General features: G+C 33.3%; 116 protein-coding genes, 1 tRNA gene, 1 other RNA gene, 1 pseudogene and 2 riboswitches. Of the genes and pseudogenes, 71 read left to right on the top strand and 48 right to left on the bottom strand.

Features of this window, described 5'->3' with window-relative positions; translation table 11 throughout:
* Positions 1–355: 355 nt before the first annotated feature.
* The 6 genes from SOJ_RS00575 to SOJ_RS00550 form a co-directional block, all read right to left on the bottom strand.
* The gene (locus tag SOJ_RS00575; protein WP_002506101.1) at positions 356–1633 is read right to left on the bottom strand and encodes a condensation domain-containing protein; all 1278 of its coding nucleotides are present in this window, start codon (positions 1631–1633) and stop codon (positions 356–358) included.
* 22 nt (positions 1634–1655) lie between these two features.
* A complete protein-coding gene (locus SOJ_RS00570; protein ID WP_002506100.1) occupies positions 1656–2474 on the bottom strand; it encodes an oxidoreductase in 819 nt (272 codons plus the stop codon).
* Positions 2475–2795: 321 nt separating this feature from the next.
* A complete protein-coding gene (locus SOJ_RS00565; protein WP_002511959.1) occupies positions 2796–3062 on the bottom strand; it encodes an FmdB family zinc ribbon protein in 267 nt (88 codons plus the stop codon).
* Positions 3063–3185: 123 nt separating this feature from the next.
* Positions 3186–4556 carry a melibiose:sodium transporter MelB gene (gene melB / locus SOJ_RS00560; RefSeq protein ID WP_002506098.1) on the bottom strand — a complete coding sequence of 457 codons (1371 nt, stop codon included), beginning with the start codon at positions 4554–4556 and terminating at the stop codon, positions 3186–3188.
* 197 nt (positions 4557–4753) lie between these two features.
* Entirely contained in the window at positions 4754–6052 is a 1299-nt protein-coding gene (locus SOJ_RS00555; protein WP_002506097.1) for an alpha-glucosidase/alpha-galactosidase, read from the bottom strand.
* A 160-nt stretch (positions 6053–6212) separates the two neighbouring features.
* Entirely contained in the window at positions 6213–7097 is an 885-nt protein-coding gene (locus SOJ_RS00550) for an AraC family transcriptional regulator (RefSeq protein WP_002506096.1), read from the bottom strand.
* A 547-nt stretch (positions 7098–7644) separates the two neighbouring features.
* Here SOJ_RS00550 and SOJ_RS00545 point away from each other — a divergent pair.
* The 6 genes from SOJ_RS00545 (at position 7645) to ychF (ending at position 15896) form a co-directional block, all read left to right on the top strand.
* Positions 7645–9174, top strand: a complete 1530-nt coding sequence (locus SOJ_RS00545) for an NADH dehydrogenase subunit 5 (RefSeq protein WP_002506095.1) — start codon at positions 7645–7647, stop codon at positions 9172–9174.
* A 1-nt stretch (position 9175) separates the two neighbouring features.
* The gene (locus SOJ_RS00540; RefSeq protein ID WP_002506094.1) at positions 9176–11803 is read left to right on the top strand and encodes a DUF2309 domain-containing protein; all 2628 of its coding nucleotides are present in this window, start codon (positions 9176–9178) and stop codon (positions 11801–11803) included.
* Positions 11804–12005: 202 nt separating this feature from the next.
* Positions 12006–12374: a DUF2294 domain-containing protein gene (locus tag SOJ_RS00535; RefSeq protein ID WP_002506093.1), complete on the top strand. Its 369-nt coding sequence runs from the start codon at positions 12006–12008 to the stop codon at positions 12372–12374.
* A 1303-nt stretch (positions 12375–13677) separates the two neighbouring features.
* On the top strand, positions 13678–14562 hold the full coding sequence (locus SOJ_RS00530) for a mechanosensitive ion channel family protein (protein ID WP_002506092.1): 885 nt from the start codon (positions 13678–13680) through the stop codon (positions 14560–14562).
* A 21-nt stretch (positions 14563–14583) separates the two neighbouring features.
* The gene (locus SOJ_RS00525; protein WP_002506091.1) at positions 14584–14799 is read left to right on the top strand and encodes a DUF951 domain-containing protein; all 216 of its coding nucleotides are present in this window, start codon (positions 14584–14586) and stop codon (positions 14797–14799) included.
* A complete protein-coding gene (gene ychF, locus SOJ_RS00520; RefSeq protein ID WP_002506090.1) occupies positions 14799–15896 on the top strand; it encodes a redox-regulated ATPase YchF in 1098 nt (365 codons plus the stop codon). Before SOJ_RS00525 ends, ychF begins: the two co-directional genes overlap by 1 nt.
* A 572-nt stretch (positions 15897–16468) precedes the next feature.
* On the opposite strand, the gene SOJ_RS00515 is transcribed toward ychF, so the two are convergent.
* A complete protein-coding gene (locus tag SOJ_RS00515) occupies positions 16469–17263 on the bottom strand; it encodes a GH25 family lysozyme (protein ID WP_002506089.1) in 795 nt (264 codons plus the stop codon).
* 403 nt (positions 17264–17666) lie between these two features.
* On the opposite strand from SOJ_RS00515, the gene rpsF reads away from it, so the two are divergent.
* From rpsF to SOJ_RS00490, 5 genes are all read left to right on the top strand, one after another.
* Positions 17667–17972 (top strand): 30S ribosomal protein S6, encoded by a 306-nt coding sequence (rpsF, locus tag SOJ_RS00510; RefSeq protein ID WP_002506088.1) that lies wholly within the window; start codon positions 17667–17669, stop codon positions 17970–17972.
* Between the two features lie 19 nt (positions 17973–17991).
* Entirely contained in the window at positions 17992–18525 is a 534-nt protein-coding gene (gene ssb, locus SOJ_RS00505) for a single-stranded DNA-binding protein (protein ID WP_002506087.1), read from the top strand.
* Positions 18526–18576: 51 nt separating this feature from the next.
* Complete coding sequence (rpsR, locus tag SOJ_RS00500) at positions 18577–18819, top strand: 30S ribosomal protein S18 (protein ID WP_002506086.1); 243 nt, start codon at positions 18577–18579, stop codon at positions 18817–18819.
* A 295-nt stretch (positions 18820–19114) separates the two neighbouring features.
* Positions 19115–19303 carry a hypothetical protein gene (locus SOJ_RS00495; protein WP_002506085.1) on the top strand — a complete coding sequence of 63 codons (189 nt, stop codon included), beginning with the start codon at positions 19115–19117 and terminating at the stop codon, positions 19301–19303.
* Positions 19304–19519: 216 nt separating this feature from the next.
* Complete coding sequence (locus SOJ_RS00490) at positions 19520–20821, top strand: peptidoglycan recognition protein family protein (protein ID WP_002506084.1); 1302 nt, start codon at positions 19520–19522, stop codon at positions 20819–20821.
* Between the two features lie 153 nt (positions 20822–20974).
* On the opposite strand, the gene SOJ_RS00485 is transcribed toward SOJ_RS00490, so the two are convergent.
* The gene (locus SOJ_RS00485; protein WP_002506083.1) at positions 20975–21178 is read right to left on the bottom strand and encodes a hypothetical protein; all 204 of its coding nucleotides are present in this window, start codon (positions 21176–21178) and stop codon (positions 20975–20977) included.
* A gap of 144 nt (positions 21179–21322) precedes the next feature.
* Here SOJ_RS00485 and SOJ_RS00480 point away from each other — a divergent pair, with 144 nt between their 5' ends.
* From SOJ_RS00480 to SOJ_RS00455, 6 genes are all read left to right on the top strand, one after another.
* Positions 21323–21562, top strand: coding sequence for a hypothetical protein (locus SOJ_RS00480; protein WP_002506082.1), 240 nt, complete (start codon positions 21323–21325; stop codon positions 21560–21562).
* Positions 21563–21777: 215 nt separating this feature from the next.
* Positions 21778–22092, top strand: a complete 315-nt coding sequence (locus tag SOJ_RS00475; RefSeq protein WP_002506081.1) for a PTS sugar transporter subunit IIB — start codon at positions 21778–21780, stop codon at positions 22090–22092.
* A 9-nt stretch (positions 22093–22101) separates the two neighbouring features.
* Positions 22102–23397 carry a PTS cellobiose transporter subunit IIC gene (gene celB, locus SOJ_RS00470; RefSeq protein ID WP_002506080.1) on the top strand — a complete coding sequence of 432 codons (1296 nt, stop codon included), beginning with the start codon at positions 22102–22104 and terminating at the stop codon, positions 23395–23397.
* Between the two features lie 6 nt (positions 23398–23403).
* A complete protein-coding gene (locus tag SOJ_RS00465) occupies positions 23404–23718 on the top strand; it encodes a PTS lactose/cellobiose transporter subunit IIA (RefSeq protein WP_002506079.1) in 315 nt (104 codons plus the stop codon).
* A gap of 12 nt (positions 23719–23730) precedes the next feature.
* Entirely contained in the window at positions 23731–25110 is a 1380-nt protein-coding gene (locus SOJ_RS00460; RefSeq protein ID WP_002506078.1) for a glycoside hydrolase family 1 protein, read from the top strand.
* 42 nt (positions 25111–25152) lie between these two features.
* Positions 25153–27042 carry a BglG family transcription antiterminator gene (locus SOJ_RS00455; RefSeq protein WP_002506077.1) on the top strand — a complete coding sequence of 630 codons (1890 nt, stop codon included), beginning with the start codon at positions 25153–25155 and terminating at the stop codon, positions 27040–27042.
* A gap of 70 nt (positions 27043–27112) precedes the next feature.
* On the opposite strand, the gene SOJ_RS00450 is transcribed toward SOJ_RS00455, so the two are convergent.
* Complete coding sequence (locus tag SOJ_RS00450) at positions 27113–27859, bottom strand: poly-gamma-glutamate hydrolase family protein (RefSeq protein ID WP_002506076.1); 747 nt, start codon at positions 27857–27859, stop codon at positions 27113–27115.
* A gap of 229 nt (positions 27860–28088) precedes the next feature.
* A complete protein-coding gene (locus tag SOJ_RS00445; protein WP_002506075.1) occupies positions 28089–28463 on the bottom strand; it encodes a VOC family protein in 375 nt (124 codons plus the stop codon).
* A 192-nt stretch (positions 28464–28655) separates the two neighbouring features.
* Between SOJ_RS00445 and hypR the strand changes: the two genes are divergently transcribed.
* Together hypR and merA are read left to right on the top strand one after the other, a co-directional pair.
* Entirely contained in the window at positions 28656–29090 is a 435-nt protein-coding gene (gene hypR / locus SOJ_RS00440) for a redox-sensitive transcriptional regulator HypR (protein WP_002506074.1), read from the top strand.
* A complete protein-coding gene (gene merA / locus SOJ_RS00435; RefSeq protein WP_002506073.1) occupies positions 29077–30399 on the top strand; it encodes a hypothiocyanous acid reductase MerA in 1323 nt (440 codons plus the stop codon). The genes hypR and merA overlap by 14 nt, the downstream gene beginning before the upstream one ends.
* Before the next feature lie 70 nt (positions 30400–30469).
* Here the strand turns inward: merA and SOJ_RS14520 are convergent, their stop codons facing one another.
* Both SOJ_RS14520 and SOJ_RS00430 read right to left on the bottom strand, forming a co-directional pair.
* Positions 30470–30646 (bottom strand): hypothetical protein, encoded by a 177-nt coding sequence (locus SOJ_RS14520; RefSeq protein ID WP_002506072.1) that lies wholly within the window; start codon positions 30644–30646, stop codon positions 30470–30472.
* Positions 30647–30852: 206 nt separating this feature from the next.
* Positions 30853–31077 carry a hypothetical protein gene (locus tag SOJ_RS00430; protein WP_002506071.1) on the bottom strand — a complete coding sequence of 75 codons (225 nt, stop codon included), beginning with the start codon at positions 31075–31077 and terminating at the stop codon, positions 30853–30855.
* Positions 31078–31377: 300 nt separating this feature from the next.
* Positions 31378–31475, top strand: a riboswitch (guanidine-I (ykkC/yxkD leader).
* Between the two features lie 52 nt (positions 31476–31527).
* On the opposite strand from SOJ_RS00430, the gene SOJ_RS00425 reads away from it, so the two are divergent.
* The 3 genes from SOJ_RS00425 (at position 31528) to SOJ_RS00415 (ending at position 32916) form a co-directional block, all read left to right on the top strand.
* Positions 31528–31854, top strand: coding sequence for a DMT family transporter (locus SOJ_RS00425; RefSeq protein ID WP_002506070.1), 327 nt, complete (start codon positions 31528–31530; stop codon positions 31852–31854).
* The gene (locus tag SOJ_RS00420) at positions 31854–32168 is read left to right on the top strand and encodes a DMT family transporter (RefSeq protein ID WP_002506069.1); all 315 of its coding nucleotides are present in this window, start codon (positions 31854–31856) and stop codon (positions 32166–32168) included. Before SOJ_RS00425 ends, SOJ_RS00420 begins: the two co-directional genes overlap by 1 nt.
* Before the next feature lie 121 nt (positions 32169–32289).
* On the top strand, positions 32290–32916 hold the full coding sequence (locus tag SOJ_RS00415; protein ID WP_002506068.1) for a LysE family translocator: 627 nt from the start codon (positions 32290–32292) through the stop codon (positions 32914–32916).
* 94 nt (positions 32917–33010) lie between these two features.
* On the opposite strand, the gene SOJ_RS00410 is transcribed toward SOJ_RS00415, so the two are convergent.
* On the bottom strand, positions 33011–33376 hold the full coding sequence (locus SOJ_RS00410; protein ID WP_002506067.1) for a DUF4870 domain-containing protein: 366 nt from the start codon (positions 33374–33376) through the stop codon (positions 33011–33013).
* Between the two features lie 147 nt (positions 33377–33523).
* Here SOJ_RS00410 and SOJ_RS00405 point away from each other — a divergent pair, with 147 nt between their 5' ends.
* Complete coding sequence (locus SOJ_RS00405; RefSeq protein ID WP_002506066.1) at positions 33524–34102, top strand: histidine phosphatase family protein; 579 nt, start codon at positions 33524–33526, stop codon at positions 34100–34102.
* 41 nt (positions 34103–34143) lie between these two features.
* On the opposite strand, the gene SOJ_RS00400 is transcribed toward SOJ_RS00405, so the two are convergent.
* The 11 genes from SOJ_RS00400 to SOJ_RS00355 form a co-directional block, all read right to left on the bottom strand.
* Positions 34144–34359: a hypothetical protein gene (locus tag SOJ_RS00400; protein WP_002506065.1), complete on the bottom strand. Its 216-nt coding sequence runs from the start codon at positions 34357–34359 to the stop codon at positions 34144–34146.
* Between the two features lie 365 nt (positions 34360–34724).
* Positions 34725–35342, bottom strand: coding sequence for an NDxxF motif lipoprotein (locus SOJ_RS00395; protein ID WP_002506064.1), 618 nt, complete (start codon positions 35340–35342; stop codon positions 34725–34727).
* A gap of 360 nt (positions 35343–35702) precedes the next feature.
* Complete coding sequence (gene ahpF / locus SOJ_RS00390) at positions 35703–37226, bottom strand: alkyl hydroperoxide reductase subunit F (RefSeq protein ID WP_002506063.1); 1524 nt, start codon at positions 37224–37226, stop codon at positions 35703–35705.
* Between the two features lie 16 nt (positions 37227–37242).
* Complete coding sequence (ahpC, locus tag SOJ_RS00385) at positions 37243–37812, bottom strand: alkyl hydroperoxide reductase subunit C (RefSeq protein ID WP_002506062.1); 570 nt, start codon at positions 37810–37812, stop codon at positions 37243–37245.
* Between the two features lie 381 nt (positions 37813–38193).
* Positions 38194–38901 carry an ABC transporter permease gene (locus SOJ_RS00380; RefSeq protein WP_002506061.1) on the bottom strand — a complete coding sequence of 236 codons (708 nt, stop codon included), beginning with the start codon at positions 38899–38901 and terminating at the stop codon, positions 38194–38196.
* Between the two features lies 1 nt (position 38902).
* Complete coding sequence (locus SOJ_RS00375; protein ID WP_002506060.1) at positions 38903–39751, bottom strand: ABC transporter ATP-binding protein; 849 nt, start codon at positions 39749–39751, stop codon at positions 38903–38905.
* 95 nt (positions 39752–39846) lie between these two features.
* The gene (locus SOJ_RS14635) at positions 39847–40128 is read right to left on the bottom strand and encodes a LytTR family DNA-binding domain-containing protein (protein WP_238536954.1); all 282 of its coding nucleotides are present in this window, start codon (positions 40126–40128) and stop codon (positions 39847–39849) included.
* Positions 40129–40328: 200 nt separating this feature from the next.
* The gene (locus tag SOJ_RS14630; protein ID WP_002506059.1) at positions 40329–40778 is read right to left on the bottom strand and encodes a hypothetical protein; all 450 of its coding nucleotides are present in this window, start codon (positions 40776–40778) and stop codon (positions 40329–40331) included.
* A 152-nt stretch (positions 40779–40930) separates the two neighbouring features.
* Positions 40931–41284, bottom strand: coding sequence for a helix-turn-helix domain-containing protein (locus tag SOJ_RS00365; protein ID WP_002506058.1), 354 nt, complete (start codon positions 41282–41284; stop codon positions 40931–40933).
* Positions 41285–41701: 417 nt separating this feature from the next.
* Positions 41702–43693 (bottom strand): catalase, encoded by a 1992-nt coding sequence (locus SOJ_RS00360; protein WP_002506057.1) that lies wholly within the window; start codon positions 43691–43693, stop codon positions 41702–41704.
* A gap of 356 nt (positions 43694–44049) precedes the next feature.
* Positions 44050–44829 carry a 2-keto-4-pentenoate hydratase gene (locus tag SOJ_RS00355; RefSeq protein ID WP_002506056.1) on the bottom strand — a complete coding sequence of 260 codons (780 nt, stop codon included), beginning with the start codon at positions 44827–44829 and terminating at the stop codon, positions 44050–44052.
* Positions 44830–44995: 166 nt separating this feature from the next.
* Between SOJ_RS00355 and nfsA the strand changes: the two genes are divergently transcribed.
* Together nfsA and SOJ_RS00345 are read left to right on the top strand one after the other, a co-directional pair.
* Positions 44996–45751, top strand: coding sequence for an oxygen-insensitive NADPH nitroreductase (gene nfsA, locus SOJ_RS00350; RefSeq protein WP_002506055.1), 756 nt, complete (start codon positions 44996–44998; stop codon positions 45749–45751).
* Between the two features lie 75 nt (positions 45752–45826).
* Positions 45827–46402 (top strand): hypothetical protein, encoded by a 576-nt coding sequence (locus tag SOJ_RS00345; protein WP_037539368.1) that lies wholly within the window; start codon positions 45827–45829, stop codon positions 46400–46402.
* A gap of 121 nt (positions 46403–46523) precedes the next feature.
* On the opposite strand, the gene SOJ_RS00340 is transcribed toward SOJ_RS00345, so the two are convergent.
* The 4 genes from SOJ_RS00340 to SOJ_RS00325 all read right to left on the bottom strand — a co-directional run bounded on the left by SOJ_RS00340 (position 46524) and on the right by SOJ_RS00325 (position 50688).
* Entirely contained in the window at positions 46524–47903 is a 1380-nt protein-coding gene (locus SOJ_RS00340) for an L-cystine transporter (RefSeq protein ID WP_002506053.1), read from the bottom strand.
* 278 nt (positions 47904–48181) lie between these two features.
* The gene (locus SOJ_RS00335; protein ID WP_002506052.1) at positions 48182–49237 is read right to left on the bottom strand and encodes a hypothetical protein; all 1056 of its coding nucleotides are present in this window, start codon (positions 49235–49237) and stop codon (positions 48182–48184) included.
* 125 nt (positions 49238–49362) lie between these two features.
* Positions 49363–50025 (bottom strand): hypothetical protein, encoded by a 663-nt coding sequence (locus tag SOJ_RS00330; protein ID WP_002506051.1) that lies wholly within the window; start codon positions 50023–50025, stop codon positions 49363–49365.
* Positions 50026–50274: 249 nt separating this feature from the next.
* Positions 50275–50688 (bottom strand): general stress protein, encoded by a 414-nt coding sequence (locus SOJ_RS00325; protein WP_002506050.1) that lies wholly within the window; start codon positions 50686–50688, stop codon positions 50275–50277.
* A 227-nt stretch (positions 50689–50915) separates the two neighbouring features.
* Positions 50916–51018, top strand: a riboswitch (purine riboswitch).
* Positions 51019–51266: 248 nt separating this feature from the next.
* Here SOJ_RS00325 and xpt point away from each other — a divergent pair.
* Genes xpt through guaA form a run of 4 tightly spaced genes read left to right on the top strand, consistent with a single transcriptional unit; the run spans position 51267 to position 56178 of the window.
* A complete protein-coding gene (gene xpt / locus SOJ_RS00320) occupies positions 51267–51848 on the top strand; it encodes a xanthine phosphoribosyltransferase (protein WP_002506048.1) in 582 nt (193 codons plus the stop codon).
* On the top strand, positions 51845–53113 hold the full coding sequence (pbuX, locus tag SOJ_RS00315; protein ID WP_002506047.1) for a xanthine permease PbuX: 1269 nt from the start codon (positions 51845–51847) through the stop codon (positions 53111–53113). The genes xpt and pbuX overlap by 4 nt, the downstream gene beginning before the upstream one ends.
* Positions 53114–53148: 35 nt before the next feature.
* Positions 53149–54615, top strand: coding sequence for an IMP dehydrogenase (gene guaB / locus SOJ_RS00310; RefSeq protein ID WP_002506046.1), 1467 nt, complete (start codon positions 53149–53151; stop codon positions 54613–54615).
* Between the two features lie 21 nt (positions 54616–54636).
* Positions 54637–56178 (top strand): glutamine-hydrolyzing GMP synthase, encoded by a 1542-nt coding sequence (guaA, locus tag SOJ_RS00305; protein WP_002506045.1) that lies wholly within the window; start codon positions 54637–54639, stop codon positions 56176–56178.
* A 107-nt stretch (positions 56179–56285) separates the two neighbouring features.
* Here guaA and SOJ_RS00300 read toward each other — a convergent pair whose 3' ends face one another.
* Genes SOJ_RS00300 through SOJ_RS14070 form a run of 3 tightly spaced genes read right to left on the bottom strand, consistent with a single transcriptional unit; the run spans position 56286 to position 58743 of the window.
* The gene (locus SOJ_RS00300) at positions 56286–56864 is read right to left on the bottom strand and encodes a hypothetical protein (protein ID WP_002506044.1); all 579 of its coding nucleotides are present in this window, start codon (positions 56862–56864) and stop codon (positions 56286–56288) included.
* Positions 56861–58078 (bottom strand): tyrosine-type recombinase/integrase, encoded by a 1218-nt coding sequence (locus SOJ_RS00295; protein WP_002506043.1) that lies wholly within the window; start codon positions 58076–58078, stop codon positions 56861–56863. Before SOJ_RS00295 ends, SOJ_RS00300 begins: the two co-directional genes overlap by 4 nt.
* Before the next feature lie 2 nt (positions 58079–58080).
* Positions 58081–58743 carry a helix-turn-helix domain-containing protein gene (locus SOJ_RS14070; protein WP_002506042.1) on the bottom strand — a complete coding sequence of 221 codons (663 nt, stop codon included), beginning with the start codon at positions 58741–58743 and terminating at the stop codon, positions 58081–58083.
* Positions 58744–58903: 160 nt separating this feature from the next.
* Here SOJ_RS14070 and SOJ_RS00285 point away from each other — a divergent pair, with 160 nt between their 5' ends.
* The 15 genes from SOJ_RS00285 to SOJ_RS14625 all read left to right on the top strand — a co-directional run bounded on the left by SOJ_RS00285 (position 58904) and on the right by SOJ_RS14625 (position 70565).
* Positions 58904–59176: a hypothetical protein gene (locus SOJ_RS00285; RefSeq protein ID WP_002506041.1), complete on the top strand. Its 273-nt coding sequence runs from the start codon at positions 58904–58906 to the stop codon at positions 59174–59176.
* A 306-nt stretch (positions 59177–59482) separates the two neighbouring features.
* Positions 59483–60322, top strand: a complete 840-nt coding sequence (locus SOJ_RS14065; RefSeq protein WP_002506040.1) for a primase alpha helix C-terminal domain-containing protein — start codon at positions 59483–59485, stop codon at positions 60320–60322.
* Between the two features lie 290 nt (positions 60323–60612).
* Entirely contained in the window at positions 60613–61707 is a 1095-nt protein-coding gene (locus tag SOJ_RS00275; protein ID WP_162129928.1) for a virulence-associated E family protein, read from the top strand.
* A gap of 387 nt (positions 61708–62094) precedes the next feature.
* Complete coding sequence (locus SOJ_RS14060) at positions 62095–62874, top strand: NUMOD4 domain-containing protein (protein WP_002506038.1); 780 nt, start codon at positions 62095–62097, stop codon at positions 62872–62874.
* 157 nt (positions 62875–63031) lie between these two features.
* The gene (locus tag SOJ_RS00265; RefSeq protein ID WP_002506037.1) at positions 63032–63433 is read left to right on the top strand and encodes a hypothetical protein; all 402 of its coding nucleotides are present in this window, start codon (positions 63032–63034) and stop codon (positions 63431–63433) included.
* Between the two features lie 185 nt (positions 63434–63618).
* Positions 63619–64152 carry a hypothetical protein gene (locus tag SOJ_RS00260; protein WP_002506036.1) on the top strand — a complete coding sequence of 178 codons (534 nt, stop codon included), beginning with the start codon at positions 63619–63621 and terminating at the stop codon, positions 64150–64152.
* A 50-nt stretch (positions 64153–64202) separates the two neighbouring features.
* Positions 64203–64436 (top strand): capsid morphogenesis B protein, encoded by a 234-nt coding sequence (locus SOJ_RS00255; RefSeq protein ID WP_002506035.1) that lies wholly within the window; start codon positions 64203–64205, stop codon positions 64434–64436.
* Between the two features lie 41 nt (positions 64437–64477).
* Positions 64478–64957 carry a terminase small subunit gene (locus SOJ_RS00250; protein ID WP_002506034.1) on the top strand — a complete coding sequence of 160 codons (480 nt, stop codon included), beginning with the start codon at positions 64478–64480 and terminating at the stop codon, positions 64955–64957.
* An 80-nt stretch (positions 64958–65037) separates the two neighbouring features.
* Entirely contained in the window at positions 65038–65250 is a 213-nt protein-coding gene (locus tag SOJ_RS00245) for a hypothetical protein (RefSeq protein WP_002506033.1), read from the top strand.
* Between the two features lie 598 nt (positions 65251–65848).
* Positions 65849–66511, top strand: a complete 663-nt coding sequence (locus SOJ_RS00235; protein ID WP_002506032.1) for a hypothetical protein — start codon at positions 65849–65851, stop codon at positions 66509–66511.
* A 35-nt stretch (positions 66512–66546) separates the two neighbouring features.
* Positions 66547–67785 (top strand): MrcB family domain-containing protein, encoded by a 1239-nt coding sequence (locus tag SOJ_RS00230; RefSeq protein WP_002506031.1) that lies wholly within the window; start codon positions 66547–66549, stop codon positions 67783–67785.
* A 194-nt stretch (positions 67786–67979) separates the two neighbouring features.
* Positions 67980–68894 (top strand): exonuclease domain-containing protein, encoded by a 915-nt coding sequence (locus SOJ_RS00225; RefSeq protein ID WP_002506030.1) that lies wholly within the window; start codon positions 67980–67982, stop codon positions 68892–68894.
* Position 68895: 1 nt separating this feature from the next.
* Positions 68896–69249, top strand: a complete 354-nt coding sequence (locus SOJ_RS00220) for a hypothetical protein (protein ID WP_002506029.1) — start codon at positions 68896–68898, stop codon at positions 69247–69249.
* Positions 69250–69422: 173 nt separating this feature from the next.
* Positions 69423–69725 (top strand): hypothetical protein, encoded by a 303-nt coding sequence (locus SOJ_RS00215; RefSeq protein WP_002506028.1) that lies wholly within the window; start codon positions 69423–69425, stop codon positions 69723–69725.
* 525 nt (positions 69726–70250) lie between these two features.
* On the top strand, positions 70251–70565 hold the full coding sequence (locus tag SOJ_RS14625) for an EamA family transporter (RefSeq protein ID WP_317134727.1): 315 nt from the start codon (positions 70251–70253) through the stop codon (positions 70563–70565).
* 169 nt (positions 70566–70734) lie between these two features.
* Here the strand turns inward: SOJ_RS14625 and SOJ_RS14850 are convergent.
* The 5 genes and pseudogenes from SOJ_RS14850 to SOJ_RS00195 form a co-directional block, all read right to left on the bottom strand.
* A pseudogene (locus SOJ_RS14850) lies at positions 70735–70898 on the bottom strand (halocin C8 precursor-like protein); the annotation flags it as partial.
* A gap of 241 nt (positions 70899–71139) precedes the next feature.
* Complete coding sequence (locus SOJ_RS00205; RefSeq protein ID WP_002512021.1) at positions 71140–71388, bottom strand: hypothetical protein; 249 nt, start codon at positions 71386–71388, stop codon at positions 71140–71142.
* Positions 71389–71415: 27 nt separating this feature from the next.
* Positions 71416–71619 (bottom strand): hypothetical protein, encoded by a 204-nt coding sequence (locus SOJ_RS00200; RefSeq protein WP_002506024.1) that lies wholly within the window; start codon positions 71617–71619, stop codon positions 71416–71418.
* Positions 71620–71704: 85 nt separating this feature from the next.
* Complete coding sequence (locus SOJ_RS14515) at positions 71705–71875, bottom strand: hypothetical protein (protein ID WP_002506023.1); 171 nt, start codon at positions 71873–71875, stop codon at positions 71705–71707.
* 41 nt (positions 71876–71916) lie between these two features.
* Positions 71917–72255: a hypothetical protein gene (locus tag SOJ_RS00195; RefSeq protein WP_002512022.1), complete on the bottom strand. Its 339-nt coding sequence runs from the start codon at positions 72253–72255 to the stop codon at positions 71917–71919.
* Between the two features lie 144 nt (positions 72256–72399).
* On the opposite strand from SOJ_RS00195, the gene SOJ_RS00190 reads away from it, so the two are divergent.
* From SOJ_RS00190 to cspD, 4 genes are all read left to right on the top strand, one after another.
* Positions 72400–72594 carry a hypothetical protein gene (locus SOJ_RS00190; protein ID WP_002506021.1) on the top strand — a complete coding sequence of 65 codons (195 nt, stop codon included), beginning with the start codon at positions 72400–72402 and terminating at the stop codon, positions 72592–72594.
* 366 nt (positions 72595–72960) lie between these two features.
* Positions 72961–73344: a phosphate-starvation-inducible PsiE family protein gene (locus tag SOJ_RS00180; RefSeq protein WP_230456613.1), complete on the top strand. Its 384-nt coding sequence runs from the start codon at positions 72961–72963 to the stop codon at positions 73342–73344.
* 70 nt (positions 73345–73414) lie between these two features.
* Positions 73415–73573, top strand: coding sequence for a hypothetical protein (locus SOJ_RS14510; protein WP_002506018.1), 159 nt, complete (start codon positions 73415–73417; stop codon positions 73571–73573).
* Between the two features lie 369 nt (positions 73574–73942).
* Positions 73943–74143 carry a cold-shock protein CspD gene (cspD, locus tag SOJ_RS00175; protein WP_002506017.1) on the top strand — a complete coding sequence of 67 codons (201 nt, stop codon included), beginning with the start codon at positions 73943–73945 and terminating at the stop codon, positions 74141–74143.
* A 116-nt stretch (positions 74144–74259) separates the two neighbouring features.
* Here cspD and SOJ_RS00170 read toward each other — a convergent pair whose 3' ends face one another.
* Positions 74260–75423 (bottom strand): MFS transporter, encoded by a 1164-nt coding sequence (locus SOJ_RS00170; RefSeq protein ID WP_002506016.1) that lies wholly within the window; start codon positions 75421–75423, stop codon positions 74260–74262.
* A gap of 114 nt (positions 75424–75537) precedes the next feature.
* On the opposite strand from SOJ_RS00170, the gene SOJ_RS00165 reads away from it, so the two are divergent.
* On the top strand, positions 75538–76359 hold the full coding sequence (locus SOJ_RS00165; protein ID WP_002506015.1) for a LysR family transcriptional regulator: 822 nt from the start codon (positions 75538–75540) through the stop codon (positions 76357–76359).
* Between the two features lie 385 nt (positions 76360–76744).
* On the opposite strand, the gene SOJ_RS00160 is transcribed toward SOJ_RS00165, so the two are convergent.
* Positions 76745–76993 carry a hypothetical protein gene (locus SOJ_RS00160; protein WP_002506014.1) on the bottom strand — a complete coding sequence of 83 codons (249 nt, stop codon included), beginning with the start codon at positions 76991–76993 and terminating at the stop codon, positions 76745–76747.
* 342 nt (positions 76994–77335) lie between these two features.
* Here SOJ_RS00160 and SOJ_RS00155 point away from each other — a divergent pair, with 342 nt between their 5' ends.
* The 3 genes from SOJ_RS00155 (at position 77336) to SOJ_RS00145 (ending at position 80334) form a co-directional block, all read left to right on the top strand.
* A complete protein-coding gene (locus tag SOJ_RS00155; protein WP_002506013.1) occupies positions 77336–77905 on the top strand; it encodes an RNA polymerase sigma factor in 570 nt (189 codons plus the stop codon).
* Complete coding sequence (locus tag SOJ_RS00150; RefSeq protein WP_002506012.1) at positions 77895–78713, top strand: anti-sigma factor; 819 nt, start codon at positions 77895–77897, stop codon at positions 78711–78713. The genes SOJ_RS00155 and SOJ_RS00150 overlap by 11 nt, the downstream gene beginning before the upstream one ends.
* Before the next feature lie 145 nt (positions 78714–78858).
* Positions 78859–80334 (top strand): Mur ligase family protein, encoded by a 1476-nt coding sequence (locus tag SOJ_RS00145; RefSeq protein WP_002506011.1) that lies wholly within the window; start codon positions 78859–78861, stop codon positions 80332–80334.
* Between the two features lie 302 nt (positions 80335–80636).
* On the opposite strand, the gene isaB is transcribed toward SOJ_RS00145, so the two are convergent.
* Both isaB and SOJ_RS00135 read right to left on the bottom strand, forming a co-directional pair.
* Positions 80637–81248: an immunodominant staphylococcal antigen IsaB family protein gene (gene isaB, locus SOJ_RS00140; RefSeq protein WP_002506010.1), complete on the bottom strand. Its 612-nt coding sequence runs from the start codon at positions 81246–81248 to the stop codon at positions 80637–80639.
* Positions 81249–81613: 365 nt separating this feature from the next.
* Positions 81614–82207: a histidine phosphatase family protein gene (locus tag SOJ_RS00135; RefSeq protein WP_002506009.1), complete on the bottom strand. Its 594-nt coding sequence runs from the start codon at positions 82205–82207 to the stop codon at positions 81614–81616.
* Between the two features lie 368 nt (positions 82208–82575).
* On the opposite strand from SOJ_RS00135, the gene SOJ_RS00130 reads away from it, so the two are divergent.
* Positions 82576–83790, top strand: a complete 1215-nt coding sequence (locus SOJ_RS00130) for a CynX/NimT family MFS transporter (RefSeq protein WP_002506008.1) — start codon at positions 82576–82578, stop codon at positions 83788–83790.
* Positions 83791–83885: 95 nt separating this feature from the next.
* Here SOJ_RS00130 and SOJ_RS00125 read toward each other — a convergent pair whose 3' ends face one another.
* Positions 83886–84620: a poly-gamma-glutamate hydrolase family protein gene (locus SOJ_RS00125; RefSeq protein WP_002506007.1), complete on the bottom strand. Its 735-nt coding sequence runs from the start codon at positions 84618–84620 to the stop codon at positions 83886–83888.
* Between the two features lie 310 nt (positions 84621–84930).
* On the opposite strand from SOJ_RS00125, the gene SOJ_RS00120 reads away from it, so the two are divergent.
* Together SOJ_RS00120 and SOJ_RS00115 are read left to right on the top strand one after the other, a co-directional pair.
* On the top strand, positions 84931–85464 hold the full coding sequence (locus SOJ_RS00120) for a hypothetical protein (protein WP_002506006.1): 534 nt from the start codon (positions 84931–84933) through the stop codon (positions 85462–85464).
* 184 nt (positions 85465–85648) lie between these two features.
* Positions 85649–86386: an alpha/beta hydrolase gene (locus SOJ_RS00115; RefSeq protein WP_002506005.1), complete on the top strand. Its 738-nt coding sequence runs from the start codon at positions 85649–85651 to the stop codon at positions 86384–86386.
* 179 nt (positions 86387–86565) lie between these two features.
* On the opposite strand, the gene SOJ_RS00110 is transcribed toward SOJ_RS00115, so the two are convergent.
* Both SOJ_RS00110 and brnQ read right to left on the bottom strand, forming a co-directional pair.
* Complete coding sequence (locus SOJ_RS00110) at positions 86566–86937, bottom strand: iron chaperone (RefSeq protein ID WP_002506004.1); 372 nt, start codon at positions 86935–86937, stop codon at positions 86566–86568.
* A 166-nt stretch (positions 86938–87103) separates the two neighbouring features.
* Complete coding sequence (gene brnQ / locus SOJ_RS00105) at positions 87104–88408, bottom strand: branched-chain amino acid transport system II carrier protein (RefSeq protein WP_002506003.1); 1305 nt, start codon at positions 88406–88408, stop codon at positions 87104–87106.
* Positions 88409–88705: 297 nt separating this feature from the next.
* Here brnQ and SOJ_RS00100 point away from each other — a divergent pair, with 297 nt between their 5' ends.
* Positions 88706–90037: a sodium-dependent transporter gene (locus SOJ_RS00100; protein ID WP_172457956.1), complete on the top strand. Its 1332-nt coding sequence runs from the start codon at positions 88706–88708 to the stop codon at positions 90035–90037.
* Between the two features lie 668 nt (positions 90038–90705).
* Here the strand turns inward: SOJ_RS00100 and ilvD are convergent.
* Positions 90706–92406: a dihydroxy-acid dehydratase gene (gene ilvD, locus SOJ_RS00095; protein WP_002506001.1), complete on the bottom strand. Its 1701-nt coding sequence runs from the start codon at positions 92404–92406 to the stop codon at positions 90706–90708.
* Between the two features lie 480 nt (positions 92407–92886).
* Here ilvD and SOJ_RS00090 point away from each other — a divergent pair, with 480 nt between their 5' ends.
* A complete protein-coding gene (locus SOJ_RS00090; protein ID WP_002506000.1) occupies positions 92887–93672 on the top strand; it encodes an arylamine N-acetyltransferase family protein in 786 nt (261 codons plus the stop codon).
* Positions 93673–93832: 160 nt separating this feature from the next.
* Positions 93833–94804 carry a LysM peptidoglycan-binding domain-containing protein gene (locus SOJ_RS00085; RefSeq protein ID WP_002505999.1) on the top strand — a complete coding sequence of 324 codons (972 nt, stop codon included), beginning with the start codon at positions 93833–93835 and terminating at the stop codon, positions 94802–94804.
* A gap of 141 nt (positions 94805–94945) precedes the next feature.
* Here SOJ_RS00085 and SOJ_RS00080 read toward each other — a convergent pair whose 3' ends face one another.
* A complete protein-coding gene (locus tag SOJ_RS00080; RefSeq protein ID WP_002505998.1) occupies positions 94946–95215 on the bottom strand; it encodes a hypothetical protein in 270 nt (89 codons plus the stop codon).
* 206 nt (positions 95216–95421) lie between these two features.
* Between SOJ_RS00080 and SOJ_RS00075 the strand changes: the two genes are divergently transcribed.
* Together SOJ_RS00075 and SOJ_RS00070 are read left to right on the top strand one after the other, a co-directional pair.
* Positions 95422–96273, top strand: coding sequence for a GNAT family N-acetyltransferase (locus SOJ_RS00075; RefSeq protein WP_002505997.1), 852 nt, complete (start codon positions 95422–95424; stop codon positions 96271–96273).
* 109 nt (positions 96274–96382) lie between these two features.
* Positions 96383–97627, top strand: a complete 1245-nt coding sequence (locus tag SOJ_RS00070; RefSeq protein WP_002505996.1) for an ammonium transporter — start codon at positions 96383–96385, stop codon at positions 97625–97627.
* 71 nt (positions 97628–97698) lie between these two features.
* Here the strand turns inward: SOJ_RS00070 and SOJ_RS00065 are convergent, their stop codons facing one another.
* From SOJ_RS00065 to gltC, 3 genes are all read right to left on the bottom strand, one after another.
* The gene (locus tag SOJ_RS00065) at positions 97699–98484 is read right to left on the bottom strand and encodes a YibE/F family protein (RefSeq protein WP_002505995.1); all 786 of its coding nucleotides are present in this window, start codon (positions 98482–98484) and stop codon (positions 97699–97701) included.
* Positions 98481–99593, bottom strand: a complete 1113-nt coding sequence (locus SOJ_RS00060) for a YibE/F family protein (protein WP_002505994.1) — start codon at positions 99591–99593, stop codon at positions 98481–98483. Before SOJ_RS00060 ends, SOJ_RS00065 begins: the two co-directional genes overlap by 4 nt.
* 94 nt (positions 99594–99687) lie before the next feature.
* Positions 99688–100575 carry a glutamate biosynthesis transcriptional regulator GltC gene (gltC, locus tag SOJ_RS00055; RefSeq protein ID WP_002505993.1) on the bottom strand — a complete coding sequence of 296 codons (888 nt, stop codon included), beginning with the start codon at positions 100573–100575 and terminating at the stop codon, positions 99688–99690.
* Positions 100576–100712: 137 nt separating this feature from the next.
* Here gltC and gltB point away from each other — a divergent pair, with 137 nt between their 5' ends.
* The 11 genes from gltB to recR all read left to right on the top strand — a co-directional run bounded on the left by gltB (position 100713) and on the right by recR (position 114881).
* Positions 100713–105212, top strand: coding sequence for a glutamate synthase large subunit (gene gltB / locus SOJ_RS00050; protein WP_002505992.1), 4500 nt, complete (start codon positions 100713–100715; stop codon positions 105210–105212).
* Between the two features lie 19 nt (positions 105213–105231).
* Positions 105232–106695: a glutamate synthase subunit beta gene (locus SOJ_RS00045; protein ID WP_002505991.1), complete on the top strand. Its 1464-nt coding sequence runs from the start codon at positions 105232–105234 to the stop codon at positions 106693–106695.
* Between the two features lie 60 nt (positions 106696–106755).
* A tRNA-Ser gene (locus SOJ_RS00040) sits at positions 106756–106848 on the top strand.
* A 241-nt stretch (positions 106849–107089) separates the two neighbouring features.
* Positions 107090–108517 (top strand): PTS system trehalose-specific EIIBC component, encoded by a 1428-nt coding sequence (treP, locus tag SOJ_RS00035; RefSeq protein WP_002505990.1) that lies wholly within the window; start codon positions 107090–107092, stop codon positions 108515–108517.
* A 91-nt stretch (positions 108518–108608) separates the two neighbouring features.
* On the top strand, positions 108609–110243 hold the full coding sequence (gene treC, locus SOJ_RS00030) for an alpha,alpha-phosphotrehalase (RefSeq protein WP_002505989.1): 1635 nt from the start codon (positions 108609–108611) through the stop codon (positions 110241–110243).
* Between the two features lie 28 nt (positions 110244–110271).
* The gene (treR, locus tag SOJ_RS00025) at positions 110272–110997 is read left to right on the top strand and encodes a trehalose operon repressor (protein ID WP_002505988.1); all 726 of its coding nucleotides are present in this window, start codon (positions 110272–110274) and stop codon (positions 110995–110997) included.
* Between the two features lie 109 nt (positions 110998–111106).
* Positions 111107–111376: signal recognition particle sRNA large type (gene ffs / locus SOJ_RS14110), an RNA gene on the top strand.
* Between the two features lie 191 nt (positions 111377–111567).
* Positions 111568–112098 carry a GNAT family N-acetyltransferase gene (locus SOJ_RS00020; protein WP_002505987.1) on the top strand — a complete coding sequence of 177 codons (531 nt, stop codon included), beginning with the start codon at positions 111568–111570 and terminating at the stop codon, positions 112096–112098.
* 59 nt (positions 112099–112157) lie between these two features.
* Positions 112158–113876, top strand: coding sequence for a DNA polymerase III subunit gamma/tau (gene dnaX / locus SOJ_RS00015; protein ID WP_037539340.1), 1719 nt, complete (start codon positions 112158–112160; stop codon positions 113874–113876).
* A gap of 86 nt (positions 113877–113962) precedes the next feature.
* Positions 113963–114280 (top strand): YbaB/EbfC family nucleoid-associated protein, encoded by a 318-nt coding sequence (locus SOJ_RS00010; protein ID WP_002484224.1) that lies wholly within the window; start codon positions 113963–113965, stop codon positions 114278–114280.
* Between the two features lie 4 nt (positions 114281–114284).
* Positions 114285–114881, top strand: coding sequence for a recombination mediator RecR (gene recR, locus SOJ_RS00005; protein ID WP_002505985.1), 597 nt, complete (start codon positions 114285–114287; stop codon positions 114879–114881).
* The last annotated feature ends 462 nt before the right edge of the window (positions 114882–115343 follow it).

The raw sequence follows: 115343 nt of genomic DNA, 5'->3' as shown, positions 1-115343 counted from the left end.
GATATCGTAAAAGATAGAAAATTACACTCATGAAAAATATTTACCGTTTCACTTAACAGAAAGGTACAAAGTTTTGACTCATACACTTGATATGTATGAGCCGTATTTTACTAACTTCAATACTTTATGCTTCTTCAAGCAAAAAAGAGATTAAGCAACATAAGGTTGCCTAATCTCAAAAAATTGTATCAATCCTCTTTAACAAAGAGCCTTAATCTTTCTCCATGACCTGGAAGTTCTAATGGTTTTAAAGCAATATCATTTTTGAAGTTTATATTTTAGGGGTGAAATATAAATTTATTGCCCCTGCATGTGGAATACAAAACAAAGTAATATTTACCATGAATTATCGACCTCATTTAAAAGGAACAACGTCTATGTCGTTTAAGCATGTGTGCGGATTATTATGAAATTGAACTAAAATATCCATTAAACTATAATGCATTTGTTCAATATAAGTCTCGCTTAGATAGAATGTGCTGAAGTCATAATCGATATGCAATGTATTCTCATTATTTCTATTACTAATATTCATATTTAATTTGTTGTAAAGATTTGCTTCATTTAATAACCATTCCTCTTTAAAACCTTCTTTTGTAATTTCATTATCATATTGCATATTATGATATGAAATAGCAAAATCAGCTAAGGCCGTTACATCTTTTTCCTTATTTTGTTCTATTAATAATGTAGTAGGTATTTTTCTATGTTTTAGTAAAGTGAAGTTCTCTTTTTTAACTAAGTTGATAAAACTTTCAACAGTTTGCTCAGGGTTTATTTCAACAATTAATGGTAGCGCTTTTGTAAAAAGACCACAAGTTTCTTTTTCAATGTTACTACTTCTATTATGTACCATTAAACCAATTGAATTTTGCTTCTTATTCGATAATTTACTAACATATAAATGCATTAAAGACATAAACATTGTACTAATACTAATAGAATAATCACTGCACATTTTATGAAGGAACTTAAATTCATCTTCAGTAAGAGAATAAGATTTTCTTACTGATTTATAATTTTCATTTTGTAACTTTGGTAAAAAATCAGTAATTTTAAAATTCAATACTTTATTAAACCAATAATTTTTATCGATTTCATAACGGTTAGAATTTAAGTATTTTTTGTCATCATTAGTGATATCTAAATAAGAATAAGGATTGGGTTCCATATTGTGGCCAATCAGAGTTTTTGCGACATAGTTAACGGAATGCGTTATGCTCCATGCATCAGTAATAATATGATGATGTGTGAAGAAAACGCAATGTTTTCCATCGGGTTTTTTTACAATTGTAAAGTCGTATAAATCGCTATTTAAATCAAATAAGCATTTGCTTTTTTGTTGATCAATCCAAGCGTTATATTGAGCTTCGTCTGTAAATTCAACTAATGGGAAGTATTCGAAATTAAAAGGTTGTAAAGATTGTTTTAGTTCACCTGATTCATTAATTATATGAATTCTATATGCATCAAAATTTTCAACAAGTTTATTTAATGCATTGTTTATTGCATCATAAGAATAAGTGTTTTCGATATATAATAAATTAGAAAGATTAGAAATGCTTGTATTAGGTTGTGATAACTCCAACATTGCATAATGATTTTGAGCCAAAGTTAGATTTGCAGTGGACATTTAAATTCGCTCCTGTCATAAATTATTTAGATACCGGTTTTTTGATAATAAAATTATATAGCTTAACTGGTAGTAATGCATGTAAAAAAATAGAGGTTTTAGCAAGGAAACCGACAATATATTGCGGTTTTACAAAGCGTCTTTCTATTGAATTAGTTATAACTTTAGCTACAGCGGAAGGAGGGTAAAATAAATTAAGTGAATTTAATTTAATCATTGAATTTGCCAGTGTTAAAGCTTTTTCTTCATAGATTCCTCCTTTAGCAGATGATTTAAGATTTTGAGCTGTAATAGAAGACCATTCTGTTTTTATACCACCCGGTCGAATAACGATAACGTCTATACCAAATTCGGAAAGTTCTAAACGTAAGCTTTCGCTGTATCCCTCTAAAGCATGTTTAGAAGCATGATACCAAGTTCCTAGATAATTAGGTATACGTCCACCGATTGACGATATATTTACAATTTTTCCTGCTTTTTGTTCACGCATGGAAGGTATAACGGCTCTTGTTATTTCAGATAGACCAAATAGATTTACTTCGAACTGTCTTTTCGCTTCTTCAATTGATACATCTTCAATAGCACCATATGATCCATAGCCAGCATTATTTATTAAAATATTTATATGGCCTTCTTTATTTAAAATATGGTTAACTACTTCTTTGATTGCATTATAATCTGTTATGTCTAGTTTCATTATTTTGACATTATATGCTAATAAACCTTGCATTTTCTTTGTGTTTCTTGCAAGAGCATAAACACGGTAGTCTTTTTTGGCTAACATTTTAGCTGTATCAAAACCAATTCCACTACTTGCTCCTGTGACTATAGCAACTTTCATTAAAACCATCCCCTTTGTTTTTGAAAATAAATAAAAATATTAAGTAAACTGAATATATATATGATGATTATTTTATAAATATATCACAAATTATACTTTTATTAAAAAATAACTCTTTTTAGTTTTATTAAAATTATTAACGAAATGTTAATTCTATCTACTGAAAGTAAAATTAATGTTTTTAAATTAAATGTACTCAGTGTGAGGGTGTGAATGTACCGATGAAATTATTATTTAGAAGTAATGAATATAAAAGATCCACCATTACTACTTAATTCTAAGCAATGGTGGATCTGAGTATTTGTAATGCTATTAAATATATTAATGTCCGGCCATCCAAGGTCTGACAGCATTTGTAGTTGCACGATTTTGTTGAGGTAATTTATCTTTGGTAACGAGTTTGGGTTGTTGTCCTTGTTCAATACGATTTTTTAACTTTGAGTCCATTCCATAGGTTTGAAAAGCAGTATATACACGTTTAGATAAATGTCCACATTCAGGGCACGAAACGTTATTGTGTATGTCGTTCATGGATTGACGAATTGTAAATTCATCACAATTCGGACATGTGTATGTGTAGTTTGGCATTATTCATCAGGCTCCAATTTGGGCAAAATATCACCTTTGAATATTTCCCGGGGAATTGAAAGTGTAGAATTTTAAAATCAAGGAATAAATGAGAGTATCTAATACTTTCGTTTGTTTTTAATATCAACCTTTTTTACTTTTTCTTTGATTCAATACATGTACTACATCTTTAATGTATGTACCTTTTAAATTATAGCTCCATTTATAAATGAGGTAACTTGCTATTATACAAATAATAGGTAGAATAGTCATGATAAAACGCAATCCATTCTTGGTGAATTCACTTTGTTCTACACCAGGTTGATAACCTAAAAAAGTTAAACTCCAACCAGTAATCAAACCAGAAACTGCCATAGCTGTTTTCATTAAAAATGTTTGAGTAGAAGTAATGACACTTTCGTTTCTTTGACCAAATTTCATTTCACTATAGTCTATTACATCGGCAATAGAAACTGTTATAATTCCCATGATAAATCCAGTGCCAATTTTTATAAAAGTAGTACCTATAACAACTGGTAATATAGCACTTGGTGAAACATAACTAGCTAGTAATAAAATGAGTAGGCCTATAATGATACTACATGTTGCAATCGGAAATATACGTTCTCTTGTAAGTAATTTGGCAATTCTAGGGAAAAGAATTAATGCTATAATTTCTACAAATCCCATACCGTTATATAGGGCAAATAAGAATTTTGATTCTGCCACATAACTAAAATAATAAATGAGTACATTGCCAATGATTTGAGTACATAAGAAAAACGTAATTAGGATACCGATATAGGCTAGTAATTCTTTATTGGTAAATAGTATTCGCCAAATATCTTTAAAGCGTAGTGTAATACCAGTATCAATATTTGTAGGAGCCTCTTTTACATTACATACGGTAATGCCCATTGTAGTTATGAAAAAAAGAATGATAATTCCCGTTAAAATTAAGAAACCAGTAGATTGATCTCCAGTGCCGAAAATTGTATCTAAATATATTACAGCGCTTAAACCTATAGCTCCAAGAATTAAGTTTGCTAAACTCGCAAAAATACGAGGGATGACAGATACTTCTTCACGTTCGGTGGGATTATTGGTTAGATTAGGTAACCATGACCAATAAGGAACATCCATCATTGTATAAGTCATGCCCCAAAGAATATACATAATTGAAATAAATATATATAAACTTGTTCCTGTTAAATCAAAATTTGTAAATAAAATAATTGTTACAATAGAATTTATAAGTGTGCCTATGACTAACCAGGGTCTGAATTTCCCCCATTTAGTTTTAGTTTTATCCACAATCATTCCCATGACTGGATCGTTAATCGCATCCCAAATACGAGCAACAAAATATAAGGAGCCCACAAAACCGGCCGCAACACCTAAGATGTCGGTAAGATAATACATAAGATATATACCTATTAAGTTAACAACCAAATCTTTACCAAATGCACCAATTCCAAATGAATATTTTTCTTTACGGGTTATTTGTCTCTTCAATTATATCACCTCTCTATAGTATCTAATCAATAATGAAAGCGCTTTAAATCATTGCGTTAACAAAATACGCATAGTTAATATGCTTGTGAAATAGAGTGTTAAGCTATATTTCTACATTGTGTAATCATTAATGGAATTTAATAATCTTAGAAAAACCAGACTTTTCTAAGATAAATAGTAAAAGCCTGGTTTTTATTTTAATTATATTCTGGTAACCAATTGCCATGTGCTTCAATTAAATCGTCGCATAAGGAAATAATGTCGTTAATAGATAACTCAGCTGCGGTATGTGGATCTAACATAGCAGCTTGGTAAATTTTACTTTTACTTTTAGTTAAAGCAGCTTCAATTGTTAATAATTGTGTATTTATATTTGTTCTATTGAGGGCTGCAAGTTGTTCTGGTAAATCCCCAACATAAGTAGGTGAAACACCATTTGCATCAACTAAGCAAGGAACTTCAACAACTGCATTTTCAGGTAAATTATTGATTAACCCACCTGTATTTAAAACGTTGCCACCAATTTTAAATGGCTTATTTGTTTCCATAGCTTCAATAATATAAGAACCGTATTCATGAGATCGTTCATGTGAAAGGTTTTGATCATTAACAATATCATCGCGCATTTGTTTCCAATCATCTATTTGTTTAACACAACGTCGTGGATATTCATCTAATGGAATATTGTAATTAGCTATTAATTCCGGATACTGGCTTTTGATAAAGTATGGATGGTATTCGGCATTATGTTCAGACGATTCTGTGACGTAATAGCCAAATTTATCCAGTAATTCAAACCGAATCATGTCGTCGTGAGTTGTTTTTTGTTTTTCTTTAGCTCGCTTTTTAATTTCTGGATAAAGATCTTTTTCGTTACGTTTAATTTCTAATAGCCAAGCCATATGATTGATTCCAGCGATTTTCCACTGTATGTTATCTTTTGGTAATTCCAAAGACTCAAGTAATTCACTAGCACATACTTGCACACTATGACATAGGCCCACTGTCTTAATGCCTTCTTTCAACATAATATTTGTTAAAACAGCCATGGGGTTTGTATAATTTAAAAACCAAGCTTCGGGACAAACTTCTTTTATATCGTTGGCAAAATCTTGCATTACGGGAATAGTTCTCAAATTACGAAAAATGCCACCAATGCCAAGTGTGTCGGCAATTGTTTGTCGTAATCCATAATTTTTTGGTACTTCAAAATCAGTAATTGTAGCCGGATCATAGCCACCAACCTGTATTGCATTTATGACATATTTTGCTCTACTCAATGCTGCTTTACGATTTTGATATGCTTTAATTGTAATGGTAGAATTCATGTTTTGTTTCAAGTTATTCAACATCATTTCTGAATCTTTTAAACGCTCTTTATCTATATCAAATAATGCAAATTCAAAATCTTGCAAAGCATCCACAGTCATACAATCGCCTAGTACATTCTTTGCAAAAACAGTACTTCCTGCACCTAAAAATGTAATCTTTTTCAATATTTACTCCTCCTGACAGTTGGAAAATAAAACTTAAACAACTGAATTTATTTTATGGAAATAAAATACTTGAATCGCTATAGCTTACTTTTAGGTTAGTCATTAACTAGAGGATAAACAAGCGTAAATATTTTTAAAAAGAGTAATATATTGCTCTTTGTCAATCGGTGAAAACTTTATCTACAGGCATTATATTGATGGTTTTTCTGTAATTATTTGGAGTTGTCCCGATAAACTTTTTAAATACTTTACTAAAATAATTACTAGAAGTGTAGCCCACTTCTTGTGCGATATATTCAATGTTCTTATCATCTGAGGTTAATAAAATAAGTGATTTGTTTATTCTAGTTTTTGCTAAAAAATTAATGGGGGTTTCTTTTATAGACTTTTTAAATTGGCGGGTGAAATGATATTTAGATAAATTAGACACTTTAACAATATCATCTAGACTTATGTCTTCTTGATAATGTTTTTCAATGAAGTTAATCGCTTTTGTAATAGATAGAGGGAAATCATCAGAGTGTTGATAGCCGTATTCAAAATACTCTAAGCACTTCATAATAAAGGCGTAGGCGCAAGAAGAAGCGTCGTAACCATGGTTGATTCCGATAGTATCCACTTTTTCTAAAGTTTCTATAATATGTTTAATTGGTTTTGAGTGTAAAGGTAATTTGAATATATTTCCGTATGTATTTACAATTATATTAAATAATCTACTGACTTCATCGCCATAAATTGTGAAATAGAGAAATTCCCATTCATTTGAATTATGAGGTAGATAATAGCAATGGTTACTTGGAACTTTGACAAAAAAAGCTTCTCCTTTTTCTAAATTAAAAGTTTTATCTTCTATTTGAATAATGCCATAGCCATTTGTCGTATACTGAAAGATAAATACATCATTTTCTCCACGATTTAAACCATGCCATTTGTATTCTTGGCTTTGTTGAAGTTCAAAACCCATTGCATTTAATCCAGCAACTTTATCTTGATAATCTCCTTTAAATCTAAAACCATAAGAATTATAATTTAACCTATTTTCCAAATCTACGCCTCCCAACTTTTGTTACTCATTTTAACATGCTTCATTTACATTTCACTCATTTCTCGAACAACTAGTTGTTATATTTTTCACTTTTACAATAGGAGGTACAGATTTGAATGAAGTTTGTGTTTCTTGACAATCACGAATAATAAGTATATGTTTGTAATATTAAATAAAAATAAATATAGTCGTTGAATACTGCTTTTTTCACGATGTTAAAGCTTTAGCAAGTTGTTAATAATATTATTGGCAAATTGAAAAAGTGTACGAATAGTGTTGAAAAGTTAAAATCATCCGTCATATAAGATTAAATGTAATATTTTAGAGTATAAAATTCATAAACATTCATACATATAAGGTAGCAAAGCAAATCACTTCTTTAAAAAGTGCGTTGTAATGAAGCCGACAATTGTAATAAATCATGCGTGGTTTATTGTATATTGTCGGCTTTTTTTAATGGAAAAATAACTGGACATAACAAGTTATAAATGAAAGTAGTTTAATCTTGTAACGCTAAAAGTAATGTAAAAAGAAAGGAGAATCTAATATGCTCACATCGCTTAATGTATCAATACTGTTAATTATATTTTTTATCACTGTCATTGTTTCTGTATTGAGTGGCATAATGTTTTTAAATTCACGCATACCATTGGCGTATGTGCGTATACACATATTCTTAGTGGCATTACCGCCGCTTGTAGCATTTATCGGACTTATAGGCGCACCGAAAAATATAGAAGTAGGGTTTTGGTATTCAGATTTTCTAGCGTGGTTAATGGCCTTTTTCGTTTTAGTCATAGGCTTAATCATTCAACGTTATTGTGTACAGTATCTAATGGGCGATCGAAGTTATAGAAAGTACTTCACTTTATTTACAATTACGACTAGTTTTGCCGCCATGGCTTGGTTAACAGGTGATTTGCGTATTATGGTTGTCAGTTGGGGCATAACGTTACTTGGTTTAACGCTATTAATCAGCTTAACAAGCGCTTGGAAAGTGACGAGAGCTGCTGCAAAAGTAACTGGTAAATTGTTTTTGTTAAGTTGGATAGCATTATTGTTGGCAGTAGTGTGGATGACATTACTAACTGGTGAATGGCGATACACCTCAATTTTCACAGCTTCAAATTTAGCTCAAATTAATGCGTGGGAAAGTTTTGGTATTAATATGCTCATTATATTAGCGGTTATGGTACCAGCTGCACAATTTCCATTTCAAAGATGGTTGATAGAATCAGTTGCAGCGCCAACACCAGTGTCGGCTATTATGCATGCAGGTATCGTTAATGCGGGTGGCGTCATATTAGCAAGATTTTCACCGATATTTAATGGTGACATTGCAACATTTGTGTTGTTATTGTTTGCGAGTATTTCTGTACTGATTGGTGCAGGTATAAGTTTAGTGCATGTAGACTATAAACGACTTTTAGTAGGATCAACAATTGGACAAATGGGCTTTATGTTAATCCAGTGTGCAATGGGTGCATACATTCCTGCGATTATCCATTTGATTTTACATGGTCTATTTAAAGCAACGCTCTTCTTACGTTCTGGTTCAGCAGTGCGTCACTTTAATGTACCAAGTCGTGCAAGTGAGAGAATGTCATACTTATGGATTGTGTCAGGACGTATATTAGCTTTGGCGATTGGTTTAGGTTTTTGGCTTACATCGCCTGGAGAAGGCTACCGCTTAGTGAGTGGACTCATCTTAGCATGGTCATTATCTGTATCATGGACACAACTTGTGGCATTTGGAGAAGGGAAATTCGGACGTATCATGGGCTTATTGATACTCATCGTCGTTGGTGCAGTATACTTTATCGTTCATCATTTCTTCGCTAGTGCCTTACATACGATGACTTTCAATAGTGTTCAACCACCTATGCTTGTCGTTGTAATTGTAGCTTTAGTGCTCTTGCTTGGTAGTTTAATGAGTACGTGGGTCGCGCGTAATCGTTCATCGGTTGCATTTTCAATATTATATATGTGGCTTGTACGTATCGGTGATGCAAAAGCTGAGACTGTAGAACGTCATCCAAACTACCTTAAAACATATTTAACAAAAGGAGGACACTAAAATGGGGGAAACAAACAGAGAGACAGATTATGTTTCACAAAACAATCATAATGATATTCGAAAATTAATTGATGCTGCAAGTAAGGTTATTGTCCCGTTATCACCCATTTCAGTGTTTGCGGCAAGAAGTCCGTGGTCTGGGTTAGAGGATAAAACGTTTGATGAAGTTGCACATTGGCTTAAACAAGTGCGAGAAGTAGATATTTACCCTGCGATAGCAAGTATATTAGAAGCTAAGAAACAGGGCGAAATAGACGACTGTAAGATAGAGGAACGATTCCAACAGTGGTTGGAGCAAGCGTCGTTAGCAATCCCAAGAGAAAGTGCAGTGAAATATGGACGTAATGCTTTAAAATTACATCCTTTAAAATCTAATCAGCATGTACAAGAGCAAGTCGATGCATTAGCTCAACAGTTAGAGGATGTAGATTTATCAAGTGATGTCAAAAGCTCAACGTCGTTATTGTCTACATATGTAATGGATGAAAATAATAAAAAATTAATCGATACAGTGGATTATCACGTTATTAAATGGTGTAAGTTATTTGTTGATGATGCACAATCAGGGTGGACAATGCCTCATCGTGACAAAGGATTATTCTATTCATGGAGACGTTTAGTCCAATATGATCCAGCGTTAACGAAACACCAACGTGCTCGATTGAAGACTTTACCTGATGATGCTGAATCATTAATTAGAACAACATTGTTAAAATTAGGTATTGCTGAGGAAGATACACAAAATTATTTAGAGAATCATTTATTATCATTACCAGGTTGGGCAGGTATGATGCTATGGCAGCACGAAAATAATAGTAAAATGGAGTCATTGTTATTAGATTACCTTGCGATTCGCTTAGGGATAGAGTGGGTAATCATGGAACCATATTTATCAGACATATCGACAAATGACACGTCAGCGAATCAATCTATTTCATTACCGGATTGCATTTTGTCATGGATGCAATGGGGTGGTTTTACGGCAGAACAATGGGACAAATTAACAACACAAGAACAACAACAACATGTATTGTTTGCCGCTCAGTTTAATGATCAATTACGTCGTAAATTATTGTTAGAGGCGTGGGAAGCAACATATAATCAGCAATTAAGAAAGATTATTGCGCCTGAGAAGCAAGCGTTGTTAGAGAATGACACGCCACTCGCACAAATGGCATTTTGTATAGATGTGCGTTCTGAGCCATTTCGTAAACAAATTGAAGCAGCAGGTCCCTTTGAAACGATAGGTATTGCAGGGTTCTTTGGTTTGCCGATTGCTAAAAATGAACTTGGGAATCAACATAGTCATCCATCTTTACCTGTAATGAGTAAGCCACAGCATAAAATTAAAGAGTATACACAGGAAAAAGAACCAACTATTTTCCGACAACGTAAGCATGTACTTGAATCGGTCACATATACTTTTAAAAAAATGAAGCAGAATGTGTTACCAAGTTTACTCTTACCAGAGCTCAGTGGTCCATGGTTAACGCTACAAACATTTACGCGTAGTTTCATACCTAATCGTGTAGGAAATGGGATTCGCAGGTTCTATGCAGGTTGGTTACAAAAACCAGAAGATACAGCATTGACACTTGATCACCATCATCGTAAAGAAGATGGTTTGCCTGTAGGGTTTACAAAAGATGAGCAGTTAAATTATACACGCCAAGCACTACGCTTAATGGATTTAACGACAGATTTTTCACCCTTAGTTGTTATGTGTGGTCATGGCAGTCAAAGTGCGAATAACCCGTATGCTGCCTCGTTAGATTGTGGTGCATGTGGTGGTGCAGCAAGTGGTTTTAATGGCAAAGTATTAGCGAAGTTATGTAACTTGCCAGAAGTGAGACAGGGGCTAGCACGTGAGGGTATTGAAATTCCGGAAACGACCGTATTCGCAGCTGCAGAACATCAGACTTCTGTGGACGTATTAGAATGGGTTTATGTACCAGAATTACCAGAAGAGGCACAAAAAGCTTATGATGCTATCGAAGCAGCAATGCCTAACGTCAGTTATTATGCTAACGAACAACGCTTAGAACAATTACCAAATAATAACGTAACGAAGAAAAACCCTGTTAATGAAGCGCATCGCTTATCAAATGATTGGAGCGAGATAAGACCAGAGTGGGGCTTAGCTAAAAATGCCTCCTTTATTATTGGACAACGTGAGCTAACAAAGCACGGTAACTTACAAGGTAGAGCGTTTTTACATAATTATGATTGGAAAAACGACCTTGATGGTAGTATATTAGCAAATATTATCGGTGGACCTGCAGTTGTAGCACAATGGATTAACTTACAATATTACGCTTCTACAGTTGCGCCCCATTATTATGGTAGTGGTAGTAAAACAACACAAACGGTGACAGCTGGCATTGGAGTTATGCAAGGGAATGCGAGTGATTTGTTAACAGGTTTACCTTGGCAATCCGTGATGTCGTCAGATGATAAAATGTATCATTCACCTATACGTTTACTTGTAGTGATTCAAGCGCCTGAAGACTTTGTGAAAGAACGACTGGAAGCGGACAAAGCATTCCAACAAAAAGTACAAAACGGTTGGGTGAGATTAGCAACGATTGATGAAGATGGCCAGTGGCATGACTGGTCAACGGATTATTAAGCTATATTTGAATATCATGTCATCGAAGATCTATGAGAATATTGATATCTTATCGTACTTAATTTATTAAATATAATATAAATGATTTCCCAGGTGATATTGTAGAACTATGGAGAAAAGTATGAAAAAATGATAATGTTATCTTTATTCAAATAATTATCTAACTTAACCTCATTTTGGTTCTACAGGAGATGCATACTAAATGAAAACAACCAAAGGCACTTATGAGTCTGAAATCAGCAAAGCAATTACTCAATGGGAAAAGGACTTCCTTGGCCGTGGCTCTCTTTCTGTAAAAACAGATATATTGCGCGATATGATTATTGTGAGTTTACAAGGTGTATTAACACAAGCAGAGTATAAAGTTTGTGAAACGAACGAAGGACTAGTAACAATTAAAAGAACACGCTCAAAACTCGTGGAATCAGGTATTGAAGCACTCGATGACATTGTATTATCCATTACTGGCGAAGAAGTCAAAGGTTTTCATACTGATTTAAGTTCTCGTACAGGTGAACGTGTGATGATTTTTAAACTTCATAATGACCTTGAAAAACAAATTGCTGAATAGAACAATTCACCATATTTATTAATGAAAATTAAATGCTAGTATTTAAAAAGCCTAATCAATTTCCAAATAGAAGTTGATTAGGCTTTTTAATATTATAATTAAAGCATTTTTGGCAAAAACAAGCACTTACCGATGTAAGGCTCAGTAAGTGCTTGTTAATTATAGGAATTCAGAAGAACCGTTTACTTAAAAAATGACTATCATCATATATATATTTGGGTGTTAAAGAATCATAATCTTTAATTAGAGTTCTTAAGCGTTAACGTTTTGTTCTTATAATGGTAAAATACTTGATACTAAATCTAAAATTGTTTGTACGATATCTCCTAGCATAATACCCCTCCTTATAAAAGTTATGTAACCTAATAGTTCAAGACGCTATACAAAGTGCAATATTGTCTCAATCTAAATTTACGAGGATTATTTTAAAAGTGATTTGAAGATGAGTTCAACGATGTTTTCGATCATTTCAATTCCCTCCTTCATAAATACTATCTTGTAATTGCTATTCTACTTGGTCTAATACTAAGTTAAGGATTTGTTCTACTAGAGTTGCTAACATTGTATACACCCCCCTTTATATGAATATTATAATAAATACATAAAAAATTGGTAAAAATCCCTAAGTGTTTATATTTAATGCGCAAGTGTTATTATATTAAATTTATTGTAATTTTATATTTATTTAGTTGTATTTTAAATATTGTAAAAAGAGATTGATGAAATTTATATATATTTAAATAGAGTTATAGACATTTGGGAGGTAGCGAATTTTGTTTGTTTGAAAATTTAACAAATAAAATGTAAAACACTTGAATTTTGTGTATGTATTATAGTATAATTCTAAATTGGGTGTTAAAGAATCATAATTTTTAATTATGGTTCTTTTTCTTTTGCCATTTTTTAAGTTCTGTAGGCAATCTTATGACTAGGAATAAGATTAAAGATATACATAAAAGTTATATTATAATGAAATTTCAAATTTTAATCATTGCATCATTAGTCTATTACTAGAAATATCCGATTAATTTAATGATTATTGATATAAAGCTTCATTAAAGAACTCCTTTAAAGCTTAAGTACAATATAAGGTTTAAAACTATCCTTTCAGATACATTTTTAATAAACTATATAAGTCTATAATTATTTTAGTGAGAGAAAATAATTATGTCTCTGTAAAATATATTTCGACTGTTCTTAATTATAAAATTTTCTATGAAGTTAAAGCTGAAGTTGGATTTATTTCATAGAAAAATTGATTATAATAGAATGGTATAGAGTTATGGCTAAGGAGGAAGTGTAGTTGGATCAAATTAAAAGCATCCTTTATTCATTAATTGAACCATTAACCAAGCCAGAGACATATCAAACATTGATATCGAATATCATCATGATTATTGTTTATATCATTGTGGCTTGGATTGTCTTACATTTTATAAATAAAGGAATAGCACAATTCTTTAAAATACAAAATAGAGGTAAAAAGGCGAATAAAAAACGTTCTAAAACTTTAATAGCATTAGTTCAAAACGTAGTAGCATATGTGGTATGGTTTATCGTATTGACTACAATCTTAAGTAAGTTTGGTATAAGCGTTGGAGGCATTATTGCTAGTGCTGGTGTTGTTGGTTTAGCAGTTGGTTTCGGCGCACAAACAATTGTTAAAGATATTATCACTGGTTTCTTCATTATTTTTGAAAATCAATTTGATGTAGGAGATTATGTTAAAATCAATAGTAGTGGTACTACCGTTGCGGAAGGTACAGTACAGTCAATTGGTTTACGTTCGATGCGAATTAATACGATTACGGGCGAGCTAACAACATTACCTAATGGTAGTGTGGGTGAAATTACAAACTACTCAGTAACGAATGGTGAGTCAATGGTAGAAATACCGGTTTCCGTAGAAGAAGATATAGATAAAGTAGAAGAGATATTAGTCGAACATTTTGAAACAATGCGTTCTAAATATTATTTATTTATATCAAATCCAGAAGTGATTGGTATTAATTCCATTACAAGAGATGAAATTACACTGTGGATTTCTGCTGAAACGATACCTGGAGAAGGTTTTTCAGGTGCACGTATTTTAAGAAAAGAGATTTTAAAATTATTTAAAAAGCATGAGATTCAAATACCGAAACCTATGATGGTACAATACGACGCGAATCAACAAAATAATGCATAAGATGTTCGGAGGTGTGACAGAATGACATCAAATTACGGTTTAAATGATATTGTAGAGATGAAAAAACAACATGCGTGTGGCACGAATTGTTTTAAAATCATTCGTGTAGGTGCAGACATCCGGATAAAATGTGAAAACTGTCAAAGAAGTATTATGATCCCAAGACAAACTTTTAATAAAAAACTAAAAAAAATATTAGTATCTCATCAAGATACTGAAAATAAGGAGAATGAATAATGGCTTTAACAGCAGGTATAGTTGGTTTGCCCAACGTAGGTAAGTCTACACTTTTCAATGCAATCACAAAAGCAGGTGCACTGGCAGCGAATTATCCGTTCGCGACAATCGATCCTAACGTAGGTATCGTAGAAGTGCCAGACAGCAGATTAAATAAATTAACAGAAATGGTACAACCAAAGAAAACCATCCCAACAACATTTGAATTCACAGATATCGCTGGAATCGTTAAAGGGGCTTCTAAAGGTGAAGGACTTGGTAATAAATTCTTATCACATATTCGAGAAGTAGATGCAATTTGCCAAGTAGTACGTGCATTTGACGATGATAATGTGACACATGTTTCAGGACGCGTAGACCCAGTTGATGATATCGAAGTAATCAATATGGAATTAGTATTGGCAGATTTAGAATCTGTTGAAAAACGTTTGCCAAAAGCAGAAAAAATGGCGAAACAAAAAGATAAAGATGCAGTGAATGAAGCTCGCATTTTAGCAAGAATTAAAGAAGCATTAGAAGAAGGAAATCCTGTTCGTAGCCTTGAATTTAATGATGAAGATCAAAAATTTGTAAATCAAGCACAGTTATTAACTTCTAAAGAAATGTTATATATTGCTAATGTAGGCGAAGATGAAATTGGCGATGAAGATAACGAAAAAGTTAAATTAATTCGTGAGTATGCAAGCAAAGAAGATTCAGAAGTTATCGTAATTAGCGCTAAGATTGAAGAAGAAATTGCAACGCTTGAAGATGAAGATAGAGAAATGTTCTTAGAAGACTTAGGTATTGAAGAACCTGGTTTAGATCGTTTAATTCGTACAACATACGACTTACTTGGTTTAGCAACGTACTTTACTGCAGGTGTTCAAGAAGTACGTGCATGGACGTTCATCTCAGGTATGACAGCGCCACAGTGTGCGGGTATTATTCATACAGACTTTGAGCGTGGTTTTATCCGTGCCGAAGTAACAAGCTACGATGATTACGTTGAATTCAATGGCGAAAATGGTGCCAAAGATGCTGGGAAACAGCGCTTAGAAGGTAAAGAATATATTATGAAAGATGGCGACGTCGTACACTTTAGATTTAACGTGTAAGATAAGCATGAAGTCTTCTCATTACAAAATAGTGATGAGAAGGCTTTTTTATTTTGTCTAAAACTACAATGTGTATTTTGTGGAATTTTACACAATTATATAAAGTTAAAATAGGGAACAGTAGGATAGAATATTTAGTGAATAAAAGCACAATCAATTGAATTTTACATTAAATAATTAATTTATGTAAAAATAAAGTTAACTTTTAGTAAATATATTGTTTTTGGTCGCAAAATGATTTTATTGGAATTTGTTTTATGTTAGTCTGTATTTAGACACTTCAAGGGGGTGCATCATATGTTAGCAAATCTAAAGGTTATGATTCTTTAACACCCAATCAAAATACATTTTAATTTAACGACTTATAACGTTGAATTTAAATATATAAGAGGCCGGACAACCAATCGTGTTGTTTGGTCTTTTTTCTTACAATAAAATTAGAGTATATTCAATTAACGCTTTAAAAAAAGACAATCTCTATTATAGAGATTGTCTCAGAGTGTCGACATTGGCATTAGTTTGTGCACGTCAGCATGTAATCTTCGACTAATATATTTTTAAAGTATATCAATTTAAGTTGTGAACCATGATGTATCGACACCTGGACCAGTGTAGTTTGCATCGACATTTTGATCTAGCTCAGGTGATGCGTAACTATCAGTATATTGCCATAAGACATGTTCACTAGTAGGTTGGCCAGGATTGTAGTTAGCGATCCAATAACCGTCATATTCACCTACTGATTCTGAAGCATGTTCCTTCATGAAATTTTCATAAGAATAGAATAGTACTTTCTTGTTACCAGCTAAACTTTTCATTTCATCATACCATGCTGATGTACTTTCTTCTGAAGTACCTGAAGTGACTGTATCTTGTTCAAAATCATTGATGTAAAAGCTAGCTTTAGGTGCACGGTTGTATAATGTTTGAGCTTCGTAGCGTGCATCTTCAGGATTTTCATACATACTATAAGAATATACGCCAAAGTCCAAGCCGTGTTTGTCTAATAAAGCTGAATTGTGTTCCAATGAAGCATCCACTTTTTCAGAGCCGTATTGAGCACGAATGATGATGAAGTCGTAATTAGCTTTAAGGTCTATAACTTCTTGTTCAGTTAAGTCGCCTTGCCATTCTGAAATGTCTAGAACACGTTCGCCAGATTGTGTTGTGCTTGCTTCAGATTGTACTTCACTTGAACTTTGTTTGGATGATTTTTCAGGGTGTTTTTCAATGTATTGTTGATAGCCATACCCCATCGTTCCTTTTTGGTTTGATGTATCTCCAGCGGCGTGTGCTGCGTTCATTGCTAACGTTGATGCAAATAATACACTTGCAGTGACTAAACCTTTTTTGATTACTGAAACCATAATATTCTCCTTTATATGTAATTAATATTTTGAAAATGCTAGGTGCTAAATAAGTTTATAATTATAAAAAACGAACTCAAATTGTATGCTATTAGAATTAAAAAGATTTATCAACCATATATTTTATATAATCAATTTTTTTATTAATATTAATTTTATTTAGAATTTAAATATTAAATATCAGCATAAAGCGTTTTGCAAGAAATTTGAAAGGCATTTTATTGTGACTGTACAGCATGTTTCATATGAAACATTTTGATATTTTTTAGATTATAGCAGTACAATAACCATTGTAAAATGTAATGCGCTGTGCTATAATTCTTGATTGTGAGTAATGAAAATTATTCCTTGCTTATCACATATGATGATGAGCCGCATAGACCACAAGGAGGTGCAATTATAAATGAGAACATATGAAGTTATGTACATCGTTCGTCCGAACATTGAAGAAGATGCTAAAAAAGCTGTCGTTGAACGTTTCAACGGTATTTTATCTTCTAACGGATCAGAGGATTTAGAAGTTAAAGATTGGGGTAAACGTCGTTTAGCTTATGAAATTAATGATTTCAGTGAAGGTTATTACAACTTAGTACGTATCCAAGCTGAAGACAATGAAGCTACTGATGAATTCCAACGTTTAGCTAAAATCAACGATGATATCATCCGTTATATCGTAATTCGTGCAGACGAAGATAAGACTAAAAAATAATAATTGGGGGTTCGTTTAAATGATAAATAGAGTTGTTTTAGTCGGTCGTTTAACGAAAGATCCAGAATATAGAACAACACCCTCAGGCGTGAGTGTTGCGACTTTTACTCTAGCAGTAAACCGTACGTTTACAAATGCGCAAGGGGAACGCGAAGCAGATTTCATTAACTGTGTCGTTTTTAGAAAACAAGCAGATAATGTTAATAACTACTTATTCAAAGGTAGTTTAGCTGGCGTTGACGGTCGCATTCAATCACGTAGCTACGAAAACCAAGAAGGACGTCGTATATTTGTAACTGAAGTGGTTTGTGATAGTGTTCAATTCCTTGAACCTAAAAACCAAAACCAACGTCATGCCCAAGAAGGAAATAATAATTTCCAAAACTTTGGCGGACAACAATCAGGTCAAAATACGTCATCTTATCAAAACAATAACCAAAACAACAACAATAATTATAACAACAATTCATCAAACAAAAATAATCAATCGGATAATCCATTTGCAAATGCAAACGGACCAATTGATATTAGTGATGATGACTTACCATTCTAATTATATAGCGTATATAAATAAGAAAATATCATAAAAAGGGAGGCAGTTACCATGGCAGGTGGACCAAGAAGAGGCGGACGTCGTCGTAAAAAAGTTTGTTATTTCACAGCAAACGGAATTACACACATCGACTATAAAGACACAGACTTATTAAAACGTTTTATCTCAGAACGCGGTAAAATTTTACCACGTCGTGTAACAGGTACTTCAGCTAAATATCAACGTATGTTGACATTAGCTATTAAACGTTCTCGTCATATGGCATTATTACCATATGTTAAAGAAGAACAATAATAGATATTGTATTTGAAAACCCCGTAAACTTAGGCTTACGGGGTTATTTTTGTAGTGTTAATTATAGTGGAGAATTTTATTATTACATATGCTAGATGAACGAGTGATATTTGTTTCTAATCGTCGAAAAAGGGGTAATTGAATAAAAAGAATATAAATTAATCTTTGTTTTTTGTAACTGTGAAATATAAATCGTAACATATCGAATCGGGAAGGCTTTGTACATGAAAAGCCTAAATAATATAAGAAGATTTAAAGCAACAAACTTAATTATTTCAAGTTTGGAGTGATGATAATGGAAATATTAGCGTTGGTATTTCATTTATTGTGTCTAGTCATTGTATTAATTACAGGATTTTTCGCATTAAAAGAATTTAGAAAACCTATGAATGAACGTAACCAAAAACGAATTGATTCACTTTTAGTATTGGTACTTGTAGTCGCATTGGTTGCTATTTTATCTAGTGTGATTATGGACATTTGAATATGAGCTGCTGCCTTTTAAGGTAGTAGCTTTTTTGTGCGAAAATCAAAATAATGATTATGACTATATAAAAACATTTAAAATAATAGCATAAAATAAAACTATGTTTTGTAAATAATCTTATAATATTATAAGATGAGACAATAAGGTGTTGTGCAAGGAATGGATATTTATATAGTGTCGTGTTTTTAAATATTTGAAATAGGAGATGGTGTTATGAAGTATAGGGTAAGTTTGTCATTAATGTTAGCTACAAGTTTATTGTTAAGTAGTACAGTTGCAACCGCACAAGAAGATAATTCTAATAAGAGTGCAGAAGAAACTAAAAATGAAAATACAAGTAAGGCAATAGATTTTGAAAAAGCACAAAAAATGAGTCCGCAAGCTTTGAAAGAACAGTTAACGGCAGGGGATTTGAAGTTACATGATAAAGTTGCAGAACATAATTCAGTAGAAATGAGTACATTTGCAAATAGAGCGTACCAAGACGTTAATACATACATAGACAATAACAACATAGAACCTGCAAAAATAGTGCAAGATTCTCGTATGAATAATTTACCAAAATATAATTATAAATCAGGGAAATTCATCGGTGTCGTTATTCATGAAACTGCAAACCCTAATAGTACAATCGATGGTGAAGTAAATTACATGTATAATAACTACAATAATGCCTTTGTTCACGCATATGCAGGTAGCGACAAAATTATACAAACAGCGCCAAGCGACTATTTAGCATGGGGCGCCGGAGCGAATGCTAACCCATATTTTTATCAAATAGAATTAACAAGATCTAACACATTTGATGGTTTTGCTAAGTCTGTGAACAACCAAGCTTATTTGACTGCTAAAATGTTAAAACAAAACGGACTACAACCTTCACTTGCAGATAATAATCAAGGAACTGGAACAATTATTAGTCATAATGCAGTTAGTCAATACTGGGGTGGGACAAACCATACTGACCCTGTAGGTTATTTTAACCAATGGGGCTATAACATGAATCAATTTTATAGTTTAGTTCAGAAACACTATAAAGAATTAGGTGGCGAAGATGATGATGCCATTACAGGTTCTACTTATAAAGTGGTTAAAGGCGATACATTGTATAGTATCTCTAAGAGAAGTGGCGTAACAATTGATAATATTAAAAAATGGAATGACTTAAACGATAATACACTATCCGTCGGTCAAACATTGAAATTGACGGATCCTGATAGTAATGACGATAGTATTTCAGGTGATACACATAAAGTAGTCGAGGGTGACACTTTATACAATATTTCTAAAAGAAGCAAAGTGAGTATTGAAGATCTCAAAAAATGGAATAATCTTGAAACGAATAATATCAGTAAAGGGCAAACACTCTACTTAGTTAAAACATATACCGTTGAAAAAGATGATACCTTGTATAGTATCGCTAAAGAACAAGATACAACAGTAAGTAAAATAAAATCCGATAATAATCTAGATTCAAATAGCATTAAAACAGGACAAATTTTAAAAATAAAATAGCCTTGGAATGTTCAGTTAATTGAAAAATAGCTGTTAGGTATCTTTGCGATATCTAACAGCTATTTCATATTTTTAGACTCACTTGAGTAGGAGCCGTACTTATCCTGTAGTTTTCGACCCATGTTGTTTTCTTAGGTAGTTTTAGGTGCAAATTTATTTTAGGTCTACGTCTTCTTTTATACCATCTTGAAAACCTGCTACTAAATCATCTATGTGCATAAAACCACTAGTTATAATTACAGCTATTAGAATAATGAATAAGCCAAAAAACCAATCTTTTACAGTCAAATACTTCTTTTTCTTATGATAATAAAATCCTATAAGTAAACCAACTATGATGGCAACTATTAACTCCATAGTAAATGACCCCTTAAAAAATCAAAAAACAATTAAGTAATATAATATCACAATTAAATTTTTTATGATATATTAAAATTAAATAGAAGTATAGTAGCTTTTTAATTTAGGACAGTGAATAAAACTAAAGTAAGGAGTGGTTACATGATAGCTAAAAATATTAAATATCCTTATATTAAATTATTGTTTGATGTAGTTGGCATTGTATCTTTTATTGCCTTACTATTTGTATTTGGCGCAAATTTCTATATAGAAAGTGACCCTAACGGAAATTTTAATACGGGTATCACAATAAGTGGGAGCAATGCTATCGTATTTAGTATCCTACTTTGGGTGACAATTATCTGTGCTTTAGCATCCTTTCTTTTGAAAAAAATAAAATAATGAAAAGTTTAAACCCTTAACCGTTTTACTATTTCTGATAGTAAAACGGTTTTTATAATACTTTTACTCTTTAAAGTTATATAAACAAAACACCAAGATAATATAATCTTTCTAGATTATTAAACTCATTTTCCTATAGTAAAGGAAAAATTGTCCATTAATGTGTAAGCGCATACATAGTATAGTTTGATAAACAAACAGAAGGGATGATTTATATGAAAAATATTTTATTATCATGTTCCGCAGGGATGTCTACAAGTTTATTAGTTACCAAGATGAAAGAGGCAGCAGAAAGTGCTGATATTGAAGTTAACATTGAAGCAGTATCAAGTGATAATGCTTTTTCAAAATTAGATAACTATGACGTGTTATTAATTGGTCCGCAAATGAGATTCATGAAGCGAAAATTTGAAAAATACGCTAAAGAAAACAATATCGAAATTCCTATTGATATTATTGATACTGTTGCATATGGGCGTATTGATGGTGATGGTGTATTAAAGCAATCACTAAATTTAATAGGAAAGTAGTGAAACCATATGGAAAATAAATTTATGGAAAAACTAGAAGATATATTATTACCAATTGCAGATAACTTGAATAACAATAAGTATCTTTCGAGTTTAAGAGATGGATTTATGGTTGCTTTACCTTTAATTATTTTTGGTTCAATTTTTATTGTAATAGCCAATTTTCCATTTTTAGAAAAAATATTATCTGAATCACAATTTTCGGCTTGGCAAGCTATGGTTGGACCAGCTTCAGAGTCCACGCTCTCTATAATGGGGCTATATGTAATTATAGGTATTGGTTATAAGCTGACAGAGAAAAATGGATTTGAAGGTATTTATGGCGCTGTAACAGCATTAAGTAGTGTTTTGATTTTAACACCTCAAGTTTTTGAAAAAACGGAAGGCGTCATACCGGTCGAGATTTTAGGGGCAAAAGGTATGTTCTTAGGTATTTTTGTGTCTATTATTTCGTGTGAAATTTACAGTTATCTATGTCAGAAAGAGATAACAATTAAAATGCCTAATGGTGTACCAACTCAAGTGGCCAAATCATTCAGTGCTTTAATTCCTATTTCGGTAACACTTTCGGTGATATTAATCGTTAGAATATTAATTTCTTTTACACCTTTCGATACATTACAAAACTTTATTTATACAATTTTGCAACAACCATTAACAGAATTAGGTAGCGGATTAACGGCTACAATTATTGCAGTACTTTTAATACAAATATTTTGGTTTTTCGGATTACATGGCCAAATCATTGTAAATACAGTATTTGATCCAATTTGGTATTCTTTGAATAACGAAAATTTAGAGGCATTTAAAGCAAATCAAGACTTGCCTAATATTATTACCAAACAATTTATAGATACATTCTTAGTAGGCATGGGCGGTACTGGTGGCACAATGGTAGTCATTATATTGATATTTATTGTTTCCAGAAGTCAACAAAACAAAGAAATTGGGAAGTTAGGCGCCCCAGCTTCTATTTTCAATGTAAACGAACCGATATTATTTGGATTACCAGTAATAATGAATCCAATTATACTTGTACCATGGATTATTGCTCCAGTAGTAGTAACTATAATAACTTATTTTTCTATGGGATTAGGATTGGTACCTAAACCTTCTGGCGTCATTGTTCCTTGGACAACTCCTATTTTCATAAGCGGATATTTAGCTACAGGAAACGCTTGGCAAGGTGCAGTATTACAGCTATTTAATTTAATTGTTACGTTCTTAATTTGGTTACCATTCTTTAAAGTATTGGACAATGGTTATTTTAGAAAAGAACAAGAAAAATCAAAGAGTGAGGAGTAATATATCATGGATAATACAGAAATAGCATTCCAAATTATCTTGCTAGCTGGAAATGGTAGGTCAAGTGCAATGGAAGCAATTCAATATGTGAAAGAAAATGATTTCGAGACTGCTAAGGAAAAAATGAAAGAAGCAGAGCAAGAAATAAATAAGGCGCATAATTTTCAAACAAGTTTATTGCAAGAAGAAGCGCAAGGAAAAGATTATCAATTAAATTTAATACTTATACATTCACAAGATCATTTAATGAATGCACTAACAATAAAAGATATGGCAAACGAAATCATCGATATTTATCAAGAAATAAAAGCAAACAGATAGGAGAGAACTTTTATGAAAATTACTTTTCCGAAAGATTTTTGGTGGGGCAGTGCGGCAAGTGCGACACAAACTGAAGGAACGAAATCTATTACTGAACAATCCATATGGGATTACTGGTATGAAAAAGAACCAAATCGATTTTATGATAATGTTGGACCAGATGTCACATCGAATTTTTATAACACATATAAAGAAGATATTAAACTGATGAAAGAAACAGGCCATAATTCGTTTCGTTTATCCATTTCTTGGACAAGGATGATAAATCAAGATACAGGAAATATAAACGAAAACGCAGTTGAATTTTATAATAATGTCATTAATGAATTAATAGCTAATGACATTGAGCCTTTTGTTAATTTATATCACTTTGATATGCCTATGAAACAACAAAATAAAGGAGGATTTGAATCGAGAGAAGTTGTCGATAATTATGTTGCTTATGCACAAAAATGCTTTGATTTATATGGTGATAGAGTGAAAAAATGGTTTACGTTTAACGAGCCGATTGTGCCAGTTGAAGGAGGCTATTTATATAATTTCCATTATCCTGATATCAATGATGCCAAAAGAGGTTTTCAATATGCTTTTAATACGATATTAGCAAATGCTAAAACAATCAAGTTATTTAAAGAACAGGACTATAACGGAGAAATAGGCATAGTGTTGAACTTAACACCTTCTTATCCAAGAAGTGAAAATGAAGAAGATAAAAAAGCTGCATTAATAGCAGATTTATTTTTTAATAAGAGTTTTCTAGATCCTGCTACAAAAGGTACTTTTCCAGAACAATTAGTAGAAATGATCAAAGCACAGGATTTAATGCCTTTTTATAAGAGTGAAGACTTGGAAATCATAAAACATAATACAGTAGATTTATTAGGCGTAAATTATTATTTACCTAGACGTGTTAAAGCTAAAGAAAATATACCTAACCCTAATTCGCCATTCACCCCAGAATTTTATTTTGATAATTATGAAATGCCAGGCAGAAAAATGAACCCTTATAGAGGTTGGGAAATTTATCCAGAAGGTATCTATGATATCATGAAAAACTTACAAAATAACTATGGCAATATTACTTCATTTATTTCTGAAAATGGAATGGGCGTAGAAAATGAAGCAAGGTTTATAGAAAACAATCAAATACAAGATGATTATAGAATCGAATTTTTGAAAGATCATTTGTATTGGCTTAATAAAGCTATTAAAGAAGGTGCAAATTGTAAAGGTTACCATATGTGGACATTTATGGATAATTGGTCTTGGATGAATGCCTATAAAAATAGATATGGATTTATTTCTGTGGACATTAATACGCAAGCACGTACAATTAAAAAGAGTGGGTATTGGTTTAAAAAATTATCAGAGGAAAACATGTTTGAATTATAATATATAATCAATACTAAAGTGTAAGGTAATTGGAGTGAGGGAATGAACAAAAGAACTTTAAAAATTATACGGCTTATGTATAATTATTCAAGCACCTATATTTCTGGGGAGTTTATAGGTAAAAGTTTGAGTGTTTCTCCTAGAACAGTTAGAAATGATTTGAAAGAATTAAATGAATCAGAAAAAGAATTTGGATTTTATATTTTTTCTAAGAAATCAGTGGGATATAAATTGATAATAAAAAATAAAGAAAAATTCAATTTATTCCTAAATGATCAATATTTAAAAGATGAGCTTCTCAATTTTAATAATCAAGATAGTAGAGTTAGATATATATTTAGTCAATTACTTGTACTGGATAACTATGTAAAGATTGACGATTTAAGTGAGCGAATGTTTGTAAGTGATACGACTATAAAGAAAGACTTGAAAATGATACGAGAACAGTTAGAAAAACATGATTTGAATCTGATAACAAGCCCATATCATGGGTTGAAAATAGATGGACATGAATTTCAGAAAAGATATGCGATTGCAGAGTTTTTATTAGATCCGTTATCTATGGATGAGCTTTTTGATAGCGAAGAAATAAATGTACTTAAAAATAAAATTATCGGAATAATCAATCGATTTAACATTACAATACCTGATGTGAAATTAGAAAATTTGGTTGTTCATATATATATAGCACTGTTTAGGGTTGAACATAAACTCATTATTAAAGATGAAGGTAATATATTTAATGGCTATACGAAAACGAGTGAAGATGTTAATCAATTTTTTAAGCAGTTAGTAGAAATGATAGAATGCAATTTTAATATCCAATTACCTACTAAAGAAAAACAATATATTTGGACACATATATTAACGTCAGGTCTTATTTCAGAAAACGCTAATATTCATGAAAATAAAGAATTAAATATGTTGATAGAGCATATTTTAAGAAGAATAAAACAAGTGTTTCACTTAGATTTAACAGATGAAGAAGAATTGAGAAATAATCTAAGCTTACATTTATCTACTTCTATTACGAGATATAAATATAAAATGAATATCAGAAATCCATTATTAGCAGAAATTAAAAAGAACTATCCATTTTCATTTGATATCGCTTTAGTAGGAAGTAAAGTAATTGAAGAAGTATACAAAATAAGAATTTCTGAAAGTGAAATTGGTTACCTTGCTTTGCATTTTGAATTGGCTTTGAAAAAACCGAACAATCTGGATAACAAAATCAATACAACTATTGTTTGTGCATCTGGTTTGGCTAGTTCACAGCTAATAAAATATAAATTGATTGAAAACTTTAGTAACGAAATCACGACAACCAATTCATTACAATTGTATGAGTTAAGTGAACATAAATTGCAAGGAACAGATTTAATAATATCAACAATTCCTCTGGAAAAAGATTTCTCTGTACCTGTCATTTATGTAAATACAATTTTAACTGATGTAGATATTTTAAACTTGAAAAAATTTATAGATAACTACAATGTAGGACAAAAAGAAAAGTTAATTGAACTTTTTGCGATTAAAAGTAATGTTGAAAGCAAAGATGAATTATTATCAGAAATTGAGTCTGATTTAAAAGCATTGCATTATATAAAATCAGACTTTTTTGAAAAAGTTAATGAACGAGAAGAAGTAGCTACTACGGCTTATGGTAACCTTATCGCTGTTCCTCATCCTGTTACACCGTCTGCTAAACAATCTTTTATTTATATAGTTAAATTAGACAAACCTATTCAATGGCGGGACAAAGATGTTCAACTTGTCTTTTGTTTAGGTTTAAAATCACAAACAACAGTTGATATGGAACCTATTTTCAAAAGGATTAGTCATATTATTAATGATTTTAGTTCAGTAGTAGAATTATTAAATCAGTCAAATGAAAAAGATTTAAAAGAAACGTACTTTGATATTTATTAATAATGAATTTAAAACAATAAAAATCCAGAAAACTACTCTAATTAAGGTAGACTTCCTGGATTTTTTATTGCTAATCTTTTGTTGTTTGCTCTTTTACGCCCTTTGTAACAGCTTCAGCAAAGTCGTAGATGGATTGTCTGTAATCATTTGGATTTTCTCTCGTGGAGCGACCAAGCTCATCGTCCTCAAAAAATAACTTACGATATTCTGTTGAAATCTCAAGTTGAACACCTGAGCCTGTATCATTTTTATTAATGATATTTTGGCTGGAATCGCCATTTACATAATCAGGGCTATTTTCAACATTAAAATCTTCATTTTCTAATTCCTTACGTATAGATTTGGCCATATCTTTATCTTTACCACCAATGTAGACAACTTTTTTATCTTCTCGAATGCCGTGAATAGACACCGTTTCATCAGATTTGCTCGTCATGTCTTTTAATTTGGGATCATCGAAACGAGTCGAAGTAATATGCAATTTAGCATTATTCGATTTTAATAAACCTTCAAAACTATATAGATTAAAGTTACCTTTTTTAGAAATGATTTTTGCCAATTCGGAAGTGCCAGGCTCAATACCGCCACCATGAATAGCAGTAACTAATATATCTTTGTTATTTGTCGTTTTTGAATTGATTTGCCAATCACGATCTTCTTTTGTGTCAGCTTTCAGTTCTTCGAAATTCTTATAATAGTCTTGATTTTGCGGCTGATCGTTTTTCCACACATATAAAAAATATAAAGAAAGTAAAATAGCGGCAACGATAGCTAACATAATTAAATAATATAAATACAAGTGGAAGATTCTTTTCATAATTGTCTCCTGTAATACATATTTAGTGGCTATAAAAGTATAACAAACTTAATGGATTATACAGGTTATGTGTTGATTACAATTACATTACTTACGACTTAACAGTTATTTACAATTATTATGGGAAAAACATGCTAGATTAAGGTAAGTTGTATGTTTTCATAATTGAGGCGGAGGGATATATTTATGTCCTAGATCATGAGCAAAGTTCATTTAAAGTATCGTAGAATTATATTTCTTTAACTGCGAAATAATTGTTTTCGGCATCTGCAAAATTAAAGACTCTACCCATAGGTAAATCCATAATGTCTCCAACTGCATTTTGATTAGATTTCAAACGATCATATAAGTGGTCGAATTGTGTTGTTGCGAAAATCAGTGATGGTGTAGTTGTACTGACACCCATGTCCATTTCGTCAACTTTCGCTTTGTCCTGCAATACAATAGCAGTTTGAGCATCGTCTTCTGGAAGCAGTTTTACTATGCGCATACCCATTTCTTCGTCATCGGCTACTACTACAAAGTTTAAGTTTTTTGTCCAAAATTCAATTGCTTTATCGTGATCATATACGTATATCATAACTTCATCTAATTTTTTAATCATTTCTCCATCTCCTTTATTGTTAATACCACCTTGCACATAAGTATATTAAATGTAGTCAGTAATGCAAAACAATAACATTGTTAGATATATATTACTGTAATTGGGAATATAGTAGTATAAGCAAAAAACTTTCGAGAAATTTCAAGACATGTTTTAATGTAATTATAAAAGTTGCAATTAAAGGTGATGCAAATGAATTTAGAGTTTAATATAGCAGTCCATCTGCTAACATTTCTAGTTAAGCATTCAGATGCACGTTATAGTAGTGGTTCATTATCAGAGTGGATATGTATTAACCCTGTGCAACTACGCAGGGTGACAAGAAAGTTAAATGATCAACATTACCTAGATGCTAGTAGGGGGAAGTATGGTGGTTATCAAGCTAATGAAGTAACCGCTGATGTTAATCTGGCAGACTTATTTGAATTATTTAATGAGGAAAGATCAGATGGACGTATTTTTACAGGTGACGAAGGTAGTGATTGTGAGATTTCCAGGGAAATAGGGACTACGATGTCTAAGTTTCAGCAAAAAGAAAATGATATATTAATAAATTATTATAAAACCATCACAATTACAGATGTATTAAATGATGTAATGAAGGAGGATATTCATGAGACAATTTGATTTAGTGATTATAGGGTTTGGTAAAGGTGGTAAAACATTAGCGAAATTTGCTTCAGCACAAGGTAAAAAAGTAGCAGTCATTGAGAAGTCTAAAAAGATGTATGGTGGCACTTGTATCAATGTTGGTTGTATTCCTTCAAAAACGCTTGTTCACGAAGGTCTAACTCATAATGATTTTAACAATGCATTTTCTAGAAAAAAAGATGTGGTAGATGCGTTGAATAATAAAAATTATCATAATCTTGCAGATGATAATAATATTGAAGTCTTGGATTATACCGCGAAGTTCAAATCTAACAATGAAGTGAACTTATTAAATGACAATGAGGATGTAGTGGAAACATTGCATGCAGAAGATGTCGTTATTAATACGGGCGCAATGTCAGTCATACCACCAATTACAGGCGTCGAAAGTTCTCAGCATTTATACGATTCTGCTGGGATTATGAGTTTGAATTTTCAGCCTAAGCAATTAGTCATCATTGGTGCTGGATATATTGCTTTAGAATTTGCGTCAATGTTTGCTAACTTCGATACACAAGTGACCGTACTTGAACGTGGCAACGATATTATGCCTAAAGAAGATCATGATATAGTTACAGAAGTTAAAAAAGATTTAGCTAACAAAGGTGTAAATATCATATACAATGTGAACACAGAGCGTTTTGAAGATACTGAATCTGGAACTATTGTGCATACGTCTAATGGAGATTATGAAGCGGATGCAGTCCTGTTAGCGACTGGTCGTAAGCCTAATGTGGATTTAGATTTAGACAATACGGATGTAACGCTTGGTGAGCATGGAGAAATTAAAGTGAATGAATATCTCCAAACGGATGCGCGACATGTCTATGCAATCGGTGATGTTAAAGGTGGTATGCAATTCACATATATCTCTTTAGATGACTTTAGAATTGTTAAAGATCAACTCTTTGGAACGGGTGTGCGTTCTACTGAAAATAGAGGCGCTGTGCCTTATACAGTATTTATTGATCCGCCAATGGCACGTGTAGGTTTGACTGGTCAAGAAGCTAAAAATCAAGGCTACAATGTAATAGAAAACGCACTTCCAGTTAACGCTATCCCTAGACATAAAGTGAATAATGATCCAAGAGGCTTGTTTAAAGTAGTAGTGAATAAAGATACGGAAACAATACTTGGAGCAACATTATATGGCTTAGAATCAGAAGAAATCATTAATGTATTAAAATTAGCAATAGATCAAAAGTTAAATTATAAGGTATTGAAAGATAATATTTATACACATCCAACGATGGTTGAATCATTTAATGATTTATTTGATATGTAATAGTGTGGAAATTTAAAAGGTGATAGATTCCCCTTGAGGGGCTCTATCACCTTTTTACATGCAATAAATATTAAGTCAATGCCATAATAATAACACCTATAAGGCCAAAAAGACCAAAAACCAATGACATCACGCCGAAACTAATAAAACTTTGTTTTTTACTTGTATCACCTTTTTTTGAAAGGCGTTTATTTAAAATTAATAGTACAATACCAAGAATAATGAGTAATATTGAACCATAGAACATTTTGCGTCCCCCTCAACTATATTTATCACGTTTGAATATCTTTATTATGTATTTACCCGGTATATGATGTTAACTAACTCAATATACCATGCACAGTTCAATTAAAGGTAGTATTTTTCATGAAGATTAACAAGCAAAAATAAAAGATGAGTAATTACTGTTTCAAAGTGAACAGTAATACTCATCTTTTTGCTATGTGATCAATATTATAAACTATTGTGACTCACATCCGCGTGTGTATAATTTTTTAGTAATGAACAACCTAATGGATGGTGACCATTGTCTACATATTCGTTAATTTCTTCAAGTACATCTAAGATTTCATATTCCGGCGTGTTTACATCAAACGTGTATTTGAATACTTGCTTCTTATCGGATAACACTGTAGCGATGAGTTCATCATTGTGCATTTTGTAATTTAATAATTGCATAGTAATCCCTCACTTTTTTTATATTTCAATCCAATAATCGGATTGTTTTAATTGAGAATTCATTTCATTGATTAAGCATTTAGATTATAATAGTTCTAATCTGATATATAGTATACATGAAAATTTATAAAATGTAGAGGGTAACGACTTAAATAATTAAAACTTTTTAAAATAAAAATGTAAAAAGACAACTAAGTGTTTCTTGTAAGCGTTTTTAAATGATAATAATTTTAAATTGAGTAAAAATGAAATGCTATGCTTGATGTCTATAAGATAAATTGATATGATACAGAGAATTAAATAAAAGCTTTCTAGGGTTCCGCAACACTCAATGTTGGACTGGTCCGAGAGGAAGCCACATGTTGAATGTGACACGGAAGGATAAAAGCCTGGGAGATAGTAGTGATAACTATCTCTCGGGCTTTTTTTATTTTAATAGGAGGAATATGAATGAATTGGATAAAAATTATTATCGCATCAATATTTGAAGTTGGTTGGGTCATTGGATTAACACATGCAACGACAGGTCTCGAATGGATGTTAACAATTATAGCTATATTTTTAAGTTTTTATTTGCTTATAGATGCATCCAAAATGTTACCAGTGGGTACATCTTATGCAGTATTTGTTGGTCTGGGTACAACAGGTGTCACTATATTTGATTTTGCTTTCTTTGGTCAGGAAGTTAATTATGGAAAAATCATTTTAATTTTAACATTACTTTTAGGTGTGATTTGTTTGAAATTAGTCACACCAGATAAAGGGGGAGAAGCATAATGGCTTGGATATTATTAATCATTGCAGGTATTTTTGAAATGTTAGGCATTACCTTTTTAAATGCTTTTACGCATACACGAAAAACATCTGCTGTCATAAGATTGATAGGTTTCTTTAGTTTGAGCTTCTTAGCTTTATCTATGGCAATGACTCAATTACCTATGAGTACAGCGTATGCAGTTTGGACAGGTATTGGTGCAGTGGGCGGAGCGATATTGGGTATGGTTTTTTATAAAGAGTCTACCGATATCAAAAGAATAATTTGTATTGCAGTCATATTAGCTAGTACGGTTGGTTTAAAATTATTGAGTTAACGTGGAAGTAATAAGAAGTAATAAAGGGGCGCTAATCAGCTGATAAAAAGAAATATGGGCTAGGTGTATTGCGGTGACATAGCGGAATTGATACGATGTAGTTAAGATGGAGGTGCATGTGATGGAAGGACTTGCAGCATTTATTACGATTACATTAATGATTATTATTGTTCCTGGTCCAGATTTTTTTGTAGTAATGAAAAATTCAATTACTTCAGGTAAAGGTAATGGCGCAATGGCCGCATTAGGTATTACGTCAGCACACGTTATCTATTCATTATTAGCAGTATTTGGCATTATATTTATCTTGGCAAATATGTATTATGTCTTTCTAATGATTAAAATTTTAGGTGCATGTTATCTGATTTATTTAGGAATTAAAAGTATCATCTGTGCACGTCAAAGCATGAATTTTTCAACATCTCAAATGCAGGCACAACAGATTAGTTATTTAAGTTCTTATCGACAAGGTTTTATCAGCACAATATTAAACCCTAAAGCATTACTTTATTACATAAGTATATTACCGCAATTTATAACTGCTGGCGAAGGTGTGTCATCTCAAATTGCAATATTATCGGCAATAGTAACAACAGTTATTCTCATCTGGTTTATTTTTTGCGTATACATATTCCAATATATCAAATTACTTTTTGGAAATAGAAAAATAAAAGCGGTGTTTGATTATGCAGTAGGTGCCATCCTTATTGGTTTATCTATCAGTTTATTATTTAGTAAAAGCAGCTGATTTAACTTAAAAGTATAACGAAAGAAGGCTGGGACAAATACATGTCTCAGCCTCATTCACTTTCTAAATAGAATTTCTAGAAAATTGCAATGCTTTATGGACGGAAATAAGCATCTTCAGAAATCAATATCTTGATACCACGGTATATATTTTTGATAGTGTACCAAATTGTTACAATTAATAGGAGGATTGCTACTACAATTGCTATTATTGCAATTGTAGTGTTCTGTTGATCGATAATTGCAGTTCCGAACGCTGCGCTTAAAACTAATAGTATTGGTCCAATATACGTTATAATATGATAAAATAACGATTTTGCTGCATGAGTTGAAGCAGGTTTATCAGCAAAAATCCATAGGATAATAGGTAATATAATTGGTGCAAAGAATATACTGAAATAACTGACTGCTGCTAATACACGACCACTTTGTGTGTCATGATGTAACATTTTTTCGCTCATTTGTATCACCTCAATTGGATAATAACAAGAATAAGTATTGAAATATAGGTATATTACTTCATCTAACAGTATTGTAAGATATGAGCTTCGTAAAAAAGAATAATGAAATATTGGATTATAAATAGAAATAGAGAAGAGGTAATCGTTATGAAAATTTATTTAGTTCGTCATGGAGAATCACAGTCTAATTATGATAAACAACAAGGAAAAAAATACTTTTGTGGTCAGTTAGATGTGCCTTTAACAGAAAGTGGTGTACATTCTGCTCAATTACTACAAAGCTACTTTGAAAAAAAGAACATCGAGCACGTATATATATCTGATTTGACTCGCACGAGACAAACATATAATGCCATATTTGATAAGCACATCTCAGCAAGTGTAACGCCTTTATTAAGAGAGCGTTCTTTAGGTATCTTTGAAGGCAAAATGGTAAATGAAATTGAACAAAACCCCGAATATCATGCTTATTTTAATGATGATAATTTACTTGCTTTTCGCCATAGTTTTACGCAAAAAGCCCCTGAAGGAGAAAGCTATTCGGATGTATTACAGCGTGTTGCACAATTTTTTGAACAAGAACTTGATCCGTCTTTAGAGTCTATCGCAATCGTTGCGCATCAGGTCGTAATCAGATGTTTTCTTGTTTATTTACGCTATGAAACAAAAGAAACTGTAATTGATAGAAAAATAGAAAACTGTGTACCCTATGAACTTGAAATATAAGACAAACAAAAAACCTGAACTGCGACAATGTCGGTTCAGGTTTAATAATTTTTAGCTGCTGTCAAGCTATCATGAAATCCTTGGAATAATGTATTGATATTGTCTAAAAAGCTTCCGACAATAACAGCCAGTATGACGTAAGTTACACTTAGCGCGATTGTTCTAAAAGAAAAGACGCCATATTTTTCTTTCTTCTCAAAGAGATTAAAAGCTATGAAAATAGCAGCCATGGCACCTATTAAAATAGTTAATATCATAACAGTGTGGCCTCCTTAAAATTATTAATGAGTGGCTGTGCTTCTAATAACGTATTTCTTAACTTGTATATATCTTAACAAATTAAGCTTTGAGAAAAACAGGATAATCATATTAAAAAACCTTACAATCATGTAAGGTTTTTTACGAGAATAAGTCAGAGTATATAAATAGATGAGTAAAAAATAGTCTTAACGCCTTTGCCACCACGGAAAGGTGACATGTCATCATTTTGTAACCTTAGCTAATATTATGAAACATAAATGAAAAGTATGGCGCTAAAACAACAATCTTTTGACACAAATGCAGCTGGAATAGAAATCTTGTTAGAAACATTAGATTTCGTTGTCTGACTCCCGTTTGTCATCTATTTATCTACTGCGTCACTTTCAATTCCTTTGTCATCAAGGAATTTCTTAATTGATTTTTGCTTTTTATGATTAACATTTCCGGCAACTTTAGCAGGAACGTCAACAACATTGAGGTTGTTGTCAGGTTGGTAATCTATTTCTTCAATTTCTTTATCAACGTTTTTAATTGTACTGTTTAAGGATGTAAAGTAAGCGATAATTTCATCTAGATTATCTTTATAACCGCTCGGCATGTTGTTATCTTCTACGAAGTCTTTAAAGTGAAGGTCATTTTTAATTGCATTATTCGATAAATCTGATAAACGTTTTTCTTGCGCATCAGTGATTTTTGTATCTGTACCTATTTGTTTATCTAACTTATATTGCATGAGGTATTTATTATCAATAATAAGTGAGTTAACATCTAAATATTTTTTAATCGCTTTATTCATTTCATCTTCACTAATATCTTCACCCTTTTTATCTGAATGGAAGATATCTTTCTCAGCTAATTTGCTCACGTTTTTAGGAGCATTGCGTTCATTATGTTCCTCATCTTCTGAATTACCATTTGAACATGCTGCGAGTATGACAGCTAGCACCAAAACTAACGATAAAAGTATACTTTTCTTCATAAATAATATTGCTCCTTTAATAATAAGTCGTTCTATTTTAACAGTCCCATTGTATGTTTACATATGTTCTTAGAAAATTATAACTTAAGCGTATCATGTAGTGCTATCTATTTGTATGATGAATTAAATAATAAACGCACAATCTATTGAACAAATTAATAATAAAAGAGGATAGTTGCCATATAAATTTAAAAATTCATTAGATTTTCATTTTAAAATGTTAGCTAATATGAATAATTAATTACATAGATACAAGAATAAGAACGCAAAGGTAATACTCATATTCAGGGAAAGGGCATAAAAAAATAGAACCACAAAAGGGTTCTATTTAATCTGTATAATTTAATCTAGAGCTTGAGATTAATGTCTGATAATATAATCAAAAGCGTTTAATGCTGCATTTGCACCAGCACCCATAGAAATAATAATTTGTTTGTTACGATCGTCTGTAACATCACCAGCTGCAAAAATACCAGGGATGCTTGTAGCATTCTTACGATCAATTACAATTTCTTTAGCTTGGTTTAATTCAACATAATTATCAAGCCATTCAGTGTTTGGTAATAAACCAATTTGAACAAAAATACCTTCGAGTTCTAAAGTATGGTCTTCGCCAAGTGATTTATCTTGATATTTAATACCAGTTACTGCACTGTCACCTAAAACTTCTGTAGTTTGAGCATTTTTTATTATAGTTACGTTTGGTAAAGAAGCCAAACGTTCTTGTAATACGTTGTCTGCTTTTAGCGTAGCGTTACGTTCAAGTAATGTTACGTGTTTAACGATTCCTGCAAGATCGATTGCAGCTTCGACTCCAGAATTACCGCCGCCTACAACAGCAACATTTTTATTTTCAAATAATGGGCCATCACAATGCGGGCAGAATGCAACGCCTTTATTGATTAATTCTTCTTCGCCAGGCACTTCTAGCTTGCGCCAACGTGCACCTGTTGAAATAATAACAGTTTTACTTGTTAATTGTGCGCCATTATCTAAAGTGACAATGATACCATCGTCTGTTTTTTTAATATCGCTGGCACGAATACCAGTCATTACATCGATATTGTATTGTTTAATATGATCTTCGAGTGCTGAAGTAAATTTAGGTCCATCTGTTTCTTTAACAGTGACAAAGTTTTCGATAGTAGCGGTATCGTTGACCTGACCACCGATGCGATCTGCAACAATACCTGTACGTAAACCTTTACGTGCAGTATAAATTGCTGCACTACCACTTGCTGGTCCACCTCCGACAATTAATACATCATATGGATCTTTGTCGTTAAATTCAGCTGGATCTGCTTGACTGCCTAAGTTTGCTAATATATCTTGAACTGTCATACGTCCATTACCAAATTCTTCTCCATCTAGGAAAATTGCAGGAACGGCCATAATGTCTTCAGACTCTTCTCTAAAGATAGATCCATCTACCATAGAATGTGTGATATTTGGATTTACCAAACTCATTAAGTTTAAAGCTTGAACAACGTCGGGACATTTTTGACAAGTTAGACTAATAAAAGTCTCGAAATGTAACGGACGGTCTAAAGCTTTGATTTGATCTATAACTGCTTGTTCTTCTTTTGGTGCACGACCGCTTACTTGTAACAAAGCGAGAACAAGAGAGTTGAACTCATGACCCATTGGTAAACCAGCGAATGTAATACCTGTTTCTTCACCAGGTCTATTAACAGAAAAGCTTGGTTTACGTTTAAGGTCAACTTCTTCTATAGTAATGCGAGATGACATCTCTGCTACTTCGTCTAACAATTCTTTTAATTCTTTAGACTTTTCATCTGTACCAAAACTTGCACTTAGTACAACGTCACCTTCCATTAATTGAAGTAATTGTTGTAATTGTGATTTTAGCTGATCATTAAGCATTTAAATCAATGCCTCCTTAGATTTTACCTACTAAGTCAAGACCAGGTTGTAATGTTTCTGAACCTTCTTCCCATTTAGCTGGGCAAACTTCGCCTGGATGTTGACGTACATATTGTGCTGCTTTGATTTTGTGTACCAATGTACTTGCGTCACGACCGATACCGTCAGCATTCACTTCAGCTGCTTGTACAATACCGTCAGGGTCTACGATGAAAGTACCACGCTGAGCTAAACCTAAATCTTCGTCTAATACGTCAAAGCTACGAGTGATTGTTTGAGAAGGGTCACCAATCATAGTGTATTGGATTTTGTTAATTGCTTCTGAATGGTCATGCCAAGCTTTGTGTACGAAGTGCGTATCAGTTGATACTGAATACACGTTTACGCCTAATTCTTGTAATTTATCATATTGTCCTTGTAAATCTTCTAATTCAGTTGGACATACGAATGAGAAGTCTGCTGGATAGAAGCAAACAACACTCCATGAACCTTTTAAGTTTTCATCTGAAACTTCGAAAAATTCATCTTGCTTTGGATCATAAGCATTAGCTGTGAATGGTAAAATTTCTTTGTTAATTAAAGACATAAAAAAACATCCTCCTGATTTATTAACTAATTTTGATTAGAATATTAGTTAAGTAGATTATTATAGTTTGTTAATTGTAATAATTCTAATCTTTCACTTACTATTATTGCACGCTCATATATTCTAGTCAACGATGAAAGGTTATATACAAAAGTGTAAAATAACGCTCTATGTGTGCTTTTGAACCATTAGTGGTAAGTGAAAATATGCATAAAAAAGAGAGCGTTTACATAATTGATATAATCTTTCTACATATTAAATAGCCTTTCAATTCTCAACTAAACATATGAAAATGAGAAGAAAGGCTTGTTATTTAGTAAAATGGCTTGAAAACATGAATTACACAGCTTTTTAGAGTGTTTTTTACAATTTTGTGAACGACTAACGTTTACGGAATTTATATTTATAAGTAATGAACAAGGAAACCATAATAAGAATAAACCAAATCACAAGATATAGTAGATTCAAGCTAGCGTTATTGATTTCTAATTCTAAAATTAAGACAAAAGGTAATATTTCTAGTACTTTGTCGAAAAAGCCTAATTTTATAACACCTTCTAAGGTATTAAATATTGGTGTCATACCAAAGAGAATGAAGGGCACCATCATTAATGTTGTGGCAGTACCAACAGTATTAGACAACAAACCAAAGACTAAACCAAGTACAAGGTAAAAGCATAGCATGACTGCAAGGCCTAAATAAGTTTGGAAATCGAAATTCACGTTACTGTTCACAATCATTAAGCTTATAATAGTCGTAATAATAGTGATTATAAACGTGATAATGACTTTAGATAACAATATTTCAATATTAGATGCTGGCGACTCTACTAAGCCTTTCAATGTACCTTTCTCATTTTCTTCAGAGATCATTGTGATAAGAGGTGATGTAGCAACAAAAACAAATGCCATGTTAATTATGATGAACTGCATTACAGTCGGTGCGCTTTGAACTGTATTTGTAGTTGGAATGATACTGTAAAATATACTGATTAATATGATCATTAACGGCATGAAAATAATAGAAGGATTTCGTATAGATTCTTTAAAGTCTTTCTCTAACAGTGCTGATAAGCGTGTGATATTCATATTAAACAAGCTCCTTTCCAGTGATTTTCAAGAAAACATCGCCAAGCGTAGGTAAATTAGATGAAATGTATTTTAAATCATTTGCTTCGAGCATATCTGTAATATACTGTGCGGATTCGGTAGTCATGGGTAAGGTTTTTTCTCGATTATTATTATGAATGACTTTAATTGTATGATTTGCATGATTAAAACGAAAGTTCTCAGGTGTATCAAGTTCTTTGAGTACACCGGACTCTATAAAAGCCACGCGATCGCATAATGCGTTTGCTTCTTCCATATTATGCGTTGTTAAAAATATCGTTGTGCCACGTTCGTTTAGTGCTTTAAGTCCTTTATGCACGTGTTGAATTGTCATAGGGTCTAAAGATGCTGTTGGTTCATCTAAAAATAATAACTCAGGTTGATGTAAAATTGCTTTAGCAAGTAGTACACGTTGCTTCATACCAGCAGACAAGTTTTTAAATAATGATTTTTTAACCTGTGTTAGACCGACAAATTCTAAAGCTTCGTCAACTTTTTGTAATGGTAGTTGATTAAGCTTGGCGAATAACTTTAAGTTATCCCAAATGCTTTGGCGTTCATAAGCAGTGCTGTGATCTGTAAGGATACCAATTTTTGACATAAAGTTGCTTGTACCTATTTCAGAATCATTGTGTCCAAGAACATTTAGACTACCTTTAGACGGATCGTATGTGCCAGTTAACATTTTAATTGTTGTTGTCTTGCCAGAACCACTAGGTCCAAGGAAACCAAAAATTTCTCCTTTTTTTACAGTGAAATTCATATCTTTAATTGCTATTTTGTTTTTAAATGATTTTGTTACATGATTCATTTCAATTATGTGTTCCATTAAATTACCTCCTTTTGAATTAACTTCAGCATAGCGTGTTCACGCGGATCTGACGTTCAAAAGAAGGTGAAATGTAACGTATAAGTGTTGAATTGTTACTCATTAATATTGAAAAATCGTTCTATTTCTTTTGCTTTTTGCCTAGATAAAGGAATTAGTATTTCTTTAGTATTATTGAGTCGTATCGAATAGTTGTTTTTAGACCAAGAAATAATTTCACTAACTTTTTGTAAGTTTACGATATAAGAACGATGACATCGATAAAAACCATAAGGAACAATAATTTTTTCAATAGATTGTAAAGTCGTATCATGGGTATATTGTTCATTACCTACATGTATAACAACTTTGCCATCTTGACCTTCTAAGTAATCAATGTCGATAGGATCTAAAAATAACGTTTTTTCATTGGTTTTAACTGTTAAACGTTTGATTTGTTGACGCTCTAATTGGTTGCTATCGCTTATATCTTGCTGATGATTTGGTTCATATTGTGATATTTGTATAGGTTTAAATGTTTTTTCAGTAAGACGATAACAATTGTTGCTGATAAGTAATGCTTCTTCTGTGTGATTTGTTAACGTAATAATCGAATTGTTTTGCTGAGTTCATTGAGTAAGTTGAGTACGGTATGTTTTGTTTCAATAGAGACATTTTGTAAAGGTTCTTTAATAATAAATTTCGTTTCAGGTACAAGGAATAATTTTGCTAAATGGACGAGTTTAAGTTCAGAAGTTGTGAGCTTTTTAATTTTCTTGTGATTGAAGGAGAATAACTTACATTCATAAAGGACTGTATCTAAGGATAATTTTGAATCGTACCACTTACACCAAAATTTAATGATTTCTTTTACTGATAGTCGCTCTGGTAGTGGTGCTTTAAGCGTGTATGTCTTGAATCCGCTCGTATCTTGATTGAGTTCTATAATTGAATTTTGAAACTCATCTTCTGTGACGATAGTAGCTAAATCGTTTTGAAGTTCAACCAATCTATTATCTTTTACAAATAATTCTATATGTTTAACCATAAATAATACTCCTATAGTGTATTTATAAAACAGTATAACAAGCTATAGTAATAATGTGTGAGATTTTCATGAAAAAAGACCTATTTACAGTTTGAAATAGGTCTCGTATTTTTTAAAAGTATAAAGTTACTAAAGAAGGTGTTAGTACTTAATTACATGAATGATTGTATTATCCACCAAATCATTGCAGCAATAGGGAAGAACAACCACCAGTAACCTGCTAGGAATTCCCAACCATTCATAGGATGTTTCTCTTTATCATCTGAAACAGGTTGCTGATATGTTTCAATAATTGTATGTTTCAGTTGCTTGTCCCCTTTAATGAGTTCGTCTAATGAAATGTCGAACAGATCACTCATTTTAATTAACATATCAATGCTTGGATAGACTTTATTTAATTCCCATTTTGAAATACTTTGGCGTGAAATGTTAAGTATTTCTGCTAAATCATCCTGCGACCAATTTTTTTGCTCTCTTTGCTCTTTAATCTTTTTTCCAATTTCCATAACAACCACATCCTTTGTTTAAAGGTAATATATTAAATGTTCAGCGTCACGAACCTAATGTTATTGTCTGCCGCAACGGCAGGTTGCAATCGCGTGCTTATCATCTTAAGCAGTTTTAAAAAAATTAAATATGTAACATGTTGGACTATGTTGAAATGTATTTGTGAATACCTCTTTAATGTAATAATACCCATTATCTTCCATTATAATAAAAAACTGCCTAAGTTATAACTTAGGCAGCTAGAGTGTTGGTACTTTTTTTGTGCACGCTTTCCGCGGGCACAGCCTCAGCCTGTAGTCTTCGGCTAGTGCTTTTCCCGCAGGAGTCGGCACAAATTACTGCTATTTTTTAAACAAAAATAATATAATATATTTAAATTAAACAGTGTTGGTGTTCAATGATTATTTGTGAATTTTTTATCTGTCCCAGTATCTTGCTCTATCAAAAGCTTGCACAATTGTATTAGGGTCATCCGATACGAAAACACCAGGTGCTGCTAGATTTAATTTGGCATCTGCTAAATTTGTCGCAGCTGTTTGGTTAACGATTAATGGTTTATTGTGTTTATAAGTGAGTTCTGCAAACTCCTCGACAGGTGGGAGTATATCGCTACCATCTGAAAGTACAATTAAGCTATCAAATAAAGTTGGATGAGCAGTATCAAATGTTTCAGTGATACCGTAGTCTTCTGAGATATCTTTAGGATGTTGTCCCACAAATGCGTAGTTCAATTTGTTTTCAGTGAATGTTTTAGCATATGATTTTAGCGTGTCAGCACTAATATCGCCATTTACTGCAATAGCTACAGAATGTCCAGCTAATGGGATATCGAATTTTTCCATTGTTAGTTTACTATCTTTTGCATCTGATTGGACTTCTTCATTTTCTGCGGGTACTTCCACACCTACATTTTTAGCTACACGCTCGGCTAATGTACGGTCAACTTTGTTCAATTGGTTAACAGCATTTTGTTTAACCATAACCGATTTACACATACCGATTTCAAATGAAAAGCCATCTACTGTATGATCAAATTCAGGCTGAGTCAAACTGTTTAAATAAAGTTTGGCTTGGCTATAATAATCTTTGAAACTTTCACTGCGTTTTTGAATCTTGTGGCCTTCAACTTTTTCTTGGTAGTGCTCATAACCACCTTCTTCTTTCGGTGTTGTATGAGGATCATTATTATTCAATGCATTTTTATGATACGCAACTTGTCCCTTGTTTACACTTGTTTGATGCATGCCTTCTCTTTGGTTGTTGTGTACTTCATTTACAGGACGATTAATTGGAATTTGATTGAAGTTTGGACCGCCCAATCTCGTGATTTGTGTATCTGTATAGGAGAATAAACGTCCTTGTAATAATGGATCATTAGAAAAGTCGATACCTGGTACAATATGTCCTGGATGGAATGCGGCTTGCTCTGTTTCATCAAACACATTCGTAACATTTTGATTTAGTGTCATTTTACCAACTCTTTGTACTGGAACATCATCTTCAGGCCAAATCTTCGTAGGGTCTAAAATATCAAAATCAAAGTCAAATTCTTGTTCAGGACGAATAATTTGTAGGCCTAATTCCCATTCAGGATAATCGCCTTTTTCGATAGATTCATAAAGATCTTTACGATGAAAGTCGACGTCTTTACCATGTAGCATTTGTGCTTCATCCCATACGAGAGACTCTAGCCCTTGAAGTGGTTTCCAATGGAATTTAACAAAATAAGACTGTCCCTCGTTATTAACAAGGCGGAATGTATGCACACCGAAACCTTCGACTTGTCTAAAATCTTTAGGTATACCGCGATCACTCATAGCCCATACAGCGGTATGTGTAGATTCTGGATTTTGAGCAAAGAAATCCCAAAATGTATCATGTGCTGTACCACCTTGAGGCATTTCGTTATGTGGTTCAGGTTTAACTGCGTGAATTAAATCTGGGAATTTGATTGCATCTTGTATGAAAAATACTGGTATATCGTTACCTACTAGGTCAAAAATACCTTCATCTGTATAAAATTTTGTCGCAAAGCCACGGACATCTCTAACTGTATCAGGAGAGCCTTTAGAACCTTGAACTGTTGAAAATCTAACAAATACTGGCGTTGTTTTCTCGGGGTGAGTTAAAAAGTCGGCTGAAGTATATTTCGATAAATCTTCATAAACTTGAAATTCGCCATGTGTACCAAAGCCACGGGCATGGACAACACGTTCTGGAATGCGTTCATGATCGAAGTGCATGATTTTTTCTCTGAAATGGAAATCTTCTAATAAGCTAGGACCACGTTCACCAACAGTTAACGTGTTTTCATCTTCACTTACTTTGACACCATTATTAGTCGTCATTGCTTTATCGTCATTGTTTTTTTCTACTTCATTTAATTGATCTTTCTTTTTGTTGCTCATTAAAATACCCCCTATCTATACGTACATTTAATGTTTTCCACGTTACGATAAAGAGAAACATATCTATGAGTTAAATGAATTATTTTAAATGATTTATAAATTATAGTATGTATAGGGGGAAGATTATATATGATTGATTATAGACAAGGTTCCGAGATTGTTGGCAGTTGTGTACACGTTTTCCACGATTACAGGCTTAGACTGTGGTCTTCGGCTACTTACTTTTTCGTAGGAGTCGACCTAAGCACTATCATTTTTAAAGAAAAATACCAAAAAACAAATCAAATGCTGAAAAGCATTTGATTTGTCTATATTCTTTGGCACAGAAATAACCTAGGCTGTGAGCGAAAGAGAGGCTAGTCTACAAATGTGACATCCACTTGTCCTACATCGCTATATTCGGCTTTATAAGATCCTAATTCTACAGGGATAGGCGATATAAACGTACCTGAAGAAATGATATGACCTTTGTGTAATTTTTTATCGTGCGTTGCGAGTTTTTGTGCAAGCCATTTAACAGACTCAACTGGGTTGCCAAGCACTTCTGTAGAATCACCTTCATGTTCTATTATGCCGTTATACGATAGTTTCATATGGATATTTGCAAAATCTTCATATGACAAAGGATCAATTGTTTCACCAACAACAATTAATCCTGTCGCAGTGTTGTCCGCTAGTAAATCACCTAAAGTGAAATTAGGGAACCAATTTTTGTAACGTGCATCGGGTATTTCAATACCTGGTGCAATTTTAACGCTAGATAGGACTTCTTCATTTGTTGGATTAGAAGATAAATCTTTCGTTAGAATAAACATAATTTCTGGTTCAATTAAAGGTGAAAATAGACTTGAAAGTGATACAGAGCCATTGCTTTCTACAATTTTAGAAGAAAGTATTGTGCCATAAGCTGGCTCATCAGTATTAGCGATACTTTGTGTTGCTGCACTCGTCATACTTACTTTATAGCCGGCGATATTGGATTGATCAACGTCTTGAAGTTTATCGATAAGTAAATCCTGTGTTTGGTACGCTTCTCGTTCACTGATATTGTGTGTTTGACTAACAAAATCTATGGGTTCGTGCTGTTTAAAGGCTTCAAACAATGCATCTACGACAGTTGTATTGGCTTGTGTCATGAAATATTAGCACTCCTTTTTCAGAATATTGTTACTATTATACTAACCATAAACTTAATTACTTTCAAATCTTTTAAGAAAGGTGAAAAACGGGTAAACATAATATAAGCAATCAAAATATGCTTTTGGTAAGATATGGATATATTTCATAAAGAGGAGCGATAGCATGTCTGATCACGTGTACAACTTATTGAAAAAACACCATTCAGTAAGAAATTTTAAGAAAGAACCTATTCCAGAAGAGCATATTAAACAACTTGTTGAGGCAGGGCAAAGCGCTTCGACTTCTAGTTATTTACAAACTTATTCCATTATAGGTATAGAAGATCCTGAGATAAAAGAAGATTTAAAAGAAGTATCTGGACAGCCTTATGTCGTAGAAAATGGCTATTTGTTTGTTTTTGTAATGGATTATTATAGACACTCAATAGTGAATGAAGATTCCAAGCATCAAATGGAGACATCATTTGAATCTGCGGAAGGCTTGCTTGTTGGTACAATAGATGCAACGTTAGTAGCACAAAATATCGCTGCTACAGCAGAGGATATGGGCTATGGAATTGTTTATCTAGGCTCATTAAGAAATGATGTTGAACGAGTTAAAGAAGTATTAGACCTACCTGAGCATACTTTTCCTCTATTCGGTATGGCACTTGGTATACCTAAAGATGAGGAAGATGGTAGCCCGAAACCACGTTTACCGTTTGAACATGTTTTTCATCGTGATAGATATAATAGCGATAAGAACGAGCAAAAAGAAGAATTACAAAGATATGATCAAACCGTAAGTGATTATTATAAATCGCGTACAAACGGTGAACGTACTGAAACATGGTCTAATCAAATCGCGAATTTTATGAGCGCAAAACAAAGATTGGATATGTTAGATCAATTAAATAGAGCAGGTTTTATTAGAAAATAATAGGATAGCAAGATAGCTAAAGTGTTTCATTTTCAAAAACTCATTACATTAAGGAAGGGGTTGGTTAAGTTGAGCATGTTTAATAGATTATTTAGAAAAAAAACAGATGAGACTGATGGACGTGACATAAATAATCAATATATTTATTCATCTGAGAACAAACTAACCCCGGAAGAAGCGCAAAAGTATTGGGCGAAAATGGCACAAAAAGTGCTTGTTACTGCAATCAATTCAGTAGATCATACAGCTGAGCGCATATTTATTTTAATAACCTTTGATGAGAAAGATTCAACAATCGATTTGTTTTTTCAAATGGATGGGCAACTCAGAATGTGGAATGACTTGGATAACGAAACACATAAAAAGGTTATTTCAGGTAGTATAGTTTCTCAAGCACCGAATTTAGTGAAACAGGTGAATTGTTTATACGATAGCGTAGATAAAGTTAGGTTAGCATATGCTCAAATTCAATATGAATTTGAAAGTAAAGCGTGGTATTTACATGATGTTACGCAAGAAAGCGTTGAGGCATATTTGGAAAAAGATCCTGCTTTTTTAAAATGGTTTGATGATGTATCGAAAGAAATTGATGCGATTCCGCTAGACGGTAAAGAAAGAATCACTTGGGGACCATTTAAACCAGAATACTAGATAAAATAAAAACCTTCCTAAACGACGTGAAATGACACGGTTTGGGAAGGTTTTTAACATTTTTAAATTTAGTTATAGTTAGAACAATTAATGAGCAGTATTGGTTCGTGTTAAAGGCTGATTAGCCAGTAATTTCACCATATTCTTCTGAATTATATGTGTCTTTGTCTAAGTTGTCTGTCAGTTTAGCTGTACCTGTACCTGCAAGTAAAGAGTCATTGACGTTCAATGCAGTACGACCCATATCAATTAATGGCTCTACAGAAATTAACACACCAGCAAGTGCAACAGGTAAGTTCAGTGTAGACAATACGATGATTGAAGCAAACGTTGCGCCGCCACCAACACCAGCTACACCAAATGAACTAATAATGACAACACCGATAACTGCCAATATAAATTGTAAGTTAACTTCCACACCGGCAGCAGGTGCTACCATGACAGCTAACATAGCTGGATAAATACCCGCACAACCATTCTGTCCGATAGATAAACCAAATGAGGCAGAGAAATTAGCGATGCCGTCTGGTACACCTAAACGATTTTTTTGAGTTTGTACGTTAAGTGGTAATGAGCCTGCACTTGAACGAGACGTAAAGGCAAATAGTAGTACTTCACCTGTTTTCTTAACGAAAGTAACAGGGTTTAAACCTAATCCTGTAACAATAATTAAGTGAATGATATACATTACGATAAGTGCTGCATAAGATGCGAGCACAAATTTACCTAATGTCCATATAGCACCGAAGTCACTTGTTGCAATCGTTGATGTCATAATTGCTAAAATACCATAAGGTGTTAAGCGTAATACGAACGTTACAATGGCCATTACTAGGTTGTACAATGCATCGATACCACGTTTTAAGATATTTCCGCTTTCAGGTTGTTTGCGCATTACACGTAAAAATGCAAAACCAATAAATGCAGCAAATATAACAACTGCAATAGTAGAAGTTGTACGTTGACCTGTGAAATCTAAGAATGGATTACTTGGTAGTAACTCTAAGATTTGCTGTGGCAATGTATTGGCAGTCATGCCTTTAGCCTGACTTGCAAGTTCATTACCTCTTGAGCTTTCAGCACTTCCTAAATCGATAGAAGAAGCATCTAAACCAAAAATTAGGGCAGATACAATACCGACAATAGCTGCAATAGCTACTGTACCGATTAAGAACATGAAAATATAAATGCCGATTTTAGCAAATTTTTCTCCAATTTGAATTTTAGTGAAAGCTGAAACGATTGAAATAAAGATTAAGGGCATTACTATCATTTGTAATAATGCGATATAGCCATCACCGACAATACTAAACCAATCTGTTGTTTGTTTAGTAATCGTAGAATCCACACCATAAATTAGATGAATGAAAATACCATAAATGATACCTACGCCTAAAGCACTAAAAACACGTTTTGGAAATGACACGTGTCGTTTAGCCATTACATATAATCCGATGAGGAAGGCCACAAAAATGACGATGTTAAGAATTGTTAATAACATAAAGCAGGACCTACACTTTCATAATTTAATATTTTTAATTCCGATAAGCATACTAAGGATATTAGAAAAGTTGATAATATTCAAGTCTATTTTGCAAGAAAATTTAAAAATAAAAATGACTTTATATTCTGACAATAGTGAAATGCGTTGAGGCGCTGCTATGAAGGCGTTTTTATCGGTGGAGCAAGGGGTGAGGAGAGAAGATTGATATACTGGATAATTATATAAAAAAACCATCCCTTGATTGTTGGGGATGGTTTAAATAAATTAGCGTTTCTTTATAGGTTGAATAAACGAGCAAAAAAACCTTTGCGTTCATCTTTTGGTTCTTCTTTAGCAAGTGGTGATTCATAAGCGTGTGTTTGCTCTGAAGCTGTTTCTTGCTCACTAGATGATGCTATGTCAGTAGCATGATCATTGTCTGGTGTTTTTTGGATTGAGTCATCTTTAGCTTTATCAACGGAAGTTGTATCTTTTTCTTCTGTTGAAGCTGTAGCACGCGCTGTATCAGTTTCTTTAGCTGTCTCGCTTGTAGAAGAAGTTGAAGCAGCAGTAGCTGAAGCAACTTTGCTATCATCAATTGTTGGTTTAGCTACAGTAGATGGTTGAGCACCAACTTGCGTAATCTCACTATCTTCAACTTGAGCTGGATTTGAAGTGTTTTCAGTACTTACTTTACTGTCTTTAGCTGGATGTGTAGTAGCAGCTGAAGTTTGTTCAGTAGTATTATCAGTCAACTTATCTCCCTTACTAGCAGTTGTACCGGTAGAAGCAGTGATATTGTCTGTCTCAACATTAGATTTCACAAGTTCTGATTGTTCTTTTTGAGAATCTTGAATCACACTTTGAGTTGTCTTAATTTCATCCGTTGATGTTTGGATAGCCTTTAATGATTCAGTGTTAGCATCTAATTTTGATGTGATTTGATTTTGCATTTCATGTAATTCATGCTGCTGTTGGTGTACTTGGTTAATCATTTGCCCGAGCATTTGACGTTCGTCACGCATTTTTTGGATTTCAGAGCGTAAGTCATCCACAAGTTTAGATACATTTTGATCAGTAGGTAGATTACTGTCATTGTCTTTAACAAGCACTTGTAGGAAGTCTTTTTCTTTTTCTAATTCCTCGAAAGCTAAATCATAACTATTGGTTTGTTTAACTTTTTCGGCAATTTCTTGGAAAAGCTCAATATCCTCTTCTTTGAAATCTGTAGCTTCACGGCCACGGTATTCGGTTTTGCTAAGTTGGTACCCGCGTTCTTCTAAATGTTGAACGATTTTACGGACTTGTTTTTCACTTAGCTCTACACGTAGTGCAAATTCTTTAGTTAACATAGTAATAAGTCCTTTCATATAAGTGATTTATGTATACGGACGTTTGTCTTCGGTTAGTGAAACGTCAGTCTTACCTCTATGTTAGTCTAAACTGTTTTAACAGTGATTTCAAGTAGTGCCTGCTATCATTTGCGCAAATCCATTTCTGTAAGTAAAGGATAAATAACACTTCTAGATATTCTGTTAGCAAATACATACTTTAATATATAATTCGATTTAATACTTGGACCATAAATATCTTTAGTTAATTCGATATTAGCTTTAATAAATAAATCCATAGGTCGTCCTTCAGAAAAACCTTTCAGACTGGGTGCTAAATAATCGATATCATATTGTCTTTCGAAACCATTTTCGAATAAAAACTGACGTCTGTTATCCATAATAGTTATCTCATCTTCAGACACTTCTTCAGGTTCTTTTGGCACTTCCAACATGATGAAGTTAACATCATGAGCATGTAGTTGATTAGATAATTTATTAATTTCTTTTTCCATACGCTTCAGTGTTAAATTGATTAATTCATCATGGTTAGGTTGATCAAGGGCTATTAAATATATTAAAAAAGCTGAGTTCGTCGTTGCTTCATAGTGAGCAGTAGCTAAACTCACTGGTTTTTCTGACTCGATGCCTACTAAAAATAAATAATCATCTTTAGTACGCTCATTTTTTAATGATTGTTTAAATATTTGTTCGTCCTCTGTTAATCCGATATCAAACTTTTCGTCATATATCTTTAAAGCTGATTTGAACAATGGATCATCAATTGATGTTACGGCTTTAAATTCCATAGACACACCCCCCAAAATTATTGCGTTCATTATAACATAATAGTTATGTTTGTAATTTATTAACGCATGATTCAAATCTTGTTAATAATTATTATGTAATAGAAAAAGAGCGGGACAGAAATCAAATTTTGATTTCGTATTCCCGCCCCCCCACTAGGATAACTAAATATCTAGTGAACTACTATGCAGTTTCTAAATTAAAAAATACAATTATGTTTCAGACTCAAAATTATTGTAATAAGTGTATCTCTACGATTTTGGTCCATTTGATTCTTCGGCATAATGATGCCCTACAACTGATTCACTTTCATAAGCAGCATTTGTTTTTTCTACTTCTTCATGTGAAGAAGTATCTCTCGCAGCTACGATAATGTATTTATCGTTCAGTATTTCCTTTTTATAATGTTCTTTTTCATCATCTGTAATATCGTAGTGAGATAGGACAACTTCTTCACCGTCTTCACCAGTCATAATCTTAGCGATTTTATCACTAAATGATCCGCTTGTTGCTATTAAACTCACTTCGGAATTATGTAATTCATCAATATGGAGTTTTGTTCTAGATAAAACGGATAGCTCTGATTCATCATATCCTTCAGAAACTTTTTCTTTAACTTTTTGTAATAATTCTTCTTCATTTTGTACAATTGTAAAATCTGTCATGTAAAATTCCTCCAGCCATTGTTTTAATGATTATTAAGTATTTACCCAGTTCACATATAGATAAAACGAATACAACTTTATTATATAACGGAAAGACAACTCTGACAAACATCATTTTCTCGCTATAGAAAACGTTTACATTTTCTAGAAAAAAGTAATAAAAAGGTCGTCATAAAGCGCTTACTTGTAATATGTGTATTGAAAATAAAGCTAAAATTTGCTATCATCAGTTAATAATTTATCTAACTCATATAATCTAAAGGATAAGGCTTTAGAAGTTTCTACCATGTCGCCATTAACGATATGACTATGGGTAACCAATACAATACATAAGTAATTCGAATTCATATGTTTTAAATCGTAGGAAGACATACACGTTTTAGAACACTTATCGCTACTGTTGTCACAAATCTAACCTTTTTACATATAATTTGGGAAATGAATGTGAAACAACCAATTTGGGCAACATTAGTTAAAAGTTGAAGAAGGGCTTCTTCTCGTATTGCAAGTTCACTCATAGATCCTGAAACTAAGTTAGTTTAGGACTTTTTTTGTACACAAAATGAGGAGGTTTTCGAGTGGATTTGTTGAAACAGAAAGTAGAAGCAGATGGTGTCGTTATTGATGAGAAGATTTTGAAAGTGGACGGATTTTTAAATCATCAAATCGATGCAAGGTTAATGTACGATGTAGGACAAACGTTTTATGAGCAGTTTAAGGACGAAGGTATTACTAAGATATTAACAATAGAGGCTTCAGGTATTGCACCAGCTATCATGGCTGCAATGCACTTTGATGTACCGTGTCTATTTGCGAAAAAAGCAGTGCCGAGTACATTAAAGAAAGATGTATATCAAGCAGATATCCATTCATTCACAAAAAACACGACAAGTACGGTCATTGTTTCAAATGAGTTTTTAGGTGAGCATGATCGCGTATTAATTATAGATGACTTTTTAGCGAACGGCGATGCATCACTTGGTTTAAACGAAATTGTAGAAAAAGCGCACGCGACTACGGTCGGTGTTGGCATTGTAGTAGAGAAAAGCTTCCAACCCGGTAGAGAGCGATTAGAACAAGCGGGTCTTACGGTTTCATCACTATGTAAAGTTGCTTCTTTAAGTGGAAACAAAGTAACGTTTCTAGGGGACGAAGCATGAAGACCTTTTTCTTAAGTTTACAACATTTATTAGCAATGTATGCAGGAGCCATCTTAGTTCCTATTATTGTTGGAACAAGTTTAGACTTCTCTCCAGAAGAGATTGCATTCTTAGTTACAGTAGATATTTTTATGTGTGGTGTGGCTACATTTTTACAAGTTTGGAAAGGTACTGGTACAGGATTACCTATTGTATTGGGGTGTACATTCACTGCAGTTGCACCAATGATTTTGATTGGTCAGACAAAAGGTATTGGTGACTTATATGGTTCACTATTTTTATCAGGTATCCTAGTTGTTGTTATTGCACCATTCTTTTCACATTTAGTGAAGTTATTCCCACCTGTTGTAACAGGTAGTGTAGTTACGATAATAGGGATTAACCTTATGCCAGTTGCAATGAATTATTTAGCTGGTGGAGAAGACGCAAAAGATTATGGTGATGCTACGAATATTATGCTTGGTGCAGCGACGTTAATTATTATTTTGATCGTTCAACGATTTACATCAGGTTTTCTAAAATCTATTGCTATTTTAATAGGATTGGTTGCAGGGACGATTTTAGCTTCGATATTTGGTATTGTAGATGTGAAGCAAGTTGGAACAGCGCATTGGTTTGCGTTACCGCAGCCATTTAGGTTTTCAACTTTCAGCTTTGACTTAGGTGCGACGCTTGTATTTTTCATCGTTGCATTAGTCAGCTTGATAGAATCAACAGGTGTGTATCATGCATTAAGTGAGATTACAGGTAAGAAACTAGAACGTAAAGATTTCCGTAAAGGCTATACTGCAGAAGGCATTGCGATTATATTAGGGTCAATTTTTAACGCCTTCCCATATACAGCATATTCGCAAAATGTTGGGTTAGTATCGTTATCAGGTGCTAAAAAGAACAATGTGATATATGGCATGGTGATATTATTGATCATTTGCGGATGTATTCCTAAATTAGGTGCATTGGCGAATATGATCCCACTTCCAGTATTAGGTGGTGCCATGATAGCTATGTTTGGCATGGTTATGGCATATGGTGTTAGTATATTAGGTAATATTAATTTTAAGAATCAAAACAATTTGTTAGTAATTGCTGTATCAGTTGGGCTAGGAACGGGTATAAGTGCAGTACCTCAAGCATTTGAAGCATTGGGTGAGCAGTTTGCATGGTTAACTCAAAATGGTATTGTACTTGGCGCGATTTCAGCAATTATTTTGAATTTCTTTTTTAATGGAATAAAGAGTCAACAAAATACGGAAGTTATGAAATAATAACTATAAAACAAATAATAGGAGGCTATACCAGTATGTGGGAAAATAAGTTTGAAAAAGAATCTTTAACTTTTGACGATGTGTTGTTGTTACCAGCAGAATCAGATGTTTTACCGAAAGAAGTAGATTTAAGTGTTCAATTATCAGAAGGCATTAAATTGAATATTCCTGTGATTTCAGCGGGTATGGACACAGTAACTGAATCGAAAATGGCGATTTCAATGGCGAGACAAGGCGGACTTGGCGTAATTCATAAAAACATGAACATTGAAGATCAAGCAGACGAAGTTCAAAAAGTAAAACGCTCTGAAAATGGTGTTATTTCAAATCCATTTTTCTTAACACCTGAAGAAAGTGTTTTTGAAGCGGAAGCATTGATGGGTAAATATCGTATCTCAGGCGTACCAATTGTTAATAGTAAAGAAGATAGACAATTTGTAGGTATTATTACAAACCGTGATTTACGTTTTATTGAAGATTTTTCAATTAAAATTTCTGATGTGATGACTAAAGATGGACTAGTTACAGCACCTGTTGGCACAACATTAGATGAAGCTGAAAAATTATTACAAAAACATAAAATCGAAAAACTACCTCTAGTAAAAGAAGGACGTTTAGAAGGTTTAATCACAATTAAAGATATTGAAAAAGTACTTGAATTCCCATATTCAGCTAAAGATGCACACGGTAGATTATTAGTTGGTGCGGCAATTGGTATCGCTAAAGACACAGACATCCGTGCTAAAAAATTAGTTGAAGCTGGCGTAGATGCGTTAGTAATCGACACAGCACATGGCCATTCTAAAGGCGTGTTAGACCAAGTTGCGCATATTAAAGAGCAATTCCCACAAGTAACATTAATCGCTGGTAATGTAGCTACTACTGCAGGTACAAAAGCGTTATATGATGCAGGTGCAGATGTAGTTAAAGTAGGTATTGGCCCAGGTTCAATTTGTACAACACGTGTTGTAGCAGGTGTTGGTGTACCTCAAATTACAGCTATCTATGATTGTGCTACAGAAGCACGTAGACAAGGCAAATCAATTATTGCTGATGGCGGTATTAAATTCTCTGGTGACATCATCAAAGCATTAGCTGCTGGTGGACATGCGGTAATGTTAGGAAGCTTACTCGCTGGTACTGAAGAAAGTCCTGGCGCAACAGAAGTATTCCAAGGTAGACAATATAAAGTATACAGAGGTATGGGTTCATTAGGTGCTATGGAAAGTGGTTCCAATGACCGTTATTTCCAAGAGGACAAAACACCTAAGAAATTCGTTCCAGAAGGTATTGAAGGCCGTATTGCTTATAAAGGTTCATTACAAGATACAATTTATCAACTTATGGGCGGCGTAAGATCTGGTATGGGTTATACTGGTTCAAGAAACTTAGAAGCACTAAGAGAAGAAGCACAGTTTACACGTATGGGGCCTGCTGGACTAGCAGAAAGTCACCCACATGATGTTCAAATTACAAAAGAATCACCAAATTATTCATTCTAAGTCAAAGGAGATTTAAAAGTTATGGAAATGGCGAAAGAGCAAGAGCTCATACTTGTTTTAGACTTTGGTAGCCAATACAACCAATTAATTACACGTCGTATTCGTGAAATGGGAGTGTACAGTGAATTACACGACCATGAAATGAGTATGGATGAAATTAAAAGTTTAAACCCTAAAGGTATTATCCTTTCTGGTGGACCAAATTCAGTTTACGAAGAAGATTCATTTACAATTGATCCAGAAATATATAATTTAGGTATTCCTATTTTAGGTATTTGCTATGGTATGCAACTTACAACTAAATTATTAGGTGGAAAAGTTGAGCGCGCTAATGAACGCGAATATGGTAAAGCAGTTATTAATGCTAAAACTGATGAATTATTCTTTGGTTTACCAGAAGAACAAAATGTTTGGATGAGTCATTCGGACAAAGTAATTGAAATTCCTGAAGGTTTTGAAGTTATTGCAGATAGCCCAAGTACAAGCTATGCAGCTATCGAAGATAAAGAGCGCCGTATCTATGGCGTACAATTCCACCCAGAAGTACGTCATACAGAATTTGGTAATGATTTATTACGTAACTTTGTACGTCGCGTCTGTGATTGTACAGGCCAATGGTCAATGGAAAACTTTATCGATATTGAAATTGAAAAAATCCGCAACCTCGTTGGCGATCGTAAAGTCCTTTCTGCAATGAGCGGTGGGGTAGATTCATCAGTAGTTTCAGTATTACTACACAAAGCAATCGGTGACCAATTAACATGTATCTTCGTAGACCATGGTCTTTTACGTAAAGGTGAAGGCGACATGGTAATGGAACAATTTGGTGAAGGTTTCAATATGAACATTATTCGTGTGGACGCACAAGAACGTTTCATGAGTAAACTAAAAGGTGTATCTGACCCAGAACAAAAACGTAAAATCATTGGTAATGAATTTATCTATGTATTTGATGACGAATCGTCTAAGCTAGAAGGCGTAGACTTCCTAGCTCAAGGTACATTGTATACGGATGTTATTGAATCAGGTACGAAAACTGCACAAACAATTAAATCACACCATAACGTTGGTGGATTACCAGAAGATATGGAATTCCAATTAATCGAACCAATCAATACATTGTTTAAAGACGAAGTACGGGAATTAGGTATCGAATTAGGAATTCCAGAACATTTAGTATGGAGACAACCATTCCCAGGTCCTGGACTTGGTATTCGTGTACTTGGAGAAATCACAGAAGATAAACTAGAAATTGTACGTGAATCTGATGCGATTTTAAGACAAGTTGTACGTGAAGAAGGTCTTGAACGTGAGATTTGGCAATACTTCACGGTGTTACCAGGCATCCAATCTGTAGGTGTTATGGGAGACTACCGCACGTATGATCACACAGTAGGTATTCGTGCTGTAACTTCTATTGATGGCATGACAAGTGACTTCGCACGCATTGACTGGGAAGTCTTACAAAAGATTTCAAGTCGTATTGTAAATGAAGTAGACCACGTCAACCGCGTCGTCTATGACATTACATCTAAGCCACCAAGTACAATCGAGTGGGAATAATAGTATAGAATGATTAACCCCCTTAGGCATAAGCTTAAGGGGGTGTTTTTGTGTATTTGGAATTAAAAATAGGGCGGAAAAAGGGCAAGTGTGTTAAAAGTTGACTATTAAATCCCCAATAATTTGTACGAAATGACTATTAGTACTAATGTAATTGGAAATATTATAAATGCCCTGATAAATAGATTCCGTGTAATGTTTTTTATGTCTTGTTTATCGTCAAAAAATAAAAGAGGGTCTTTTTTTAATGCATTATAAAAAGCACTTCTGCTATTAAATACCCAAACGTATGCGGCCCAAAATAATATGAACAGTGTTATTATACATTTTTGTTTAAATCCTTGAGTTTCCCAAAGATTTATTTGATTTAAATAAGTTATTAGGCAAATAACCATTGCATAAAATCCAGACATTACTTTGATTTCACTAGATTCTAAATTGATAAAATCACTTGATGCTTTATTATCAGGGTTCTTAGAATTATATGAATAGATAGAGTATTGGTAAATTCCATCTAAAAGGAAGATGAATAATATTTGAAAAGCTATGAGTGAAGTATTTAATAAATTATCATTACCCTTATCGATTAAATAGATTATTTGTGTACCTAAGAAAAAATACCCTATTGTCGCTATTAGCAAAGTAGAAATAAATGAATAGCTTTTCCTGCTTAAAAAATCTATCATAAAGCATCAACTCTTTCTAATTTGTTCATCATATCTTTATCCATTTGCTCAGTCACATGTGAGTATATTTGCAGTGTTGTCTTATGGTCTGTATGCCCTACACGCTCCATTATAGTTTTGAGCGATACGCCTAATTGACTTAATAGTGATATGTGGCTATGACGCATGGTGTGGCTTGTAATGTGCTTATTGATACCTACATTTTTTGCTGATGATTGTATACTATGATTAATGGTACTTAATGATAGCGGATTGCCTTTTTGGTTAGTGAATATAAACCCTCTATCTTGATACTCAGTTTCCCATTGGCTCATTTTCTTATTATCCAACATGACCTTACGCAAGATATCGCAGCTTCTTGCAGTAAGCGAAATAGTTCTATATGATGATTCAGTTTTAGTAGTATCTTTAAAGCCTACAGCCTTATCTTCTTTGCGCCAATGTATTGTACCATCAATATTTAAAGTCTTGTTATCAAAGTCTATATTATCTGGCTGTATTGCTAATAATTCACCAATGCGCATACCATTAAGTGCCTGAAATTCCATGATAAACGCGGTAATGATGTATGAGCGTTTCATATAGCTTGCGCGTTTAGTTGTGGCTATATGGTTTAAGTCATGAACAATAGCATTAATTTCATTCATTTCTAAATAGTTTTCCCTCTTAGCCTTAACTTCTTCACGGCTCACAGCCTTTTTAGGTATTACCACATTATCCAAATAACTAATATCGCTTAAATTATAATACTGTTGTACATATTTCATTATATTTCTGATTATGCTAATTGCATCTTTCACAACTTTTTGGCTTAAATTATCCTTTAACGCATTGTTCACTAGAGTTTGTACAATATCAGTATTCATATTCTTAACTAATATATCTGAGTCGATGTTGCGTTTGATGTGTTGGATTTTGTATTCCTTCGTTTTTATTGTTGACTGTTTAGATCCTGACACCTGCTTATAGCGTTCTAGCCATTCATCACATGCAGCGTGAAAAGTTAACGCTTTTAATGTATTAGGTGTCTTATCTTCTATTTTAGCTTTAATCTTCTTGTTTAATCGCTTCTGTGCTTCCTTTTGTGATTGTTTGCCATTACGATGCATCGTCACGCTTACACGTTTCCATTTATCGCTGTACGGGTCTTTATACTTCTCATAGAAGCGGTAGACCGTAGCGCCTTTCTTGTTTTTCTCTTCTACATTCCACATTATTAATCATCTTTCCCCCAATGTGCCTTGACGTTTAAAGTATCATCAATTAATTTATCCCATATTTGCGAGTAATGATTTCTTATTTCTTTTATATCCTTTGCAGAATCATTTTCATCTATACCATCTAACCGTTTAATAAATTCATCGATTAATACAAGTTGCACCCGATGCTTTTCATTCAGGTAATCTTCAATAAAGCTGTGAATTAATGTTCTATCTTGCATCTCTAGTACATTAAAACCGAATAGCTTTGAGTTGCTTATATCTTTTAAATGGAAATCTAAATCATTGATAGGTTTATAGAAATATTCCTTGTGTTCAACACCCTGTCCATCTTTCCAACTTAGGTTGTGCGCCAATCCTGATAAATTTTCATCACTATAATCATCTATTTCTATTGTACCTAGGTTTATAGCACCATCAGTTATTTCATTCAATTGTTTTACATACGTATTGTATTCCGTATTGCTTTCTGAAATGCCGGTTAAATAATCTTCTATAAATTTAAAAGTTGGCATGGTCTTTCTAGCGTTTTCAACACCACTGATATGACTTTGCGAATATTGTATCTTATCGCCTAATTGATTAGCAGTTATACCTTTGTTTTTCCTAACGCCTTTCAGGTAGCCGCCTATTTGGCTTTTAAGTACATCATTTTTCATAGTATCACCTCTTGAAATCACCTTAACATAAAAAGAATAAAAAAACTATATAATTATTCTTGACAGTTCATAACTAGGGGTGTAAGGTGTATATAGAATCAAAGGAATAAAAAAATATTCTTTTCATTCTAATATAATTTATATTAGGAGGAATTTTATTATGGCTAGACCCGTATTAACTGCACCGAACATAGCAAACACAGTGAACGAGCGTGAGAATGTGACATTTAAACCCTTGTATGCAAGACCGACAGCACTATCAGAAGTGATGGGTATAAGTTTCAGCACAGTCAGACGTGTATTGCTTGAATATGAAGCGGATTCGGACACTAATGTTGAAGATTTATATATATATGTGACTGAGACATTGAAAGTAGTGGATATTCAGAAATTCGTAGATTACCTGAAAGAGCGTGAGCAAAATAGCTTATAGGAGGTTTGGCAGATCATGTTATTTGGATTACTAGTTATATGTAATATTAGTCTTTCAACGCTGATAGGCTGGAAGCTCCAAGATGTGTTTGCAGCGTTCGCTGTGTATTTATGTGTATCGGCAATAGCAGTATTAATTGATATTAAATTTAAATTGGAGGCGAGGTAAAATGGGCAAAATAAAAAAGCCTGCAAATTTAGCTTTGGCGAGCATTGCAGACTTGAGCAAAACTATTCGGACGACAGGCAGTATTTTATAACTGCTTGAACTCCTATTTTATCACAAATGAACAGGAGCGTATACGATATGGACGATAGAAAATTCCATTTATTAATATATAGAAGTTTAGACGCAAAAAGTTTTAAAAAAGAAGCTAACGCTGACTGGGAGCAGTTGAAAAGATTGCTGAATAGACCGACAGTTAGCACTGAAAAATACAGAAAAGGCCTAGCAGTCTATGGTGATATGGCAGACATGAACGGTGTTAGGAAGCACAGAAATGATGCAAATGTTTTATACAAGTCAGCCATTACGATTGATTATGATGATTTAAGCGGTGATTTTGACTTCATAGATAACCTTGAAGCGAAAGCGGGCGAGTTTGCGTGGATATTATATTCCACTTATAACCATACAGCTGATAAGCCTAGATTTAGATTAGTTATACCATTATCTGAGGATTTAAAGAACCCTAAGCTGTACCCTAAAGCAGTCATGTTGATTGCTGAACAAATTGGCGTTAAGTACGATACCAACTCAGGCAGTCCGTCGCAGTTGATGAATCTACCAATCAGGAAAACGGAAGATAGTGAGTTCATATTTAAAGCCAATGAGGCGCCATTCTTAAGCGTAGATGACATTTTAGAACGTATTATCGATGGTAAAGACAAGGAGCCTGAAAAGTTGCTATATGAACGCCGTAGTGATGACTATTGGGTTGATTTAGGCGCAGGTGTCGGTGAGGGCGAGCGCAATTCAGCAGCAGCTTCACTTACAGGTAAATTGTTACGTTGTCGGGTGCCTGATGAGCTAGCTTATCAGCTTGTATTACATTGGAATGAAGCTAATAACCCGCCACTTGATGGAGAGGATCTAAACAAAACATTTTTAAGCATTTTTAACAAGCACCATAATATACAACGATAGGAGCATTTCAAACAATGACAAAGACAGAAAACAAAGATGTATTGGCGTACCTGAGTGAAGCTAAGTCGTGGCAAAAGCAACTTGAGCGAAATGAGAACGGCAATATACTAAAGAACTACACGAACGCACGCATCATATTCGCTAATGACCCTGACATTAAAGAAATGGTGGCACGTAACTCATTCACACAAAGGATAGAGGTGTTCCGACTGCCTAATTGGCGTTTTGAAGATGAAACGTCTCAGCAGTGGACTGATGATGATGACAGCGAGCTGAGAGCTTACTTCTCTATGGAATACGGCCTCAAATTTAATAAGGAAGATTTGGCCGAGATTGTAACCCGTGAATCTAGGAAAAACGCATATCACCCAGTCAAGACATTCATTGAAAGTAAAGACTGGGACGGTGTAGAACGTGTTGAATCTGTATTTATAGATTATCTAGGTGCTGAGGACAGTCACTATATAAGACAAGTGACAAGAAAATGGCTTATTGCAGGCGTTACGCGTATATATGAAGCGGGAATAAAATTCGATGAAATGCCCGTACTATACGGCAAGCAAGGTGCAGGCAAGTCATACATTGCGGATAGGTTGGCCATTGGTAAGTGGTTTAAAGATGATATTGATTCTTTTGAGGGAAAAGATGCTAAGGTTGGCCTCCAAAAAGCATGGATTGTAGAAATCGCTGAATTATCTGCAATGAATAAAACTGTAATAGAGCAAACTAAAAAGTTTTTAGCAACTAGGGTTGATGATTTCAGACCTCCATACGCAAGACAAAATATAGAATCGCCTAGACATTGTGTGTTTATAGGCACTACCAACAAGTATGATTTCTTGAAAGACACTACAGGCAATAGACGCTTTCTACCAGTTGCAGTCGATGCATCTAAGAGAATTAAAAGTCTATTTAGTGATGAATTGAACGATGAAGTCGTTCAGCAGATATGGGCAGAAGCCTATCACTATTATAAGCAGGACGAGGGCATGAAACTAGATGCGGAAGCGGAAAAAGTAGCTGCACAGACGCAGGAAAGCCACACGGAAGATGACCCGCTAGTAGGTGAGATTGAAGATTTTCTAAATAGACCTATTACAGAGAAATATTGGGATTTAGACGTATACAATAAAAGAGAAATGTTGTACACAGAACTATTCAGCGAGACGCTCAAGAAAAATAAACCGTATAAGCGTGATAGAACTTGCGCGCTTGAGATATATAGAGTCATGATGGCCAATCTCAACTCAACGCCTAAACAATACGAAACCCGCAAAATCAATCAAGCGTTAGACCAATTAGACATTTGCAGTAAAGACTCAAACGCTGTACAGTTTGGCCGAGGTATTGGGAGGCAAAGAGGTTACACCATTAAATTGGATTAGGTCAAAAGGTCACAAGTGTATGGAACAGATGCACAGATAGAAATCAAAGTGTGTCATAAAGTGTGTTACGTTAATACCTTGTGGCTGTAGCCTTTAAGCCTTATTGACACAGTTGACACAGATTATTAGAAGATTATTTGTTATATAACGTAGTAGTAATAGCGGCAAGGGCGTATAGGGGGTGAATGTATTCTACAAACTTTTGCAGACCAATCTGTGTCAGTGTGTTAATGAGATGTAACCCCTTGTGGCCGTACTGGCGAGAGGCTAACACACTGACACACACAACTTTGTGTCTGTGAGGCAATCTACCTTATAGGCATTAAGCCTGTAAGGTGGTGAGCCATTAACCTAAATACAACTAAAATAAATCGGAGGCGTTACGATATGGAAAGATTGATTATAGCATTAGAGGAAAAAATGGAGCAGGAACAACTGAGTTACAGACGTTTATCTAAAAAGATAGGAGTATCAACTGACACATTAAATATGTTCATTAAAGGTAAGAAAAAGCGTTTGTATTCTGATACATTAATCCGTATTGCGATATACGCGAATTTCAATTTAAACGAGCTTAAAGACGACTACAGAGAAGCAGGAAAAACAAGACGCCGCTCACACCTAGCAGCGTACACTCAGCAGGAACTAGACGCTGAAATTTGGGAAGATATTAAAGGTTATGATAATTTGTATCGAGTTTCAAATTTAGGCCGTGTGATGCGTTTAGATGGCGTAAATGAGCCGAGGCTATTAGGTCGAGGCGGTGGAGGAAATAATATTGTAACTTTTATTAAGAATGGCAAGCCTGTAAAGCATTATACATCTGATTTAGTCGTTGCTGCTTTCATAGGACGCAACCCAGATAAGCCGTTAGTTAATTTTATTGATGGTGATTTATCAAACGTTAAGGCTGATAATTTAGAGCTTTGTGATGAAAAGGGTTATAAGGTTAATGGTGAAAGGGTGCAATCAGGATTAACGAAAAGTAAAAATAAGCCTCTAATTGCAAAACATATCATAACAGGTGAAGAACTTTATTTTGAATCAAAGCGTGTTGCTGTTAATCAAGGGTATGACAAAGACGCTATAGCCTCAAATATAGCAGGTGGGCGAAGTCATCATAAAAATTGCGAATGGTGGTATCTCGAGGATTATGAAAAGATATAATGTAGTATAATTATCAATTCAGGCCAGTCAACTAAGTGATTGGTCTGTTTTTGTATAAAATTTAGGTTATTTATGCAAATTTAAGCCGTTTAGCCCGCACAAACGGTTAAAATATGGTATAATTATGTATAAAGATACAGAATAGAGGTAAGCTATTATGTGGACGCAAACACCTTATAAGCAATATTACTCAGATTATGAATTACTAACACAATATAACCCTTACTATGTGTCAGAGAAGATTGAAGATATGCAAATGTACATAGAAAGCTCATACACTCGAGGCTTACCACGACTTACGAACGATGGCACAAACACTATGTATGAGAGTGTATCAGTTGAAAATCTTGCGTTTGATGTTATTCAACTTAAAGAAGATATGACTACCTTTAAAATTAAAGCATTGCATAAATTGAGAGCTTGCAGATATGCATTAAGCCGTTTTGATAAACAATCACAAAAAGAGATTATGCAATACTTCAAGACGTTTGGCGAGTATCGTCCTGACAGGCTTATAGATGAATTTAGTACTTTAGTGTTCGGTATACGGAATAAGTAGGGGCATGAATAGAGCGCCGATTTGTGCAGATTTCATGCCTCAAATGTTGAGCAGTGAAAACCTAACAGCAAAACGCACTATATAGGAGCTGAGGCAATAGTGGAATACCTGAATAAACTTATAAAAGATTTAGAGCAAGCAGAGGCACAAAAGCAGAAAGATATTAACCGCAGGAGGCTGAAACGATGAAAACAGGACATTTATTTGATGAATATTATGAATTTCTTGATAATCAACAGACACAATTAAAAGTCTTAAAGGCTGAGGCCAATGAGTTGAGTAATTCAATCAAAGCCAATGAGCAGCAATACAAAGAGCATATAAGCGCAAGCGAGGACAAGAAAGCCGATAAGCTATATCACAGTATAGAGGACAGCAAAAAGAGCCTGAGTGCCTTGAACAAGCGTATTGCTACAAAGGTTGACGTATACGAAGAGCTTAAGTTAAAGAAAACTGTTGAGCTATTGAAGAATCAAAAAGAGCTACCTAATCTTTACCAAAGTGACCTTACAGCATTGTTGGAGGAATTACAGCCAGTCATTGAGCAGTACAACGCTATCGAAAACAGGATTAAAGAGCTTAACGGGGAATACAGAGACGAGTTTCAAGATTTCGTGGACTTGTACGAGAGTGAGCGCATCAGTGAAAATAAAGAGGCAAAAGCTGAGCTGGGAGGCCATTTCAGACATCAAACAAGTAGTTTAAGAAGAAACACATAGTTACCTTTTATCAACCAAGTAGATAATAAAATCAGAAAGGGCGTTAAATAATGGAATTTAATTACTCGATAGAAAGCACAGAGAAAGCAGCTAAGGTATTAAAGCTAAGTGCAGAAGATAAACAGGCACTAATTGAGGCAGTAAATGAAGATTTCAAACAGAATATGACTGAGGTCGCTAAACTTAAAAACAAAGAGGCTAGAGAGAACAAGCAAGAAACTAAGCAAGAGCAGCAACAATCAATCATAAAAATGGCTAGAAATGCACGAGTTATAAAATCATAGAATATGGAAATAAAAGTCCATTACAGTAAGGAGGTGCAGCAATGAACAAACGACAACAAAAGTTTGCAGATGAATACATCAAAACAGGCAATGCTCGACAATCAGCCTTAACGGCAGGATATGCAAAACAATCAGCTATTAAATACAGTAGTGGTTTGCTTAAAAATCCTGACGTGCAAGCGTACATTCAAGAGCGTATGGCAGAGATTAAAACAAATGCTATCGCAGACCAGCAAGAGATACTTGAGGGACTCACACGCATTGCTAGACGTGAGGAGCCTGATTATAACGTTGTGATAGTTGAACACAGCGAGCAAGGCATGACAGAGAAGAAACCTCAGACAGTAGAGACACCGACACAAGTGAAAGACTCAGTTAGAGCCTATGAGCTGTTAGGTAAACGCCACGTTATGTGGACGGATAAAGTGCAATCCGATGAACGCAAAACAATAGAGATTAACATAGGCGAGTGGGAAGATGAGGACGAGCCTAGACCCGTCAACTTAACAATAGGAGATTAAAAGGTTAAACCTTGCCGAAATTTTAAGGATAGGATCACTGCAAGAGATTACAATATACACAATAAAAGGCGGTTACACAGATGAAAATAGATTTAACAGATTTTGAAACAAGGGCAAGTATAAGAGGCATTAATAGAGATGTGCTTATAGTTGCATTACAACCCGAGACAACTCGTTTCATAGCAAAAAGTATTAAACACTTAAAGCATGTATATTATGATTTATTCACTGATCAAGATAGACGTGTGTTTGATGAACAGGCACCAGTGAAAACAGTTGCCTTACTAAAATAGAATATTGAGGTTTATATTTAATGACTGGAATAGGAAGCAACACCTTGTCATTAACCTCAAAAAGCAGGGCGCAGAATAAGTGTCTGGTTTTAATATAGTTTTGGTTCCGAGGTAACACCCCATTGCAATACCCTTATAGGATTATGAGCTTATAAGGGTGTTTTTGTATGCTGAGAGAGCGTCTGTGTTTCAATGAAAAAAGTTAGTGCACGAGTGATTAGTGTTTTTTTAAAATTTATATTATCATTATATTAATTAAAGTATAAAAGGGGGAGTATAATGTTTGATAACTTAAGGACAAAAATAGGGAATTTCATCAACTTAATAGGAGATATAGGAATGTGGGTTGCAATTGGTATATTCGCTTTACTACTAGTATATGTACTTCTGTATAGTAAATTTGATATCTTTACCCATTCACATTATAAATTTGTACAAAATTTCAAAAAGTGGATAAAAATTATAATTGTTTGTACAATTGTTGCCTTTATTCTTCATCTTTTAAGTACATGGATAACGCCATCCCCTGTGCAGAGTTGGGAAGATTTTTAGAAATTATTCTAAATGAATATAACCAATACATATAGGAGTTGTTGAAGTGGTTAACGGTATAATACATATACTATTTTTCTTTTGGTCTTGGCTTTATGAACATGGCATTGAATTAGTGTCTGCAATAGTTACAGCAATAGCTTTTTTGTTTACATTTGCTAATGTTATATGGACAAATTACAAGTTTAAATTGGAAGAACAGAATAAGAATATCAAAACTTTAAATATGATTGATTTACTTACAAAGGAAGAACGGAAAAATATGGAAAGTTACGCTAATTCATTGACGCATACAGTTCAACAAGCTGGCGATATGGATGAATATTTAATTGTGTTGCCTTTTACTTATAAAGTACTAAAATCTAAGAATAAAAAGGCAAAGGTAATCGAAAAAAGGATTGAATGCATTATTGATAAGGATGTAAAAAAAGAATTGGAAAATTATGTGAATGTTTTGAAAGAAAATATAAATAACAATCACGTGAATTTGAATTTACAATCGTTGGAAAAAGTAACAGATAAAATAAGTTGGTTAAATGAAGCAATTGATCTTAGTGAAAATCTTTCAAATACAGAGCGTATTTATCAGGATATTTCTGCAGAAAATGAATTTTCACCCGACTTACAAACTATTACGAATAGGTTATATTATAGCTATGATAGATTAATTGAAGTATTAAAAAAATCTAGTAGAAGTTTAGTTGAATAATACATAAATCTCAAATTATTTGAGGGGGGTTTGATTTGAAACAAATAATTAATGAAATATTAGAAATAAAGAAAAAAATATGGAATGAAAAGTTGAAAATGAAAGGTGATGTTGACTTAAAAGAAAGATATTTAAATCTGGTGAATAAAGAACTGCCTGACCATATTAAAAACACTTTCTCTGTTTCACAATTTAAAGTCTGGGGTAGCATTGGAATGGGTCAGTATGCAGAAGTGCCTTGGGTTGCTATTATCGATCCTGAAATTTCAACAACTACCCAAGAAGGATTTGACATTGTATTTCTTTTTCATCCTGAAGGAGAAGGGGTTTATCTTACATTAAATCAAGGTTGGAAAGCTATTGTAAACAGTGCAAAAGGATATAGTGACTATAGCCCAAGTGAATTAGCAATTTCATTATCTAAACGTTTATCGGAGAAACTTGATACAAACTTAGATCAAGGTGTGTTTAAATATTATGAAGATGATAAACGAAATAATAGTTTGACGAAGAATGCGTTAGGATATGCTCTTGGTTCAATCTATTATAAATATTATTCTTTTGAAGAAATAGCCAATAGCGTTATAGAAGATGATTTAAAAGAATTTATAAGATTGTATAAAGTATTAACATCTAAAGTTTCTAGAGATTATTATTTAGAAATGTTGAGAACAATAGAAGATTATACATTCGAAACCGATGTAAAAGAGATTAATACAAAGAAAACTGTTGATATAGTAAACGCACCAAGTTTTTCTCATAATAGAAAAACTAGTACAACTTCTCGACGTATTAAGGATAAAGATTTAAAATTGGCTTTAAAAGAAAAAGTATTAACAGGAGATAAAGGTGAAAAGATAGCTATACAATATTTTCAAGATCTTATTGATAACTCTGTCTTAAGCTCAACTGAGAAAAAACGATTTGAATCTGTCTTATGCCAAGTAAGTAAAAAAGGACATGGTTATGGTTATGATATAGTAGCGTTTGATCCTAACGATTTAATAAAAATCGATGAAAAATTTATTGAAGTAAAAGCAACAACCTCTACAAATATAAAAGAACCATTCTTTTTATCTTTAAATGAATTATGGGCTATTAAAGACAATCCAGGTAAGATCTTAATTATGAGATTATATGATATAAAAACTACACCTAAAGCTTATTTTATTGACCCGTATAAAGACACTAACTCTTTCGATTCAATTGATGAAATATTAGAAACATTGTTTGAGGTAGAACCAATTAGTTATAAAATTTTAGGAGTTAAATAGTTTGTATTTATACATGGCTCATTTATATTCTTTTAAGAATTTGTTTTAAGGGCAGAAATAGGGCGAGATAATAAAGGATAGGGCAGACCCACCAAACTGCATAATTAAATTAACAGTCTACAAGTACTATTATAGAGCTGTTTTAAGCGTGACACATTTTTCATGAAATGACATTTAGGACTGGGGGAGATATTATGGATTTCGTAGCTATTGATTTAGAAACAGCAAATGCTGATAGGAGTTCTATATGTGCATTAGGGATGGTTAAGGTAAAGGGGAATGAAATTATAGAGACATATTATACTTTAGTGAATCCAGAAACTTATTTTGATGGGTTTAATGTTATGATCCATGGAATTGATGAAGAAGATGTAGTGGATAGCCCAACTTACGAAAATATTTATGATGATATTACAACTTTTACTAATGGATATAATCTTGTTGCACACTCAACACGTTTTGATATGTATGCTATAGCTGATTGTATGACTAAATATAATTTGCCAATTTGGACAAATAATTATTTCTGTTCACAGCGTATTAGCGAGGAATTAAGAACGGGTTTAGCAAGTTATCGTTTAAATGATTTAGTATATCAATTTGGTTTAACCCCATTTGACCATCACAATGCTTTAGAAGATGCTAAAGCGAGTGCAGATATTATTACCTATTTTATTCAAAATAACGAGTTAGAATCCATCGAATTATTTTGTGATACTCATAATTTTAAAATAGGAAAACTAAATAAAAATGGCTTTGTTAAACAACAAAACTCAAAAGCAACTAAAATAGAATTAGACTATAATAATATTATACCTCAAGAAGATAATATCTTTTTTGATAAAAAGATTTGTTTTACTGGAAAGCTTCAAAAATACACTAGAAAAGAGGTTGCCCAAGTTGTTACGAATATTGGAGCGAATTGGGTGGACAGAGTTACGAAAGATGTAAATTACTTAGTTATAGGTAATTTAGAAAATTTAGAAAAAGCTACGGGATATAAAGAATCTAGCAAGATTAAAAAAGCAAAGGCAAATGCTAAGAAGAGATTACCTATTCAAATACTAAGTGAACTGGAATTTTATCAAGAAATGGAGAGTGGGGAGTAATATGAAAAAGGTTATAACAAAAAAACATGTTTTTTTAGTTGATGAAAAAGAATCAAAAGGTAATGATGATTGTATTTATGGTCAAAGTTTACTGCTATCTATATATGTACATATTAATAAAAAGACTAAAGGGAAAACTGGCAATTTTATGTATTCTGAAATCGTTGGACGTATTGTAAGACATAAAGATGTAGTAGCTATAGAGGATCCAACAGATAAGGAACTAGAATTTTTTGAATATGTAAAAGCACGTAAAGAGGTTCCATATTCTAAAAACATAGTTGAAAAATATAATGTTGAAAAATACATAATATATATTGACGTACAAGCTAAAGATAATGAAATGAATAACTAATAAAATTAAAAATGAAAGGTCGATTGTTATGGTAACACTGGACTAAGTAATCAAAAGAACTCAATGGAAAATGTATTGACAAATTTGAAATAAAAAACTGAAAATTAAAAATAAAAACTACTTTGGTTGACTTAATATGTAAGATGATAAATAAAGAAAGGAGGTGGGGATAAATGATTAAATTATCATTAAAAAAAACGAAAGAAAAACTAATAAAACGACATTTAATTGATTGTTTAGGTAATATAAACGGTAGTGAAAACGAAACCCGAAATATTGATTTTAATAATTTAGATAATGATACAATTAGTGAAATTGAGATTGAAAAAATTGAAGAAGATTTTAACAATGCAACATATGTAAGATATAAAATTAGTTTTAAGGACGATAATAGATATATATTGTCTAGTAAAGACGAATATGAGCAATTTTTAAAGGATAGCGGTTTAGAATGTAAAAAAGAATTTATATTTTAAAATATCAGGGCAAAAATAGGGCGAGATAATAAAGAATAGGGCATAACCACCAATCAGCATAATACAATTAACAGTCTATAAGTACTATTATAGAGCTGTTTTGAGCATGACACATTGTTCGTAAAATGACATTTAGGATTGAGTGGGAATAATATATAGAATGATGCACCCCCTTAGGCATAGGCTTAAGGGGGGGGGTTGTAATTTTCCGAGATAGATAATTTTAATAAACAGGGATGAAACAAAAATACTAGAAATGTTTATGTATATATATTTTAAATTGACGCCTATATTTATAAGTCTAGTATTTAAAAGTAAAATAGCTAACAGAATATATTTAGGTGGGGTTATTGGTTTAATAAGTGTGGTGGTAATTCTATTCCCAGACTTAAACCAACTTACAAGTGAGTTTATAATAGGCATAGTAATGGCTTTAATAGGTACTATAATCACATCTATTGGAGATGTATTATCTTTATATAATAATAATACTAATCCTGTTTTAGCAAATACTATAGGTATGTTATCGGCAGTTCTATTTTAGTTATTTATACTGGGTTTAAAAGCTATTCATATACGTTGCCACAAGAGCCGAATTTTTGGTTCGGATTACTATACTTAGCTATATTATCTTCATTTTTAGCGTGGCTATTCTATTTAAAATTGATCAGTAATATTGGGGCCTCTGAAAGTGGGGATATGGTTGCGATGTTTCCAGCAATAGGAGGAGGCAGAAGTATCCTTATGGGAGAGACTCAAATCAGTTTAAACCTAATTGTGGGCATAGTTCTCGCTTGTTTTGGTGCATATTTAGCATTAGAGAAAAAAGAGATTGCTTGATTTAGATAATTCCAAAAGCAACAAAAGGGCGACTGTTATTAGTGTCGCCCTTTTAAAGGAAGAGTGTTTTAATTTATTTTTGATTTTTAAAATACAGTAGCGTTATGACTATAGAGTATACAAATAGGAATATCATGATAAACATCGCCATACTAAAACCTCATTTCGTTCATCTATAAATATAGTTTGTCGCACCTATACAACCTAAAGAAGTAATTAAGCCACATATTGTTGCCATGACGGAGCTACCAGTTCCACAAAGTACTCCTACTGTCCATCCACACAAAACTCGTTCTTTGTGTGGAAATTTTTATAAGAGTCAGCTTCAATTTCCTTATAAATTAACGAACTGGTTCCCATTATGTTTTATAAACAGTTTTCTTGTATTAATCATAGTACCCGATTTGTCTTCATCAACGAAAATACCATCATTAATCATTCTTATTCTTTTTCTCAAATCCACAAAATATACATATGAAAAAGGCAACAAATACTGATGGTACAAATAGTGATACTACTAAAAGTGGTGTAGACATGAGTAAATAGTTATAATCATATTTATATTTACCCAAATTCATACATATTTTCCATTCCGTTTATTCTGCTTGTTTCGTCTTTTATAATTCATGTAAGCATTAATATCTAACGTTAACAATGATGTGAAAAATATTAATGCGATTATAGATGTAACTATATAAGCTATATTATCTTTAGTTATTATGGTGTATATTGCCAATACAATAAACATTAAAGGTACCGGAAAAGGTTTTAAAAAAATCGTTCTAAAATCTTTAGTATTTGATTGAGAATCGTTATATTTCATGAAATCCCTCCTATGTAATCGGTACTATTATTTCTCATAATTATCCATAGTAGTGCCATCTTTCTTAACCTGTTTACTGTTTGCTCTTAGTAATAATATCGTATTACAAACAAATACAATTGCTAATACGATTAAAGCTATTGATCCACCTATATTGGTGAAATTCAATATAAATAGGATGATCATAAGCGCAATGTTAATTGTGCTGTGTATAAACAGAGACTTGCTCATTTTAATTTCCCCTTAAGTTGATTGGTTCCTAAAAATTTTAAAAGACTATTAGATGCTCACTTACTATTTTAATTTTTGGTGATTTTTATAAATTAGAAACTTTCGTGTCACTATAAAGTATGCCCACGCCACAGCCGCTATAACCTATTTGATAATCGAATTTAATAATCTCGATATATGGATTTTCTGTTAAAAATTCATTCACTTTTTTATTTAATCCTTTTTCTGTCATTGAAGTAAAATTTATGAATTTCATAATTGTATCAATCCTTTTTTATATTATGTATTCCTGTTTTATTACTCGCCAGTAGAATATTTTTTCTTAACAACTAAATAATTTACGACAATTAATATAAAAGTTGCAGCTAAAAATATAATTTCAGGATAGTTCATGAAAAGGCTGCCTTTGGTATCCCAAAAACCAAAAAGTCGAAATATAAGTATGAGTACTAAAATATAAACTAGCCAAACGCAAGTTCTAGCTAAGATTTCAATGAATATTTTCTTTTGTCTTTTGTTATATCTGCTATTGTTCTTGTTATTATCCACAGCTTCACTTGGTAAATACTTGCTTGTTATCACTGTCCAAATTGATGAAAATATCAAAATAGCAATGAAGAATAAAAGTAATTTCAAAATGGTATCTCCTTATTAATTAATCAACAATATAAGTATAATCCATTTTGTATTGCTTTTAAATATATTATCAATGAAATATTTATGGCAAAAAAATTATGTTAGTGTAGTGTTTGAAGAATTAAAAACTAAGGAGATGTATTGATGAAGAAAGAAGAGGATTTAGACACGGGTTTTATGATTTCTAGTTTTATAAATATTTTTCTTGTATTAATCATAGCTTTCGGTTCATCTTCATTAAGTATGCCATTATTAATTATATTAGTAATAATTACCATGCTAAATGCAAGTTACCTCGTTTATAAAGCTATGAACATAAGAAAAAAACACAATAATTAAGCTTACATATCATTATAAAAAAGGAGATATATTTATGATCATCACAATCTTCATTATAGTCTTGCTCGTTAATTTTCTAGAAGCATTGTATTTATTAACAAAGTGCTGGCATTTAAAGAAAAATAATGCGCCAGATAAAGAGTATAAAAAATGATTGATAAAGTGGCACCCATATTGAGTTGGACAATGATTATTTCGGTAATATTGTTAGTGGGCACATTTCTAGTTGGTTAGCTGAATTATAAATTTTATTTATAAGGTTTTATATGATGTAATTTATGATATAAATGTTAAAATGGATGTCCTCATACAAGTGTTTGTACGAGGACATTCTCAAGCTAAGGAGATTTATTAATATTGAACAAAGTGATAGATTATTTCACTAAAGCACTTTATTTTTGTTTAAACCTCTGTATTGCAATATTAGGAGTTATTTTAGTCGTATTTTTATTTCAAGAATGTTGGGGGATGATTTATACCTTTATAGAAAATAAAAATGTGAAGTATAATTATGTCGTAGAGAAAATGTTGATTGCTTTCATGCATATCGAATTCATACTTTTAATCATACAATATTTCAGAAAGAATTATCATTTCTCATTACAATTTTTTATTTACGTAGGAATTACGGCAGTGATTCGATTTATTATTGTAGAGCATTATAATGCAATTGAAACATTGCTTCTTGCAGTGACAATTGGTGTATTAATATTTTGCTTACATTTATTGAAACGCTATTCATTAGATTAAAAATTAAGACACAGATTTTGTGACTGAAATACTAATAAGCATTTAGAATGTAAAAAAAGGAGATTTATAATTGATAAATAAGGTAAAAAGCACATTAAGTAAATATGTAAAAAACGGTAAATTAGAGAAAGGCTTGTATAAAATAAGCGATACACTTAAAAAGAAAACTGGCAAAGATTATTCAAAATATGTTAGTAAAATAATGAATCAATTACGTAAAAGAGTATAATATAGCCTGGAACTAGAGTCATTTGAAACAATGGAGCACACCTAATAGACCGTCTTCATTGTTTTTTTGTAGTGAATTTATGTTCTAAACGGCGATGTAATTAATGATTATATTAATGAAAGACGTAGTGCACACAGGTTTAACTGTAAATAAAATGAGTAGAGCAACACAATATATTCGTATCAAAGATTAAAAATTAAAATTAAATTAGAAATAGGGGTGTACAAAATGAGTATAACTCGTTATAATAGGTATTAAGTAATTTAGTTCGTGAAATTGATTTGTAGTTTTATTCTTTTGAATTTACTCCTTTTGATTTTTTAAGACAGATTACAAATATTAGTGCAAAAGCACATGGAGGAATTTAATATGAATAACGGTACAGTTAAATGGTTTAATGCAGAAAAAGGTTTTGGTTTCATCGAGGTTGAAGGTGGAAACGACGTATTCGTACACTTCTCAGCAATCACTCAAGAAGGCTACAAATCATTAGAAGAAGGCCAAGCTGTTGAATTCGAAATCGTTGAAGGCGACCGCGGTCCTCAAGCAGCTAACGTTGTTAAATTATAATAACGGCTAAAAGACGAGTATAACTCGTCTTTTTTTATGCCTAAATTTAAATTTCAAAATGATTAATGAAAGTATCAACGCGAAATCCCTTAATCTATCTAGATTAAGGGATTTTATTATGCAATATTATCTTGTTTTTTAAAACTTTTATTTCTAATTAAGATGAACAAGATATTAATGACACAGGCTAAGATACCAACCATAATGACATAATTTGATCCTAGTGTAGTGATAAATATACCACCAATAAATGTACCAATCGTTGTTCCTGAATTTACAGCTGATAAAAATATACCATTGGAAAGATCTGGTGCATCAGGAGCAGATGAAGTAATTACGTATTGTGTGATATTTGCGGAAATTCCGGCTAGTGTACCCCAAAAGATTGAAATGATAGCCATTTGGATAAGGAAAGATCCTAATCCAAACATTGATACATATATAATAATTAACGCAAACGGTAATAGAAAAATTGCTGTTTGTGGAATAGAAGTTAATAGTTTTCCCGCAATAATATTTCCTAAAATGTTGGATATACCATATAGGAATAAAATTATGGATACATAGTGACTAGGCGCTTCTGTCACAATATTTAAGTAATCGGTTAAGTAACTGTAAACACCAAATATAGCAGCATTAAATAGTATAGAAACGAGGATAGATATCCATGTTAAAGGACGTTTTAATACACTAAGTTGTGTGCCGTAAGTCACAGATTTTTTTGTTGGCATTTTAGGTATAAAGATTAATGTTAAAATCAAAACGATTATATTAACCAGTGCAAAAAATGATAAAGCAATAGACAAGTTGAATTGAGTTGCTAAGAAATTAACGATAGGTACACCTACAACCATGCCTGCAGAAACACCAATAAATACACGAGCTACACCCTTAGGTGCATCTTTAGAATTGACCGAATCAGACGCGACTGAAAAAGCTAAGGCGATATATACTGGGCGGAAAATGGCTGGAATTACTCTAGCGATTAATAAAACAGTAAAATTTGTAGTGAATACTGAAATGATATTACTAATAATAAAAATTAAAAGCACAATAATCATCACTTTTTTTCTTTCCAATTTAGATAATAATAAAGGCATAATTGGACCTGATATTGCTATGCCAATAGCAAAAATGGAAACGAGCCAACCTGCAGTTGAAGTGCTAACACCAAAACGTTCAGCGATTTGAGGTATTAATCCGATGAAACCCATCTCAGTATTTAAGATACCAAAAACACCAATAGTTAAAATGAGTATAATTAAGTTATTGTTTTTCACTATGTACCCCCTACAGAACTTTTATAATAAAAGTGTAAAGGGTATAAATAGTTATAACAAATACTTAATTGTAATTATTAGATATGCTTAAAACGCATAATGAGGAGAAATGTAATGGAATTAAAAACCCTATATTATTTTGTAACGATTGCAAAAGAAGAGAGTATAACACGTGCTGCTAACACATTGCACATTACGCAACCAACTTTATCTAGACAAATTAAAGATTTGGAAAGTGAACTAGGTGTAAAACTTTTTAAAAGAAGCAACCACAGTATCTATATTACAGATGAAGGGCTATTACTAAAAAAGAGAGCTGAAGAATTATTAGAAATGTCTCACCAAATACAGGATGAATTTAAATTTATTGATAAAAACATTGAAGGTAATGTCTATATAGGTTGTGGTGAAACTAAAGGGATGCAAGTAATAGCTAATGTTTTTAAAAATATTCAATCAGTGTATCCTAGTATTCATTTTCATATATATAGTGGTAATGCAGAAGATATTGAGAGTCGGTTAGATAAAGGATTGTTGGATTTTGGGATATTTATTCAACCAGCAAACTTAAATAAGTATAAAGCATTAAATTTACCGTCATTAGATCATTGGGGGGTAGTAGCTAAAAGTGATAGTACCTTAGCACAGCAAACTTTTGTAACTAAGGAGGATTTATTAACGAAACCGTTAATTTGTTCCAGACAAGTTTTAGATACAACGATTTCTAAAAATGAATTTGCAGATTGGTTTGGTAGTAGTTTTGAAGCACTGAATATTGTAGGTACTTTCAATTTAGCATATAACGCTGGATTAATGGTCAAAGCTGGCATAGGGTATGTCATCACTTTGGATAGTATTATCAATACTTCTATTGAAAACAAACTTAGCTTTGTACCGCTAAAACCGAAATTAATAGCAAAACATAATATCGTATGACGCAAAGACCATACTTTTTCTAAAGCAGCACAACTTTTTTTAGAAAAAGCGACGGAAATTTGCCAGTAATTTATAAGAATTAGAACCAAATTATTTTTCGTTTAATTGGTGCATATATGTAAAGTGAATACGATTTTAAAGGAAATTATATGAAGAAAATTGAAATTCATATACAGAAAAAACGGGGATAAGGATGGTTTTGAAAAACAATTAAAACAAGATGCACTTGTTTGATATTAGAAGATGTAAGTCATTTCAAAAACAGAAAAGCACTTACTATCACGAATAACTTAAGATGCGTTATATGTAAACATTCCTTTTAAAAATTTATATTACAAGGAATGTTTTTTTGAAGTTTAATATGGACTTGTAGTTGGAAATTAACCTAGTTTCTTACAACATCAATGCTTGTATTGATGATGAATAGAACAAGCAATGTAAGCGTAAATGCGCCTATAAATGCTGTGATTAAGAAATACATACCTGATGGTATTAATAAAGATGTGCCTATAAATGCACCTAAAACACCTGAAATCAGACTGACAATGACAGTGGGAATTGAGTTGCTCGTTAACCAAAGCGATAAACTGATGCCTACAATAGCACCTACGATTAGTGTAAGAATGATACTCATCAAAATCCCTCCAGTAGGTTATGATTTACGTCCAGTGTAACACTTATTTATAGACAATCTAGTATGAAGACTTGTAATATTACTGCATTTGTTAGTTAGATAAAACAATTGTACAACCGCTTTTGTAATGAAATGCTTGAGCCATTAGTGGTAATGTGATTAATAGGTTAAAGCTAAAAAGGGGAAAAGGAAATAGCTTTAATTATTTAGCGATATTATAAAAATTTTCTTGAAAGTTAAACTTTTAACATATAACTTTCGTATGTTTATTGTATACATATGTAAATATACATATAGGATAAGTATTTCTAGATACTGAATTTAAACTAAGGAGGGGACGGCATGATAGATGAAAATGATCTTTATAGATCAATAATCGATAAAAAGGACAGTGAGAGCTTAGAAATCCTATATGATCGATATGAGTCATTGTTATTTAATTTGGCTTACAAAATCACAAAAGATGTTCAATCTAGTGAAGAAGTTTTGCAAGATGTTTTCATGAAAATTTGGAATCAAAAAGCAATTTTCAAACCAAACAAAGGAAAAATGTCGACTTGGCTTATTACGTTATGCCGTAATAAATCTATAGATATGTTAAGAAAAAATAAGCATATTGAAAATGAGTTTGATGAGGATTTCCAAGGAATACAAAACAATAGTCTACCAGAATATGACTTATTGGATAAGGAAGTCTCTGAAGAAATTAAAAAAATGATTTCACTTTTAAATAAAGATCAACAAAAGATCATTTATTTGTTTTATTATAAAGGTTTGAGTCAGCAAGAAATTGCTGATAAATTACAAACTCCATTGGGAACTGTTAAGAGTAGAATGAGACTGTCAATTAAGCATTTGAACGATTATTCCAAAAAACATTTAAGAAGGGAGCGTGGAGAAGATGAAAGATAATAGAGTTGATAAGCTATATGATTATTTTAATGGCAATCTGAGCGAAAGTGAAAAAGAGCAAGTTGAAAAAGAATTAGATTTGTCATCTGAAAGCCATGAGACTTTAGACGACTTAAACGTTCTTCACGATTCACTTCCTTATAGTAATCAAGAAATTGAACCGCCAACAGGTATGAAGAAAAGAATTTTAACGTCGGTGCTAGATGAAGACAACAATTCAAACGAAGAAGCAGAAAAAGAACAGCAAGAAGATGAAATTGATACAACAAGTGCAAATAACAATCATGAAAATCAACAAATAGCGCATATTTCGAAACATAAGAAGAAAAAATCTAAAAGTGTTATTACCAAACGTGTATCGATAGGCGTTATAGTAGCGCTATTGTTCTTATCTATTATAGGTAATGGCGTGCAATACTTTGGATATAAGGAATCTCAAAATCAATCATCTTCCATGATTAATACGAATGATGCGAAACCAATAAATTTAAATTCTATGGCCAGAGATGAAGTGCAAGGGCAAGCCTATCTGTCTAAATCTAATGGTACGAAAGATAGAAAATTAATGGTTGAAGCCAATGATATTGAGCCAACAGAAGGTAATGAAGTTTATCAAGTATGGATATTAAAAGGCGAGCAAGCACACCCTGCAGGAACATTTGCGAGTGCGAATGATAAAGGCATGGTTGTTTTTGACTTAAGTAATGTAGATGTTGATAAAGAAGATAAAATAGCAATTACACTAGAACCATCACCTAATAATAAACAACCTAAAGGACAAATGATTATGTCTAGTAATGAAATTTAACTTGGTTTTGATTTAAAAAATTATTTTGAAAGGATCACAGATTAATGTGATCCTTTTCTTTGATTTATACGTATACTTTATAATTACTTTTTTAATATGCATATTTAAGTATTATAAAATAAACGATAAATGTTGGGTGAATATAATGAAAATAACTGTTGAAGATATATTATTAACAATTGGAGAAAACATAGTTAAGAGTTCATTAAGCGTAAAAGTGAAGACAGATAAGATTTGTGAAAAAATTACGTCAATGTATCAAGATATTCAGCAAGACACAATATTTATGTTGAAGTGTTCGGATAATACGGTTTATTATGCGGAACGTGCAAATGAAATGAAACCATTGATTATGATTACAGATGCGAGTCCGTCTACTTTTAAAGATTTCGAATTTAATATGCCCATAATTTATATCAATGATTTTCCTAATGTGGCTAATCAATTAGTGAAGTTATACTATGGAGATGCCATTGACGCTTTAAATTTTATTGCAGTGACGGGTACAAACGGAAAAACAACAACCTGTCATATGATTGGAAATTTATTAACACAGTTAGGTGAAAAAGTAGCTATCATCGGTACGATGGGCGTGTTTGATAGTCATTATAACAAAATGAAATTTAACCATACGACGCAAACGACGCCGATGTATTTTGAAATGGGAGAAATCATAGATTATTTTTATCGTGAAAATTATGATTATGTAATTTATGAAGCAACTTCTATTGCTTTAGAACAAAGACGCATTGACTTCATTCAAAATGAGTTAGCAGTATTTACTAACTTTAGTCCGGAACATCTTGAATATCATGGCACAATGGAAAATTATTTAAATGCTAAGTTAAAGTTGGATAATCTAAGTAAATCGAATTTAGTGAATTGGGACATGACTGAATATAGATCTATAGCAAAAGATGATTTATATTTTTCAAATCAAGAAGAAACATATTACCAATATCATGCGGAAAATAGTCATATTGATATCATTATCGATGGAGCGAAGTATTGTGTTCATCCTACTTTTGAGGGTGGGCATAATTACATTAACCTAGCGACGAGTATGTTTGCATTGCATAAAATGGATTTCGATATCGAAGCTATTATTCAAGCAGCTCATGTGATTGAGTCACCTTTACATCGTTTTCAAATTATTGACATAGGTGCATATACGATTATTTTAGATTTTGCACATACAGCTTTAGCAGTTAGAGAATCAGTAAACAATGCTTTAAACTATACGGACAGTATTGGAAAAAAATTAAATACGATGATTACTGGTATAGGCTTAAGAGGTTTTGATAAAATCGCTTTGACTGTCGATGATCTTCCTGATGGTGTTCATAAGTTGATGCTGGCTGCAGAGCAAGTAGGGTATGTAGATCCTAAACTTATTATCAAATTTATGAATCAGCATTTACCTGATAGTTATAAAAAGAGTGTGGTTTTAAATGGATGCTCGAGAAAGGAAGGTATACGAGAGCTATTATATGCTACAGATAGCAATAATGAGGTCATCTTGCTTACTGGTATTAATGAACCGCAAAACTTTAAAGGTAGTAAGTATGACCATGATGATCAATCATATATAGAAGAAATACTACAAATGGATATAATTTAACTTAATTGGCAGTGGCTGAATGAATTGAAAATGCGCTTATACCAAGTCTTTAAAAAAACTACTATTGCATTTATGAAGACAAGTAATTATTATACAAAATCTTCAACGCTTGAGTTCCATTTTATAGTCGGCTTTGCCGAGGTGGGCTCATACGTCGAAATATTATTAGAAAAATTAGATTTCTATCTTGCTCCCTAACAATCATTTATCATATAAAACATAAAAATGTGCCAACAAAGTCGCTGACTTTGTTGGCATAGTAAAAGGACCTATAATCAGGTCCTTTTTTTTGTTACTATTTATTAACTTATCATTACTTTCATTAAATATCCTTGTTCGTCGAAGTGTGCTGTATACATGCCATTATTTGTTTCATAAGTCATATATGAGCCGTTTTCTGTTTGTCCTTCGTCAGACATATGGTTAGACATATGTGCTTCTTTGAACATTGCTTTGCTTACCGTATCGGCTTTAGTATCAAAAGTGATATTAACGACTTGGCCATCTTTATTCATATCAACCATTGTGTCATTCACTTTTTTACTTGTAGACACGTCTTTATCATTTGTTGCAGTGTTAACTTTGTACCCATCAATCATTACGTTATCGTATTTTAACGCTCTTACAAAATCATAATCTTGAGTGAAATGACCATCATATGTTGTGTAGCCAGTGTAATTATAATATGGCATCATAGTTTCTTCCATATTGCTGTTCATCATATTGCCTTGCATATCATTCATGCCTTGTTCCATTGGTATGGCTTGTTGTTGCATATTGTTGTTCATGTTATTTTCTTGAGAATTCATTGTGTCCGCATGTGCAGTGTTATTTCCAATTACGCCATTTCCTGCTCCTACTAAAAAACCTGTAGCTGCGACTGTTGATGATAATACTAATAATTTTTTATTCATAAAGCTTCACCCCTATTTTTAGTTTTTAAAGTAATTCATGTTGTCTAACCTTAATTCTCATTAGATTTTAACTACCAAATTAAATCCAAAATAAGCTTACACAACTAGCCCCCTTTTTAATTTGACTCAATAAATATACGTTTTCTTTTTAGATAGAGTTCACATTTTAGAAATTTTCTTTGAATTATTTTTAAAACGCTATATTCATTCAATCTACTTACTGCTCTCAAATATTGTCATGGACTTTATAAAAAAACGGTTAATCATAACAAAAAGTTATAATTAACCGTTAAAGATATAAAATTCATTTAACTAAAGTAGTTCATTTACAAGATATATTATTCATAATAATTATAAAATGACTGCTACTTTTTTCCTAGTGAAGAATGCGATGGTAAATGTGCCGCTTCATTATAATTTAAAATTGTAGCTTGTTTATTCGTTAGTTTAAGGGTACTTAGACTGCCATTAGACAACCTTGGTGAATCAGTACTGATTTCTCCATTAGAATAGTAAGAAAATACTGCTTTAATAAATGCGCCATGAGAGACAATTAGAATTTTTTGATCTTTGTACTGTTCTATAACTGAGTTTATCCCATTAAGAAAGCGATCTGTTACGACGTGTGCTTGTTCTTTGTTTGGGTAAAGTCGATCGGGATATAACGCTGTACGTTCTTCTGTTGATAATCCCTCAGCATCGCCGAATGAAATTTCAATAAAGTCCTCTATTTCTATCAAAGGTATAGTGAGTTGTTGCTGAATAATTTCTGCTGTCTTTTTCGCTCTCGCTAATGGGCTCGTGATGATAAGATCCCATTCTGAATGATTTAGAAATTTGCTGCATGCTTCGGCTTGTTTAACGCCTGTGTTATTTAATGGTACGTCTGTGCGACCTTGTAATTTCCCTGCTGTATTCCAGTCTGTTTCCCCGTGTCTAATAAAACAAATTTCCGTCATTGATACCAACCTTTATCATAGTTTTTTTTAATTCAAAATTATATTATTACCATTTACTCATATATAGATATGTATAAATGTGTCATGTATCTTATAGCTTAGTTTCTCATGTATCTATTCATTTTACAAAAGTAGTTCTATAATTAAAAATTTATCATCTTTAAATATATTTAGTATTGTAGTAACGTAATTAGCAATAGTATAAATAGGTCGCTATAATACTTTTTACTGGTTGGTAAATTGACTGCGATTATTTTAATAAAAGAAGCTATTTTAAAATGAATATAGTAACATTGAATGATATAGAGTATATAAGATTTTAAAATATGGTGAGTTAAAATTAAGTTATTGTAGAAAGGTGGGGTAAGATGTCGGAACTTTATCGTACACACAGAATTAATGAGCGTTGGGGCGTTATTATAGCTATTGTTTTTATAGCTTCGACATTAAGAGCGCCACTTACTTCTGTAGGTCCTGTAATCGAAGAGATTAAACAAGTGATGGAAATTGATAATAGTGTAGCAGGTATTTTAACTACTATACCACTGATTATTTTTGCGATTGTATCACCACTTGTCTCTAAAGTTACGTCACGCTTAACGATGTCGCGCACGATATTTTACTCTACGATATTATTGATTGTTGCGTTGTTTTTACGTATCGCTGGTGACTTTAATTTGTTTATTATTGGGACATTATTGCTGGGTATTGCCATTGCATTTGGGAATGTCGTCTTACCAAGTTATGTTAAATGGTATTTTCCAATGCAAATTGGATTAGCGACAGGTATTTATAGTGGGACGATGAATTTTACAGCTGGCTTAGGTGGGGGATTAAGTTTTCCATTATCCGAAATATCACCTATAGGATTTAGATTGTCATTATCTTTTTGGATTATCTTTGGTGTAATTGCGTTATTGTTGTGGATACCTAAAGCACGTACAGGTGCCAAATTGGAACAAGCGACAGTGGATCAGTCGAAACTAAAGACTTCAAAAAAAGTAAATATTGTAAAGTCTAAATTAGCGTGGATGGTCGCATTGACGATGGGATTTCAATCGATGGTGTTCTATACGATGGTTGCATGGGTGCCTTCAATTCTCATAGATAGAGGGTTAGAACCCACCACAGCAGGCTATTTATTGATGTTAAATCAATTCTCTCAAGTTCCTATGACTTTTATATTTCCAATTGTTGCTTTTAAGTTGAAAGATCAACGCATTTTAGTCGTGATTATTACAATATTATTCTTAATCGGATTTAGTCTGTTCTTTACACAATCACTCGTGCTATTGATTATTGGTATTGTGATTGCAGGTTTAGCTATGGGGGCATGTTTCAGTTTATGTATGACATTCTTCTCGATTCGTGCGAATACAAGTGAAGGCAGTATATCACTTTCAGGGTTTGGACAATTTGTCGGTTATTTAATTGCTGCAATTGGACCATTCCTAATTGGTTATCTGTATGATGCAACTGGAAGTTGGAATTCAGGTGTTGTCGCATTAATCATTATGTCCATTTTAATCTTTATTTTTGGCTATCCTGCTGCTAAAAATAAAGTGGTTGAAGATGAAACGTAATAAAATTCGGAAAATAAATGATAAAAAACGCGGTCGTTTGAGTTAAAAAAGCGACTGCGTTTTTATGTTAGCTTAAAAGAGAATTTTCAATGAAATTATTCATGTTCATGTATTGCTGTTTGTATTGCTTGAGCAAAGTCATACATTGCAAAGCTCCAATTACTTTGATCTTGCCTAGAATTCATAGTTAGGTCTTGGTTGTTAAAAAAGGATTGTCGTAATCCAGTCGTTAATTCTAACTGTACACCTGCATTTTGATTGTTTTTATTGACAATATTTTCGTCAGCTTCAACTTCTAAATGACTAGGGGATGTTTGTACATCGAAATCTTTAAGCTCTAATTGTTCTTCGATAGACGCTTTTAAAGCATCATCTTTACCACCAATATAAACGATAGGTGCATCGCCGTTTGCACCATGAATCATGACGGAATTTGATACTTGTTGTTGCATATCTTCTATAATAGGTTCATCAAAGTTAACTGAAGTTACATGTAAACTTGCGTTGTTCGTGGAACGAATGCCTTGGAAGCTATAGTAATTATATGCCCCCTTGGTAGCAGTTAGTTTTGCTACTTCACTAGTTCCAGGTTCGATATTACCTCCGTGTATTGCTGCAATAAGCGCGTTGCTCTGGTTGTTGTTATAAGTGATTTCCCAGTCGCTACCTTCTTCGGTGTCTTCCATAAGTTCAGTCATTGACGTGTATAAATCATTGGCATAAATCGCTTTAGGAGATAAAGTAAGGAAAAAACAAAATGTTAAAAAGCATATAGTGGAAAATGAAGTGATCTTTAAAAATGAGGTGACTCTTTGATTAGAACTATACATACGACAACTCCTATTGATATTAAATCATATTTTATAAATATAATAATAGCATACAATTGTAAATGCTATAAAACATTTATAAAATCAAAAATATATGTTAGGTTGTGAAAAGTAAAAGTTCATTGTACAATAATTGTTCATGCCCTCGGGCATGATAACTAGAGGCAGGTCTGTAACATGCCCTTGGGCATGTTAACAGACTTCCTCTTAGTTACGGGCTGCCTTTTGGCGGCTCGTTATTTTTTTTGAGTGTAAAATATGTTACGATTCAAATCCTGCCTCTTAAATAAAACAATGGAGGTTTACAATTATGATAAATATTATTTCGGCGATTGGCTCACTTGGTACATTTATAATGGCACTGTTTTACTTTATATCAGTCAGTGTGCAACTGTACCAAATGAAAATCAGTTTTTTACCGGCGCTCGGTTTTAATCAAATACTGATTACTAGAGACCATGATGAATTAAACTTAAGAAATACTGCTATTGATAGTGATGAAGACCAAGATTTTTTGAAATTATATAACTTGGGTGGCGGTGCTGCTAAAAATATAAAAATAGAAATCTATCTTGGTAATCAAGACATCTTGCAAACAAAATATGTTAATATTTTACCTAGTAAAGAAGGTTATTTGTTACCGATTAATAAAGACGTTTATTCGGAAATTGAAAGTACAATTAAGAATAACGGTTATGAATCTGATTTAAATGTGAGAATAGCTTACCAGCATAATGTAAGTAGAAAAACACAAGAAATACATTTAAATGGTAAAATTGACACTTTTAATGCGTATGATGAAAAATCAATATATGAATTACAATTCTTTAACATGAACCAATAACTAAAAACTAAGAGAAGTCATAAATGTTAATAATTCATTAAAATACCCCCTTCAAAAGTAACACGAAAATGTGTTGGATTTTGAAAGGGGTATTTATTTTAAAAAAGTAATAGTTTATATGCTTTGTACGCATTATGAATTTGAATTACAATAAATGATGAAACTAAATTTTGGAGTGACAAAGATGATAAATGTTAAGGCGCCAAACCCAATATTTTTGGAAAATAATGAAGCGGAACGGGCTATATTATTATTACATTCATTCACGGGTACGGTGAGAGATGTAAAATTACTAGCCACTAAATTACATAAAGCGGGTTTTACATGTTATGTTCCTGCATACAAAGGTCATGGTTTAATGTTAGACACGTTGATGACCTATGATATTGAAGATTGGTGGCAAGATGTATTAGAGGGTTATCAATTTTTACAGGATAAAGGTTATTCAAGTATTGGTGTCTGTGGTATATCATTAGGTGGTATATTATCACTCAAATTGGCAGAGCATCAACCTATAGATGCGATAGCTATTATGTCTACACCATATCGAAAAAGTGATGCTGGTCTCTCTGGTAGATTGACTTATTATGGTCAACGTATGGGCGACTTGGTTGGTTTACAACAATCAGAGGTAGCGCAACAAATTGCGAATATTGAGCGCTATGCACCAGGACTTAATCAATTTCAAATCGTAGTTGAAGATGTGATGTCAAAATTAGATCAAATCACTGCACCCATTACTATCAAATTCGGTGAACAAGACGATGACGCTTATGCAACGAGTGCACGTTATATCTATGATCGTATTACACATGAACAAAAAGAAGTGAAAGGTTATGGGCCATCCAAACATTTAATGACTTATGGTGAAGGTCATATAGAAGTAGAACAAGATGTTATTGCATTTTTCGAAGATTATTAACCTTTTAGCACGAAAAAGCTTTTAGGACACTAATGCTCCAGATAAAAAATGATGATTTCTACTGAAATATAGTAGAGATCATCATTTTTTTACCTATTTACAACAATGGGACAAAAAGCGAATTTAAATTTAGGCTTATATTCGCTTTCTTTTACCGTAATCTTATCTTGGAATAAATTTTAAGTTCTCCAAAATGTTGAACAATAGGCTTTATCATCAATGTTGAATTGAATTATATCTTTTAATAATCTGTAATCGACCTCTTGAGTCCATTTTATTCGAAATAGATTGTTCGTTTGTGAGTAACCAGCGGCATCAATACGTTCACTAAATTCAGTCATGCCTTTCGCTTCAGGTGCAATTGAAAAGTGTTGTTTTGCTTTACTAAAAGCGAGAATAAAAGTACCGTGATCTGTGAGCATAGGCTGGTTCCATTTTATGGTTGTCTCAAGATTAGGAAAGGTTTCTGAAATCCAATTGAAAATCTCAGTCATTGTTTTTTTGTGTTTATCATTATCTATAGTTTGTAAAAATTCATTGAAATTATCCATGTAATATCCCATCCCCTTTTAAAAATATAACTAAAATAAATTTATTTGCATAATATCCATTTTAGCAAAGCTAATTATGACAAACCATCGTAAAGCAAAATAAGAAAAGGCTATGACAGCGAAACCAATATTATCTCCAGCTCGCTTGTATAGAAACACAATGAATTTATAACGATTTTGCTGGTTTATTTTTTAAGAGAAAATCTATTATTAATCCAACGATAAGTAAGACTATAAATGGTATGAGCCAACTTAATTGAATATCAGAGAGTGGTAACACTTGATATAACGCATTCAGTGGTTGGAATAATTTGAAATCATTGAGTATCTGTAACACTGAAATAATTAAAGTCACTATAGTAGGAATGATAAACGCAAATTTCATTTCAAATGGAATAAAAATACTTACTAATGAAATGAGTACCAATACAATCGACGTTGGATATATAAATGTTAACAAGGGCACTGCAATTTCTAATATCAGTTCTAAACCTAATGTTGAAACTAAAAAGCCTAATAATGAAAAGATAAGCACGAAAATTTTATATGATACTTTCGGTAATTTTTTCATCGCAAAGGCCGCACATGCATTTACTAATCCAACACAAGTAGTTAAGCAAGCCAATATAACGATGATGCCAAATAATAGGTTGCCAAATGAGCCAAATACACGTAACGAATTAAAAGTTAAAATTCCTGTGCCATCTTTAAAGCCAGCTTGAGTTGTTGTAGCACCTACATAAGCCAGTGCAAAATAGATGACTAATAGTAAAATAGCAGAGATCAAACCAGCTTTAATTACGTTTTTAACGAGTGTTTTTTGATCGGTAATGCCGTTCATTTTGAAGCTTTGCACAATCACAACAGAAAAGGCTAGCGCAGCCACAAGGTCCATCGTGAAATACCCCTCTAAAATACCTGATACGAGTGGAGTTTGTGCATAATCACCACTTGGTTGGCCAATTGAACCTTCTGGATTTATGATTACTAGAATACATAAAATAGCTATAATAAATATTAAAATAGGTGTAAGGTATTTACCTAAATTATCTATAATACGATTTGGATATAATGCGATAAAATAAACAATTAGGAAAAATATTATTGAAAATACGATTAATGTAACATGATTATGTACTGGTAAAACATGATTTGTTCCAATTTCGTACGCAACATTTGCAGCACGTGGGATACCATATAATGCACCGATAGATAAATAAATAAAGATAGCAAAGATTGTCCCATAAATAGGGTGGACTTTGTTACCAATACTTTCAACGCCGCCATTCATATAAGCTACGACGATTACTGTAAGATAAGGCAATAAGATGCCTGTTATAGCGAATCCAGTCATAGAAACCCACATATTTTCTTGAGCTGTATACCCTAACATAGGTGGAAATATTAAATTTCCGGCTCCAAAGAAAAATGAGAATAACATTAGACCAGAAATTAAGATGAGTCTGTTCATTTCTAATACCTCGATTTAAAGGAAATTTACTTGCACAAAACATAAGCAACTTTAACATATATTTCTTGTTAATTCAATAAGATGTCAGATAATTTTCAATATTAAAAATATTGTGTTTTATAAACGTCATAAAATGTTCAATGTAACAGAAGGCTCTCATGTTTTGTCTTAAGATACATAGTGCGCACCAACAAAGGAAATTTATATTGAGACAATCACTGAAAAATGTTATAGTAATTGCTATGTTACTAAAACGCTTTAACGCAATGAAGTTTTGTAAAACACAAAGGATGTAAAATTATGAGTAAACAATCACAATGGAAGTCATCGACGGGCTTCATTTTAGCAAGTGCAGGATCTGCTATAGGGCTAGGAGCAATGTGGAAATTTCCATATATGGCTGGTATGTATGGCGGAGGCGCATTTTTATTAATGTTTTTAATATTTACGATAGTTGTCGGACTACCTCTATTAATGATGGAATTTACTGTTGGTAAGTTGGGGAAGACTTATACAACTGTAATTTATGAAAAGTTAACAAAGAAAAAATGGTTGAACGTTATTGGATGGAACGGTAATTTAGCTGTATTCATACTATTTGGTTTTTATAGTGTGATAGGTGGTTGGATTATCATTTATATATTTAACGTTGCACTTCAAATATTAACCCTTAATGGTAATCAATTAGGAAGTATACAGTTTGAATCTATTATTAGTAATCCTTTCTTAACGATTACTGGGCAAGGCATCTTTATATTGTTAACGATGTTTATTGTGATGATGGGTGTTGAAAAAGGTTTAGAAAAAGCCTCTAAATTTATGATGCCACTATTGTTTATCTTTTTAATTGTTATTGTTATTAAATCTTTAACGCTTGAAGGATCATTTGAAGGACTAAAATACATTTTGCAACCACGCCTAGAAGAAGTTTCTATGGAGGGTGTCTTATTTGCACTTGGGCAATCCTTCTTCACATTATCATTAGGGACAACAGGCATGATTACATACGCGAGCTATGCGTCAAAAGAGATGACTATTAAGACTTCAGCAATTTCTATTGTAGCGATGAATATACTGGTTTCAATTTTGGCAGGCTTAGCTATATTTCCTGCGATTTCAGCATTTGGCTACAGCCCAACAGAAGGGCCTGGGTTACTATTTAAAGTATTACCAAAAGTATTTGATCAAATGGCATTTGGCCAAGGATTTTACCTAATCTTTTTAATCTTATTCTTATTTGCAGCACTTACTTCTTCTATTTCACTATTAGAATTGAACGTTTCGAACTTCACAAAAAATGATAATTCAAAACGTAAGCCAGTTGCATTTTATGTAAGTATATTAGTGTTCGTAATCAGTATCCCCGCAACACTATCTTTTGGGAGCTTAGGTCATATACAATTTGCAGCAGGTACTATCTTTGATAATATGGACTTTTTAGTTTCGAATATATTAATGCCATTGGGAGCATTAGGAACAACACTAGTTGTTGGTCAATTATTAGATAAAAATGATTTGAAAGCACATTTTGGCAAAGATAAGCTTAGATTATTTATACCTTGGTATTACTTAATTAAATTTATTTTACCTATAGTAATTATTTTGATCTTTGTAGTGCAATTCATATAAAGGTTTTAAAGACCTACTACTGCATTTATGAAGACAAGTAGTTCTTATGCAAGAGCTTTAGCTCTTGTATTCTATTTTCAAGTCCTCTTTGACGGGCTACGTTCGTACGATGAAATCTTATTAGAATATTAGATTTCTCACCCGATCCCATACTATTTCGATAGACGTCAGTGCTTTACAAAAATGGACAATTATATAAATTCATATAAAAAATAAGACACCTCGTTTTAAAGATGCACCAACATAACTTTAAAATGAGGTGTTTTATGTATAAAAATTTAATATGATTCAGTTAACACTACCAATAAGGTACTGATATTTAATTAAATATCAGTACCTTAAAGCAATTTCAGAAATTATTTTCCAGTGAATAAACCGATGATTTCTTTGATGATATCAATGATAAAGCTCATATAATTCACCTCGCTTCGTTTTATTATCTTCACTTTAATATAATTGTGCTTAATTTTGTTTAAAATTTCTTATATAGTAACAAATCATTCGTAAGTGCGAATAATTCGAAAAATAAAACGACAACGCATGCAAAAGTGTTTTTCACGATTCTTTTTTAAAAATATTCAAAAATAAAAAAGCATTACCATAAAGAACAGAATAAATGTTCATTATGATAATACTTTAGTTAAAGTGGGTAGAAATGTTTTAATATATTAGTCTGTGATAGCACCTTTAGAAGCAGAAGACACGAGTTTAGCATATTTTGCGAGTGTACCTCGAGTAGCTTTTGATGGTGGCACTTGCCATTGTTGACTACGACGTTCAAGTTCTTCATCTGATACATCAAAGCTTATTTCAAGATTTTCAGCATCGATTGTAACAGTGTCGTTTTCTTCTAGTAAGGCCATTGGTCCACCTACCATTGATTCGGGTGCAGCGTGTCCGATTACGAGACCATGTGAACCACCTGAGAAGCGGCCATCTGTGACTAAAGCAACAGATTCGCCTAATCCTTTACCTACTAAAATAGATGATGCGGATAACATTTCAGGCATGCCAGGTGCGCCTTTAGGACCAGCATAACGGATAACTACGACGTCACCAGGTTTAATATCGTCATTAAGAATCGCTTTTGTTGCTTTAGATTCAGAATCGAATACACGTGCTGGTCCTTTAATATAAGTTACACTTAATCCTGAAATTTTAGCAACTGCGCCTTCTGGTGCAAGGTTACCTTTTAAGATAACAAGTGGACCAGTCGCATGTTTAGGTTTATCAAAATTAATAATTTCTTTATTATCAGTTAAGCCAGGTTCATTTTCTAAGTTTTCAGCAACAGTTTTACCAGTTACTGTTAGGCAATCGCCATGGATTAAGCCGTTGTCATAAAGTAATTTCATTACTCCAGGAATACCACCTGCTTCATCAAGATGTGCCATAACGTATTTACCACTTGGTCTTAAGTCAGCAATGTGTGGCACACGTTTACGAATTTTTTCAAAATCATCAAGTGTCAGATCTACTTCAATCGTATGTGCAATAGCTAATAGATGTAAAATAGCATTTGTAGAACCACCTAATGCCATAACGACTGTGATTGCATTTTCAAAGGCTTCTTTCGTCATGATGTCTTTAGGATAAATATCTTGTTCTAATAAGTTATAAACTGCTTTTCCGGCAGCTCTACTATCTTTCATTTTGTTTGTCGATACAGCTGGATGAGAGGCACTTCCAGGTAAACTCATGCCCATTGCTTCTATAGCTGAAGACATAGTGTTTGCAGTAAACATACCACCACAAGCACCTGCGCCAGGACATGCTGCACATTCTACTTTATGTAATGCTTCTTTTTCGATTTCTCCGTTATTGTACTGACCTACGCCTTCAAATGCTGAAACGGCATCTAAATCTTTGCCGTCTAATTTACCAGGCATAATCGTGCCACCAAATACGAAAACAGCAGGCAAGTTAAGACGTGCAATACCAATCATACAACCAGGCATATTCTTATCACAGCCGCCAATTGCCACAACGCCATCTAAATTCTCTGCACTTACTACAGTTTCGATTGAATCAGCAATAACTTCACGACTCGGTAGTGAGAAACGCATGCCATCTGTACCCATGGAAATACCGTCAGAGACAGTAATGGTGTTGAAAATAAGAGGTGAGGCCCCAGCTTCACTAATACCTTGTTTAGATGCACGCGCTAAACCATCAATGTGCATGTTACATGGTGTTACTTCACTCCATGTACTTGCTACACCAATCATCGGTTTTTTGAAATCTTCATCTTCAAAGCCAAGTGCACGTAGATAGGAACGGTTAGGTGTACGACTTACACCTTCACTAATGACTTTGCTGCGTATACGCAAATCTTTTTTATCTTCTGTATGTTCTGTTTCTTTAGTCAAAAAATTACCCCCATTAATAAGTCTATATTGTATGAATACTCTGAAAATTTAAAATAATCAAATGTTTTGTTCGCTAAAAAATATTTAATACATTTTCTAATGTAACCTGCATAGGAATATAAAACGGTTATAAATTTAAAATAACAGTGCGAGATAGGGCTGTTGAGCCATTCGTAAAGCACATTTTTTAAAAATCACACCATATATGCTAAGCAAATTAAAAAATGATATTGAATATACACAGTATCGGTATATTTCCTTCGTGTCAATATTAAAATGATTTATACAAATCATCATAACATCTATTATATGAAAGCAGAATATGAATGTTAGGTATTTATGAGACAACAATATTTTAAGGACTGGACATAAATAACATGCCATGCTCGTCAAAACAGTCTGTTTGTCTGAAGCGGATTAAATCAGCTAAAATAGTATGGTACAAGTAATAGAATATCGTGTTAAAAGGAGTATCAGTAAATGACAAACTTTAAACGATTGGAAGCGTACTTAAATATTAATTCTGATTATTACAATAAAGTAGATTTAGAAATGTTGAACCATTATATTCACCAATATGTACTACATGTGCCGTTTGAAAATATTAATGTTCAAAATAAGCAACTCATCGCACTAGATGATGAAACTATGCTTCATAAAATCATTCAAGAACATAGAGGTGGTTTTTGTTATGAACAAAATAGATTATTTCACAACTTTTTAAAGGAAAAAGGTTTTGACGTTTATATGGTTTCTGCAACAATTAATACAGGTAAAGAGTGGGCAATGGAAGGCTCTCATATGGCTTTGATTGTAAGTTTGAATCATCATAAATATCTTGTCGATGTTGGTTATGCGGATGTTCCTAAGAAAGCGATGCCACTTATTAGAAATCAAAATGAAGTAATAGATGTAAATGGTAAGTTTCGAGTTAAACATATTGATACATATACAATTGAAATGCAAAAGTATAAAAAAGATGATTGGGAAACACAATATAGAGCAATTGATATCTCTAAAACACTCAAGGATTTTGCAGCGGGAATTGAATTTAATCAACATCATTCAGACTCTATTTTTGTTCAAAAATTATTGGTTAGTAAAGCCAAAACATACGGAAGAGTTACATTATCTAATGCACATTTAACGATAGCAAAGAATGGGGAAGTTCAAAAAATTCCAGTAACACAAAACAATTATCAAACATTACTAAGTGATTACTTTGGCATAGATGATATTCGGATTCAAACATTTGAACAGTATTAAATGAATGGGGAATCATGAAGGCGTTTATATTACGAGTAGTGCTTGTTTGTAATATGAATGTCATACAAATAATATACTCACGCGCAATTTTAAGTTGTATAATAATATAGTGAGCAATGAATGATAAAATGTAAAAAGAAATATTGGGAGGTTTACATAATTGCGTAAAAAAATAATTGCAACTGTAATAGGGACAAGCGCGATAGCGGCTGTAACTTCAGCAAATGCTGATGCTGCAACAACTTATAAAGTTAAGAGTGGGGATTCCCTGTGGTCAATAGCGAATAAATACGATATTTCAATTTCAAAGTTGAAATCGTTGAATAATTTGACGTCTAACGTTATTTTTCCTAATCAAACATTGAAAGTTTCTGGTTCAACAAGTACATCAACGAATACATCATCAGGGTCAACATATACTGTGAAATCAGGAGATACGTTATCAGGTATAGCTGCTAAACACGGTACGACTTACCAAAAAATCATGAGTTTAAATAACCTATCAAACACTAATATTTACCCGGGGCAGAAGTTGAAAGTATCGGGAACAGCTTCAACTGGTGGTTCAAGTTCATCAGGTGGGACGAGCAGTGGTAGTACAACGACATATACAGTAAAATCAGGCGATTCTTTATCAGCAATCGCTGCAAGATATGGCACGACTTATCAAAAAATCATTAGTTTAAATGGTTTATCAAATACTAATATTTATCCGGGACAGAAGTTGAAGGTATCGGGAACAGCTTCAACTGGTGGATCAGGCTCATCAGGTTCTACTGGCTATAACACGCCGATATTCAATCATTCTAATTTATATGACTGGGGCCAATGTACATATCATGTATTTAACAAACGTGCACAAATTGGTAAAGGTATTAGTACATATTGGTGGAATGCTAATAGTTGGGATACTGGTGCTGCAGCTGATAGTTACACAGTTGACCATAAGGCAACAGTAGGATCTATTTTACAATCTGATCAAGGTTATTATGGTCATGTTGCATTTGTAGAATCTGTTAATTCTAACGGTAGTATTACTATTTCAGAAATGAATTACGGTGCGTCACCAGGAATTATAACTTATAGAACGATTCCTGCATCACAAGTAAGTTCATATAAATATATTCACTAATTTAAAAAGTGCCTCTAACGTATTCAGTATATAATACATTAGAGGCACTTTTATGTTGTTATGAATAGAAAAATACCCACAGAGTATGTTTTACTGTGGGCAGTTGAATTGTGTTACTATTTTAATACAGAAAATGACAAATTATGCTTCTTTACGTATAGATTGTACACGTTTAACAGTCGTGAATAATGTACTAGCTGCTGTAAAAGTTGAAAAAACTTTAACGAATTTACGCGGTGATTTTAATGCTGTATATAAATCGAGTATGGCGCCTGTGCCTGTAATTGCCATGCTAGCGTAAAGTAACTTTTTGTTTTTTGATTGATAGGCATACCAGTTGAAACCTTCAACTGCAATGCCTACAAAATTGATTGTGTTAGAAATGCGATTAATTCTTGGTTTTTTAGCCATTCTTATTGGATCCTCCATTTTGAAAACTCATATATTGTTTAATATTATAACATTTTATAAGTTGATTATTATGTTCAATACTATGATGTAGCTCTAAATGAGATGTTCTTGAATAATAAAATATGATAACATAAGCGCAGTTAGTATGAAAATGGTACGATTATTTCCGTATAAAAATAAAAGAAGTACGTTTGGAGTGCGTAGTTATGATTAAATGTGTTTGCTTAGTTGTTGAAGAAGATGACGAACTACTACTAGTACAAGCTAGAAATAGAGAAAAATATTATTTTCCGGGCGGCAAGATAGATGATGGGGAAACTTATAAACAAGCATTACAGAGGGAGTTGAAAGAGGAACTTCAAGTTGATGTACCGGAAATTTCGCTTGTTTATATGGATACGGTAATTGGAGATGCTTATCCACAAAAAAATGAGCAAACTGAACTGAATTGTTTTTACACAACAGCGCAGATAGATTGGTCCAAAGTTGAAACTGACCAAGAAATTACGGATATAAGATGGATACATAAGTTAGAGTATAATAAAATTGCACCTGCTGTCGTGACTTGGAGCAATGAACAATTAACAGGTATAAGTATGATTCCATATAGTGCAGAACTAATTTCAGATATTGAACAAATTACTATTACGCCAGAAGACCGTCAATTTACTAAAACGCCGAAAGTGAACATTGAACTTGCACAAAATGATTCGGAGCGACATCCTGTACTCGTATATAATGATGAGCAACAATGTATAGGTTTTTTTACACTGCATGAAGGTGCTGGTGTAGCGCCTTATTCGTTAAATGAGAATGCGGTGTTTTTCAGATCTTTTAGTGTAGATGCTCACTATAGAGGGCACGGATATGGAAAACAAATTATTCAATCCTTGCCAGAATATATACACCATCACTTTCCAGATATCGACGAAATTTGTCTAGCGGTCAATGATAATAATGAAGTGGCTCAAAACTTATATCAACAGTGTCATTATAATATGGTAGGTGAAACCTTATTAGAGGGTAGACCTGTCTATATATTACAACAACAAATATAATAAATTTAAAAATGCGTCATGTAACTTAACATATAGTGTTAATTTACATGACGCATTTTTGCTATTCAATTTGACCAGGAGTATGATTTTGACCAAAGGAGTGATTTGGATGAATATGAATGATGTTTTGTTTTTATTTTTGTGTACCTTATTAGTTTGGTTAATGACACCGGGGTTGAGTTTATTTTATGGTGGTCTTGTACAATCTAAAAATGTGTTGAATACAATAATGCAAAGTATGTCTGCAATTGTTGTTGTGACATTTGCATGGGTTATTTTAGGTTTTAGCCTGAGTTTTGGTTCTGGAGAGATATTTTTAGGCGGCTTTACGTATTTTGGTTTAAAGGAAGTTGGATTCAATACACAAGCGGATATCGCTACACATATCCCTCTAGCACTTTTCATGTTATTCCAATTAATGTTTTGTACAATTGCTGTATCGATTTTGTCAGGATCAATTGCAGAAAAAATGAAGTTTATACCTTATTTAATTTTTGTATTTTTATGGGTCATTATAGTCTATAGTCCAGTTGCACATTGGGTGTGGGGTGGTGGTTGGATAGATCAATTAGGTGCAATAGATTATGCAGGCGGTACAGTAGTTCACATTACATCAGGTATATCAGGACTTGTACTAGCGATTATGATAGGAGCAGGAAAAAACTTTGAAAAACGACCACCACATAATCTTATAATTACACTAATAGGTGGCATATTGGTATGGGTTGGTTGGTATGGGTTTAACGTAGGCAGTGCCTTAACTTTTAATGATATTGCGATGACCTCCTTCGTGAATACTGTACTCGCAGCAAGTGCAGGTTCACTTGGTTGGTCTGTTATGGAATATTTTATGAAAAAAACAACAAGTTTGATAGGAATGTTATCGGGAATGTTAGCTGGTTTAGTAGCCATTACGCCGTCTGCTGGTTTTGTAAACTATATGAGTGCAATAGTAATTGCATTTATTGGCGGTGTTAGTTGCTATTTTGCAATTAATTATATCAAAGTAAAATTACAATATAATGATGCTTTAGATGCATTTGGTATACATGGTATTGGTGGCATTGTCGGTGCAATTTTAACTGGTGTATTTCAATCTCATAAAGTGAATAACGAGATTGTTGATGGAATGCTATATAGTGGGACGCTTCAAACAGTTTGGGTACAATTTGTCGCGGTATTCGTAACAGTTATTTTTAGTGGTGCAATGACATTTTTAATTGCAAAAACAATAAAATTGTTTAGTGCTTTAGGTACGGATAAAGTTGAAGATGAAAAAGGCTTAGATTATGTTGTTCATGGAGAAAGTGCTTATTTTAGTGGAGAGATAAACAAATTTAATAAGCGTTTATAATGAATTAAGAATATAAAAAGTAAAATAAAAATCACTCACCTTTTGATAAGTGCAGGTGAGTGATTTTTATTTTAATCAACTGTTTTTGTTGTAGGTGGATTTGTTTTGTGTTCCTTTTTAATTAATATTGAGGATAGCCAAGCCGTAATAGGGATACTTATAGCAATTGCAATACCTCCTAATAAAATAGAGATGAATTCTTGCGCAAATATTTTGGAGTTGATAATGTGACCAAACGAATAATTTAATTTGAAAAACCAGAAAAATAATGTGAGTTGGCCTCCAAAATAAGCAAGATAAATTGTATTAGCTGATGTGGCTAAGATTTCTCTTCCTACACGCATCCCTGAATGAAATAGTTCTTTTTGAGTTAAATCAGGGTTGGTCTCACTTAATTCGTACATGGGGGAACTAATTGTAATAGCTAAATCAATAACTGCAGCAATGACAGCAAGTATTATGGTGAAGACCATGAATTTAACCATGTCTATACCGATATTCATAGAGAAAATGTACGTTTCATCTTGTTGCTCAGTTGTGAATCCTTGTAGGTTACCAATAGATACAGACAAGTAGATGGCAGCAATCAAGATTACCGTTGTTAGAATTGTTGCGTAAAAAGCTGCTTGTGTCTTGGTATTATAACTATTAAGTACAAATAGATTACACGCTGCGATAACGATACAAAATACTAAGGTTACAAGGTAAATTGGCGCACCAAACATAATGATAACCAAGCTTATTAATAGAATGACAAAGTTTAAGAATAATGTCAGATAAGAGATGAGTCCTTTTTTACCACCAAAAATAAGCATAAGTATGAACAGTATGATACCTAAAATTGTTATTGCACTCATTGTTTAGCACCTCGCATTTTGAACCATACTTGCATCATTAATATTGTAATAGGAATTGTTAAGACAATACCAATACCACCTGTAATTGCCCGGGAAATTTCTAATGACCAATTCATAGAAATTGTGTAGGTAATGGTATTTGCATTTTTTAAATAAATAAGTAACATCGGTAAGCTTCCAGATAAATAAGAGAAAAGTAAAATGTTGGTCATCGTTCCCATAATATCTTGGCCGATATTGCGTCCGGCAAGTGCCCAACGCGTCATACTAATATTGGGTGTGCGACGTAGGATTTCAGTCATCCCACTTGCAATTGTAATGGCGACATCCATCACTGCACCGAGTGATCCAATCATTACCGATGCGAGAAAGACTTCTTTAGGTGGTAATGTTAAGAAACTCATCGTTTCAAATTTTAAGCCTTCGCCACCAGTTATTTGAATTACTAATTGTGTTAACCCAACGCATATAAATGTACCAAGCAAGGTACTGACAATAGTAATGAGTGTCCGCCATTGCCAACCAGTAACTAGCAGTAAGGTTAATATAGTAGATATGATAACTCCAATACTCATTAGACTGAATAAAGTCATAATATGAAATTGGTTATAAATATAAATCGCTAGAATGACGACGGCTGTGTTAATTGCCAAAGATAAAATGGATTGAAGTCCGATTTTCCTACCTACAAGTAGTACAGTTAATAAAAATAAACCTGTCATGGCTACTACGAGGCTATCACGCTTTTTCTCTAATATATATGCATCATTTGGATATTTATCGATATGTAGCAAAACTTTATTGTTTTCAGAAAATTTTTCACTATCTGCTTGAGATTCATAATATTCGTGTGGAATCGCTGCAGTTTGACCTTCGAATTTTCCATTTAAAATTGTAAGTTTCAATGTTTCTGTATGTTTTATATCTTTATTATGATGGTCATCCATGGTTTTAGATGTAGATTTATTTTCAATATTTGTAATTTGACCAATAGGTGTATCGTAAAACTTAGCATTTACAAATGTGAAAATAAACAACCCAATAAATATGATGCAAAACAACAATAATACCCAATTGAAAGGGCGTTTAAGTAGTGTTTTGATTGGCATCGCTCTATTTCAATCCTCTCTTTATAGACAATGCGATTATACGCGTCTCATATGTTGAATTCAACGATTTATAGGTTTGCGGATAAATTTTGGATTAGTGATATGTTGTACTGCGACTCAACAATTGGTCGATCATTGAAAGCATTAAGCGAATGTCATTTTTACGATTATCTTGGCGCATCACACTACAAATTGTGCGTTTTAGCTCTGTGTGCCCAAGGGAGATGTCCACCCATTTATCAGGATTCTTATCTAGTAGGTGATAGGAAGCTGCAATAATATATCCGCGCTCTTTATTTAAAATGTATTGTGCGAGTTGTGGATGGGTGATGGTACGTATAGGTTTTATTACAATATTGGCTAGTGTTTGCTTGATATGCGAGGGTAATGGATAAAGCTCATAAATTGTTTTGTTCGAAAACTGGACTAGAGGCGGATGGGTTGCCATAGTAATTGGTGCATCTTTAGGGGCATAGATGTGGTAGTTTTCCTCGAACAAAGCATTTACTTTTAGTTCGCGATTTTGTTTGATGTCATTTGATAGGTCGGTAAATGCAATATCGATTTGATCAGTAGTTAAAGCATTTAAAATTTCACTCTCTTCCATTAGAATAGGTTCGACAATTGAATCGCTTTGGTTTTCGAAAGATTGTATTAATAGCGTGAGTACTTGTGAGATATAACTTTCAACATAACCAATACGAATTATAAAATGATTAGACTCTGATTGTTTGTGAAATAAACGGACAGTTTCGTCGAATTGATCTATAATTTTAGTTGCTTCTGAAAATAATTGCTTTCCTTCATCAGTTAGATAAATATTACGTCCTTCTCTATTAAATAATTTAACTTGTAATTCTTTTTCGAGTTGTGTTATTTGACGACTTATTGCAGATTGTGCAATTTCCAATTCAAGTGCAGCTTCTGATAAATGCTCTCTTTTTGCGACTTCTATAAAGTATTTTAGTTGTTTGATTTCCATTGTATCCCCCCAAATTCAAAAATGTTCTAATAAATAGAATAATATCATCTATTTTATATATTGAACAGATTGATCAACTACTATATAGTTTACTTACTAATTTAATATTCAGAATTTTCGAAAAAGAGGTGAAGGTCATGCTCGAATACAATCAGAAAATTGGCTTATATGATAGTCGCGAGGAACATGATGCATGTGGTATTGGCTTTTATGCCAATATGGATAATAAAAGGAACCATGCTATAGTCGAAAAATCATTGGAGATGCTACGTAGGTTAGATCACCGTGGCGGTCTTGGTGCGGACAGTGTGACAGGTGATGGTGCAGGGATTATGACCGAAGTGCCATACGATTATTTTTCAAAACAAACTGACTTTGATTTGCCTGGAGAAGGTCAATATGCCGTTGGAATGTTTTTTACAAATGAACAAATTGCAGGTTCTCAGCACGAGGCGCAGTTTAATGCACACTTTGAAGCGGAAGGTTTAAGTGTAATTGGTTATAGAGATGTACCTGTAGACATCAATGCAATTGCTTCACATGTTGCCGATACAATGCCTTTTATTCAACAAGTATTCGTGTCATTAAATGATGTTTCACATGTAGAACGTAAATTGTTTTTAGCTCGAAAACAAATTGAAAATTATGCGAATCAGCAACAGTTAGATTTATATTTTACAAGTCTGTCAAACAGAACAATCGTATATAAAGGATGGTTACGGTCAGATCAAATCAAGGCTTTATATCAAGATTTGAATCATGAATCTTATATTTCGAAATTAGGACTTGTTCATTCGCGTTTCAGTACAAATACTTTTCCGAGTTGGAAACGTGCACATCCTAATAGATTACTCATGCATAACGGTGAGATCAATACAATTAAAGGTAATGTAAACTGGATGCGCGCTAGACAAGATGAGCTGATCACGACTATTTTTGGTGACGAAAAGGACAAGGTGAAAGAAATTATTGATGAAGATGGCAGTGACTCGGCTATAGTCGATAATGCTTTAGAATTTTTATCGTTAGCTATGGAGCCTGAAAGAGCAGCAATGCTCATGATTCCAGAGCCTTGGTTATATAACAAAGCCAATGATGCGAATGTACGTGCTTTCTATGAGTTTTATAGTTATTTAATGGAACCATGGGATGGACCGACGATGATTTCGTTTTGTAATGGAGACAAGATTGGTGCTTTAACTGATAGAAATGGCTTAAGACCAGGACGTTACACAATAACAAAAGATAATTACATTGTTTTTTCATCTGAAGTTGGTGTAGTTGATGTACCCGAAAAGAATGTTGCTTTTAAAGGTCAGTTGAATCCTGGAAAGCTATTACTTGTTGATTTTAATCAACATAAAGTGATTGAAAATAATGAGTTAAAAACAAACATCGCAGACGAACTACCTTATGAAAGTTGGTTAAACGATTTTAAAGTAGATTTGGATTTAGAAAATGTGACGTATAAACCATCCGAGTGGGATAGTGCAACATTGAATCGATTGCAAAAACAATTTGTCTATACAAAGGAAGAAATGGATAAATACATGACAGAACTGGTTGAAAATAAAAAAGATCCAATCGGAGCAATGGGTTATGATGTACCTATCGCGGTATTAAATGAAAAAAATGAAACACTTTTTAATTATTTCAAGCAATTATTTGCTCAAGTAACGAATCCACCTATTGACGCTTATCGGGAAAAAATTGTCACAAGTGAGTTAGCTTATTTAGGCAGTGAAGGGAATTTGTTAAACCCTGATGCGGACGTATTGAATAGAATTCAATTGAAACGTCCTGTGATGACAGAAGCGCAACTTGAGGAAATTGAGCAGAGTAGATTTAATGTAAGACATCTATCAACTGTTTATAAAGATGATTTAGAAGCAGCATTAGACGCTTTAGGGGGTAAAGCAATACTTGCTGTTAAAGAAGGTAGTGAAATTTTAGTATTAGATGATCGTACACTTGTAACGGAAAATGGTTATGCCATGCCAATATTGCTTGCGGTGAGTCATATTCATCAATTGCTTATCCGAGAAGGTCTACGTATGCGTACGAGTATTGTTGCTTTGTCGGGTGAAACGAGAGAGGTACATCACGTTGCATGCTTATTAGGTTATGGTGCGAATGCGGTAGTACCCTATTTAGCACAACGTACGATTGAACAATTGGTCTTGAGCCAACGTTTAGAAGGGGATATTTCTGAAAATGTTCAAACCTACACACATACCTTGTCTGAAGGTGTCATCAAAGTAATGGCTAAGATGGGTATTTCTACAGTTCAAAGTTATCAAGGGGCACAGATATTTGAAGCTGTAGGACTTTCAAATGAAATTGTAGACAAATATTTTACTGGCACCCAGTCGAAATTATCTGGGATAACGATGGAGTTAATTGATAAAGAAAATAAAGCGAGACAAACACCTGAGAGTGAGTACATTGAATCAGGTAGTACGTTCCAATGGCGCAAACAAGGGCAACATCACGCGTTTAATCCAACTTCGATACACTTATTACAACATGCATGTCGCTTAAATGATTATGAAAAATTCAAAGCATTTTCAAATGAAGTTAATCACAAGCGCACAGATCATATTCGCCATTTGATGGAATTTAAAAAGCAGAAATCCATAGATATCGATAAAGTTGAACCTGCGAGTAATATTGTGCAACGTTTCAATACTGGAGCGATGAGTTATGGTTCGATTTCAGAAGAGGCACATCAAACGCTTGCAGAAGCAATGAATCAAATGGGCGGTAAAAGTAATAGTGGTGAAGGCGGCGAAAATCCCGAACGTTTTGTGATAGATGAAGCAGGTAGAAATCGTTCAAGTGCTATTAAACAAGTTGCTTCAGGTCGCTTTGGAGTAACGAGTGATTACTTACAACATGCAAAAGAAATACAAATTAAAGTTGCGCAAGGCGCTAAACCAGGGGAAGGCGGACAATTACCAGGTACGAAAGTATATCCGTGGATTGCGGAAGTAAGGGGTTCTACACCAGGTATTGGCTTAATATCACCACCGCCACATCACGATATTTATTCAATAGAAGATTTAGCACAATTAATCCACGATTTAAAAAATGCCAATAAAGATGCAAATATTACAGTGAAACTTGTCTCTAAAACAGGTGTCGGTACGATTGCGGCAGGTGTCGCGAAAGCATACGCTGATAAAATCGTAATCAGTGGCTACGATGGTGGTACAGGTGCATCACCTAAAACAAGCATTCAACATGCAGGCGTGCCATGGGAAATTGGACTATCAGAGACGCATCAAACTTTAATGATGAACGGCTTAAGATCAAGAGTGAAAGTGGAAACAGATGGCAAACTACTTACAGGTAAAGATGTCGCTTACGCATGTGCGTTAGGTGCTGAAGAATTTGGTTTTGCCACTGCACCATTAGTAGTTATGGGATGTATTATGATGCGTGTATGTCATAAAGACACATGTCCAGTAGGTATCGCTACACAGAACCAAGATCTACGCGCGTTATTCAATGGCAGAGCAGACCATGTAGTTAACTTCATGCATTTTGTAGCGGAAGAAGTAAGAGAAATATTAGCTGAACTCGGTTTGAAATCAGTCGATGAATTAGTAGGGAGAACGGATTTATTACAACGAAGTAGCCAGTTATCAACACGTCGCTCTAAAGCAGCTACTATGAATGTTGAAGCGTTGTTGTATCAACATGAAGGTGACAGATTTAATAAAATAAAACAAAATCATCATCTTGATGAAGGATTTGATTTAACAAGATTGTATCCTGACGCACGAACGGCTATTGAAAAAGGTGAAGCATTTACAGGTAAATATAAATTGAAAAATGAACAAAGAGATGTAGGTGTGATCACTGGTAGTGCAATTACTAAGATTCATGGACCTGAAGGTTTACCTGAAGATACGATTTATGCACAAACACAGGGTCATGGTGGACAAAGCTTAGCGGCATATACGCCTAGTGGATTAACGATACATCATACAGGTGATTCAAATGATTACGTTGGTAAAGGGTTATCTGGCGGTAAGATTATTGTGAAAGCGCCGAATAAACACCGTGAGAATGAAATTATTATTGGTAATGTTTGTTTTTACGGTGCATCACATGGTAAAGCGTACATTAATGGTAAGGCAGGAGAACGTTTCTGTATCCGTAATAGTGGTGTGCAAGCAGTTGTCGAAGGTATTGGCGACCACGGGCTTGAATATATGACTGGCGGACGTGTCGTTATACTTGGAGATGTAGGTAAAAACTTTGGCCAAGGTATGAGTGGTGGTGTGAGTTACATTTTCCCATCAGACGTTGAAGCTTTTAAAAAAGAACATAAATTAGATAGTCTGGATTTCGATACAATTAGTGTAAAAGCAGAGCGTGAAATTTTGAACGATATGCTACAAGCTCATGTTAAATATACACAGAGCACAAAAGCACAAGCTATTTTAAATGATTTTGAAAATGTGGCACACAAAGTAGTCAAAGTAGTTCCGAAAGATTATAAATTGATGATGCAAAAAATAGAATTACAAAAACGTGATTCGAGTGAGTTAGATGAAGCTTTGTTGAATGCATTTAATGATAAACGTACAAGCTTAGCATCAGAACAACAGCAGACTGCGGTATATTAACCATAAAGGGGGATTTGTCATGGGCGAATTCAAAGGATTTATGAATTATGACAAACAGCAATTAGATGAATTGTCATTGGTTGAACGTATAAGTAATCACGATGCCTTTCAACAGAGGTTTACGAAAGATGAAGCAGCAGAACAAGGTGCACGTTGTATGGATTGTGGGACCCCGTTTTGCCAAACGGGAGAACCTCATGGAAAAGAAACAATTGGTTGCCCCATTGGGAATTATATTCCGGAATGGAATGATCTCGTTTATAGAAAAGATTTTAAAACAGCATATGAACGCTTGAGCGAGACAAATAACTTTCCAGAATTTACGGGGCGCGTTTGTCCTGCGCCTTGCGAACATTCATGTGTGATGAAAATTAATCGTGAATCTGTGGCTATCAAAGGTATTGAGCGCACTATTATTGATGAAGCTTATGAAAATGGCTGGGTTAAACCAACAAAGCCTAAGCAACGTCAATCTGAAACAGTAGCAATCGTCGGCAGTGGTCCAGCTGGGTTAACAGCGGCAGATGAATTGAATAAACTAGGATACAAAGTAACAGTATATGAACGTGCACATGAAGCGGGTGGGCTTCTAATGTATGGTATTCCTAATATGAAATTAGATAAAGATGTCGTACGTCGTAGAATTGAAGTGATGAAACAATCAGGTATTGAGTTTATGACAGATACAGAAATTGGTGTAGACGTGAGTCGTGATGAATTAAATGAACGACACGATGCAATTATACTTTGTACAGGTTCACAAAATGCGAGAGATTTACCATTGGAAGGGCGCATGGGATTTGGAATTCACTTTGCAATGGATTATTTAACTGAACAAGGGCAATTTTTAAATGGAGAAATTAACGAACCTGAAATTTCGGCTAAAGGGAAAAATGTTATTGTGATTGGTGCTGGTGATACAGGTGCTGACTGTGTAGCGACAGCACTGCGTGAAAATTGTAAGTCTATCGTTCAATTTAATAAATACACAAAGCAGCCAGAAGAGATTACATTTGATGAGAACACATACTGGCCATTAGCAATGCCTGTATTCAAGATGGACTACGCGCATAAAGAATATGAGTCGCGTTTTGGTTTTGAACCACGTGCATATGGCGTACAGACGATGCGTTACGATGTTGATCGTATCGGCAATGTAAAAGGTGTTTATACTCAAATACTTGAAGAAACAGAAGATGGCATGGTCGTGGTGGATGGTACAGAACGTCACTGGCCAGCAGACCTAGTCTTATTGTCTATCGGTTTTGTCGGTACAGAAACGACCGTGCCTCATGCTTTCGATATTCAAACCAAACGTAATAAAATTGTGGCTGATAATAAAGATTTCAGAACGAATCAACCACATATATTTGCAGCGGGCGATGCGAGAAGGGGGCAGAGCCTTGTGGTTTGGGCTATTCAAGAAGGAAGAGCTGTAGCAGATTCAGTAGATGCTTACTTAAAAGAAAAAGCGTTGGTATAGTGCTGAAATTTTAATTGACTTTTGAAACGGGCTATAATATTATAAATAATGTATTTATTTGGAGGAATACCCAAGCCCGGCTGAAGGGATCGGTCTTGAAAACCGACAGGGGCTTAACGGCCCGCGGGGGTTCGAATCCCTCTTCCTCCGCCATAATATTATAAAACTAAGACTAATAAATAGAGTAGACAAGTAATCAATCGTGTATTGAGTACTTGTCTTTTTTATTTGTCGTTTTAGGGTATTGTATAATAATTAAATGGATTCATTGAAATTATTATACAAAAACATGAAAATAACATTATTTTTTTTAATTAACATGAAAGCCTTTACAAAACTTGTCTATACAAGTTATACTTTCAGTGATGTTAAAAGAAAAAGGGAGTGAATCATCATGGCAGTTAAAAAGAAAGATGTGCAAGATATAGTCGAAGCTATTGGGGGCAAAGACAACTTGGACACAGCAACACACTGTGTAACGCGTTTGCGACTTGTCTTGAAAGATGATGATAAAGTAGATAAGGATCGATTGGGTGATAACGATTTAGTAAAAGGACAATTCAAAGCTGATAACCAGTATCAAATTGTCATTGGTCCAGGCACAGTCGATGAAGTTTACAAACAATTCATTGAAGAAACAGGTGTAGGTGAAGCGTCAAAAGATGACGCGAAAGCTGCAGCGGCTAAAAAGGGTAATCCGGTCCAAAGATTGATTAAATTGTTGGGGGACATATTTATTCCAATCTTACCGGCAATTGTTACTGCTGGTTTACTTATGGGGATTAATAATTTACTTACGATGGAAGGGCTATTTGGTCCTAAACCGTTAGTAGAGCAATTTCCTCAACTTGGAGATATCTCTAATATTATCAATGTAATTGCAAGTACAGCATTCATATTCTTACCAGCATTAATTGGTTGGAGTAGTATGCGCGTGTTTGGTGGGAGTCAAATACTTGGTCTAGTACTAGGCTTAATTTTAATGAATCCACAACTAGCTTCACAATATGATATTGCTAGTGGTAATATTCCTACTTGGGATATTTTCGGTTTAGAAATTAAGCAATTGAACTATGAAGGACAAGTGTTGCCGATTTTACTTGCAGCTTATGTATTAGCTCAAATTGAGAAGTTCTTAAATAAATATATTCATGATTCAATTAAAATGTTAGTTGTAGGTCCGGTAGCGCTACTGATTACAGGTTTCTTAGCATTTATAGTTATTGGGCCAGTTGCATTATGGCTTGGTACAGGAATTACAGAAGGCGTGACATTTGTCTTTGAACATGCTGGTTGGTTAGGTGGCGCACTTTATGGTCTGTTCTATGCACCACTCGTTATCACAGGTTTACATCATATGTTCTTAGCGGTAGATTTCCAATTAATGGGAAGTAGTCTTGGCGGCACATACCTATGGCCAATTCTTGCAATATCTAACATTTGCCAAGGGTCAGCAGCATTTGGCGCATGGTTTGTCTATAGAAGACGTAAAATGGGCAAAGAACAAGGTCTTGCTATGACTTCAGGTATTTCAGGTTTCTTAGGTGTAACAGAGCCAGCATTATTCGGGGTAAACTTACCACTAAAATATCCATTTCTAGCAGCGATTTCAACATCTTGTGTGATAGGTGGTATTATAGGTGCAAGTCGTGTGCTAGGTAGCGTAGGCGTAGGCGGCGTGCCAGCTATTATTTCTATCCAAAAGGATTTCTGGTTAATATATGCTATTTGTACTCTTTTAGCAATTGTCGTACCAGCAATTTTAACTGTTGTTCTATCAAGATTTAGTAAAGAAGAAACAAAAGAAATGGTTGAAAAATAATTTAAGTTATATAGATAAGTACAATTAAACTCGCTAAAATTCATTAGCGAGTTTCTTTTTGAAAACAGTAAAAGAAAAGGTGGTAATTGTTATGGCACATAATGATTGGAGAAAATCAGTTGTTTATCAAATTTATCCAAAATCATTTAATGATACAACAGGTAATGGAGAAGGTGATTTACAAGGTATTATTGAAAAACTAGATTATTTACAATATCTAGGTGTAGATTACATTTGGCTAACACCAGTATATGAATCGCCAATGAACGATAATGGTTATGATATTAGTAACTATTACAAAATTAATGAAAAATTTGGAACAATAGAAGATCTTGAAACATTAGTAAGTGAAGCGCATAAGCGTGATTTAAAAGTTATGATGGATATTGTAATTAATCATACCTCTACAAAACATGAATGGTTTAAACAAGCATATGCAGATAAAGAAAGTCCTTATAGAGATTATTACTTCTTTAGACGATCAGCAGATAATCAACCACCAACAAACTGGGAGTCAAAATTTGGTGGTAATGCATGGAAATATGATAAAAAAACAAATGAATATTATTTGCACCTATTCGACGTTACTCAAGCTGATTTAAATTGGGATAATCCTGAGGTGCGAGATGCTTTATATGACATTGTTAACCATTGGATTAGTTTTGGTGTAGATGGATTTAGATTTGATGTGCTTAATTTGATTTCTAAAGGTGAGTTTAAAGACTCTGAAAAAATCGGCAAAGAGTTTTATACAGATGGACCACGCGTACATGAATATGTACATGAGATGAATCGTCGTACGTTTGGAGACAAAGACATAATGACGGTTGGTGAAATGTCCTCAACTACAATAGATCACTGTATTAAATATACGAATACTAAGCGCCAAGAATTAAGTAGTGTCTTTAATTTCCATCATTTAAAAGTAGATTATGCCGATGGTGAAAAATGGACGAATGCTAAATTAGATTTCCATAAATTAAAAGATATACTTATGGAATGGCAACTTGGTATATATGAAGGGGGCGGTTGGAACGCAATATTCTGGTGTAACCATGACCAGCCTCGTGTTGTTTCTCGTTTTGGTGATGACTCGTCTGAACAAATGCGTAAACAAAGTGCTAAGATGTTAGCTACTGTACTGCATATGTTGCAAGGCACGCCTTATATTTTTCAAGGTGAAGAAATCGGTATGACAAATCCAGATTTTGAAAACATTGACCAGTATCGTGATGTTGAATCTTTAAATGCTTATCAAAATATGAAAGATGCAGGTTATAAAGAAGAAGAAATTATTACTATATTAGGGCAAAAATCTCGCGATACTTCAAGAACACCAGTTCAATGGACTGATACAGAGAACGCGGGCTTTACTACTGGTACTCCATGGATTGATGTTCCAAATAATTTTGATAAAATCAATGTTGAAGCGGCTATTAAAGATGAATCATCTATATTGCACACTTATAGACATTTGATTCAATTACGTCATGAACACGATATTATTACGTATGGGAGCATAGAACCTTTATATATGGAGCATAATGAGTTGTTTGTTTATAAACGCCATTACAATGATGAAACGTGGCTTGTTATTGCAAACTTTTCAAATGAACAAGTAACGATTCCAGAAGATTTAGCTATTGAGGGAGAAATTATTATCCAACATGGTGAAGTAACAAATGAATTAATTGATGGATTTGGCGCAATTGTAATTGCACAATAATTTAGAAAAGGGCAGTGAGTGAGCGCGCATGACACAGAAAAAATTTATTACGATATATGAAACAATACGTACAGACATCATAGAGTCACGCATATCGTATGGCACTCAATTGCCATCTGAGCATGAGTTAGTAGAAACCTATAGTGCCTCTCGTGAAACAGTACGTAAAGCACTGAACTTATTAGTGAGAGACGGTATGATTCAGAAGATTCGCGGCAAAGGTTCGGTTGTTATCTATCAAGGCTTAACAGAATTTCCTTTTGCAGATTTAACCAGTTTTAGAGAAGTTCAACAAGGATTAGGCTTGCGACATGAAACTGACGTCAAGGTGTTTAAAAAGATAACTGCAGGTGAAGTTCCTAAAGTACAAAAGGCCTTGAATGTTCGACAAGGAACAGTATTGTGGCATATCGTTCGAATTAGAAAAATAGAAGACAGAGTAAAGATTATAGATGAAGATTACTTAATAGAAGCAATTGTCCCGAACCTTACTACGGAGATTGCTAAAGCATCACTATATGAGTATATAGAAGATATATTAGGTTTAGAAATTAGCTACTCTAATAAGTCGATTACGTTTGAGGGCTTCGGAGAAAGAGAACAAGAAATATTTGGCGATGTGGTACCACCATATACGGCAACAGTTCGAGGCATTGTACATTTGAAAGATACTACAATATTCCAATATAATGTTTCGAAACACTTAGCTACAGAGTTTAAATTCAATGATTTTTCTAGACGTCACAAAAGGTAATATATTTTATCGTAAAAATGACTATAATGTGAATTATATAATGAAGATATAGTATCTAGGATAGGTTATACTTGCAATCAGTTGTTAAATTATAGTATGATATATTTTGCCGTGCTAAGTGGGGAGGTAGCGGTTCCCTGTACTCGAAAACCGCTTTACGCGAGACTGAATTCCTTTGCTAAGGGTGTGTTTTTGTGAAGTCTGCCCAAAGCACGTAGTGTTTGAAGATCTCGGTCCTATGCAATATGAACCCACGAACCATGTCAGGTCCTGACGGAAGCAGCATTAAGTGGATTATCGTATGTGCCGTAGGGTTGCCGAGATTTAGCTAACGACTTTGGTTACGTTTGTGATACACATTCGAAGTGAAGGTGCACGGTTTTAATTTTTTAAATAATGAAATAAACTTATATAAATACTGAGCGACGTATCTTTTGATAGCAGTCGCTCTTTTTTTATATTAAAATATAAGGAATACTTTGATAGGACGTTGGTATAGTTTAAAACTTCTCACAAAGCCGATGTTGTTGAGTCAAAGTTTGGAAATTAAACGTTACAAGGGGGATGTCGATGCAAATATACTTAAGTACTTTAACTGAAAATGATTATGATACAAGTTTAGAAACAATAAAATCTGCGTTTGAAGATATCGCTGAGTCACAGCATGATGAGCAAGCGTTAGTTGTGAAATTGAGAAAAACTTTAGAATATAACTATGAGTTAGAAGTTGTCGCGAAAAATGATGACGGTGAAGTAATCGGTCATATTTTGTTATCAGAAATCCAAATCGTTAATGAAGAAACAAGTTTTACTGCATTAGCATTAGCTCCATTATCTGTTTTACCAGCATATAGAAATATGGGGTTGGGAAAAGCACTCGTGCAAGCAGCAGAAGAGAGAGCAAAAGCGCAAGGTTATACAACGATTATTGTCTTAGGAGCTGCGGAGTATTACAGTAAATTAGGTTATGAAGAAGCGGAACAATACCATATATACAGTCCATTTGATTTACCTTTGAAAAATTTTATGGTCAAATTCCTTTGGGAACAACTAACAGAGCAACCTAATGGAAAAGTGGTTTATCCAGAATCTTTTAATTGATATTCAAAGTATAAAGTACAATGCTATAATAGTTGATGAATGCTATTGGAGGTGCGAAAGTGAATTATCAAGCTTTATATAGAATGTTCCGACCGCAAAGCTTTGAAGATGTTGTGGGTCAGGAGCATGTAACTAAGACACTACGTAATGCGATTGCTAAAAGTAAACAATCCCATGCTTATATATTTAGCGGGCCTAGAGGAACAGGTAAAACGAGTATTGCAAAAGTGTTCGCAAAAGCCATAAACTGTCTTGAACGTACCGATGGTGAACCTTGTAATGAATGTGCAATATGTAAAGGAATCACGCGTGGAACGAATTCAGATGTCATTGAGATTGATGCAGCAAGTAATAACGGTGTAGATGAAATAAGAAACATTAGAGATAAAGTTAAATATGCACCTAGTGAATCGAAATTCAAAGTATATATTATAGATGAGGTACACATGCTAACAACGGGTGCTTTTAACGCGTTGCTTAAAACGTTAGAAGAGCCACCAGCACATGCAATATTTATATTAGCGACGACAGAACCTCACAAAATACCTCCGACGATTATTTCAAGATCACAAAGGTTTGATTTTAAAGCAATTAGTGAAGATGAAATTGTTGAACGTTTAAAGTTTGTAGCAAACTCGCAAGAAATTGAATGCGATACTGCTGCATTGGAATTTATTGCGAAAGCGTCAGAAGGCGGTATGCGTGATGCGTTAAGTATCATGGACCAAGCCATTGCTTTTGGAGATGAGCACCTCACGTTACAAGATGCACTGAACGTAACTGGTAGTGTAGATGCTAGTGCCTTAAATGAATTACTGAAAGAAGTAGTTCAAGGAGATGTGAAAAGTGCTTTTTCAACTTACCACCAATTCATATCACAAGGTAAAGAAGTCAATCGTTTGATTAACGATATGATTTATTTTGTGAGAGATACGATAATGAATAAGACTTCTAATGTAGAAACTGAATATGATGCATTAATGCATTTTGATTTAGATGTTCTTTATAAAATGATTGATATCATCAATGATACACTCGTTTCGATTCGATTCAGTGTAAATCAAAGTGTACATTTCGAAGTATTACTAGTTAAAATCGCTGAAATGATAAAAGAAAAACCCGAGAGCGTTCAAACAGTAGCGACTACAGGTATTGCAACAGAACCTAATAATGACGTTCTGTTGCAAAGAATGGAACAGTTAGAAAGTGAATTGAAGACTATAAAAGCGCAAGGTGTGACTACGAGCAACACGCCTCAACAAACTAAACGAACTACCAACAAAGGTGGGCAGTCTAAGAACACTTTTTCTATGCAACAAATTGCTAAAGTATTAGACAAAGCCAATAAAGATGATATTAAGCAATTGAAAGACCATTGGGAAGAGGTCATTAATCACGCGAAAAGCAATGATATGAAATCGTTAGTGAGCCTCTTGCAAAATTCAGAACCAGTTGCAGCAAGTGAAACGCACGTTCTGATTAAGTTTGAAGAAGAAATACACTGTGAAATTGTTAATAAAGATGATGAAAAACGAGAGAATATTGAGAATGTTGTTTGTAAAATCATCGATAAAACAGTCAAAGTTGTAGGTGTGCCAGCCGATCAATGGATGAAAGTTAGAACAGAATATCTACAAAATAGAAAGAGTAGCACAGCAACAGAAGGTGAAAGTAATAGCCAATCCTCTACTCCGGAAGTAACGGAAGAAGTTGACGTTGTTCAAAAAGCTAAAGATTTATTTGGTGAGAGTACTGTAAATGTAATAGATGAAGAGTGATACATGACAATGAATAAAAAGGCATGTATAATGAAACGAAAGAATAATCATAAAAATGATATAGAAGATTCAAGGAGGAAAAATTTATGCGCGGTGGCGGAAATATGCAACAAATGATGAAACAAATGCAAAAAATGCAAAAGAAAATGGGCGAAGAGCAAGAGAAATTAAAAGAAGAGAAAGTACAAGGTACAGCTGGTGGCGGCATGGTTACTGTAACTGTATCAGGTCATAAAGAAGTACTAGATGTAGAAATAAAAGAAGAAGCGGTAGATCCAGACGATATTGAAATGTTACAAGACTTAGTGATTGCTGCAACGAATGAAGCAATGAATAAAGCTGATGAACTTACACAAGAACGCTTAGGCAAGCACACTCAAGGCTTAAACATTCCTGGAATGTGATCATATGCACTATCCTGAACCGATTTCAAAACTTATTGACAGTTTCATGAAACTGCCAGGCATTGGGCCGAAGACCGCTCAACGTCTGGCGTTTCATGTATTAGATATGAAAGAAGACGATGTTGTCCAATTTGCTAAATCTTTAGTGGATGTTAAACGAGAACTTACCTATTGTAGTGAATGTGGACATATAACTGAACAAGATCCATGTTACATTTGCCAAGATAAACAGAGAGATCGCACAATTATTTGTGTAGTTGAGGATGATAAAGATGTCATTGCTATGGAGAAGATGCGTGAATATAAAGGTTTATATCACGTGTTACATGGCTCTATTTCTCCAATGGATGGTATTGGACCAGAGGATATTAATATACCCAGTTTAATTAATCGTTTGAAAGATGAAGAAGTTAAAGAGCTTATCTTAGCGATGAATCCAAACCTAGAAGGTGAATCTACAGCGATGTATATCTCGAGGTTAGTAAAACCAATTGGTGTTACTGTAACGAGATTAGCTCAAGGTCTTTCTGTAGGTGGCGATTTAGAATACGCTGATGAAGTTACATTGTCGAAAGCGATTATGGGCCGAACAGAGATGTAGTATATTATTAAACATATATATATGAACGATTAAAGCTACCTATATAGGTAGCTTTAATTATTTGTAAATAAAATTAAAAATATGTAAAAGAATTTAAAGTACGCGTAACAAGTGTATTCCAATGGTTTGAAGATAGATTTTAGATGTTTACTGGTTATAAAACGAACTTTAATATGAATTATTATAATAAAGTATGCTTATTAGTGTTCAAAGGTTGTTGTGAGACGGTTAGAGTGTAAATTTTACTGTTGTTAAAAGGTTTTTATGCGTGTATAGTATTACTAGTCGAGCGAAACAACACGACAAACACAAAAAGAAATACGAAACACAACGAAAATTAATTTTAAAAAGTTATTGACTTTTCAAGTTATAACCTGTATAATTAAGTCTTGTGATTAAGAAATGAACATTGAAAACTGAATTGCAATATGTCAACGTTAATTCCGAACACAACATTAAAGT

It is taken from the genome of Staphylococcus sp. OJ82, from assembly GCF_000294465.1.
In the GTDB taxonomy this organism is placed as follows: domain Bacteria; phylum Bacillota; class Bacilli; order Staphylococcales; family Staphylococcaceae; genus Staphylococcus; species Staphylococcus equorum.
The sequence above is the reverse complement of the archived record's forward strand: the minus strand, read 5'-3'. Positions and strand labels throughout refer to the sequence as shown.

Excerpts from the sequence above, each read along its gene's own strand:
- SOJ_RS00575 (WP_002506101.1), bottom strand. The coding sequence starts at position 1,633 with ATGTCCACTGCAAATCTAACTTTGGCTCAAAATCATTATGCAATGTTG.
- SOJ_RS00570 (WP_002506100.1), bottom strand. The coding sequence starts at position 2,474 with ATGAAAGTTGCTATAGTCACAGGAGCAAGTAGTGGAATTGGTTTTGAT.
- SOJ_RS00565 (WP_002511959.1), bottom strand. The coding sequence starts at position 3,062 with ATGCCAAACTACACATACACATGTCCGAATTGTGATGAATTTACAATT.
- SOJ_RS00545 (WP_002506095.1), top strand. The coding sequence starts at position 7,645 with ATGCTCACATCGCTTAATGTATCAATACTGTTAATTATATTTTTTATC.
- SOJ_RS00540 (WP_002506094.1), top strand. The coding sequence starts at position 9,176 with ATGGGGGAAACAAACAGAGAGACAGATTATGTTTCACAAAACAATCAT.
- SOJ_RS00535 (WP_002506093.1), top strand. The coding sequence starts at position 12,006 with ATGAAAACAACCAAAGGCACTTATGAGTCTGAAATCAGCAAAGCAATT.
- SOJ_RS00525 (WP_002506091.1), top strand. The coding sequence starts at position 14,584 with ATGACATCAAATTACGGTTTAAATGATATTGTAGAGATGAAAAAACAA.
- ychF (WP_002506090.1), top strand. The coding sequence starts at position 14,799 with ATGGCTTTAACAGCAGGTATAGTTGGTTTGCCCAACGTAGGTAAGTCT.
- SOJ_RS00515 (WP_002506089.1), bottom strand. The coding sequence starts at position 17,263 with ATGGTTTCAGTAATCAAAAAAGGTTTAGTCACTGCAAGTGTATTATTT.
- rpsF (WP_002506088.1), top strand. The coding sequence starts at position 17,667 with ATGAGAACATATGAAGTTATGTACATCGTTCGTCCGAACATTGAAGAA.
- ssb (WP_002506087.1), top strand. The coding sequence starts at position 17,992 with ATGATAAATAGAGTTGTTTTAGTCGGTCGTTTAACGAAAGATCCAGAA.
- rpsR (WP_002506086.1), top strand. The coding sequence starts at position 18,577 with ATGGCAGGTGGACCAAGAAGAGGCGGACGTCGTCGTAAAAAAGTTTGT.
- SOJ_RS00495 (WP_002506085.1), top strand. The coding sequence starts at position 19,115 with ATGGAAATATTAGCGTTGGTATTTCATTTATTGTGTCTAGTCATTGTA.
- SOJ_RS00490 (WP_002506084.1), top strand. The coding sequence starts at position 19,520 with ATGAAGTATAGGGTAAGTTTGTCATTAATGTTAGCTACAAGTTTATTG.
- SOJ_RS00485 (WP_002506083.1), bottom strand. The coding sequence starts at position 21,178 with ATGGAGTTAATAGTTGCCATCATAGTTGGTTTACTTATAGGATTTTAT.
- SOJ_RS00480 (WP_002506082.1), top strand. The coding sequence starts at position 21,323 with ATGATAGCTAAAAATATTAAATATCCTTATATTAAATTATTGTTTGAT.
- SOJ_RS00475 (WP_002506081.1), top strand. The coding sequence starts at position 21,778 with ATGAAAAATATTTTATTATCATGTTCCGCAGGGATGTCTACAAGTTTA.
- celB (WP_002506080.1), top strand. The coding sequence starts at position 22,102 with ATGGAAAATAAATTTATGGAAAAACTAGAAGATATATTATTACCAATT.
- SOJ_RS00465 (WP_002506079.1), top strand. The coding sequence starts at position 23,404 with ATGGATAATACAGAAATAGCATTCCAAATTATCTTGCTAGCTGGAAAT.
- SOJ_RS00460 (WP_002506078.1), top strand. The coding sequence starts at position 23,731 with ATGAAAATTACTTTTCCGAAAGATTTTTGGTGGGGCAGTGCGGCAAGT.
- SOJ_RS00455 (WP_002506077.1), top strand. The coding sequence starts at position 25,153 with ATGAACAAAAGAACTTTAAAAATTATACGGCTTATGTATAATTATTCA.
- SOJ_RS00450 (WP_002506076.1), bottom strand. The coding sequence starts at position 27,859 with ATGAAAAGAATCTTCCACTTGTATTTATATTATTTAATTATGTTAGCT.
- SOJ_RS00445 (WP_002506075.1), bottom strand. The coding sequence starts at position 28,463 with ATGATTAAAAAATTAGATGAAGTTATGATATACGTATATGATCACGAT.
- hypR (WP_002506074.1), top strand. The coding sequence starts at position 28,656 with ATGAATTTAGAGTTTAATATAGCAGTCCATCTGCTAACATTTCTAGTT.
- merA (WP_002506073.1), top strand. The coding sequence starts at position 29,077 with ATGAGACAATTTGATTTAGTGATTATAGGGTTTGGTAAAGGTGGTAAA.
- SOJ_RS14520 (WP_002506072.1), bottom strand. The coding sequence starts at position 30,646 with ATGTTCTATGGTTCAATATTACTCATTATTCTTGGTATTGTACTATTA.
- SOJ_RS00430 (WP_002506071.1), bottom strand. The coding sequence starts at position 31,077 with ATGCAATTATTAAATTACAAAATGCACAATGATGAACTCATCGCTACA.
- SOJ_RS00425 (WP_002506070.1), top strand. The coding sequence starts at position 31,528 with ATGAATTGGATAAAAATTATTATCGCATCAATATTTGAAGTTGGTTGG.
- SOJ_RS00420 (WP_002506069.1), top strand. The coding sequence starts at position 31,854 with ATGGCTTGGATATTATTAATCATTGCAGGTATTTTTGAAATGTTAGGC.
- SOJ_RS00415 (WP_002506068.1), top strand. The coding sequence starts at position 32,290 with ATGGAAGGACTTGCAGCATTTATTACGATTACATTAATGATTATTATT.
- SOJ_RS00410 (WP_002506067.1), bottom strand. The coding sequence starts at position 33,376 with ATGAGCGAAAAAATGTTACATCATGACACACAAAGTGGTCGTGTATTA.
- SOJ_RS00405 (WP_002506066.1), top strand. The coding sequence starts at position 33,524 with ATGAAAATTTATTTAGTTCGTCATGGAGAATCACAGTCTAATTATGAT.
- SOJ_RS00400 (WP_002506065.1), bottom strand. The coding sequence starts at position 34,359 with ATGATATTAACTATTTTAATAGGTGCCATGGCTGCTATTTTCATAGCT.
- SOJ_RS00395 (WP_002506064.1), bottom strand. The coding sequence starts at position 35,342 with ATGAAGAAAAGTATACTTTTATCGTTAGTTTTGGTGCTAGCTGTCATA.
- ahpF (WP_002506063.1), bottom strand. The coding sequence starts at position 37,226 with ATGCTTAATGATCAGCTAAAATCACAATTACAACAATTACTTCAATTA.
- ahpC (WP_002506062.1), bottom strand. The coding sequence starts at position 37,812 with ATGTCTTTAATTAACAAAGAAATTTTACCATTCACAGCTAATGCTTAT.
- SOJ_RS00380 (WP_002506061.1), bottom strand. The coding sequence starts at position 38,901 with ATGAATATCACACGCTTATCAGCACTGTTAGAGAAAGACTTTAAAGAA.
- SOJ_RS00375 (WP_002506060.1), bottom strand. The coding sequence starts at position 39,751 with ATGGAACACATAATTGAAATGAATCATGTAACAAAATCATTTAAAAAC.
- SOJ_RS14630 (WP_002506059.1), bottom strand. The coding sequence starts at position 40,778 with ATGGTTAAACATATAGAATTATTTGTAAAAGATAATAGATTGGTTGAA.
- SOJ_RS00365 (WP_002506058.1), bottom strand. The coding sequence starts at position 41,284 with ATGGAAATTGGAAAAAAGATTAAAGAGCAAAGAGAGCAAAAAAATTGG.
- SOJ_RS00360 (WP_002506057.1), bottom strand. The coding sequence starts at position 43,693 with ATGAGCAACAAAAAGAAAGATCAATTAAATGAAGTAGAAAAAAACAAT.
- SOJ_RS00355 (WP_002506056.1), bottom strand. The coding sequence starts at position 44,829 with ATGACACAAGCCAATACAACTGTCGTAGATGCATTGTTTGAAGCCTTT.
- nfsA (WP_002506055.1), top strand. The coding sequence starts at position 44,996 with ATGTCTGATCACGTGTACAACTTATTGAAAAAACACCATTCAGTAAGA.
- SOJ_RS00345 (WP_037539368.1), top strand. The coding sequence starts at position 45,827 with ATGTTTAATAGATTATTTAGAAAAAAAACAGATGAGACTGATGGACGT.
- SOJ_RS00340 (WP_002506053.1), bottom strand. The coding sequence starts at position 47,903 with ATGTTATTAACAATTCTTAACATCGTCATTTTTGTGGCCTTCCTCATC.
- SOJ_RS00335 (WP_002506052.1), bottom strand. The coding sequence starts at position 49,237 with ATGTTAACTAAAGAATTTGCACTACGTGTAGAGCTAAGTGAAAAACAA.
- SOJ_RS00330 (WP_002506051.1), bottom strand. The coding sequence starts at position 50,025 with ATGGAATTTAAAGCCGTAACATCAATTGATGATCCATTGTTCAAATCA.
- SOJ_RS00325 (WP_002506050.1), bottom strand. The coding sequence starts at position 50,688 with ATGACAGATTTTACAATTGTACAAAATGAAGAAGAATTATTACAAAAA.
- pbuX (WP_002506047.1), top strand. The coding sequence starts at position 51,845 with ATGAAGACCTTTTTCTTAAGTTTACAACATTTATTAGCAATGTATGCA.
- guaB (WP_002506046.1), top strand. The coding sequence starts at position 53,149 with ATGTGGGAAAATAAGTTTGAAAAAGAATCTTTAACTTTTGACGATGTG.
- guaA (WP_002506045.1), top strand. The coding sequence starts at position 54,637 with ATGGAAATGGCGAAAGAGCAAGAGCTCATACTTGTTTTAGACTTTGGT.
- SOJ_RS00300 (WP_002506044.1), bottom strand. The coding sequence starts at position 56,864 with ATGATAGATTTTTTAAGCAGGAAAAGCTATTCATTTATTTCTACTTTG.
- SOJ_RS00295 (WP_002506043.1), bottom strand. The coding sequence starts at position 58,078 with ATGTGGAATGTAGAAGAGAAAAACAAGAAAGGCGCTACGGTCTACCGC.
- SOJ_RS14070 (WP_002506042.1), bottom strand. The coding sequence starts at position 58,743 with ATGAAAAATGATGTACTTAAAAGCCAAATAGGCGGCTACCTGAAAGGC.
- SOJ_RS00285 (WP_002506041.1), top strand. The coding sequence starts at position 58,904 with ATGGCTAGACCCGTATTAACTGCACCGAACATAGCAAACACAGTGAAC.
- SOJ_RS14065 (WP_002506040.1), top strand. The coding sequence starts at position 59,483 with ATGGACGATAGAAAATTCCATTTATTAATATATAGAAGTTTAGACGCA.
- SOJ_RS00275 (WP_162129928.1), top strand. The coding sequence starts at position 60,613 with ATGGAATACGGCCTCAAATTTAATAAGGAAGATTTGGCCGAGATTGTA.
- SOJ_RS14060 (WP_002506038.1), top strand. The coding sequence starts at position 62,095 with ATGGAAAGATTGATTATAGCATTAGAGGAAAAAATGGAGCAGGAACAA.
- SOJ_RS00265 (WP_002506037.1), top strand. The coding sequence starts at position 63,032 with ATGTGGACGCAAACACCTTATAAGCAATATTACTCAGATTATGAATTA.
- SOJ_RS00260 (WP_002506036.1), top strand. The coding sequence starts at position 63,619 with ATGAAAACAGGACATTTATTTGATGAATATTATGAATTTCTTGATAAT.
- SOJ_RS00255 (WP_002506035.1), top strand. The coding sequence starts at position 64,203 with ATGGAATTTAATTACTCGATAGAAAGCACAGAGAAAGCAGCTAAGGTA.
- SOJ_RS00250 (WP_002506034.1), top strand. The coding sequence starts at position 64,478 with ATGAACAAACGACAACAAAAGTTTGCAGATGAATACATCAAAACAGGC.
- SOJ_RS00245 (WP_002506033.1), top strand. The coding sequence starts at position 65,038 with ATGAAAATAGATTTAACAGATTTTGAAACAAGGGCAAGTATAAGAGGC.
- SOJ_RS00225 (WP_002506030.1), top strand. The coding sequence starts at position 67,980 with ATGGATTTCGTAGCTATTGATTTAGAAACAGCAAATGCTGATAGGAGT.
- SOJ_RS00220 (WP_002506029.1), top strand. The coding sequence starts at position 68,896 with ATGAAAAAGGTTATAACAAAAAAACATGTTTTTTTAGTTGATGAAAAA.
- SOJ_RS00215 (WP_002506028.1), top strand. The coding sequence starts at position 69,423 with ATGATTAAATTATCATTAAAAAAAACGAAAGAAAAACTAATAAAACGA.
- SOJ_RS00205 (WP_002512021.1), bottom strand. The coding sequence starts at position 71,388 with ATGAAATATAACGATTCTCAATCAAATACTAAAGATTTTAGAACGATT.
- SOJ_RS00200 (WP_002506024.1), bottom strand. The coding sequence starts at position 71,619 with ATGAGCAAGTCTCTGTTTATACACAGCACAATTAACATTGCGCTTATG.
- SOJ_RS14515 (WP_002506023.1), bottom strand. The coding sequence starts at position 71,875 with ATGAAATTCATAAATTTTACTTCAATGACAGAAAAAGGATTAAATAAA.
- SOJ_RS00190 (WP_002506021.1), top strand. The coding sequence starts at position 72,400 with ATGAAGAAAGAAGAGGATTTAGACACGGGTTTTATGATTTCTAGTTTT.
- cspD (WP_002506017.1), top strand. The coding sequence starts at position 73,943 with ATGAATAACGGTACAGTTAAATGGTTTAATGCAGAAAAAGGTTTTGGT.
- SOJ_RS00165 (WP_002506015.1), top strand. The coding sequence starts at position 75,538 with ATGGAATTAAAAACCCTATATTATTTTGTAACGATTGCAAAAGAAGAG.
- SOJ_RS00160 (WP_002506014.1), bottom strand. The coding sequence starts at position 76,993 with ATGAGTATCATTCTTACACTAATCGTAGGTGCTATTGTAGGCATCAGT.
- SOJ_RS00155 (WP_002506013.1), top strand. The coding sequence starts at position 77,336 with ATGATAGATGAAAATGATCTTTATAGATCAATAATCGATAAAAAGGAC.
- SOJ_RS00150 (WP_002506012.1), top strand. The coding sequence starts at position 77,895 with ATGAAAGATAATAGAGTTGATAAGCTATATGATTATTTTAATGGCAAT.
- SOJ_RS00145 (WP_002506011.1), top strand. The coding sequence starts at position 78,859 with ATGAAAATAACTGTTGAAGATATATTATTAACAATTGGAGAAAACATA.
- isaB (WP_002506010.1), bottom strand. The coding sequence starts at position 81,248 with ATGAATAAAAAATTATTAGTATTATCATCAACAGTCGCAGCTACAGGT.
- SOJ_RS00135 (WP_002506009.1), bottom strand. The coding sequence starts at position 82,207 with ATGACGGAAATTTGTTTTATTAGACACGGGGAAACAGACTGGAATACA.
- SOJ_RS00130 (WP_002506008.1), top strand. The coding sequence starts at position 82,576 with ATGTCGGAACTTTATCGTACACACAGAATTAATGAGCGTTGGGGCGTT.
- SOJ_RS00125 (WP_002506007.1), bottom strand. The coding sequence starts at position 84,620 with ATGTATAGTTCTAATCAAAGAGTCACCTCATTTTTAAAGATCACTTCA.
- SOJ_RS00120 (WP_002506006.1), top strand. The coding sequence starts at position 84,931 with ATGATAAATATTATTTCGGCGATTGGCTCACTTGGTACATTTATAATG.
- SOJ_RS00115 (WP_002506005.1), top strand. The coding sequence starts at position 85,649 with ATGATAAATGTTAAGGCGCCAAACCCAATATTTTTGGAAAATAATGAA.
- SOJ_RS00110 (WP_002506004.1), bottom strand. The coding sequence starts at position 86,937 with ATGGATAATTTCAATGAATTTTTACAAACTATAGATAATGATAAACAC.
- brnQ (WP_002506003.1), bottom strand. The coding sequence starts at position 88,408 with ATGAACAGACTCATCTTAATTTCTGGTCTAATGTTATTCTCATTTTTC.
- SOJ_RS00090 (WP_002506000.1), top strand. The coding sequence starts at position 92,887 with ATGACAAACTTTAAACGATTGGAAGCGTACTTAAATATTAATTCTGAT.
- SOJ_RS00080 (WP_002505998.1), bottom strand. The coding sequence starts at position 95,215 with ATGGCTAAAAAACCAAGAATTAATCGCATTTCTAACACAATCAATTTT.
- SOJ_RS00075 (WP_002505997.1), top strand. The coding sequence starts at position 95,422 with ATGATTAAATGTGTTTGCTTAGTTGTTGAAGAAGATGACGAACTACTA.
- SOJ_RS00070 (WP_002505996.1), top strand. The coding sequence starts at position 96,383 with ATGAATATGAATGATGTTTTGTTTTTATTTTTGTGTACCTTATTAGTT.
- SOJ_RS00065 (WP_002505995.1), bottom strand. The coding sequence starts at position 98,484 with ATGAGTGCAATAACAATTTTAGGTATCATACTGTTCATACTTATGCTT.
- SOJ_RS00060 (WP_002505994.1), bottom strand. The coding sequence starts at position 99,593 with ATGCCAATCAAAACACTACTTAAACGCCCTTTCAATTGGGTATTATTG.
- gltC (WP_002505993.1), bottom strand. The coding sequence starts at position 100,575 with ATGGAAATCAAACAACTAAAATACTTTATAGAAGTCGCAAAAAGAGAG.
- gltB (WP_002505992.1), top strand. The coding sequence starts at position 100,713 with ATGCTCGAATACAATCAGAAAATTGGCTTATATGATAGTCGCGAGGAA.
- SOJ_RS00045 (WP_002505991.1), top strand. The coding sequence starts at position 105,232 with ATGGGCGAATTCAAAGGATTTATGAATTATGACAAACAGCAATTAGAT.
- treP (WP_002505990.1), top strand. The coding sequence starts at position 107,090 with ATGGCAGTTAAAAAGAAAGATGTGCAAGATATAGTCGAAGCTATTGGG.
- treC (WP_002505989.1), top strand. The coding sequence starts at position 108,609 with ATGGCACATAATGATTGGAGAAAATCAGTTGTTTATCAAATTTATCCA.
- treR (WP_002505988.1), top strand. The coding sequence starts at position 110,272 with ATGACACAGAAAAAATTTATTACGATATATGAAACAATACGTACAGAC.
- SOJ_RS00020 (WP_002505987.1), top strand. The coding sequence starts at position 111,568 with ATGCAAATATACTTAAGTACTTTAACTGAAAATGATTATGATACAAGT.
- SOJ_RS00010 (WP_002484224.1), top strand. The coding sequence starts at position 113,963 with ATGCGCGGTGGCGGAAATATGCAACAAATGATGAAACAAATGCAAAAA.
- recR (WP_002505985.1), top strand. The coding sequence starts at position 114,285 with ATGCACTATCCTGAACCGATTTCAAAACTTATTGACAGTTTCATGAAA.